The following is a 115,343-nucleotide window of genomic DNA, read 5'->3' as shown; positions in this document are numbered from 1 at the left end:
ACTACATACTCACCGGGATACAGGACATGCGGGTTAATTTGTACGTCTCAAGCGTATATTCAGCCGTGTCGATATTCGCGCCTTCAAGCCTTCTTTTCGGGATGGTTCAGCCCTTCTGCGCCCGACTCGCACTTCAGAGCGTGAGCGGTTCGGGGGCTGTTGTGGGTCGGCTGTCAGCCCTGAACAGTGCCGGGAGCATACTGGGTACATTCCTAGGCGGGTTCGTGCTTATATCGCTTTTCCCTTCCGGCGTGATACTAATGATAGTGGCAAGTATAGCGGCTCTTCTTTCTGTTCTTGTCTACACGGGGGCATGGCGCAAAATCATAGCGGGGATAGTGTTTTTCGCTGTTTCCGGCAGCACAGTGTGCGCGCTGAAGCTCGGCCTTCCATATTCGCCCGTAGGCGAGCATATAGACACGCAGTATAATCACATAACCATAGCCGAGAGCATAGACCGCAGAAACGGCAGGCGCGTCCGCATAATGATAACTGATCCTGACGCGGCGCAGTCTTTGATGTATGTCGACAGCCCGAATGAATTAGTGAGCGATTACACGAAATTTTATGACCTCGCGTTTCACTACAATCCGTCAGCAACAAGAGTATTAATGCTCGGCGGAGGGGGGTACTGCGTTCCCAAGCACATAATATCAGAACGCCCTGGAGCATCGATTGATGTTGTGGAGCTTGACCCCGGAGTAACCGAGACAGCCCGGAAATATTTTGCCCTCGAAGACCATCCGCGCATGAGAATTTACCATGAGGACGCACGCACATTCCTGAACCGCTCACAGTACAGCGGAATAGAATCATACGATGTTATATTCATGGACACGTTCAACTCGGCGACGGTGATACCGTTTCAGCTCGCCACAGTAGAAGCAGGAGAAAGACTGCATTCCCTCCTGAAGCCGGGGGGCGTTCTTGTCGTCAATATAATATCGTCAGTATACGGCCCTAAATCAGGGGTGTTTCACGGAATATACAAAGCGTTCTCGCAGTCGTTCGGAACAATGATGATATTCCCCGCCAATGCCCCGGAGCCGAAATACGCCGGAGCCTTGCAGAACATAATGCTTGTGGCCGGGGATTTCGTACCTTCAACGTCAGAGCCGAACGGCAAATATTCCTCTCTTCTGTCGCACCAGTGGCTTCAGCCTTTCACGCCGGACAGCGTTGTTCCCGCGTTCACAGACAGCTTTGCCCCCGTTGAGAGATATGCTTTAATCCAGTAAGGAGACCTCACAATAATGAAGAAAGACAATTTTCCCCCCGCGAAAAAAGTGCCGGAGAAATACAAGCCCCTGCCGCTTGTGCCTGAATATATTTTGCTTCCTCTGTGGCTAGTGTCTCTCGGTGCGCCTAACCTGATATATTCGGGTATTCTTTTCGCTGACACACTGCACATTCTGAAATGGACAGCCGCCGGAGTCCCCGCAGCCATTGCTCTGTTAATCGCAGGCTGGAGAGTAATGCGCTACGGCTCTGAAAGAGTGCGCGTAAGGCTTGACCTTTTCGCGTTGATATGGCTTGCGATTCTGGTTTACTGCTTGCTGATGCCCCTGTGGGTAAATATAATGTCGCCTACAGCATGGTGTCTTGAGATGGTGTGCTTTGCTACTGTGTGGGTGTTCTATGTCCTGAGCGCGTCATCATTCCCTGAATGGGGTCTTCGCCCTGTCCTTCTTATAGGGAGTATAAATGCCTCTGTGAATGTGCTTTTTGCCGAGCTTCAAATACGCGGCCTGAATAATTTTTCCTTTCTTGACGGGACAATGTTCGCGGATTTTCGGCGTTTCAGCAATATAATTCTTCCTACGCCGGGAAACTACATCGGCAATACAGCCCAGCAAAATATGTTCGGTCTTTGGGTTGCGGTGGCAGTCTTAGGGGGCGTTTACCTGTACGCCTATGACGCATGGAGGCATGATCCTTCAGAGCATGGCCGGAAAGCGATACTCCCTGCCGTTTTCGTCTCCCTTTCCGTAATCATCCTGAAGTATGCCGTAACCCTCTCAAGCGTCCTTCTCGGAATAGCAGCGGCACTTCTCCTAGCGGCGGCATTGGTAACAGGAAGGCGCAATATATTCTCGGTCTCAGTACTGATTATGACCGCCGTAAATTTCTGGGGGCTTATGAACTCCACGAGCCGTTCAGCCACAATAGCACTGACACTAGGTCTGCTGGTAATGCTTTCTGTTACTCTGTGGAAGTTCGCCCGCTCATACGCAATCCGTTTCACTGCTGTGCTGATGGTAATATTGTGCGTTTTCTGGGCCTCGCTTTATTCCCCCCGGTCAGAGCAGATAGTCGACAAGACCGCCGACATAATCCGCAACGCCGAGAACATCGGAAACAGGCGCGGAATTTGGGCGACAAGCTACGCAATGTTCCTCGAACACCCCGAAGGAGTCGGAATAGGCCAGTACAAATGGCATTATCTTGAAGGACAGCGCGAGGGCTTCAGGCGTTTTAATGCTCCGTTGTGGTACAGGTGGCAATATACTCACTGGGCGCATAATGAGTTCCTGCAATTTTTCTGCGAAGGCGGCGTAATCGGAGGAATGTTGCTTCTGCTGATGTGGGTTGTGTGGCTAATCCCGGCACTAAGAGGGCTGATACGCGGCAGACATTCCATAACTGCGGGCGGAAATTCTGAGCCTGATACAAATTGGGTATGGGCTGTATCGCTTGTAACTTTGATAACATTCTGCGCCGTTTTCACCCGTCCTTTTCACCGCATTGAAAATATGGTATGGCTTGCCCTAGCTTTTGCGCTGTCGAACCGTGAATTTTTCCCTGAGAGATTATCATTCAGCATTCTCAAATCTCCGTCAGCAAGAAAATTAACCGGAGCATTCTGCATAGTCTCGTCAATAGCAGGCTGTATATACATATCAAGCGGCATTTACGGAAACTACGTATTGAGGCAGGCACTTTCCACAAACAATGAGCATCTTCAGCTGCATTACCTTAACGAGGCGGAAAAGCACCCTATAGTGAGGGAAGACACAATGCGTAACATAGGCTGGCACTATATGCAGGCAGGCGAACAGAGAAATAACCCTGAAATGCTACTGCGCGGCTTCAATATATTGTGGTCTCAGTTCCAGAGAGAGCCTCACTCGGAAGACATATCGCGCCTGCTGAATTTTGCACAGCGTTACCAGATAGAGCCGGCCCTGCGTGAAATAGCGTCATATTTCCGTCCGGGTGAATATCATCTCAAGCGTATTCCTCAGCGAGATGCATCCGGAAGGACAGTGCGCGCCCTTCTTTTGCTGAACGGTCCCGGCAGTGATGACAAGTAAGCGCGGCTTTACACTGATTGAGATACTTGTCGCCGTTATGATTGCGGGCATTCTCTCAGCTCTGGCTCTTGCGCCTGTTGCTGTTACGGTGAGACGTGTTATTGACGCGAGGCGGGAATACACTGATACTGCTGCAATGTCTCTTGCGATTGACTTCATGGCGCGTGATATGTTTTCCGCAATGAGGCTGAGTCCTTCCGCGCTGACGGTGAAAGATCATGAGGCTCCCGGCGGCAACGCTGACGATATTTTGATGGTAATGACAACTGCCCCGGCCATGCAGAATATGACCTCCGGTGCGGCAGTCTACAAGGTTGCGGAGGGCGGCATTCTTCACGGCGATATTATCCCGGGACTTTACAGATGGATAATTCCCAATGCCGAGCCATCAGAGATTGACCCGGAAAAGCTGAACCCCGAAGAAGCTCAGTTAGTGCTTCCCGGTGTAAATGAGTTCCGCGTTGAGATACCGACAAATGAGCGCGAGGATGACAACAGGAAAGAATATTCCGGCTCTCTTCCCGCAGGCGTATTCATAGAGATTGGCAGAGGTGAAAGCAGTAATGCCCGGACATATATCACATTCCCGTAAAGGCTTCATTCTTGTGAGCGTTCTTATGCTTGGCGTTCTGCTCATATCATGCGCGACAGCCTTCACGCTTTTTGTACGCAGGCAGGCTCGTTCGTCAGGCGGCCAGCTAATGAAGCTCTCAGCCCGGAGCATGGCTCATGTAATAGTGTCGTCAATAATATCACTGACAGCCGAGTTAAGCTCACAGGCCAACAGCGACAGCCCCGCGCACAGATGGTATCAGCCCTTTGTGTTCGCTCTCCCCGGAATGGGTATATGGGTTGTACAGGTAACGCCGCTCGATGACAAAATCCCCCTGCGTAATATATTCCTGCCTGACGGAAACACAATGCGCCGCGAATTATCAGAGCCTTGGCGGCAGATGTGGGACAAGCTCCATCACCGCGATCTTGAGATGATTACGCTTGATTTCCTCGACAAGAACACACGCCCCCGCGTAGGAAGCCGCGAGGAGAAATATTACCTCAACCGCCCCCCCTATGACCTCTCCGAAATGTTAATATTAAGCCCTGACATAACGCCGGAGATACTTTACGGCTCAGGCGGTGAAATGGGTCTTGCTGACTATTGCACCGTGTACAGCGACGGCAAAATAAACCTCAATGTAGCCCCCGTTCATGTGATGGAGCTTATACCCGGACTTGACGCAGGCGGAGTCGCACAGAGCATAGCCGAACATCGCACGGAGAATGCAATAACCAGCCTCAGTGATATACGCAAAATCCCCGGAGCAAGTGCAAGGACATCAAACCAGATAATGAACATAGCAGGGTTCAAGAGCCGCTATTTTTCCATAAGGCTTGAGAGCGCAGGCGGCAGTGAAAACGGCGGGGCAATGTCCTTCAGCGTTATATATGACCGCACAGCAAAGCAGATAGTGAAATGGGAGGAGTCTTAGACATGAATATATTTTCATTAGGGAGCAGGGTGCGTGATTATTCCTCAGCGGAAATACGGCGCGTTATATATCCGTCATCGGCCCCGAATCCTGATGACACATCCCCCGGCCAAGCACCCGGGCCGACTGTCCGTATCATGGCCGGAAACGGTGCAAAAAATTCCGTAACCCTAGCTCCTATGAAATCATTGGCCGTAGAAGAGTTTTCTTTTCCGTTCCAGAACGCCGGAAAAATATCGGACGCTCTCAGGCTTCAGGCACAGCCCTACACAGCCGGCGGAGGAGTCGAAATATTCCCGGTAACATTGTCGCAAAAAGGGCGTTCCTCCGATGGCATTGCGTGGTACGTGTCCCCGTCGGAGCTTGACTTCCCCCCGTCAGGAAACACATGGCCTTCACCCTTGCCGCTTGTGTCGGGGCTTTCAGATTTCGGCGGCTTTGGCGTTACAATGTGGGCTGACGAGGAGAATATATGCTCGATTCTGTGGCAGAATTTTATCCCGGTGATGTACCGATGGAAAAAACGTTCAGATGACGATTCCGAGCTGCGGGAGATGTCATTTTACGACTCATACTGCGCCGCCCAAAATTTTAACCGAGGCGGGAATTTTGTCATCAATGCCGCGGCAGGCGGTTACGATATAGCAGACATTATCACCGAGAGCGTGAGAATATGCCCGTGGATAGCAGGTGTAAATCTTTCGCGTTCTGTTCTTGAGGGAGCGCGGGATCTTGAGCGTACATTGTCGCGCTTCAGCCGTATATTGTTGTGGCTGTCAGTTTCCGGCGTGATAATGCTTTGCGGGCAGCTCCTGAGATGGTATCATTCCGAATCCGTGATTGACCGTGAGCGGGTCAGAGCCGAGACGTTTTACCGCGAGACATTCGACCCTTCGCGGCAGGGGCGCATATCTAACCCCGTAACTTTGGCGCGGGACAGGATAGCCTCACTCCGAGGCACTGAGGACAGCGGGCACAGTCTTGAGGAAGTATTATCGGACATGGGCGCGGTGTACTCATCATCAGAGGGGATTACAGTCGATATTATGCGCTACAATGCTGACGGCATAGACTGCACCGGGACAGCCTCAGACATGACAGCGGCACTGAATTTCCGCCGGGCATGGGAGGAACGTGCTAACATGGTTCAGGTCGACAACACTCAATTTGTTTCCGGGATTGGTTATCGTTTTGATTTGCGTATAAGGTGGTGAATTATATTATGGACAGAATTTTTGCTGATGTACGCAGTGTAATGCGCGGGGAGGCTGCCGGGAGCGTGAAATTTGCGGTGCTGTTTTTTGCGGCGGCGGTGATATGGCTGTCAGTGTGGCAGGTATGGGTGCTTAACTCAGGCGCACAGTCCCGGCTTAAATCGGCTCAGGATAGATTCGGGACTCTGTTGACTCTCGCAGATGAGTACAAATCGCTGTCCCCGCGGGCTGATATGTCCGGCGGTAATATCGATGTGGCGGCAGTGTTTGCAGCAGTGTCAGAGGCTATGTCTCTCGGAAGCCGCGTAAACAGGATAACCCCTGACGGCCGCAATCAGTCAGTAGAGATAAATAGGCTCTACGCAGAAGAGTTAGCCGAGCTTCAGAAACAGTTGTCCTCAAGAGGCGTGAAATTCATAGCCGCCGAGATAAGAGCAATGCCGAGCGGAAAAGAAAGACTGCTCACAGTGTCAGCAATAATAGGACCGTCAAAATAATCATGAAACGCATAATAACAACATCAATAAAAGCAATAATATTCACAGCGGCATTCATAATATCATTGTACATATTTCTTCCGTGGCGGGAGGCCGGGACTTTCGCGCTGTCAATGGCGGCAGACCGTCTTCAGCGCATGGGAATGAGGCTGTCATATTCTGATGTCTCAGGTGAAAACGGCGGCTTCACAGTCTCAAACCTAGCTCTGTCCGGGATGGTGAATATCTCTGCCGGCTCAGTAACAATAAAGCCCGATATAGCGTCAAGCCTCCTGAGTATAGCCCCTGTATGTGATATAACCTTCAAGGGGGCGGGGGCGCGTTTAGGCTCTGCAATGAATTTCGGCTCAGGGGGTTTTCTTCTGACTGCTGGACGTGAAATAACGCTGGAGAACCTGCACACAGACGGCGAAATATCACTTGACGGCTATATAGCGGTCAGCCCTTCAAACATGAGAATAACCCGCGCTAATGCCCGCTTTGATGTCCCTGAAGAGATGTCGAGGAACATGAGTCTTCTCCGCAACTTTCTCCCGCTTGTGCAGGAGGGCGATAAATGGTATCTGAGGAGGAATTGAGAATGAACAAATCCCCTAAGCTCAATGCTCTATGGATGATATTACTTCCCGCAGTGCTTGGATTTTCATCGGGAAGCCTCGCCGACGCAGGACTGTCATATCTCTTTGAGTATCTTTCCGGCTCCGTTGGGCAGAGCAATTCAGCAGTAACAGCCCCCCGACAGGCGGACAGGACAGCCCCCGAAGCCCGAAGCCTCGAAAAATTCCTGTCGTCTAACCCGTTCAAGATTTCACCGCAGAAAACTGACACTCCTGCCCCGCCCGCACCAGATACCCCGCCCGCTGACCCCGCCCCCGCAGAGGAGACTGACACAAAGTTAGCCGGCTTAATCCTGCGCGGGACTCTTCCCGGCATAGGTGCATGGTGCGAACTCAACGGAAGCCTGAAACTTATCCTCATAGGCCGACAGACAGAGGGCTACAAGCTGGCCGCAGTCTCTTACACTGACGCGACCTTCAGGAGGGGAGACGAACCACCCGTGAAGAAATACATAATCTACGGCCCTATAGCTGACGCAGGACAGCCCAAAGTTACCGCCCCTAAGCAGCCGACACCGTTCCGAAAGCCTGAAGAGCCGAAACAGACCGGGAATATCGTAGCCGCCGCCCCGGATCAGGAAGGGCAGATACCCGGCGAAATGGTCAGCAACCTCGTCCAGAATCCATTTGACGAGCTGAAACGAATACGAATGCGCCCAAATGAGAAAGCCGGAGGATTAGAGGTTCAGTGGATACAGAACGACAGCCTGCTAAAACGCCTGGGAGTCCAGCGCGGAGACATAATCCGCTCAGTGAACGGCATACCGTTTACGAACATGGGAGACATAGCTAACTCCATAAACTCCCTGATGTCAAGCGAACGCTTTGACGTTGAAGTAACACGCGGGGGAAAGAACACAGCCCTGCGCTACGTGGTGAAATAATGCGCCGAAAAGCCTTCACGCTGATGGAAGTGCTTGTTGCGACTGCCGTAGCCGGCCTTGTGATTACTGCGGGTTTCCGGCTCATAGCGATGTCATACAGGCTGCTCGGTGAAATAGAGGGTGAGCGCGAACTCCTTTCCGCCGCTCAGGAAGTATGGCTGCGTTTCAGGATAGACGCGGAAATGCCTTCAAGCGGAACTGATGACAAGAAGGGCTACTCTTGGCGCGCTGAAGATGACTCAGTCCCGATAGGTGATTTCGAGCTTAAATACAGGAAAGTTACAGTAACAACAGACGGAGGACGGAGCGCGGAAATCTACGTAACAGAGTGAAGCATGTTACAATAACCGCAATAACATGACGGGAGATGCTGAGATATTGTACGTCAGGAAAAGTATATATATATGCGCGTTAATATTAATGCTGTCATCAAACGCGGACGGGGCGACAAGGCGAGTTCCCGCACAGGCTAACACCCCGGCGCAGTCAGGCTCAGGAAATACAATGACCGCTGAAGAGGAGCAGGACTTATTATTGGCGGCACAGGAAATGAGGCGTTCAGGGCTTGTGCAGTTCAACTTCAAAGACATGGATTTAGTGCGTTTCATGCGCTTCATGTCGGAAGTATTGCAGGAGAATTTTATAGTGCCTCCAAATATTTCAAGCAAGATAACAATAATTTCCCCTCACCCCGTAACAGTCCGCGAAAGCCGCGAAATAATGCTGTCAACCTTGCAGATGTATAATTTCTCGCTTCAGAACATGGGCAGCTACTCAATAGTGAGGCAGGGAGGGAACAGCCCTTCCCCGAATGTATACCGAAGCAAGTCCGGCCCAAGTTTCGGCGAGGAGACAGTAACATATATAGTGCCGATAGATTATGTAACTCTTGAAAGCATAGTGCCGGCTCTCCAGCAGTCATTTGGCCCTTCATTGATGGCAATCCCCGTGGGAAACGGGCGCGACATACTGCTTCAGGGACGTGCTACGGATGTCCGCAAGGGAATGGAGCTTATCCGCCGACTTGACACTCCCGGAAGCGCGAGAATATCGCGTACGTTTGAGCTGAAATACGGAGACCCCGCCACAGTCGCCGCCCAGCTAAACGCCATAGCAGGGGCAAACGGGCCTCTACAAGGGGTAAACGCCATAGCCGACGCGCCAAGCAAGAAGGTTGTTGTCGTGGGAAGCTCCGCGGCAGTGGACAGAGCAGCGAAAATCATAACCGATTTGGACGTGGACAGCAAAATAGGCGACTTCCATATATACAGGCTCAAGAACATTGACGCTACAGCCGCCTCCGAGCAGGTCGCCAAAGTATTAACCTCAACAGCCACAATGCTGGGAGCTGACGCGGCGAGATTCCCGGCTACGGTAGTACCTGACGTTGCCACAAACAGCCTCATATTTGCGGCGACACAGAGGCAATTTGACAGCCTTGTTCCCATTCTTGACGCAATCGACATTCAGCCCAAGCAGATATTACTGCGCGGCTTTATCGCTGAAATCAACGTTACCAACCTCGAAAATCAGGGCATAGATTGGAACATGGTCGGCGGCATGATGTTTGATGATTTATTGATAGGCGGAAATATGTCGCTCGGAGAAAGCTCAGTGCCTTCAACATTCATGCAGTGGTTCAATGACCTGTCAAAGCGCGAGGAGCTTTTAGAGCGAGGCGGCTCAACCTACAGCGTTACGAACTATAACCCTATGGCGTTAATGTACGCGACAATCAACATGCTGAAGAAGTATAACGCGGTTAATGTTCTCTCAGTCCCCCGTTTGATGTGTACGGACAACAAAGAAAGCTCGTTCCAAGTCGGGCAGGTTATCCCCGTAATGAAAGGCACGACATCTGACTTGTCGAACCCTTCAGCGGTGCAGACGAATGTAGACTACAAGGACACAGGATTAACCCTGACGGTAACGCCTCACATCAGAAGCGGAAACCTTGTAGCGATGGACATAAAGCAGACTACTGAGGACGTATTGACAGCTCCCGGAGACCCTACCCCGCGCACGTCAAAGCGTGAGGTGAATACGTCTGTAGTAGTCGGAGACGGCGAGACAATAATTCTCGGCGGAATGATAAAGGAGACAGAACGCTCACTCACAAAGAAAGTGCCGGGACTCGCATACATTCCGTTAATCGGGGGGCTGTTCAAAAGTATCTCAAAGGAAAAGGAGAAAATAGACTTTGTTATATTCCTTACACCGCAGATAATAGAAGACCCCTCAGAGATGAGGCACGCTACAATGTCGGCCTCCGGATTTGCGTCAGTGTATGTTTCCGGGGACTTGGGATTTGCCAGCGTCATGCCGGAAAAAGCCCGGCGCGAGTTATTGAGCGTTGATGTAAGCCCTGTTGAAGCGGACGTTGATATACGCTTCCGGCAGTTGTATCAGAAAAGTTTGCGGAGGAAGTAAAATGCCCGCTGAACTGGAGAAATCCCCCGTAACAGAAGAAGCCTCACACGCAGGTGAAAATCCCGGAGCTGAGACCCTGCCTCCTTTGCCTGAAGCTAAAGAGGTCTCAAGCCTCCTTCCTGAAGGAATGGGACTTGATATATTGCGGCAGGCGAAAATAGTCCCTCTCCGAATAGAAGACGGCGTTATGATAATCGGGGCTGTGAATTTTGACGCATACCCGAAAGCGCAGATGTTAGGCGTTGCGCTGGGATACCCTGTAGATGTTGAAATCCGAGACGAGAAGGAAATCAGCGAGCTTCTGCGGACATTGTACGACTTGCGGAGCGTTGCAGCTGATGAGGCCGCCAAGAATATCGAGGGGATAGACGACATTGACGACCTAACCCGCGAGGATGTTTTGAGCGACTCTGTTGACGTTCCTGTCATACGCCTTGTGAACGGTCTTTTTGTTGACGCATTGAGGCAGCGTGCTACAGATATTCACGTAGAACCGTATGAAGATGAGGTGTTAATCCGCTTCAGGATAGACGGAGTATTGCAGGACAGGCTGAGGCTTCCCCGCTCGAATCAGGCACCGCTGACGAGCCGAATAAAAGTCATGAGCCGAATGGACATAGCCGAACACATGTCCCCGCAGGACGGCAGAATAGGAATAACAGTAGGGGACAGGGCGGTTGATGTCCGCGTAGGGCTTGTGCCGACACAGTACGGGGAGCGCATAGCTATGAGGCTCTTAGACAAAGGACACGGATTATTGACGCTCTCAGATTTGGGCATGGAGAAGCGCGAGCGTGAAATCATGAACGAATTAATCCATCACCCTCACGGAATGATACTGTTCACCGGCCCTACAGGAAGCGGGAAGTCAACCAGCCTTTACGCTATACTTCAGGCACTCGCAAGCCCGCAGGTAAACATAATCACAGTAGAAGACCCCGTAGAATATGCCCTCCCCGGAGTAAGTCAGATACAGGTGAACGAGAAAGCCGGCGTAACATTCGCGTCAGCATTGCGCTCAATCCTGAGACAAGATCCCGACATCGTGATGATAGGAGAGATGAGAGACTTTGAGACGGCGCATATCGGCGTTCAGGCATCACTGACGGGGCATTTAGTGCTGTCAACCCTTCACACGAATGACTCAATCAGCGCGATAATCCGTCTTGTAGACATGGGAATAGAGCCGTACTTGGCCGCAAGCTGTATGATTGGCACAGTGGCGCAGAGACTTGCCCGGAGATTATGCCCTCACTGCAGGCGCGAGATTACTCCCCCGGCCATGATGCAGAAACAGGGATTGTCGCGGGCGTTTGAGCCTGTGGGGTGTTCTGAGTGTCATAATACCGGCTACCGCGGGCGCGTGGGACTTTACGAGCAGTTTGTGATAAATGAGGCTATACAGGAAGCATTTGTATCCGGCGCACCTGCTTCAAAGCTCCGTGAAATAGCGCGTGAGTCAGGGTTCAAAACGCTGTGGGAAATCGGGCTTTCCGCTGTTCAGTCCGGGCTGACTTCCCCCGATGAGCTTGCACGGGTTGCCGGAGAGGATTAGACATGCCATATTTCAGCTACACAGGATATGACGCAAAGGGCAAAACAGCAAAGGGAACAATAGAGGCCGCCTCATCAATTCAGGCTGTTGACCGCCTCACAGAACGCGGGATTGTTGTTGTTGACGTGAAAATAGCTGAGGACAAAAAGAGCGGGCGAACCGCAAAAATCAAGCTCCTTCCGTTAGACCAGCATATATTTTTCTGCCGGAGCCTTGCGTCTTACCTGAAATCGGGACTCCCGTTAGCAGACTGCCTCCGCATAATGTCTCGGCAGGCAAGAGACAGGAACATGAAGCCGGTGATGGAAAAATTGCTTGCCGAAGTTGAGGGAGGGCGCAAATTCCACACAGCATTGTCCGAGTCAGGCGCATTCCGTGAAAGTTTATGGCGCGTGGCAGAATCGGGCGAGCAGTCCGGGACGCTAATATCAGTCCTGAATGAGGCCGCTGACGAGTTCAAGCTAGAGGACGACCTGCGGCGCAAAATTCGCGGGGCTATGACGTATCCCATAGTGATGGCGGTTGTCGGAATCGGCGTTGTGTCATTCATGCTTACGTATGTTGTGCCGAAAATTTCGGAGCTTTTCGAGGACATGCACCAGACGCTGCCCCTGCCCACAAGAATATTAATCGGAATGTCGGACTTCCTCAGCGGTTACGGCCTTTGGATATTGCTTGCGCTGGCGGTGATGTTCATATGGATGAAGCGCACCGGGCGGAAAATAGTACTGCCGTTCATGCGCGGGATAACTGACCAGCTTAATTTAGCCCTCGTAATGTCCCACATAAGCACCCTGCTGAAGTCGGGAATACCGCTTGTATCAGCCCTGAAAATGGCCTCGTCAATGGACGTTCAGACTCAGAGATGGTTAGACGCTGCCGAAATGGTAAAGGCCGGACACCGTTTCGACAAAGCACTTGAGAAAATCGGAATGCCGGAGGAAACTGTAGCAGTTGTGAGAGTCGGCGAAATGGGCGGGGAGCTTGCCGAGGCACTTACGAACGTTTCCGAGCAGTCTCGCGAAATTGCACAGACAAGAATGGAAAGGCTTTCAACATTGATGGAGCCGATGATGGTTCTGATACTGGGCTTCAGCGTGGGCTTCATAGTGCTTGCGATATTAACGCCGGTATTTGACCTTGCTGGTATAGTGAGATAAATATTGACAGGAGGAATAATAATGAAAGAAAGAAAGTTAATGTTAGTGCGGCGTTCAGGATTTACGCTGATTGAAATTATGGTTGTCGTTGTAATTTTGGGACTGCTTGCGGCTCTTGTAGTTCCCAGAATCGGCCCACAGGTAGCGGAAGCACAGCGCACTACAGCGGCGACTCAGATACGCTCGCTTGAGGACGCTCTCGAAATGTACAGGATGCACAACGGCTTCTACCCCTCCACACAGCAGGGGCTTGACGCTCTCGTTACAGCACCGACAACAAGCCCAGTCCCGAAACGTTACGCGGAAGGCGGCTACCTCAAGAAAGTCCCCGATGACCCATGGGGCAATCCGTACATATACCGCAATCAGAACGGACGAATCACAATAACTAGCTACGGCCCTGACGGTGAAGAAGGCGGAGAAGGAGTCAATGCCGACATCACGAACGAGGACTAATCACAGCGGCTTCACTCTCGCGGAAATTCTCGTAGTTCTTGCGGTCATAGGAATATCAGCGTCAGTAATGCTCCCGCGGATTTCGTTTTACTTTGAGCCTTCGTCAGCAATATTACAGCGGCTGATAGAGGAAGCGTCTGACATGGCTTTGTCAGGAACGCCCGTAAGATTGTCGGTGAAGACTGAAAATATTTCCGCAAAGCGCGGAGTAATCACTGCAGAAGCCCTCATGCAGAAAGAAGTCGCAGAAGACAGCATAAGCGCGTTTCTCGGAACAGACAAAGAACGCCCCGTGATTCTCGAATGGCAGAATGTCAGCATGAAGAATATCCCCGATGATGACGGCTGGAAATTTGAGCCTGAGATAATATATTTCTACGCTGACGGCTCCTGCTCCCCCGCAAAAATCACGCAGGCAGGCAGAAATATTACGGAGAGTAACGCGGATGAATATGCGCTGACAGTTACGGGCTACTGCATGAAGATCGAAAAGAAGTAACAGAAGGCAAAAGAAAGCCGGGATTCCTTTTCGGGAGTCCCGGTTTTTTGTGGGTAATGTCTCTGCGCGGGCTAACGTTTCTTGAGGAAGATTGCGAGAAGCAGCAGGCCGCAAACCGAAAGCCCTGACTCACAGCCTCCGCTTGTGCCGCCTCCAATGCCGATTACCCCCTGAGCTATGTTGACGGTGAATGATTTTTCCGCGCTCTGTGATCCTGATACAGCCCTTACGGTGAATGATGATGTCCCCTCTGCTGTTGGTGTACCCGTAATCGCGCCCGTTGAGGAATTGAGAGTGAGTCCCGCAGGAAGTGTCCCGGAAATCACAGACCACGTTACGCCCGAAAGATTCGCCGCGAGAGTCGCCGAATATGCCGTGCCTGCTGTGCCGTCGGGAAGACTCGATGTCGTAATTGTGAGCGTTGTAACAGGTACAGGAGTTATATCTGAGATTGTGATTGTGAACTGTTTTTCCGCGCTCGCTGTGCTGTATGTCGCTCTTACGGTGAATGTTGAAGTGCCTGCGGTTATCGGAGTGCCTGAGATTACGCCCGTTGAGGAATTGAGCGATAATCCGGCAGGAAGAGTCCCGCTAATCACGCTCCAGTTTGCGCCCGTAATGCTTGCCGCGAGTGTTGCGGAGTATGCCGTGTTCAGCGTCCCTGAAGGAAGGCTCGTTGTCGTGATTGTGATTGTGGGAGTTGCGCTTACGGTGATTGAGAGCTGTTTTTCCGCTGACTGTGAGTCCTTCTCGGCCTTAACGGTGAATGTTGATGTCCCTGCCGTCGTGGGAGAGCCTGAGATTGTCCCCGATGTGCTGAGGGTGAGTCCATCGGGGAGCGAGCCTGAAATTACAGACCACGTTGCGCCAGTGAGATTAGCCGCGAGGGTCGCTGTATAGGGAGCGTTCTGTGTTGCGGCGGGGAGAGTCGCTGTTGTGATTTCGAGGGCTTCAGCAATAAAGAAGTGCCAGATGTAAACAGGTCGCCTTGAGTCCTCGTATGAACGCAGTCTCACTTGAACGTTGTAGATCTGCTCCATCGGTATAGGCTCGCTGAATGTGAATGTCCCGCTGTAGCTGTTGTTCAGCCAGTCGCCCCGGAAAATTCTGACTGCCTTTCCTGCTTCAAAGTCCCGCGACTCAATATAGAACCTGAAATCCGTCCTGTATGAGGGAGTTACAGCTGTTGAGGTGTCATTTGACGCAACAAGCCTGTAGTTTAACGCCGTCAAATTTCCGTCCGAGCTTACTGCTTCAACATACGGAACAATCCCCGCGAGCTGTTCTGCTGTAGACTTGAAATTAGGCAGTGTTGCGCTTCCGTCCATGCTCAAATCAGCCGGGAATGTCCATGATATATTTCTCCCGTTAAGCCCGGTCTCAGCTCCGCCCGTGAATGCTACAGCCTTTCCGCTGTCGTCTGTTACCTCATATTCCATAAATGTTGAGCCGATATAATTCTTGCTGCCCCCGCTTACTGACGGATGATTTACTGACGGATGTACTTTCAGGCCGAACGTCATATCCCTTCCTGACGCTACATTGTCAAGCACTGTTTTTGATGACACGCCGTCTAAAGCATCGTCTGAAACAATCGTATATCCTCCGCCGGGTATGCTGATTGTTCCCTCGTCCGTGAAATATTTTGCCTCAGCGATAATATTCTCGGCTTCAATGTACATGTCGACTTCAACAAACTTTGCGCCCCTGTAGTAAGATTTGCCGTTTATGAAACGCGCCTGTGTATCGTGAGGCCGCCAGAGGTAAATATTCGGTGTCAGCTTGTTGTCGAAGAAGTACCAGTTATAAGCCTTACTGTTGTAATCGCCGATTATCCCATCGGTGCCCCCAATCTCAGCCGCCCATATGTTTGACTCCTCTACAGGCTCATCAAATGATACAGTGCCTTCTACAGTGTCGCCGGGGTCAAAAGCCTACCATCCGCCGGACTTGGCTCCTCGCTGGTATATGTGAGAAAGTTCCAGTTTGTTCCCCATATGTTGAAAAATACGTTTGTGTAATTTTCAGCAGGGAGCGCAGTTTCAGTGTCAGAGCTTACGACTAACCTATATTTAAGCCCCGTTACCTTTGTGCCGTCGCGGACATACTCAATGTAGGGTACATACTCATTCAGCTGCTCCTGAGTCGTGCGGAAAGTTCCGAGATTCACAGCTCCGTCAAATGAAGTCATCGCAGGGAAATGGCACGAGACATCTACGCCGTTCAAGCCTGTCTCATTCTCAGGGATGAGATACACTAAATCGCCGTTATTGTCATGCATCTCGAAAATGACTGAACCGTCACGCACGTTGGTAACCTCCGTAAACGGGAATGTCATTGTATCGCCTGATACTTTCTGCATTTCGCGCCCATTCCAGAATGAATATCTCCCTCCCGAAATTGTGAGGCTTCCTGAGACTTTCGCAATCTCCTCCGTTACAGGAACTTCCGGATCCTCAAGCTCAATTGCGAACCTGAAAAACCTTGCGTTGGAATAATCCGATTTCCCGTCCGACATGTCAGCAATCGAAGCAGAACTGCCGGATAAATTCCATGTCGCCCACGCGCCCGAACATCAAAACAATAACATAATCATAGCCGCAAACTTTTTCATGTCATTCCCTCCCTCCGAAAAATTAACGGCCAAGCCCGCAATGAGCCTGACCGCTAAATTATAGCCGGAAATTTTTACTTGTTCTCAGCGTTCAAAGTCTGAGCCGCGATTCTTCCTGACACGAAAATTTCGGTGATTGCGTTCCCGCCGAGACGATTCCCGCCGTGAATGCCCCCGGTAACCTCGCCCGCCGCGTAAAGTCCCGGAATGATTCTGCCCGCTGACGTGAGTACGTGCCTTCCCTCGTCAACAACAATCCCGCCCATAGTGTGATGTGTGCTCGGTGCCATGAGGCGAATTGTCATCACCGTGTTGTCTAGGTCGTAGGTGCTGACGTTATATGAGCCGTCCGCATTCTTCTGAACGTTCCCGACAGGGCGCGAGGCTATAGCTTTTCCGACATCGGGAAACTCTGAGCCGGTCATTACAGCCTGATCATATTTGCGGATTGTCTCCTCCACAACTTTCGGATCTGCCTTCACTCCCAACTCCGCGAACAATGCGGGAAGCTCCGAGATTTTGCGCCTGTAGTAGCGTCCGGGGTAGTCGCCCGTTTCGGGGAGCTGAGTCGGCGCGGGCATCTTCTGCTCAACGTTGTAGAACTCAAGAAATACTCCCTTGCTGCCCTTGTAGTCCATTCCGTTTTTGAACTCAGCAAGCGACAGAACATCGCGCTCTGATCCCTCGTCAACAAACCTGTGTCCCGTTATCGGTGAGATCCAGCAGGCATAATTTCCCCCGCCGAACGCTAAATTTCCGTTGTCGATCCACGCAATCGGCATCATCTGAGTGAAGCCCATTCCCGTCGAGGCAGCTCCGGCTTTCTCGGCCATCGTGATTCCGTCGCCCTGAAGCGATGAGCGGTTCGTTGTCTTTGTCGACATTGTTACGTATTCCGGCGACCAGTAGACATTATCATTCACAACTTCTTTCAGGTTTGCCGCGAATCCTCCTGTCGCAACTATTACACCCTTTGCCGCGTACGCTGTAATCTCCGTGCCGTCATAGCGTTTTGCCTTCACGCCGATAACGCGCCCGCCGTCTTTGATGAGTTCGGTTGCGGTTGTTCGTAGCATGAGACGGTTTGCGGGATTGGCTTTGTACATGGCCGTGAGGGGTGCGACAAAGTATGTACCCCATCGCCCCGGGAAGCTCTCCTTTGTGCCGTCATTGTTCGTGTCAACTTCCGCGCCGATAAACTCATTCTCACGGTACCACAATGCGCCGATTAATGTCTGCTGTGTGTCCTCGTGGAAAGTTGCGCCCATTCCTTCAAGCCATTCTTTGAGACCCTGCGCCTGATTTATGAACTGGCTGACGAGATTCACATCGCCGTAAATCCATGACTTTTTGTCTGCACTCTGACGGAGTCCGCCGTAATATGTCTGGAAAATGTGAAGATTGAGAGTCGAGAACAACGCGAGCTGATTCTCAGGAGTCCCCGCGTCAAGTTTAGGCTGTGCCCATGCGAGATATTCGCGGATTTCGTCCTTCAGTGCCTTCAAGACGGGCAAATATTCAGCGTGAACACCGTGCTTTGAGAGTTCCGCCGCGTCGCCTGCTACATATTCATGTGTGTCGTAATATTTCTCGTCAAAGGGTGCTTCGTTCCAATTCAGAATCATCTTCAGCTCATTGATACAGCCGGGAACGCTTTTGACTTTGGGATACTCCTGCCCTGTGAAAGCGTAAATTCCCGTTGTAGCGTCCGGGTTTTTCGGATCCCACACAAGATAGGGCATGACAGACTGATATTGACCGCCGGAAACGAGGGTATTCCCGCCAGCCTCGGCGTTTTTCTCGATGATTAGGACTGTATTCCCGTCTTGAGCCGCCTGCGCTCCTGCCGCGACTCCTGCTCCGCCCGCGCCGATGATTACAACGTCATACGTATATTTTTCGGGCTTGCCTGCTTTGTGTTCGACTTTTGCGGACTTGAACGCGTCCATGTTCGTGCATGATGCTTTCTCTGCGGCACTGTTGACGGCGTTCCGTAATGCCCTTGTCGAGAACGTTGCGCCCGATACAGCGTCTACCCCTGAGCCGTTAGCCTCTATCATTTCGGGAATCATTATGCTGAACGCTATATCCCCTACGTGAGGAGTCTCAGTGTGTGCTGTAACCTCAAGCTCTGTCATCTTGTCGGCGGTGAATCTTGCGCGGACATGAACAGGCCCGTTATAGCCAATTGCCTCGGCGGTGTATTCTCCCGGCGTGAATGATACGGGGGCATTGTTGCTGGCTGACTCACCTTTTGCGGCTTTGAGTGCTTTGCTGACGGCCTCAACGATCCCATCGCGTGTCATTGTTGCGTTTGACACTGCGTCAATTTTTGCCTCACTTTTTCCGATGAGCTGCCCCGCGTAATTCTCGAAATTCTGTACGCCGAACGGGACTTCTTCCGGCGCGTCAATCTCTACGGCGGTGATTTTGTCCGCGTCAACAGTAACCTTCACTTTCACGGGCGATCCCTCGCTGTAGCCTTTGCCTTCTCCTTCATATGTGCCGGGCGTGAATGCACCGTAAGCACACGACGAGAGAAGCATTACACATAGAATAACGCTGAGAAATTTTTTCATGATGAATCCCTCTTTGCATTAAAATTTTTTGGATGGGAATATAATATCACGCCTGAAAATTATTGCTGACGGAAAATTTTTGTTCAGTATATCTTTCATTGACGAAACCGCGAATTTATATTAAATTATCCTCGTTTCCAGTAAAATAAAATTCACTAGAAAATTTCTCATCATCATCATCAATCTTAAAGGAGGCAAGTTTTACGCATGAGCAAAAAACTCGTAGCAGACCTCATTGTAGATTACCTCGAACGCCGGGAAGTAAGGTACATTTTCGGCCTCTGCGGTCATACAGTCATCGGAATGCTTGACGCTCTCAACCGCAACGAACAGAAGGGCGGAAAACTGCGCTACATCTCCAACAGGCATGAAGCAGTCGCCTCAACAGCCGCTGACGGTTACGCCAGAGTCACGCACAAAGCCTCGGTCGTAATGTGCCACTTAGGGCCGGGAATCACGAACGTGCTGACAGGAGTCGCAAATGCCGCATTCGATTCGATTCCGATGGTCGTATTCGCCGGAGACGTACCGAGCTACTATTACGGCAAGCACCCTCATCAGGAAGTCAACATGCACGGCGATGCTACACAGTACAGACTGCTTGAGCCAGTGTGCAAACGCTGCTGGAGAGTCGATGACGCAGAAGCCCTCCCGGACATTCTCGACAAGGCATTTAGGCTCGCGGAGTCAGGCAGACCCGGCCCGGTGTTAATCGATATGCCTATGGACATTTGGAGCCGCGAAATTGAAGAGGATCTTTTCGCCCGCACATATCAGGACAGCCACATAACAGTGAAGCCCGCGCTTGACCCGGCATGTGCTAAGGCAATCGCAAAGAGGCTCATTGAGGCAAAAGCACCCGTTATCCATGCCGGTGGCGGTGTTCTTCTCGCTCAGGCATCGGCGGAACTTGCAGCACTCGCAGAATTTCTTGACATTCCCATTTCTCGCACACTTATGGGACAGGGCTGCGTAAGCGACCTTCACCCGTTAATGATAGGTCAGACGGGATTCTGGGGACTGGCACACACTCATGAATTTACGCTTGGTGCTGATGTGATTCTTGCGCTTGGGACTCGTTTCGCTGAGGCTGACTCGTCGAGCTGGTATCAGGGCGTAACGTTCGATCCGTCAACAACAAAATTCATGCAGATCGACATTGACCCGACAGAGATCGGCAGGAATTATCCCGTTGAGATCGGAGCAATTGCAGACCTGAAATTAGCCCTCGCACAGCTTCTTGAAGCCGCAAAAGAAATCAAGCCGGAAGGAATCAAACGCGCCGGACTCCGTGAGAAAATCGCAAAGGCAAAAGAGGAGTTCAAAGCAAGCAACGTAGCAATCTCCAATGACGGAAGATTCCCGATGACCCCGCAGAGAATCCTCAAAGAGCTTAAAGGCGCAATCCCTGAAGACGCATTAATCTTCACCGATGTGGGATGGAACAAGAACGGAGTCGCACAGCAGTATGACATAACGATTCCCGGCACCGTACATCACTCATCAGGACTCGCGACAATGGGATTCGGAGCTTCAGCAGTTCTCGGAGGAAAGAAAGCCGCCCCGGATAAAATCTGCGTTGCGTTAATCGGTGATGGCGGATTCGGAGTCAATCCTACGTGCATGGCTACGGCTGTTGAAGAGGGAATCGCCTGCACATGGCTTGTCATGAACAATATGGCATTCGGGACAATTGCAGGACTTGAGAACGCCAATTATCACACGCAGTACGGGACGAAATTCCACACGCCGAACGGTGAAGCATATTCGCCGAACTGGGCAAAAGTCGCAGAGGGTTACGGAGTCGACTCAATCCGCGTAAATTCCGCCGATGAGTTAGGCCCCGCACTGAAGAAAGCTGTCGAGGCGAACAAAGCCGGAAAGCCTTTCCTTGTTGAGGCAATCATGGAGAATATCGCAGTACCTACGCCCGGCTGCTGGAACATCAACGACATCTATACCCCTGGCGACCTCGTGAAGGAAGGCAAGTTAGTCAAGAAGGACGCGAACGGAAAATACATTCCGCCGAGTCACGCGAAATCACACATCACGAAATAAGCGTGTGTTGACCCCTCCGCGACCCCTCCGTCAGCAAGCTGACACCTCCCCTTGCGCAGGGGAGGCAAGAACACGGGAGAGTCTCTCTTCCCCCCTGCCAAGGGGGGAGGGAGCGATAGCGGAAGGGGGGTGAACTTTACAGGAGGGAGCGTCAGCGGAAGAGGGGTAACAGGGCAGTAAAATTAATACCAACAATAAAAGGAGAATGCAAAAACACAATGGCACATCATGAAGTAACACCTGAAGAAATCGCAATGCTTGAAGAAATGGTGAAGAAGGCCAAAGCCGCCGCTGAAGTTATCGCGACATATGACCAGGAAAGAGTCGACCGCCTCGCCCGCGCAATCTGCGCCGCGCTCTACCCGCTCAAAGTCTGGGGGCCGATCTGCGATGAAGCTGTTGACGAAACACGACTCGGCGACAAGGTAACCAAACGCAACAAGCGCAACAAGCTGAAGCTGATTCTCCGCGACTGCCTCAGACAGAAGAGCGTCGGAATCATCGAGGAGATTCCCGAAAAAGGACTCGTGAAGTACGCAAAGCCCGTAGGAGTCATTGCCACCCTTGTTCCCACAACAAACCCCTGTGTAACGCCCGCAGGGCAGGCAATTTACGCCGTCAAAGCCCGCGACGTTCTCATCTGCTCGCCTCATCCCAGAGCGAAGAAGACAACCTGCAAGACCGTCAACATCATCCGCGACGTATTAGCCCGCGAAGGCGCGCCCGCTGACATCATTCAGGTCATTGAGGAGCCGAGCATCACATTGACGCAGGAACTGATGAAGATGGTAGACCTCGTAATCGCTACGGGAGGCCGTCCGATGGTCAGGGCTGCTTATTCGTCAGGCGTTCCGGCTTACGGCTCAGGTGCGGGGAACTCAACAGTAATCGTTGACAACACCGCCAACACGAAAGAGCGCGCATACGAGGCCGCAACGAACACGAGAATCTCAAAGTGCGCTGACTTCGGCTCAGGCTGTTCATGCGACGGAAATTTGATCGTTCATGAGGATGTCTATGACAATTTCGTAGAAGGACTCGTGAAGGAAGGCGCGTATATTCCGACATGGGAACAGGCAGAGGCAATCAAGAAAGTTATGTGGGACGAGACCGGCCACAGGCTTCCCGACACAGTAGCGATTTCAGCGCAGGCACTCGCAAAGGCAGCAGGATTTGAGATTCCCGCAGACCGCAAATTTATCGCAGTGCCCAACAACGGACAGAAGGAAGGCTTCACCATCCGCAACGCTGACGACATCAAGAAGTGCATCGGCAAGCAGCATTTCTTCAGCACCGAGAAACTTACCACACTGTTGACGCTCTTCAAGTACGGCGGAGAGTTCCAGACCGCACTCGACATAATGCAGGAAATTTTCGACAAGTCCGGCGGAAAAGGACACTCATGCGGACTCTACTCGTTCGATGACGATCATATTCACCGTCTCGGAATGTGCGCCCCCGTATCACGCTGCATGATTCGCCAGCCGAACAACCGCGGCAACGCAGGAAGCGCAACAAACGGAATGCCCCCGACAAACTCAATGGGCTGCGGCACATGGGGCGGCAACATCGTCAGCGAGAACATCACCCTCAAGCACTACATGAACACGACATGGGTAGCGCGTCCGATTCCTGAGGATATGCCCTCACTGAAGGAGCTTTTCGGCGAGTTCTACCAGGACGGAATGGACGAGGAATAATAGCCAGTCCGAAATTCACAGCAGGCCGGGAGAAATTGCCCGGTCTGTTTTTTTTTGCGCTTGTGAAAAATCTGCGTGTGTCTGCTAGAATTTCTGCATTCTCAGAAAAATTTGCGGAGGGTTGCGGAAATGCCGTTTTACTTGCCCTTGTAGTTTCCTGCTGCGTCTTTCACAATACACACGACCTTCATCGGAAGCGTTATTGTCATGTTCTCCGGGGGGTTGACCTGCGACACCCATTCGGACGACGGAATATGCCCCGCTCCCGCAGGAGGAGTAATCACGCCCACAGGGAGTCCGCCCTCGCTCCTGAGATAGTCGAACATGTCGCGGATTGTCCTGCCCCGGTAATCTTCAGGAACGTCAAACGCCGCAAAGCTATGCCCCTCGTCAGCAGAAGAAAGAATATCCCGGATGAAGGGCGATATTCCCTCGTTCTGTGTACACATGGCCGTGATATTCGCCACAAGGCTGTCGGAATATAGTATGTCATCAACATGGGCGTACCTTGCGTAGCGTTCATTGTCGGGATTATAGAGTTCCATTACCGTATAAACGTCCGGGGCTGTGTCCTCGATTGCAAGTGCCGTTAGTATTGAGTGTGAGTCGTCCTCGCCGAAATTCGGGTCCTTCAGGATAACCGCGCTCTGTGCTTTCTGTATTCCTCCGCGTATGAGAGTGTCGCGCTCTGAAGGGTTGCCCTGTATGAAGAACACGTTATTGTCTAGGTTGTCGGGTCTCTCTTTCGCGATTAATGCCGCCTGTGTGCCTGACGCTAGTAATTCCCGCAGTATGTACGCCGCTTTCGTGTTCCATCCGCAGACAAGCACATGGCCTTCAAACTTGCATGTATTTATGCCCATCATCTCCCCTATTAGCTGCTTTATTTTGCTGTTTATTATTCTTTGCAGAACCTCGGCGAAAACGACTCCAAGAATCGCCACGCCGAATATTGAAATCACGAACACTATAATTTTTCCGCTGAATGTGTGAGGATATGACGCAAATTCGCCCTGCCCTATGAGCGTGAACATTATCGTCCACAGCGAGTCCAAGTATGACCCGCGAAAATCTTTCTCAAGCCACCACACAAAAAACGCACTCCCGCAAAGAAGCCCGGCCATTACCATCAATACCGCGCCGAGCCTGTAATGCAGTTTCTGCGCGAGTGAGACTCCCCGCCTTGCACCTTTTACGGTCTTAATGAAACCTTTTGCAGACATTGCCGCCTCCCTCAGTCGAGAAAATCTTTCAGCTTCTTGCTCGGCTGTCGTAATTTGCGGAGTGCTTTGGCCTCAATCTGTCTGATTCTCTCTCTTGTTACGTTGAACTTTTTGCCGACTTCCTCAAGCGTGTACGAATGACCGTCTTCAAGCCCGAAACGGAAGTGAAGCACCTCCCTTTCACGGTCTGAGAGAGTCGACAGCATTTCTTCTATCTGTTCATGCAACAAATGACCCGCGGCGGCCTCGTCAGGACTCGGAAGCTCGTGATCCTCAATGAAATCACCGAGCTGTGAGTCTTCCTCCTCGCCTATGGGTGTCTCTAGTGATACGGGTAACTGTGATATGCGCCGAATTTCCTCGACACGGGAAGGCTCAATACCCATTTTCGCGGCTATTTCCTCGTCTGAAGGCTCACGTCCCAATTCCTGGACCAGCAATCTTGACACGCGCACCATCTTGTTTATCGTCTCTACCATGTGGACGGGGACTCGAATCGTCCGCGCCTGATCCGCAATCGCCCTCGTTATGGCCTGCCTAATCCACCATGTAGCATAGGTGCTGAACTTGAAGCCCCTGCGGTAGTCGAATTTCTCAACAGCGCGAATCAGTCCTAAATTACCCTCCTGAATCAAATCAAGAAACAGCATTCCGCGCCCGATATATTTTTTCGCTATGCTCACGACAAGCCGCAAATTTGCGTCAATGAGTCTCTTCTTGGCCTCAACGTCTCCGTTCTCCATCCTCTGCGCTAATTCTACTTCCTCTGAGGCCGTGAGCAGGGACACTTTTCCGATTTCGCGCAGGTACATCCTCACAGGGTCAGTCAGCGGAATGTCGTCAAGTTTTCCCATCTCGCTGTCTACTGTCGGGATAAATTCCTCGCGTGTATCAGTCTGGGCGGGCATCTTCCCGATTTCGGACTTGTCGACAACATCAATGCCCATCTCCTGAAGGTTCGTGAATATCCTGTCGAGCGTGTCTGCGTCCCAAGTCTCAACAGGAATATGCCGCTCTATGTCATCATGCGTAACATATCCGCGTCCGCTTCCCTCGTCTAAGAGATCCCCTACTGCGTCCCCGCTTTTCCCGCCGGAAATTTCCCCGGCTGATTCGGGATTGGCTTTGAGTTTTTCTTCCTCAGCGGGATTTTTGCCCGGCCTCTTAGGGGTTTTCCTGCTCTTTGTCTTTGTCTCTGTCTCTGCTGTATTCTCTTTCTTCTTGGCCAAATTACACACTCTCCCTCATTGTATGCTTACTGAAGCTCCCATGAACGGCGGAAAATCCTCACGCGATGAGCCGCCGACTATTTCCCTTGTCCCGTCAAGCTCAAACTCCGAAATCACCCGGCTTGCGGCTATGTCATACGGGCTGTCGTTCTCCCAGCTCATGAAAAAACGCTCATACCCGAATTTCTCAGCGTAATATGACTGCCCCGGCGAGCCTATAAAGCCCTTCACATCACTAAGAACACGCGACAGAACTTCAAGATACGCGCTCCCGTCAAAAAACGGATCATCACCCGCCACAGCTATAACTTTCGCAGTACCCTCGAATATTCCCCTGCGCCATATGGAACACGCCGTAATACCCGCGCTAAGTCCGCTCTTAGGGCCGAGGAGTCCCAGCGACAATATCACAGCACGCTCGACTTTCTCGGAATATCCCAGTATCATCAGGAAGCCGAGATTAAACGCCCCGTCAGGCTGATACCTGAAGAAATTTTCACGCGGAAGATTGCCGACACACCCCGTTTTCGGCGAGGCCATGAAGAAAAATTCGCTGTCCAAATCAATACATGACCCTGCTATGCTCTTCAGGGTTGAGTCGTAAAATCTATTGACTGATACGGGCTGATAGTCCTTCCCGAACGGAAACCACGGCGATATTTCTACGTATAGTTCAGAGTTCCAGAAAGGTAAAATCAGCTTGCTGCCTCCGATTCTTTGTCCTGCTTCTCGCGGATTACTTTCACGACGCACTCAACTAGCTGCGTTATTTCCGGCTTTGTTACCTGATAATTTGCCCCGACGCTGGCGGCCTTGTTCTTTATGTCGTTGGCCATTATTGACGAGAAGACTATTATCGGGATAGATTTCGTTTCGGGATTCTCCTTTATGCGCCTCGTGAGCGTGAGTCCGTCAAGCCGCGGCATTTCGACATCCGTAATCAGCAAATCACAGTGTTCATTCGCGCCGACAATAGCGTCATAGGCGACTTTCCCATCCGGGCAAATATGAAGGTCAGTGAAGCCGCTTGCCATTAATGCGTCCTCAACCTGCTTTCGGATAAGCGGCGAGTCCTCCGCGACAATAATATGATAGTCTCCTGGATGTCCGACTCCCTCCATCATCGCGACAGCCTTCCCTGGGTCGCCCGAATGCTGAATGACTAGCTGCGGGCTTATCGTCTGTACGATGGCTTCATAGTCGAGAAGCAATACATTCCGTGAGTCGCGCTTGATTACGTAGAGTATCCAGTCGCCTAAATATTTTCCCGTCATGCTCGCGTCAAGGTCTTCTGACTTTATGCGGTATATCCTTTCTACAGCGTCAACGACAAATCCTAACTTCACCTCGTTGAACTCCGCTATGATAACTTTGCTCTGCTCCATAGGCGTAACAGGGGGAATGCCCAGGAATATTCTCAGGTCTACCATCGGGAGAACCTCCCCGCGGACAGATGTTATTCCGATTAACGCCACAGGCGCGTCAGGAATCGAGCGCACTCCCGGCCAGCGCAGAATTTCCCGTGTCTTGTCAACGTTGATTGCGAAAGACTGATCTCCGAGAACGAACACAACTAGCTGCCATTCGTTAGTCCCGGCTTCAGTGGTTACTTTTTTGACTTCCTGCATTTGTGATTAAGCCTCTGCTTTCGGGTGAAAAATACAATGCTGACATGTCGCTATATATTATCACAATTCAGGCGGCCTTTGATGATTCGTCAACATTATATGAAGTCGGCGATCTTCTGGATTAATATTTCAGCCTCCCAAATACATAAATCACGCAAAGTATAACAAAATTCATCATGCTATAATTTCGTCAACCAATTTTCACACAATCAAAAATTACATCAACAGGAGGTCTCATAGTATCATGAGAAAAATTTTTGCGTTACTCCTCGTGCTTTGTTTCGCTTTACCTTCATTCGCCGCAGACTATCCCGCGCAGAATGTTACGGGCGTTGTTCAATGGGGCGCAGGCGGAGGAACTGACTCGCTTGTCCGTCCGCTGTCAGCAATCGCAGAACAGTATCTCGGAAAATCCATCATCATCCAGAACATGACCGGGGCAACTGGCTCAATCGCAACTCAGTATGTTTTTGACGCACCCGCTGACGGCTACACGCTCTTGATGGGAGCAGAGAACCCCGCGCTCTATGACGTTCTCGAAATCTCCGAGCTTACGTACAACAATTTCGACTGCGTTTACTTGATCGGCGATGAGGTTGTCGGAATCGTTGTCGGCAAAAATTCCCCGTACAAATCCTTCACCGAAATCATCGAGGCCGCGAAAAAAGCTCCGTGGACGCTCAAAATTTCCACGACAGGCACAGGCGGACTCCCCTGGGAGGTCGGAGCGTTCATCACTGACATAACCGGCGCAATGTTCAACCAGATTCCCTATGACAGCGACGCAAGCGCAAAAACGGCCGTCATGAACGGGGAATGTGATTTCACGGTCTGCAAAGTACAGTCAGGAGTCGAGGACTGGAAAGCCGGGGATCTCAAGTTCCTCTGCATGTTGTCGCCAAAGCCCGTACCCGTCATGCCCGACATACCGCTGGTAACGGCTGAATATCCCGATTTCGCCAAATATCTCCCCTGGGGGCCTTTCTACGGCGTTTTCGTGAAGAAGGGAACAGACCCGGCAATCACCGCGAAATTGTCGGAGGCGTTCACAAAGGCAGGGCCGCAGGAAAGCTATCAGAAAGTCTTGGCTAACTTCAACATTAATTTCTTGGGCTACAGCGGAGAAGAGGCCGCAAAATATATTTCCTCGTGGCGCGAAAACACAATCAATGCCCTGAAAAAATCCGGCGCGTTCGACTAAGCTGTGTCAAAATCTGCCCCCTGAGTCATTTCGGGGGGATTAATTTTTTGTGAAGAGGTGAAAATTTCAATGGCTGACACTGAGAAAGAATATCCCGATTTGAATCCTGCGCTTGAAGTCGACACTGATGACATGATTGTCGTTAAGGAGCATTCACTAGAGGCCGGGGAAAAAGTTTTCTCGTTCATCGTTCTTGTTTTCGGAGTGATTGCGCTGAAATTGTCGGTTGATTTGTGGTTCAGTATATCATTGAGGCGAGGCCCCCGGATAGCGTCCGCTGCGGCTGTTCCTGTGTTCGTGTCTACGCTGTGGGTGATTATGTCATTGTGGACGGTCATCGAGAACTTCAAGCTGTCGACCCCCCTGTCGAAAGTCAAAAGCACGTGGGAGAAAATCACAAAGGCAATCGCATACGCCCTCCCGCTGAATATCGTAATAATGCTTGCGCTTATTGTTGCGTACTGTGTAGCACTCGTTGAGGGAGTAAGTTTCTACATTGCGACTCCTGCGTTCCTCTACGTCTCAATGTGCTACCTTACGCGGAAAGATTACGTGAAAAATATTCTGTGGACGGGAATCGTAATGGCGTTTATTGTCGTAGTCTTCAGAATGTTATTCAGCGTCGTATTTCCGTAGAAGGAGGATTGAATCATGGAAGCATTATCACACATGGCCGTAATGATTCGCGAACCGTGGCTGATTGCCCTTGTCGCGGCGGGAACATGCGCGGGGGTATATGTCGGTGCGATTCCGGGGCTGTCGGGAACAATGGCGGTATCGCTCCTTGTGTCGTTCACGTTCGGCTGGGAACAGCATATGGCACTAGCGGTGATGGTAGGCGTTTATGTCGGGTCAGTTTTCGGCGGCTCACGTTCTGCGATACTGCTGAACATTCCCGGCGCACCTGCTGCGGTTGCAACTGCTCTTGACGGTTACGCGCTGGCCAAGAAAGGCCGGGCGGGTGAAGCTATGGGACTCGCTACGTCTCAATCAGTCATCGGGACTCTATTGGGTGTTCTTGCGCTTGCTACGTGCGCTCCTCTTGTTGCAGGCATAGCCCGTAACTTTCACTCAATCGACTACCTTATGTTATCGCTTATGGGCTTAATGATGGTCGGCTCATTGTCGGGGCGTTCTGTGAGGTTCGGACTCATTGCGGGGTGCATAGGGATATTCTTGGGCTGTGTCGGTGTTGACGGACAGACAGCGATCAAGCGATTCACATTCGGAATCGTGTACCTTAATTCGGGCGTTGATTACGTTGTGGCGATGATAGGACTTTTCGGAGCGTCTGAGGCACTGAGTCAAATCACCGACATGAAAGCAACTCCCGTAAAGCAGAGAGTCGACAAAATTTTGCCGTCATGGGCTGAGTCAGCAAAATATTTATGGCTCACAATAAAGTCATCAATAATCGGCGTGTTAGTGGGAGCATTGCCGGGTGCGGGCGGAGATATTGCCGCGTTACTGAGCTACGATCAGGCAAAAAGGAGCGTCAAGAAGCCCTCTGCCCCGTTCGGAAAAGGAGCTGTAGAAGGAATAATAGCACCCGAATCCGCGAACAATGCCGCCATAGGAGGAGCGTTTATCCCAATGCTGACTCTTGGCATTCCCGGCGACGCTGTTACGGCGGTGCTAATCAGCGCACTAACGATACACGGATTGCGCCCCGGTCCGAATCTCATCTCACAGACTCCCGATTTATTCTGGCTGATTGTGGCGAGTCTGCTTGTAGCGTCATTCTTCCTGTTAGTTTTCGGGCTGACGGGGATTAAGGCGTTCACGAAAATTGTTGAAGTCCCGAAAGGAATCCTAATGCCCACGATATTAATACTCTCGGTAATCGGAGCATACGCAATCCGCAACAGCGTGTATGATATTCTGTGGATGTTCGGATTCGGGATAATAGGATACTTCCTCAAGCGGTTCAATTATCCGATAGCACCGATAGTACTGGGAGTGATTCTGACTCGTCTGTGCGAGGAAAATTACCGGCGTGGAGTAATGCTTCAGGGCGGCTCAGTGATGGGCATGTTAGGCAGCATATTCACGAGCTATATATCGATCGCGCTGTTTGTGCTTCTCGTTGTGCTTTTTGTGACTCAGACAGAGGGCTACAAGCACTGGCAGGCCAAACGCCGCGGGGAAAATTAACCGTCTCAGAAAGAGAATCCCGGAAGATTCGCGGAGAGTCTCCGGGATTTTCTGCGGGACTACAATTCTTCTTCCTGAAGCATAAGGTTGAGGATTTCCTGCTTTTTCGCGTCAAGCATTCTCCCCCACGCCTCAGAATCAATGAAGCCATCCCCGCTTCCGTCATCAGAATCAGCGATCCGCCAAAAGTCATGGCCGATGAATATTCCCGGGTAGTTCGGCAGGACAATATCAGCCTTCATATTTCTGACCTTGTCGATGCTTTCGAGGTAAATATCGCGGACTGACAGAGGGATTCCGACTTTCGAGAGATTATCACGCGCAAGGAATGTAGAGCCTATTCCGCCGTGATGGGCGCATGTGAGACTCTTCCCTTTGTGATTAACGTCAAAGAATAGTGAGGTTGTTCCGGGAGTGTGGCCGGGACAGTGTACGGGCTTTATGTGAACGCCGCCGAGATCTATTGCGCCGCTGTAGTCGTAGTAGTTTGTGATTGGGAAATCGGGAACGTGATCCTCGAACATAATCATGTCCCTTCTGTCTGTGAAGAAAAATGCGTCATGCTGTCCGAGCCATATTTCACAGCCGCTTATGTCGTGAATTGCTTTCGCGCCTCCGCATTTGTCGTAATGCCCGTGAGTGATGAGAAGTTTGCGGATATTCGCCGGGTCAAAGCCGAGAGCCTTTATACTGTCAATCAACATGCTTACGGTCTCGTTCATTGTGGCGTTGATGAGGAGCAGCCCTTCTTTTGTGTCGATGAGGTATGACGAAACCCAGTCATTTCCGACATAGTACACATTCTCTATCACATGGAACGGCCTGTGATAAAGCAGCCGGGGATTCTTCATCCAATGGGCAATCTTTTCGCCGAAAGTAAGAAACATAGTGCCGCCTTCTTCCGTGTAAATATTCGCCTGTTTTCGCGGAATGCAGATAAATATAACAGAATATTTTTTGCGCCACAAGCGCGGGGAAATCTTCATGTCAGATACAATTCAGAGTCTTCCGCTGATGATTAACATGAAAACGTGAAATATTTACAGCTCCCGAAATTGAATTAAGCGCACTTATCACATAAAATTTACTCACGCAGAAAAATCACAATAACCCAAAACAAAATAAGGAGGTAATACCTTCATGGCAGAAAACATAAGGCACGGTGTATCACCCATCACCGACTATGACATATTCCTGTTCAAGCAGGGAACGCATTACCATCTGTACGAAAAGATGGGAGCGCAGAAATTCACAGACCCTTCCGACAACGCCGAGGGAGTCGCGTTCAGTGTGTGGGCGCCTAACGCGCAGGCAGTCAGCGTAGTGGGCAACTTCAACGGATGGAACACGGAGTCCCATCCTCTTGCAGCACGCTGGGACGGCTCCGGAATATGGGAAGGGTTCGTACCGGGCTTGCAGAAATGGGAGCTGTACAAATTCTGCATAAAGAACTCTCACGGAGAAATCAAAGAGAAAATGGATCCGTTCTGCCGTGCGTTTGAGCTTCCGCCGAGAACGTCATCAATAACTCACTGGCCCGAATACGAATGGGGCGACTCCGAATGGCTCGCACACCGCGGGGAAAAAATGAACTTGTCCGCGCCCCTCAGCGTTTACGAGGTTCACATGGGATCATGGCGCAGGCACTGGGATGACGGGCTTTCCCTCTCGTATCGTGAGATGGCCGATGAGCTTCCCGCATACTGTGAGGAGATGGGCTTCAACGCGGTAGAGTTCCTGCCGTTAATGGAGCATCCTTTCTACGGGTCATGGGGCTATCAGACACTGGGATATTTCGCGCCGACATCCCGCTACGGAACGCCGGAAGATCTGATGTACCTTATTGACTCGCTCCACAAGAAGAATATTGCGGTAATCCTCGACTTTGTTCCGAGCCATTTCCCGACTGACGATTTCGGCCTCGCACGCTATGACGGCACAGCACTGTACGAGCATGAAGACCCCCGCAAGGGCTATCATCCCGACTGGGGCAGCTACATCTTCAACTACGGGCGCAACGAGGTGCGGAGCTATCTCATCTCATCGGCGGCGTTTTGGATTGACCAGTACCACGCAGACGGACTCAGGATCGACGCGGTAGCCTCAATGCTGTATCTTGATTATTCCCGCAAAAATGGCGAATGGATACCGAACATCTACGGAGGCCGGGAGAATCTTGAGGCAATTTCACTCCTGCGCGACATGAACAGCGAGCTTTTCGGGCGTTTCGGGAACATTCAGACGATCGCGGAAGAGTCTACTGACTGGCCTATGGTAACCCGTCCTGTATTCCTCGGCGGACTCGGTTTCGGCATGAAGTGGAATATGGGATGGATGCATGACACGCTAGACTATATGAGCCTTGAGCCTGTCTATCGTTCGTGGCATCAGAATCAGCTCACGTTCTCGATATGGTACGCGTTCAGCGAAAACTTCATGCTCCCGCTTTCACATGATGAGGTCGTTCACGGCAAAGGCTCCCTCATCAACAAGATGTCCGGCGACTGGTGGCAGAAGAGAGCGAACCTGCGACTCCTTTACGGCTACATGTGGGGTCATCCGGGGAAAAAGCTGCTGTTTATGGGCAGTGAGTTCGCGCAGGGTCTCGAATGGAATCACGACTCGGCGTGTGAATGGCAGCTGTTGCAGAAGGAAGACTTCCGCGGGATTCAAGACTGGGTGAAGGATCTCAATGCGGCGTACAAGAAATATCCCCCGCTTTATGAGCTTGACTTTTCGCCGGAGGGCTTCAGGTGGGTTGACTGTTCTGACTGGCAGCAGAGTGTCATTGTGTGGCTGAGGAAGGGAAAAAGCGATGACGAGTACATACTCTGCGCGGCAAACTTTACGCCCGTTCCGAGATTCGGCTACAGGGTAGGAGTCCCCCGTGCGGGATTCTGGCGCGAGATACTCAACAGCGACGCAACGAAATACGGCGGTTCAGGACTCGGCAACTGCGGAGGAATGGAGGCCGAAATGAAAGAGTGGGAGAATATGCCCTACTCAATGCCGCTGACACTGCCCCCGCTGGGAATTGTGATGTTCCACTTCACGACAAAGCCGGAGCAGGAATAACGGAGAAATATTGCGTCCCCCCTTGCGTTTTGTGAGGGGGGAAATTTTTGGAGAGGTGAATAATTATGCCCGGACTTGAGACGGTTGAAGAACTGCGCGATGAGATAAAGCTGACTGTTGATTACATTCCTGAAGAGAAATTGACGGAAGCATTAATTTACCTTGAGAATCTTTTAGAGTTCAACGAGAAAACAAAGCGCGATTTAATTGAGGCTATGGACATGGATAACCTTTTAGGGCCATATGAAAGTTTTGCTGAAATGGTGCAGGACGCATTGAGCTGTGAAGATGATGAAGAAAAGAAAATACACTGTACGCACGTCCAAGCGGTATAGGCGCGAGCTGAAAACGGTACTGAGCCGGGGAAAAGATGACAGCAAGCTGGAAGAAGTTATTGACATTCTTGCTTCAGGCGATACACTTCCTCCGCGCTATGAAGATAACCCCCTGCACGGAAATTTTGAGGGGATGAGAGAATGCCACATAACTCCTAACTGGATTTTGTTTACCGAATTGACTGGAACAACCTAATCCTCGCCCTGACCCGTACCGGGACTCACTCTGACATTTTCGGAATATAATCACAATCCCCCCTGCTATTATGTGAGGGGGGGAATTTTTTTGACCTATAATATTAGCATTCACAAAACTTTCACAGGGAGTCGATTCAATGAAGATAATCATCAAAATCATATTCGGAGTCGCGATAACCGCCGGAATATGTTACGGCCTAAGCGAGTTCCGGCAATCCCAAACGCCCGAACCACAGCCCGAAATTGTCAGGCCGGTGCGGACAGTAACACTCACGGGCGGCCATGACTCATTCACACGCAGGTATTTCGGCACAGTACAGGGAAGCAGGCGGGCGGATCTCTCGTTCAGAGTCTCAGGCACATTAAGCCGTATCAACGTCGAGAACGGAGCCAGCGTAAAGCGCGGGACTCTCCTCGCAACGCTTGACCCCCGCGACTTCAACACGAGAATCTCTCAGGCTCAGAGCGCACTTTCACAGGCTCAGGCACAGCACAAGAACGCAGAGGCCGATTTCAGACGCTACGAGAATCTCTACCGGCAGAAAGTCATAGCACGGGCGCAGTATGAATCCTACAAGACTCATGTTGACGTGGCAAAATCCGCAGTCGACTCAGCCCAGGCTAACCTCAAAGCCGCCCGCGACTCCCTCCGCGACACAGAGCTTCGCGCACCCTTTGACGGCGTTATAGCCTCGCGGACTGTCGAGAATTTTCAGGACGTTACAGCAAAGCAGACTATTTTCACGCTGCAGGACTTGTCATCGCTTGAGATAGTCTTCAACATTCCCGACAATGACGTTCTAACCGCCCCGATTCCGAAAGTACACAGCATTCAGGACCTCAAATCACACGCGCAGGATTTCACGCTCAACGCAAGATTCGACGCGATACCCGGAAAAGTCTTCCCGCTGTCCATAAAGGAAATCGCAACGCAGGCCACAGCCGCAAATACTTACCCCGTTACAGCCGTTATGCCTCATCAGGACTCAATACGAATCCTTCCGGGAATGTCCGTAACTGTCGCTGTAGATTTCGCGCCGGACAAATCATCGGAGGAGGGGAAATTCTCTGTCCCTCTCACGGCAATACGCAATGAGGGCGGGAATAATTACGTATGGCGGTACGCTGTCGGGCAGGTCTCAAGAGTCCCCGTTAATGTCGGGCAGATCCATGACGGCGGATATGTCGAGATTGACGGCGATACACTCAGCGGCGGCGATGTGATTGTTACGGCAGGGGTATATTTCCTGCATGAAGGGCAAAAAGTCAGGCTCACGGAGGATTAGCGCATGGACATAGCAAGAGAAAGCATAAAGCGTTTCAGAGTTGTTATATTCCTCTGCCTTATGACACTAATCGGCGGGGTTATGGCATATTCCGAGATAGGGAAACTTGAAGACCCTTCATTCACGATAAAAACAGCCGTTGTAAGCGCAGTGTACCCGGGCGCAAGCGCGTATGAAGTCGAGCAGGAAGTTACATCGCGGCTTGAGGACGCAATTCAGGCAATGGGCGAAATAAAGCATATCCGCTCGCGTTCGACTCCGGGAATGGCAATAATTTATGTTGACATTAAGGACGAGTACACATCAAACGAGCTTCCGCAGGTTTGGGACAAGCTCCGGCAGAAAGTCAATGACGCTCAAATCTACATGCCTTCAGGGGCAACGGTAATCATCAATAACGATTTCGGCGAGGTCTACGGGCAGTATTACGCGCTTATAGGGGACGGCTACACAATGAAGGAGCTTTACGACTACGCGGACTTCCTCAAGAAAAATATCGTCCTCGTTCCTGAAGTCGCAAGCGTGAAAATTTTGGGAGAACAGACAGAGGCAATATACATAGAGTTCTCAGCAAGCAGAATGTCAGCCCTCGGAATTTCGCCGTTATTGGTATTCGCGGCACTGACTCAGCAGAATATGTTATCGTCAACAGGAAATATCACATTAGGCGACAGGTACATACGAATATCACCTACAAGCGGGATACTTGATGTTGATGATATTGATGACCTTGTTATAGGCGGCTCAGGCGGAAATCTCACAAGGCTGAGTGAAATTGCGACAGTGAGGCGTGATTATGCTGTCCCGCAAAGTTTCAGGCTGAAATTTAATGACCGCCCCGCGCTGGCTATCGGTATTTCAACAGTCGCAGGGGGGAATGTCGTCAACATGGGCCGGGCAGTGTCGGCGCGACTCCGGGAGCTTGAAGCATTCCGGCCTGTAGGGATTGAGCTTGAGCCGATATATTTGCAGTCAGAGCAGGTAACAAAATCAATTGGCGACTTCATCATTAACCTTCTCGAATCGCTTGCCATTGTCGTTGGAGTGCTGCTTGTGTTCATGGGTCTGCGCTCCGGGCTGATTATCGGTCTCGTGCTGTTGATTACGGTAGCCGGGACATTCGTCATCATGAACTACTGCGGAATAACATTGCAGATTGTCTCACTTGCCGCCCTGATTATCGCGCTGGGTTCGCTCGTGGACAACGGGATTGTTGTTGCTGAAGGAATGCTTGTAGGCTCACAGCGGGGAATGTCGATAGATGACGCGGCTTCAGACTCTGTTGAGGGGTCAAAATGGGCTATGCTCGGCGGGACATTTATCTCGGTTCTTGCGTTCGCGCCTGTCGGACTGTCGAAAATGCAGGCGGGTGAATTTCTGCGGAGCCTCTTTCAGGTCGTATTAATCTCCATGATGTTAAGCTGGGTAATGGCACTTGTTGCCGCTCCCGTTCTCGGTAAAGCCCTCCTCAAGCCCTCAAAGCAGGAAGGAGACCCCTACGGCGGATTTCTGTTCCGCGCTTACCGTGCGTTGCTTGAAGGGTGCCTGCGTCATAGGGTGCTGACTCTCGGAATTGTTGCGGGAATGTTCGCGGTGTCAATGTATATCTTCACGACAATGGATACATCATTCTTCCCGGACGCTGAGACGGTGTATTTCAACATTGATTTGTGGTCTCAGGAAGGAACATCAATTGAGGCGCAGGAGTCTCGGACTCAAAAGCTGGCCGACTATATAGCCTCACAGCCTGAAGTGAAAAACGTCTCGCAGTTCATCGGCGGAGGGGGATTGCGTTTCATGCTGACATATTCCCCGCCTGAAGGAAACACCGCATTTTCGCAGCTGATGGTAGAAATGAAAGACGCGAAAGACACACGGCAAATTCTGCTGAAGACTCAAGCCTACATCAATGACAGAATGCCGGAAATGTCCGGGCATTGCAGGCTCTTTGCGAGGGGAAGCGGAATGTCCGAGAAAATCGGAGTCAGGTTCTACGGCAATGACCCCGAAATTCTGCGCGGACTGGCTGAAAACGCCCGGCGGATAATGGAGAATGACCCGGCCTCGCAGTTTACCCGGCTTGACTGGCGCGAGAAAGTAGAAGTAATACGCCCGGTAATCATGAAGGATCAAATGCAGAGTCTTGGTCTGGGCCGTCCGCTAATCAACATGGCCGTTCAGACAGCGACAACGGGCTTCACTGTCGGGGCGTTCAGGGACGGGGACAAGTCATTGCCCATTTACGCCGCATTCATTCCTGAGGAGCGCAACAATATCGACCTCCTAAGCTCGCTCCTTGTGTGGTCGCCGACAGCAAACAGGGCGGTGCCTCTTGGAACTGTATTCGCCAAACTTGAGACTTCATTCGAGGACGGAATAATAATCCGCCGCGATAGAAGCAGAATGATTACGGCCATGAGCGAGGTTAAGCTCGGACAAAACGCCGACGCAATGATAGCCCGCATAACTCCCGCGATTGAGGCGATAAAGCTCCCGCTGGGCTACTCTCTCGAATGGGGCGGGGAGCACGAACTCTCAGACGAGTCCATAGCGGGTATGGCTGTGGCATTTCCGGCGGCGGTGCTGATTATGTTCGTGATAATGATTTTCCTGTTCAACGGATTCCGGCAGACGGTGATAATTTTCCTGTCGCTGCCATTGATATTAATCGGGATGGTAATGGGCTTGTGGCTCGCGGGAATGGATGTTAGCTTCATGGCCATTGTAGGATTATTGAGCCTTGTGGGAATGCTGGCGAAAAATTCAATCGTCCTTCTTGACCAGGTTAGCGCGGATTTCGCCGCGGGGCGCGACAAGTACGAGGCTATTGTCGAGGACGGAATATCACGCTTGAGGCCGGTGGCAATGTCTGCGCTTACTACAGTATTGGGAATGCTCCCGCTTGTGTGGGATGTAATGTTCGGGTCAATGGCTGTAACAATCATGGCCGGGCTTACGGTCAGCACAATACTGACGCTGTTATTTATCCCGGTGCTTACGGCTGTTGCGTACAATGTCCCCTGCCCGGATGAATAGCCGCCTGATATAATCCATGCAGGAAAGGAAAGTGTGTTCATATGAAGAATTTAGCGGAGAAAACGTACACAACTTCAAATTTCGCATGGCTTTATGACCCTGAAAATGAAGTGTCTGATGAGGAGAATGAAGAGATTCTGCGCGCTCTTGGGAGGCTCTCTGATGATGACTTGAAGACCGCAAGAAGCGAGATTATTTTTGTCTGATGAGACCTTTACGGATAATTTACAGAATAGTATTCAGAATAGAGGACGGCGAAATCGTAATAGTAAGCGTAATTCTTGCAGGCTCAAGAGGCGACATCTACAAGCATTTGCGGTAAACAGAAAAGGGAGACTCCCGAAAAAGGAATCTCCCTTCAATTTTTCCACGATACTAATATCCCGGAACGTAAACAAGCGCAGGAGTCCTCACCGTGTCAAGTGCTGAGTACTCCCTGTTGCGTACCTCGACTATGTATACATCTCTTGCTGACGGCCTGTGCAGTGTCGGCGAAATGTCAAGCACCTGATTCCCGAACGGTATACCCTGAGTCCGCGCAAGATTCTGCAGCAGCAATCCCCGCGGCATTCTGTCCACAGGCTGAGGCATTGCGTCAACAGCCCGCTTGAACCACTCGTAGAGAGCAATAGCCCTCCCCGCCGCAACTGTATCACTTACGGCCATAGCGCGAGTCCTCCACAACATTCGGCGCGTCTCAATGAAGCCTCCGAGAGTCGACAGAAGAACATTCTGATCCGCGAAAATCATCCCCCGGCATGACAGGTATAATTCGCTAGGCTCAGAGACATTCCAAAGCCGCCAGTTTGAACGGATACGCATGAAGTTCCGCCATATCTCACGCGCTCCCATGCTCCCAAGAAACGAAATCACTACCCCGGCTTCCTCGCCCTCGTAGCTTTCGATTTCCTCCGACATCATATAGTAGCTGTCCCGCGCTGACGCGTCCGTCCAGTAGGGCATGGGCATAAACCCGGCACTGTCGAGAAGGGCATAGCATATTTTCGCTTCCCTTTCCTGATTGACGGTGAAACGCCCCGCCGCAAGTGCTATGCGTTTGTTCCTGTCGTAAATTCTCCGCGCATACTCCGTGAACGCTCCGCACCTGTAATCCCTGTACATGTCAAGCGCAAATATATTCGTGATGGGACGGCCCCCCGAATCAATTAATACGTTCTCGCCCCCCGAAAGCATTAACGGCAAAGAAGCACCGCCGAAACGCGAGACTAGTATCTTGTCGGACTCTGCTGAGTTTGTGAAGCTCATCACTGCGGCTGTGTGAGGGTCATTTGCGGCAGACATTGACGGGAGGTCTTCACTTTCAGGCCAAAGGACAAATTTCACGTCATGGCCTCCGATTCCGTTACTGCTCTCGGAGATTTCGCGCTCGCACCAAGTTAAAGCCGTCTTTATGGACTTTCCCGGCTCTTTGTCCCAGCCTCCTGAAGGCGGCACAGCAAGGACATTCCACACCCAGTCATGCGCCCTTTCATCGGGGGGCTGAAGCGGGAACGCCCTTTCAGTTTTCGTTATGAGGCATAAAATTATTACGAGGAACGCGAGAATTTTACGCATGAATTTTCTGCGGGGGAATTATTTTTGGCGGGATAGCTGCTGTATTACGTCCTGTGTTATGTCGACTCCGCCGATTAACACAACGGCATTTGTCAGAACAAGCGTTAATTTCCTTTTGACGGCTATCTCCCTCACGGCCTGCTGGCAGTCCCTGTATATAGGTGCCATGAGTTTCTGCTCTTCCTGGGCAAGCTCCATCCTTTTGGCCTGAACTGCCTGCGCTTTTTTCTGCTGGTCTGTCTCTTTGTCGGCGGCGGCTTTGGCTTCGTTCTCTTTCTGCCGGTAAAGGTTCGCTATCTGCTGGCGCACTTCATTGAGTCTGGGATGGCTGTCGAGAATCATTCCCATGTCTACAACTCCGACAAAATCGGTCGTGGCAGGGACTGATGATGATGATGATGATTTCTTTGACGCGGCTGAAGCTGACATTGTGAAGCTGACTGTGAGAAGTGAGACTGAAAGCGCAAGCAAGATGATTTTCTTAAATGACATTACTGTAAAATTCCTCCTGTTTTATGTAAATCCGCGGTGCATTCTAACATTCAAACTTTGAGCGGAATAACGTAGAAATAACTAATTAATCCCTGCAAATGATATTGCGCTTCTCAAGAATTTTCATCAGAGGCACACCGACAATATAGCACGCTCCCGCCTCGCCCAGTCCCACGTAAAGACATGTCGCGATTAACGGCACATCAATTAGCACATGAAGCATTGCCCCGATGATTATCATGTTCGAGACTATCGGCCACAATGCCCCGATGTATATATTCGGAGATTTCCGCGTGAGAATGGCCGCGATTAGTGTCGCAAGACTCCCGAATATCATATCAGGAAGCCCGAAACCCCCGTAGAAATTCGCGAACACGCACCCGATTAACAGTCCCAGAATCGCTTCAGGCATGTAGAACGGCAGAAGAGTCAGAGCCTCAGACACCCTGCACTGAACAGGGCCATATGAGATCGGCGCAAGGAGTATCGTCAGAGCCGCATATACCGCCGCAATAATCGCGCCCCTTGCTATTTTCTTTGTGATTATGATTAGTCGCTCCTTACTGTGATTTTTATGTACTGTGATTTAGTGTTCCTGAGAAATTTTTCCGGCTCAAGAATTTTCCTGACGGCCTCAAGCGATTCACAGCTTACGTACAGAGGCTGTGAACTGTCCCCCGGATCCATCACGAATATTCCCGCGTCCGTCAATGAGCTGATTATATCATCACGCAGTTTTCCCCCGCTTGTTTCAATCTCGACAATATAGCCGTATGGAGGGAGCAGAAATTCCGCCCTCGCTCGCAGTTCGTCAGGGATAAAGCGAGTCCATCCCCCCGCGAGAAATTCCGCGAGCCTGAGTCCCTTTCTCCGCCCCTGAATGAGAATCTTCCGCCCGGAGTCATGAGTCCGCCCCCGCCAGTATGACTCGCACAATGCGCTGTAGACGTTATAGCGGTTATCGTGATTCATTCGCCACAATTCCGAGTCAATGTCAAGCCACGCAACTAATGACGGCTGAATCTCTCCGAGCAGGGCGAGTCCTTTCCCTGTCGACAGAAAAAGCCCGCGAACGTCTGAGACCTTCACACCGTCGACCAAAATATGAACGTCAGAAAAATATCTCCCGGCGATTTTCGCTAATGCCTCGATGCCCGGACGTTTCCCGACAAGAAGATGATACCCGCATTTCTCGCAGGCTTCCGGAAGAGTCCGAATCATTCCGCAACGCCTGCACTTTAGCATAGCGCCGTCATTCCGGGACTGCATTATTCCTCCGCATTTGGGACATTTGACGGTCTCCCCGCAGTTTTCGCAGAAGACTTCAGACGACTCGCCCGTTCGGTTCAGAATCCATACTACATTGTTCCCCTTGCCGATTTCGATGTGAGTCCGGCTCGTGAGAGTGAGAGTCAGCGGAATATTGCCCTCAATGCCGGGTAATTCCTCCATTCGCGAGCGGTTAATGTCAGCAAGGATAATATTACGGCGGTCAGGCTTGACGGTCTCGCGGGGATGAGCGCGGGCAAACGTCTTCAGCGAGGGAATACGCCCGGCTAATATCAGCTCGGATTGAAGGAACGCGGCGCGGTGTCCTGCGAGGCTTCTTGCGGACAAGTTCAGGGTGTAGGGGATAACGTGCGCGGGGCTGGATTCGTCCTCAACGATGATTTTTCCCGGCCTCAAAGGGGCGAACACTCCCCCCGGAGGAGCGATTACGATTCGCACATGGCCGGAATGAATCGCCTTCCACGTGTCGAAAAATTTCGGGCCTTTTTCTGCTGACTGCCACAAGACCGACTCGGCTTTGAGGGTCTCAGGAAGATTCATGAAGAACGATTTAGCGTCATCCTTCCGGGGAAATAGTATCAGCGTCCGAATGTCCGTATCAAGCTCGGCAAGAAAAAAATTAACCCGCTCTGCGTCAAACGGGTTAAAGTAATCTCTCTCGGTGAATCTTGCTGACTGGGACTCGTCTTCCGGCGGAGGGTCTAACTTTTCGCCCGTGAGGATTTGCGCCGGAAACGCGGCTTTGAGGGCGGACGACATTCCCGACATGCTGACATTCGCCGCCCATCTCGACAAGTCCCAAATATCACGGTCAACAGACATCACGGAGTCTATTATTCCTTCTACGGGCTTGGCCTTGACTCCGCGCGGAAGTTTCTTCAGGGACTCTCCGAGAATGAACCCGGCGTATTTCGTTTTCCTCACGTCAACAATTACCCTCGCGCCCGCGTCAATCTCTGAGTCAGTCTCATACGTCAGAGCGTCAATCCCTATTTCAGGCACAGCGACATCAACGAGCAATTATCCGCCTCCAAATGTCGAACGCTATATCTTCCTTCAGGCCGGAGAATGTAGCCTCTTCACCGTTTCGGGAAATTAGCGTTATTGTGTTCGTGTCAGTCCCGAAACCTTTAGCCGCGTCATTTGCGAGAATGTAATCAAGATTCTTGCGGGCTAACTTTTCGCGGGCGTTGGCTGTGATGTTGTCGGTTTCAGCCGCAAAGCCTATGAGAATCTGCCCGGCCCTCTTGAGCCTTCCTGCCTCTGCTGAAATGTCCGGGTTCTGCACTAATTCGAGGGTCAATGTATCCTTCCCTCCGCGTTTGAGCTTGTGCGGGGAAAATTCTTTCACACGATAATCACCGACAGCGGCGGCCTTCACGATATAGTCAGCCCACGAAATATTTTCCCTCACCGCCTCAAGCATATCACGCGCTGAAGTTACGCGGATAACGTCCATTCCGTAAGCGTCAACATCAACAGGCCCGGCAATCACTCTAACATTTGCGCCCATGTACCACGCTGAACGGGCAACGGCGAGTCCCATTTTCCCGCTTGAAGGGTTCGAGATGTAGCGCACAGGGTCAATATATTCATGAGTCGGCCCGGCTGTAACAAGAACATTTTTCCCGGCCATGTCGTGAACGCACAAAGCCCGGTGAATCTCGCGCATGATTTCGGCGGGTTCAGGCATTCTCCCGCGTCCTGAGTCCCCGCAGGCAAGCTCGCCGGATGACGGCTCAATGACTTTCACGCCCCGTGATTTGAGCGCGGAAATATTCGCCTGTGTCGCGGGATTGTCGTACATTGCTTCATTCATGGCCGGAAATATGAGCAGGGGACATCTTGCGGCTGTTACTGCTGAGGTTAGGAGATTGTCGGCGACTCCGTGCGCGATTTTTGCGAGGGTGTTTGCGGTGCAGGGTGCAATCACGAAAACTTCAGCCCATTGAGACAGCTTTATGTGAGGAATCGAGGAGCCGAAATCGGAGTCGGTGAAAACTTTTCGGCCTGAGAGAGTCTCAAGAGTCATAGGCGCAACGAAATTCCGGGCGGAGTCTGTCATGATGATTTCTGACTCGCTGCCTGATTTTGTGATGAGCCGGACTAATCCGGGAATCTTGTAGGCCGCTATGCCCCCGGTGATTCCGAGGAGAATTTTGCGGCCATGCTTCCAGTTTTGCATTATATTATCGGTTCGGGGGCGTTGAGGGGACTTTTGCCTTCTTCAATCTCAAGAAGTACATTAGAGATATACCGCTCGTTTGCGGGGTTAGTCTTGTCTGTAGCGTCCTCTTCACTTTCGCGCCGGGCTTCTGCGGCGACTTTGGCTGTAATCTCGTACTTGTTATCCGTTCCGCATTTCTCCGCGAGCCATTCAAGATCATAAAATTTCATGGGATATTCCTCCTTTGTTTTAACGGGCAATATTTTAGCAGAGGGACATTGATATAATTCTCATGAGACGCAGAAATTTCACCGCGAAAGCCAAGCAACGCAAGTATAATGGCAGAAATACATGGGCGTTATTGTTGCTCTCTGTTGAATGGAAATAATGAAGGGTATAAAGTGATGGGCAATACTGGATTTGAACCAGTGACCTCTTCCGTGTGAAGGAAGCGCGCTAACCCCTGTGCCAATTGCCCGAATGATTAACGCAGAAATTTTACAGCAATCAGATTTAATGTCAACAGGCTATGAAAAATTAGAATTTTCTGCTAACCTAACGCCAAATCCAAAAAGGGAGGAATTTTTTATCATGCCTCAGATAGTATTAATCCGTCATGGCGAGTCCGCTTGGAACAAAGAGAACAGATTCACCGGCTGGACTGATGTCCCATTGTCGGAAAAAGGAGTCGAGGAAGCCCGCTCCGCCGGAAAGCTCCTGAAAGCTGAGGGGTTCGCGTTCGATTATGCGTTCACGTCCGTGCTGAAGAGGGCAATCAAAACGCTGTGGCTTGTTCTTGAGGAAATGGACAGGATGTGGATACCGATTCAGCACTCGTGGAAGCTCAACGAGAGGCACTACGGAGCATTGCAGGGACTCAACAAGGCCGACACCGCCGCAAAATACGGAGATGCCCAGGTCAAAATCTGGCGCAGAAGCTACGACATTCAGCCGCCCGTACTCACGAAAGATGATGAGCGTTACCCCGGCCATGATCCGAGATACGCAGGACTCAGCGAGTCAGAATTGCCGCTCACGGAATGCCTTGCTGACACTGTAGCGCGTGTAGTCCCATACTGGCAGGAGTCAATAGTCCCCGCTGTAAAATCAGGGAAGAAGATTATCATCGCGGCTCACGGAAATTCACTGCGGGCATTAGTTAAGTACCTCGACAACATTTCAGAGAAAGACATTCTCGAACTCAACATCCCGACAGGAGTCCCGCTTGTTTATGAGCTTGACGACAATATGAAGCCCGTATCACACCGCTATTTAGGGGACGCGGAAGCAATCGCAAAAGCACAGGCCGCAGTAGCCTCGCAGGGAAGCGCGAAAAAGTAAGGAGGACTAATCAATGCACCTTTCAGACAGAATAAAGGCTCTCAAGATCTCGCCAATACGCCGGCTGATTCCCTACGCTGACGAGGCAAAAGCAAAGGGAAAGAAAGTATACCATCTCAATATCGGACAGCCCGACATAAGGACACCCGATGAATATTTCGAGGCTATCAGGAATTTTCACCCGCGAACAGTGGCATATCAGCCCTCACAGGGTATATTAGAACTCCGCGAGGCTATATCAGGCTACTACAAGGCGATGGGAGTCCCGTATGAGCCGGATGAAGTGTACGTTACGTGCGGAGGAAGCGAGGCACTTCAGTTTGTCGTGATGATACTTTGCGACCCGGGCGACGAGATTTTAGTCCCGGAACCGTTCTACGCGAATTACAACACGTTCGCGAAACTTGCGCTGGCAAAACTCAAGCCCATTCCCACAAAAGCCGAGACAGGATTCCACCTTCCGCCCGAAGACGTAATAGAGAGCCTCATCACCTCAAAGACCCGCGCATTCTGGGTATCACATCCCTGCAACCCGACCGGGGTCAGCTACACGCCGGACGAGATTCACACGCTGTGCCGTCTGGCAAAGAAGCACGACATCTTCATTATCGCCGATGAGGTCTACAGGGAATTTATCTACGAGGCGGGCGGCTTCATGAGTTTCGGGGCTGTCGAGGACGCAAGAGACCGCGTTATCATGGTTGACTCAGTGTCAAAAAGATTCAGTGCCTGCGGTGCGCGTATAGGCTGTATTGCCATAAAGAACAAGCCTTTTCTCGCTGAAGTCATGAAATTATGTCAGGGAAGATTGAGCGTCTCACATGTTGAGCAAGTCGGAGCCGCGGCACTTTACCGCACACCGAAAAGCTACCTTCAGGAAGTCAACAAAGAGTACAAAATGCGGCGTGATGTACTGTACAAAGGCTTGAAGGAAATTGACGGCGTTGTCTGCCACGAGCCTAAAGGGGCATTCTACACGATGGTGAAATTGCCTGTTGACGACTCCGAGAAGTTCATCATCTGGCTGCTGCAGAATTTCGACATCAACGGAGAAACGACAATGGCCGCCCCCGGAAGCGGATTTTACGCTGAACCCGGTTTAGGCTTGGACGAGGTGAGAATGGCATATGTCCTCAAGAAGGAAGACTTAGAGAAGGCATTGAACATCCTCAAAAACGCCCTTGCGGTTTACCCGGGCCGCGCTGAGGCGATAAAGGCATAATTACGAAATATTTTCCCCGCCTGAAATATGACGGGGATTTTTTTGCGCGTCAGTCAGAAATCTTCAGCAGTGAATCGCATCCCGTCTGCGAAAGAATTTCCCCTACTGTGTTATTGATGTCAGAAAGCCCGACTCCCTCCGCGCTGTTCTTGTGCATAATCATAAGCACCCGCAATCCCGCCGATGAAATATAGTCCAGCGAGGCGCAGTTGATTTTCACGGAGCTGATTTCGTGTTCCGCCCTGATTTTTTCCCAGAAGGCAAGCAATTCCGGCGCGGTGATTGTGTCAAGCCTCCCCGAAAGAGTGAGCGAGAGAATATCCCCGCTGATTTTTGCGTTAATGCCGAATTTTGTCCCCGCTGATGTGCCGCGTGAAGTCTCCGCGTTCCCCGAAAGTGTCAGCTTCCAGCATGCCGCGTGAGTCATGGCCTCTTTCACCGCTGTAACCTGTCCGGGCTTCAGGAGGGAATATGCGTTAAGCTCCGGCATATTGTCCGCGAATGTCAGCCGCTCAACATTGAAGCCGTGAGCCTCAAAAAACTTTATCCCCTTCCTTGCGGCCTCCTCAAAGTCAGAGCAGGCGACTCCCGGACAGACTGAGTTTCCGGTTTTTGACATTGAAGTGTCTGATTTCTGCTCAAGAATTGAGACTGTCCCGGACGGAGCACCGTATGATTTTCCGCCTGATAGAGCCTTTGACATGAGGCTGTGAGTCTTCAGCAGTTCGGGGTCAGACGTTAGCCAGCAGCCCCCGCGCCCTGAAAGTATTTTCCTGATGTTTTCCGTGAAGGCTTCAAGCTCGGACTCAGTGAAGTACATCATCAGCCCTTCAGTCATTATGCAGAGTGTTCCGTTAATGCCGTCAAGAGCCTTTGCGAGTGAGTCATAATTCGTAGCGTCAACAGCCGAAAATCTCACAAATTCCCGACTTCCCGCGCCGATTAACCGCATAATTCCCGGCTCTATTTCCTGTATCACTGCCGGAAGGTCTAAGCCTATGAAGCTTTTCCCTTTTCGTGCGTAAGTCAATGCCCTCGGAGTATATCCGCAGGGGAGATCAATATCAACATCACAGCCGCTTTTCTCGGCGAGCCTGCTCATAGTCCTGTATCGTGTCTCAAGCACGAGCATTGTTGTGATGACTGTGTCGGGCGTTGTCTTGTTCGTGTTCGCATTCTGCGTGCTGTCAAAGCTGAGTCCAAGCTCTGACGCGAGGAGCTTTGCGTCCCTGTCGCCTGACTCGCCGAGAAGGTACAGCGTAGATTTTGCGGTGTTGAATATCGGATTGGCGCGTTCCATAACGTCAATATTAACGCTGATTTTGTCCTGCCTGAAGAGATTATCCATGCAATTCACCTTTCTGTTACAGAAGTGATGATACTATCCTTACGCCCTCCATAGCGTCTTTGGCGTAGTAATCCGCCCCGGCGTAATTGGCCAGCTCAGGAGTCAGGACAGCACCCCCCGCAATGACTTTCACAGCGGGGCAGGACTCCTTCAGCTTTGTGATTGTCTCCTTCATGCTTGCGACGGTCGTTGTCATAAGCGCACTGAGGCCCACGACATTAGCACCCCGCGAGATTACAGCGTCAACGATTTTTTCCGGCGGGACATCCTTGCCCAAGTCAACGACATCAAAATTGTAGTTCTCGAAAATTGTCCGCACAATATTTTTGCCTATGTCGTGAATATCGCCGTAGACTGTCGCAAGAATCACAGGGCCTTTCGCTTTTCCTGCCGACTCTGCTTTGTCCATGTTCAGCGATAATACCTCAAACGCAGATTTTGCCGCCTCCGCTGACTTTATGAGCTGAGGGAGAAATAATTCCCCGGACTCGTAGCTTTTGCCGACAGAATCAAGCGCGGGAACGATATTATTCTCTATGATTTCGAGGGGTGTTGCTGACTTGAGCATTTCCCGCGTCATGTTTGCTGACTCGTCTTTGAGGCCGCGAATTATTGCGGATTGCAGAGCGTCCTGCGGCTTACCCTCCGAGTCGTTCCCCCCCTTAATCCCCCCTTTTGAGGCGTTACCCCCCTCCGTAAACGGTATCCCCCCTAAGTTAGGGGGGACACGGCTTGCCGAGAGAGGTGCTTCCTCCGGGTGCGACTCGCAGTAGGCTATGTAGTCTTGCATTTCCTGCTCACCGCCTGAAAGGAGATTCCACGCGCATAATGTCTCCTTCATGTCATTGTCGCCCGGATTGATGATTGCCCCGTCAAGACCGCTCATTATCGCAGCCATCATCATTGTGCGGTTCACAAGTGGCCGACGCGGAAGCCCGAATGAAACATTGCTCAGTCCCAGTACAGTCTTCACGCCTAACTCATCATGAACGAGACGCACAGCCCTTAACGTTTCGGGAACAAGTTTCTGCTGCGCCGAGGCCGTCAATGTCAGGCAGTCAATCAGAATATTACGGCGGGGAATGCCAATCGATTCGGCCATGTCGACAATAATACGCGCAATTCTGAGTCGGTCTTCTGCTGACTCTGGTATTCCGCTGTCGTCAAGCGTAAGCCCTAAAACACAGGCTCCGTATTTCTTTGCGACAGGGAGGACGGACTCAAGGCTTGACGGTTTCCCGTTGACCGAGTTCAATATAGGCTTGCCATTGCAGACTCTTGCGGCTGACTCTAACGCTATGGGATTCGAGCTGTCTATCTGTATCGGGAGATTCACCGCGCCTTGTATTTCGGTCAGTGCGTGAGTCAGTACGGCGGGTTCGTCAATGTCAGGAAGTCCGGCGTTAATGTCGAGGATGTCTGCTCCCTGCTCCTGCTGTTTTACGGCCTCAGAAAGCAAATACCCCGTATCGCCCCCGCGCAGTGCCGCCTGCAATTTCTTTTTGCCTGTGGGATTCAGACGCTCGCCGATTACGACAAACTTCCGCCCGAATGTTACAATTTTTGACGGCGAACACACTACAGTGTCATCCGGGACATTACGCTTTACCGCATGGCCGATTCTTTCTGTTACTGCATGTTTCATCACGGCGATATGCTCAGGAGTCGTACCGCAGCAGCCTCCGAGAATCACAGCTCCCATTTCAGCGAAACGAGTCGAAATCTCTGCGAACTCGCCCGGCTCAACGTCATAATGCGATTTCCCGTCATGCATAACAGGCAACCCCGCGTTAGGCTGAACCATCACAGGGACATGCGAGCAGGCGCAGAAACGTTCCACAATCGGCACAAGCTGCCCCGGCCCTAGTGAGCAGTTCACACCGAGAGCACTCACGCCGAGTCCCTCAAGAGCCGCCGTCATTGTCTCAGGACTCGCCCCGAAAAACGTCCGCCCGGATGACTCAAAGCTCATTGTCGCGAAAATGGGAAGATCAGAATTTTCACGCGCCGCAATCACAGCCGCTTTTAGCTCGTGCAAGTCGGTGAATGTCTCAAGCAATATCACATCACATAAATTTTTCCCGGCAATAACCATCTCTGCAACAGCATCGTATATCTCGCTGAATGAAGCATCGCCGGAAGGGTACATAACGCGCCCAGTTGAGCCAATATCAAGCGCGACAAGTGCCGGAGTCCCCGCTGTAATTTCGCGGGCTAATGTGAGTCCGGCCTGTATGATTTCTGTTACGGTGTGTGATGTGCCTTTGAGCTTGAAGCGGTTTGCGCCGAAAGTGTTTGCGGTGATGAAGTCTGCGCCTGCGTTCAAATATTCGCGGTGAATTGAGCGGATTAATTCGGGTCGAGTAAGGTTGAGGATTTCGGGAATCTCACGGAGCTTGAGTCCCCGCGCCTGCAACATAGATCCCATTGCGCCGTCAAAGAAGTATATTCTGCCATCGTCGAAAGTGAACATAATCGCACCCCCCTGTGAGTATGGGAGGCATTATATGACAAAATTCACAAGAAAAAGAAGTACCCCCGGTGTTCTGGGGGTGGGCTGGCTGCGGGATGCTCCGGATTATGTTTAGTCCAAGTCTGTTATAGTTGTTACAGTTGTTACCATTCTTGATTCTGTTACTTCTACCAGTGTCGTTACTTTTACTAAACGCCCCGATGTTTTCTGGCTTGAGGCCGACGGATCGTTCCAAACCGTATTAATCCGTTCTGTATGTTGAGGAAAATCGAATATGACGCTAAAACAGAATGCTACATACAAAAGCACCGCGGTGCAACACAAAACTTTTTTTGCGGACGGCGGCTCGCTAATATACCCTAATACAATATATACTAGAATATCTACTACTAGAATATCTACTAACTTGCCGAAAATGTAACCTTCCCAAAGGCTTGTAAGTTCTTCCATTACGATACCCCTTTTCATAGAATGTCTAAAAAGGAGCATCCCGCCTGCAGTGCTAATTATACTACATGGCCGAATCCCTAAATCAGCATACACACCGCCGGAATCGTAACCATGCACGCCACATTCTGAATGAACATCGCCCGCGCCGCAAAATCTACATCAGCCCCGTACATCTCACTCAGCACCGCCGTAACGCTCGCCCCCGGCATGGCGTTAATCAGGACAAGCACAGCCGCCACAAGATGATTATCACTCAGCGGGAAAACTCGCAGTATCACGCACATTATTACGGGGTAGATTATGAGACGGAACGCCGAGGCCGTCCAAGCGTGTATGTCCGTGAAAAGGTCAGAGGCTTTCGAGTGAGCCAGAGCCATCCCGATTATTACCATTGAAAGCGGAGTCGTTATGCCCGAAATATAGCTTAACGGGACAATCACCGCTGAAGGAACGCTGATACGCCCGAAATAAAATATCAGGCTCAAAAATGTAGCAATGTTGATGTTACTGAAGATGACTGATTTCACGTCAAAACCTTCTGAGTCGTGATTGGGATTGTCGCGGATAAGCTCCATAGCTCCGAGGGTGTACAGCGTAATGTTGAACGCTACATTGAGCATGACTGACAGCGCAAGTCCCTCAGTCCCGAAAAGAGCCAGCGCAATCGGGAATCCCATGAACCCGGAATTGCTGTATGCCGTAATGAACGCCCAGACTCCCCGCCTGCCTTCAGGCACGTGAAAGACTCCCGAAAGCCCCCGCGATATATACATCATGGCCGGGAACGCTATAATCCCCGCAATGATGATAGTTACTCCGTCCCGTGCAAACGCCGGATCATATTCACGTGTAACAAGAGACACAAATATAGTACATGGGAGCGTGATTTTCAGCAGGAGCGCGGAGAAATGCGGAGAGGCTTCCGGCTTTAAGACTCCTGTTTTGACGGCGATATATCCGGCGGCGATTAACGCGAAAAGGCTGACAAGGTTAGAAGCTACTGTGAAAAAATCAAGGCTCATTGTAGAATTTCCCCCGCAACAAAATTTTTCTGACAATCTTAGCACACAAAGGACGAATAATAATGCTCATACGTACCCCCGAAAACATTTCCGCAAATTTCTTCATGAAGGGAGAGACTTCCGGCCATGTCTCAGCACCTCACATAATGCCCTCGCAGGTTCACGGGAAAAATATTCTTGTCGTCAATGCCTCGAACGTCTCAGATTACGCGCTCCCTTTGCGCCCGGAGGCTGACGGAATTTTGCTGACCGTCCCAAATGTTACGGCCTCATTGCGTTTTGCTGACTGCGTCCCGGTAATGATATGCGGAGATTCGTGGGTGATGATTCTGCATTCGGGCTACAAGGGTACAGCCCTGAACATTTCCGGCGCGGGACTCAGGATTGCGCGTGAAATTTTTGCTGACATCGGCGGGGCTTGCGCGTGGGTTGGGCCTTGCATAGGGCGTGAATATTTCAGGAAGCGGGGCGAGGAATGGACAGAAAAAGGGATTGAGGCGTTTCACCGTGAGAATTACGACATTGACGGGGAGAGAGTGTATTTTGACCTTGCCGGGGAGATTGTGAGCCAGCTTCTTGACGGGGGTATGAGGCGGGAAAATATTATTGTCTCAGGGATAAATACGCTGACTGATTCGCGCTGTTGTTCGTACAGGAACGGGGATATTCATGAGCGCATGACATTGACGGCAAAAATAAAGGGGAGTACCGATTAAGATACCCCCCGTAAAAATTTCCGCTTTACTCTTGAGACACTGCTTCTTTTTCTGCTGACTTTGATTCTGACTCGGCCTGTGATTTTTCCCGGTCAACAATGGCTTTAATCTCGTCGCTGTTGATTACTTCCTTTTCCTGAAGGACTCCGGCGACCTCATGAAGTATTTTCTCATGCTCGCGGAGGATTGACTCTGCTTTCTCCTGCGCCTCAATGACAAGCCGCTTGATTTCGTTGTCGATAATGTCGGCTGTACCATCGCCGATGTCATTGCGGACTTCTGAGCTTCCGTTAAGGTACATCATTGACGGCGACGCATAGCGCACGGGGCCGAGCTTGCCGGACATGCCGAACTCCGTAACCATTCTCCGGGCAGTCTCGGTAGCGCGTTCGAGGTCATTTGACGCTCCCGTTGAAGCCTCCCCGAAAATCAGAAGCTCCGCCGCCCTTCCGCCTAACATGACAGCCATGCGGGTGCGTAACTCAGCCTCCGTAACAAGATACTTATCCTCCGCAGGCATGTTCAGCGTATATCCCAGTGCGCCTTTTGTCGTGGGAATTATGCTGACTTTGTGCACTGGGTCAGAGCCGGGAAGGTAGCATGACACTAGGGCATGGCCGGACTCATGATAGGCCACTTTCTTGCGGACTTCCGGCGTTAATGGCGTTTTGCGCTGGAGTCCTGCTACGACTCGTTCTATTGCGAGGTCAAAATCATTCATTGAAACCTTGTCGGCCTTCCGTCTTGCGGCTAAGAGCGAGGCTTCATTGGCGATATTTGCGAGGTCAGCACCTGAGAAACCGGGCGTAACTTTTGCGATTGACTTGAGATTTATTGCCGGGTCAAGCGGTAATTTCTTTGTGTGAATGCGTAATATCTCCTCGCGCCCTTCCTCTGTCGGCAAAACTACCTGAATTTGCCTGTCGAACCTTCCCGGCCTCAATAGTGCCTGGTCGAGTATCTCCGGCCTGTTTGTCGCTCCCATGATTACGACTCCGTTGTTCGGCTCGAATCCGTCCATTTCCGCGAGCAACTGATTCAGCGTTGCTTCCTGCTCTGAGTTGCTGTTGAAGTTACGCATTCTCGACTGTCCTATAGCGTCAATTTCGTCAACAAAGATAATGCAGGGAGCTTTCTTTTTGGCCTGGTCAAATAAATCTCTCACTCTTGCGGCTCCGACTCCAACGAACATTTCAACGAAACTTGACCCAGTAATGAAGAAGAACGGAACGCCCGCCTCACCCGCGCAGGCTTTCGCAAGAAGAGTCTTGCCTGTTCCGGGAGGGCCTACGAGGAGGACTCCCCGCGGCAATTTCGCCCCGAACTTGTCGAAACGTTTCGGGTCTTTCAGGAAGTCGATAATCTCGCGCAATTCTACTTCAGCCTCACCTGCCCCGCCTATGTCGCTGAAGTGTACCCCGCTCATTTCGCCCTGAAGTTCTTTCGCCCGGCTCCGCCCGAACGTGAATATACCGCCTCCGCCCCCGTGCATGTTCCTGAATATGAAGTACCATATTATTATCAGCGGCAGCATTGGCAGAAGTATACCCATCAGCAAATCTATAATGCTGTCCCTGCGGGCAATGCCTCCGAACTTTATATCAGAGCTGGCGAGCCTCTCAATCAAAAACGGGTCAGAGAGTTTCACCGCGCTTTTCACGCTGTCCGGGGATTTCGGGCGTTTGTCCGTGAGAATTTTCCCGCCGACTATCGGACGCTTGTCGGGGCTGATGTCTTCTTTGAGAGCGTAAATTATCCGCGAGTCTGATATGTCTACATTCTCTATTTTCCCTGCGTTAAGGTCTGCGAGAAATTCGCTGTACGGGACTTCGGATTTGCTCTCGGTGTAAGGTTTGTAGATATATTCTGAGAAAAGCCAGGCAATTATCAGAGCCGCGATAAAGTACCAGGCTGAAAATTTCTGTCCTTTGTTCATGTGAAAATCTCCTGTGAAATGTTAGAGTCGTGCGCTTCTCATTAATGCCCTGCCGCCTTCATTGCGCCTTGTTCTGTTTCTGAGGCGGTCAAATTCTTCTGTGATGTCATCCCTTTCTGACTGCTCTAACGGCATTGCGTCAAGAAAATCATTCACTTTCTCTTGAAGCTCGTCAATCTCCTTTGTTCCGGGCGGGACTGTCCTGCCAATGTTCTTGAGGCTTGCTACTGCTGTGTGAGCGATTAATATTGCCATGTCGTGAAGCTCTTTGCTTGTGTCATCTGATGATGAGTCCTGACTCTTTGCGGGCTTAATCCTCGTGGCGAAACATAAGAATCCCACCGTAACAGACAGCCACGCCGCGCCCCAGTCGATTTTCCCCCCGCTGAACATGTACCCGGCGAATATAGCCGTGATTATCCCCGCGCAGAAAAGCACCCAGCGCAAAAATCTGTCAGCCGTCATAGTATTATCTTCCTCAGCTCATCAGACGCAGAGTCTAAATCATCATTCACGATGACATAATCATACCTATCTTTCAGCGCAAGCTCCTTCACGGCGTTTTCGAGTCTGACATGAAGACTCTTGTCCGCTTCCGTGCCTCGTCCCCTGAGTCGGCGTTCTAACACTTCGGTGCTTGGAGGTGCTACGAATATCAGCACCGCGCCGGGCATTTTCTCTTTGACCTGCAACGCTCCCTGAACATCAATCTCAAGCAATACATCATGGCCGGACTCAAGCTCATTCACGACATCGGCCTTCAGTGTGCCGTAATAGTCCTCGTGAACATGCGCGTATTCGAGGAACATACCCCGCGAAATGTCTTCCCGGAATTTTTCCCGCGATATGAAGCGGTATTCTACTCCGTCCGTTTCGCCGTCTCTGGGCTGTCTTGTGGTGCATGATATTGAGTATTTCAGGTTGGGCGCGTCCTTCAAAGCGTGTTCCCTGAGAGTACCTTTTCCGACTCCGCTAGGCCCTGAAAGCACGAATAATTTTCCCGTCTTCATTCTATGTTTTGTATTTGCTCCCTTATGCGCTCGATATATGTCTTTGCCTCTACTACCTGCCAGCGAAATTCGGCATCGCTGACCTTGCTGCCCATCGTGTTAATTTCCCGGTTCATTTCCTGAATGAGAAAGTCGAGCTTCTTACCGCAAAAAGCCTCGTCCATAACCTGACGGAATTTCCCCGTATGAGCCTCAAGCCGGGCTACTTCCTCTGATACGTCCCACTTGTCGGACAGCAAAGAGACTTCCTGCGCGATTCTGGCCTCGTCAATCTCAAGATTGTAGTGTTCCATGACACTCTCAATTCTTGCCCGGAGTCCCTCTATTGCGTCCGAGCTTGCGACTTTCCACCGCTCCTGCAGTATTCCTGTTATGCGTACCAGCTCGGCGAGGTCTGACTCTACTTTTGACTGTAACTTTTCGCCCTCGGATCTCTTCATTTCCTGCATTGCGTCAACGGCTTCAATTGTGAGCTTGTCCCAAATCTCCGGGGACTCTCTTGCTGTCTGTTCTGCTACATTGCTTGCGCCGTCAAGCACTCCCGGAATCATAAGGAAGCTGGTTATGTCTTTGGCTGTATCGAGGCTGTTGCGCTTGGCGATTGTGCGTACCTGATTGATGAATATCCGCAGGCTGTCATTGTCGAGGGATGGAATTTTCGCGCCCGGATTCCAGGTTATTTCGGCTGACAGCTTCACTTTCCCGCGGGCTATTCTCTCGCGCAGTATAGCCAGTATTCTGTTCTCAAGCGACAACAATTCATGCGGAAGTTTCACGCTGAAATCCTGATATTTATGGTTGACCGAATTAATGTCAAGTTTCACTGTCCCCCATGGGAATGTGTATGACACGCTCCCGAATCCTGTCATGCTGACAAACATTTTCCGCTATTCTCCCGCTTCAAGCTCCCGGAATTTCTCCGTAAGAGCGTCCATTATGATTTGGCGGCCTGATTTGCTGTCGTAAACCTCATCCGAAAATCTCAGAGGCTCACCGAATGTTACGCGGAGTTTTGTGGGCTTGACGAAAAACGAATTAGGCGGCATTGCCCGGAATGATCCGTGAATGAACACCGGCAGAATTGGCGCGTGAGTGTGTGCGGCGATTAACGCGACTCCGGCTTCAAGCGGCTGAAGTTTGCCGTCAAGAGTCCGTCCTCCTTCCGGGAATATGAGAACGTCGCTTCCTTCCTGGTAGAGCTTCATGAATCCCTTCAACGCTCCGGCGGCTGAGGCGTTCGTTGTGCGTGATACCGGGACTGCACCCAATGCGCGGATACATGTCCCAAGAAACCAGCCCTCGAATAACTCCTCTTTCGCGAGATAGCGTAACAAACGCGGGAAAAAGCAGCCTACTATGAGGGGGTCTAAATTGCTGGCGTGATTGCAGGCCACTATGAATTTCTCATTGTCGGGAAGTTTCGCGAGCCATTTCGCCGAACAGCGGTTATATATTATCAGCAGGAGCTTGAAGAAATTTTTGACGATGAAATAGAATACTTTACTTTGCTTCATTTGGGATGACTTCTTTCACTTTGTCGAGTATGAATTGTACTGCTTCTTGTTCTGTCATGTCTGATGTGTCTATGTAGATTGCGCCTTCAGGGACAGTGAGGGGGGCTGTTTCGCGGGATGAGTCGTTCTTGTCGCGCTCAATGATGGCCTGTAATATTTCGTCATAATCGGCGGGCTTCCCTTTTGCGACTCTCTCGGCATAGCGGCGTTTTGCGCGTGCTTCTGGGTTTGCTGTCAGGAAAAATTTTGCCACAGCTCCGGGAAAAACTACGCTCCCTACATCGCGGCCTTCCGCCACAATTGAGCCGTGAGTCTCCTGTTCCTTTTGCAGACTGAGGAGAGCTTTTCGGACTGAAGGAATCGCCGAGTACATCGAGGCTAATTCGTCAACAAGCGGAGTCCTAATTTCCCCTGTAACATCAAAGCCGTTCACAAGCACCGATTTCCCGTCAAGCTGTATATTTATCTTGGTCAGGGCTTCCCGCATGATATAGTCATCAATCGGCCTGACTTCTGACTCATAGAGTATCAGCGCAATAGCCCGGTAAATCGCGCCCGTGTCGAGGTAATTTATTCCGAGCCTCCGCGCAACGTCTTTCGCCACAGTGCTTTTGCCCGCACCCGCAGGCCCGTCAATCGTGATAACGTATGACATTATGCGCTAAAGCCCGGCCATGTCGCCCATGTCGCCCGAAACGCTCCCGGCAAAGTCTATCATCTCGGACAAAAGGCTGTCGAAATTCGTTATTCCGAGTCTCTCTATCGGCTCAGGGAACATATACGCCTGCAAGCCGTCAGCACCCAGCCCGATCCCTAACATCAGGCATATTGAGTTAGCCACTGTTACAACGTCAAGAAGCGGCTGATACTGAATTTTGTCGGCGGGAAGGTCATTCGGCTTGTGATGGTACGCAATAGGCACACGGTAAGAGTCCGGCATTGCCCATTTCTCTACAAGCAATTCACCTATTGCGGCGTGGTCAAATCCCAAAACTTTTGTCTCAGCCTCCGTGAAGGGTATGTGCTTCTCCTCCACCATTTTGACAATTATCCCGTAGCCGAAATGGACATAATCATTCAGGATAACTTTTCCGATGTCGTGAAGAAGTCCGCCCACGTAAGCGTCCTCAGTGCTGACTTTTCCCGTAATCCCGGCCAAGTGCCTAGCTGAATACGCGACCATGAGAGAATGCCGCCACAGCTCCCCGCGGTCAAGAGCGTAACCCGTCAATCCCTTGTCCATCGCTGAATAGACCGTAGCCGCAAGGATTATGTTGCTGACCGACTTATAGCCGAGAAGCGCAATTGCCTCGGAGATGTTCGAGATACTCCGGCTCCTTACGCCGTAAGCCGCAGAGTTAGCGAGCTTGAGTATACGCAGGACTAGCCCTTCATCGCGTGAGAGACTCTGAGCAACGTCCGCCGCATTGCTTTCGGGGTCATTAAGTTTTCTCATTGTCTCAAGCACAAACTGAGGGAAGGATTTTATGTTCTCCATGTTGCTTAATATTCGCGTCTTGATTAACTCTCTGGATTTCTCATCGATTTCACTCACGGACTTAACCCCCTTTTCCCGTAAAAATCATACTGTACCGCCATTAAATATTTTAGTGTACAGTTCAGAAAATGACAAACTCACATATTTCCCGCTCTTCAGCGTCTCAAGCCGCATTTTTCCTATGCTCCGCCGTATGAGCCTCTCAACCCTGAAGCCCGCGCTTTTTGCCATCAATCTTATCTCACGCTTCAACCCCTCGCCTATCACGATATTCACCCATTGATTCGCAGGCTCTTTATCCATTACACTAATGCTTATCGGCTTAACTACGCGCCCAGGTTCAATCTCGAATCCTCTGCGCCATCGGTCTAACTGTCTCGCGTTAATGGGAATGTTCAGCAAGGCTTCATACTCTTTTGGGACTTCCTTTGACGGGTGAATGATATTCTGCGTAAATTGGCCGTCATTCGTGAGGATTAAGAGTCCTTCTGACTCACGATCAAGCCTTCCGACAGGGTAGAGCCTCCCTTCATGGCCGGGAATAAGGTCAACAACAACGGGGTAATACTTATCACTTGCGGCGCAGACATACCCGGCGGGCTTGCTGATGACGTAATACTCATGCCGCGAAAGTTTCAGGGGCTTTCCGTCAAGAGTAACAGTATCATTCTCAGTGTCGACATCAAAGAAAGGAGCGAGGACAATTTTCCCGCTGACCTGGACTCGCCCGCTAAGAATTATTGTCTCAGATTTCCGCCTGGAAGCGACTCCGCATGATGAGAGATAAGCATTAAGCCTCATCGTTTCGGGTTCGGCAAAAGTCCCATAGCCGGATAAATTTCGCTCATAGTCTCACGTGCGACTTTCCCGGCACGTTCTGCCCCGTCAGCAAGAATTTCATCAAGCAGGGACTTCTTCCCCTCGTATTTCGCTCTGCGCTCTCTCACGGGAGTCATGATTTCCTGAATATGCGCGTTAAGTTTCTTCTTGCAGTCGATACAGCCAATACCGGCGGACTTGCAGCCCTCGCAAATTTCTGCCTTCTCGTTTTCGTCAGGGTTGAAGACTTTGTGCAAGTCCCAAACGGGACACTTTTCGGGGTCTCCGGGGTCTTTGCGTCTCATTCGGGCGGGGTCAGTCATCATTGTGCGGAGCTTCTGCCACATTGAGTCGGCACTCTCTGAGATTTCGAGGGCGTTACCGTAAGACTTGCTCATCTTGCGGCCGTCTGTGCCTGGTACTTTGGGAGTCTGCGTGAAAAGGGGCTGAGGCTCAACAAGCAATCCTTCACCGAAAATATTGTTGAAGTGCCTGACTAACTCGCGGGAAATTTCGAGGTGTGCGCTCTGATCTTCTCCTACCGGGACTAATTCAGCCTTGTACAGCAATATATCTGCGGCCATGAGTACGGGATAGCCTAGGAAGCCGTATGTACCCAAATCCCTGTTGCGTATATTGAAGAGCTGCTCTTTGTACGTGGGATTACGATACAGCCAGCCCAGCGGGGTAATCATTCCGAGGGCAAGAGCTAATTCCGCGTGCTGTGGAACATGGGACTGAATGAACAGCGGGGATTTCTCCGGGTCAAGCCCGACCGCCAGCCAGTCAAGAAGAGCCGTGTAGCAAAATTCCCCGGTGTTCTCGCTGTCAGCATAGTTTGACGTGAGCGCGTGCCAGTCCGCAATTGCGTAGAAGCACTCGTAGCCGTCATCATTCTGTAACTTGATGAAATTGCTTAAAGCCCCGGCCATGTGTCCCAAGTGAAGCGGGCCGGTTGGTCTCATTGCGCTTAATACTCTTTTCTTCAATTTGTGGTATATCTCCTGTGATTTATATTCTGATTACCGGGGGAAGGGCTTTCGCGTCAAGTATTACTGTCTCAATCCCGCAGCCCTCTATCTTGTGTGCGAGCTGTCTCACTGATACCCGCTCCATTTCCCCGTGATCACAAAGTGCGATTGTCATTCCGTCATTCACAGCGTCAGAAATTTCATGATACTTCATATCCGCCGTGATATAGACATCAGCCCCGATATTTTTCGCAGACCGCCAGAACTCCGCGCCCGATCCACCGCAGAGCGCAACACGTGATACTGTCTTTGAGCCTCCCGGGTAAACGTCAAGCCGCGACAGACTCCACGAGGATTTTACGTGTTCGGCAAACGCATTCAGCTTCATCCGGGGGGAAATCACTCCGCATACGCCGAACGCGCCGAGGGACTCAGGGTGCTTCAGGCCGATTAACGCTCCGAGAATGTCATTCACTCCCCCTGCGGCCTTGTCCCAGTTCGTATGGGCGGCGATTATGCTGATGTTATGTCTAACGGCCTCCATTATGGCGCGCCCCTGCTCTGTGTTTGCGGTGATGGCTTTGACGGGGCGGAATATTACCGGGTGATGAGCGACAATGACATTACAGCCGAGTCCGTCAGCCTCCGTTACTGCCTCCGTTACAGCGTCGAGACATACGCCTATGCGCTTGATTTCGTCATCAGCATTCCCGACAAGAAGCCCGGAATTGTCCCACTCTTCACACAGCGAGAACGGCGCGAACGTGTCAATATGCCGCAATAGTCCGCTAACTTTCATGGCCGGGAAGTATCCTTCTTTCGGGGAAATATCTTGCGACTTGTCCGAGGAAGTCATCAACCATTGAAGGAGTCGTGATAAATTTCGGGTCAGAGAGATTCAGCTCTATGAAGTCAATATCTCCGGGCAATTCAGATTTCAGGAAGTCAAGAAACGGCATGTAAGCGTCATAGAGATTGCGCCAGTAAGACTCGCCCGCGTCAATTTCGTCCTGCCTTCCGCGAGAATGTATGCGCCTCATGATTTCGCCGAACTCACAGCGCACAATCACAAACAGCTTAGGCTTCATGACATAGCGGAGAAGTGAGTCGTACAGCGTCAAATAGCACCCTAGCTGACTGTCCCGGAAATATCCGTCCCGGTAATACAGCATGGCGTAAACTTTATCCCCGAACACAGAGCGGTCAAGAATGTAATTATCCTCCTCGCTGGCGCATAAGTACTGCGCGAAACGGGTAACAAGAAAGTTTAACTGCATAGGGAACGCCCATTTGCGATTGTGGTGGAAACGTCCGAGGAGGTCGAGAGGGTCGCGGAACTCTTCCGGCATAACCTGAAATCCGAGACGCTCAGAGAGGAGATTAACGACTGTAGATTTCCCGCTTGCTGTCATTCCTTCAACGATGATTTGAATTTGTCCCAAGAAAACACAGCTCCTTGATGAAAATATAATGAGTGAGAATGAGTAATTTAGCATTAGTTATATCAGCTTCTTGTGGGATTTGCTCTAGCCCATGTACTGCGAAACTTTTTCGTATATTTTGAATGTGAACAAGCCTGCGAACAAAATCTATTCTATATGTTGTATTGTATTGTCTAAGAGATATGCAATTGCAGACACTTTTGAATTTTAGTCTGCCAATTTTTTCGCCTTTTCCTTTATTTTGTGTGGAGTATTTTTAAGTCTGTCTTTATGCTGTCGTAAATATCTTGAATAACTTGCGAGCCAAGTATAGTAAACTGCCGTTGTTCAAAACTGTCTCCAACTTTTACTGTTGCACTTTTCGCGTTTCTGCTGGCTTTTGAGAAATCCGCAACTATATCATTACGCCGCCATTTCGCTTCACGAAAATATTGTTGTCAACTGCTCTCTTTGAGGCTTAGACATCTTTCGCGTATTCAGTTTGAGTTCAAACACCATACATGTCATATTCTTGTGTATTTCACGGGTTGCTTGCATAGTTAGCTTTATTTTTTCATTTTTTGCGGCACTGCTCATTCGTTTTCTGTTCCTCTATGTATTTCTTCACAACTTCAAGCGATGCACTTCCTACTGTGGCTATAAATTTACTTCTTGTCCAAAGCGTTGGTAACTTTCTTGTTAGCTCTGGAAATTCTCGGTTCAGAATATGTGCTGTTTTCATTTTATTCGGGTTACTACTACATTAACTCCTATAGTTGGGTCAATATCGAGCAATAAATGAACATGGTCAGGCATAACTTCCATACCAAGAACATAGAAATTTTGTTCATGCTGCATAGACATAACGATTTGCTTGAAACGTTCAGCGATAGGTTCACGTAAAACTTTCCGCCTATACTTCGGACAGAATATAATGTAATATCTACAGCAATATACAGTTTTTTCAGTTGTTCTGTACTTGTTCATAAATAAGTATTATACCAAAAATCTATGTATTTGAATAATAATAAAATAGGCGCGCTTTCATCCCCAAGCTAAAGCATTTGGGGGGTCTCGCACGCTTATTCTAAATTCCCAATCATCAGTCAGAAATTTGATGAAGAACTCAGGAAGCCCCGCTAGGAATCTCGTAGAGTGTTCTCATGCTTGACGAATCCGCCTGAGCCGACAATGCTGATTTTCCTGCGTATATTTTATCCCGCGCCCGGCTGCCTGTGAAAAACTGTTTTCGTTGACCGCATTTATTATCATGTTGTAGAATACCAAAAATAAATCCCTGAAAGCTAGGCCGTTAAATTTTGGACAATAATATAATTTCTATAGTTATCCCCGTTTACAATGAAGCAGATAATCTCCCGGAATTGTTCAGGCGACTTTTTCCCGTCATGGAAAATTTATCCTGCCCCTATGAATTAATCCTCATCAATGACGGCAGCAAAGACTCTTCACTTCCCATAATGTTAGAGGAACGCAAAAATCATCCCGCACTCCGCGTAATAGACTTCAACGGGAATTTCGGACAGCACACCGCCATTCTTGCCGGGTTCAAAGCCGCAAGGGGGAGTTACGTCATCACGCTTGACGCAGATTTGCAGAATCCCCCGGAGGAGATCCCGCGCTTAGTCGCAGAATTAGACTCCGGCCATGATGTAGTCGGCACAGTCAGACAGAAACGGAAGGACTCATTTTTCCGGCGTTATGCGTCGCGCATTGTCAACAGAATCATGAACGGCGTTACAGGATTCAGCATTCACGATTACGGCTGCATGTTACGCGGCTACAGCAGGGACATCATCAACATCATCAACGACTGCGGGGAAGTCTCTACATTTATTCCCGCGCTGGCTCAGAAATTCGCGGTCAATCCCGCTGAGATTGAAGTCTCCCACGAGGCAAGAACAAAGGGAGAGTCAAAATACAGCCTCTTCCGGCTCATTCGTCTTCAGTTTGACCTTATGACGGCGTTCTCACTTTTCCCCCTGCAGATGATTACGATTCTGGGAATGATAATCTTCATGGCCGGGGTAATTCTCGGCGCGTTCGGGATATTCGGCCATGCGGTGAATTTTCTGCTGGCTGGAATCACAGTAACATGCACAGGGATAACAGGCGAGTACACCGGCAGAATTTATCAGGAAGTCAGGAAGAGACCGCGCTACGTAATCAGGAAAATTTACGAAGGAGATAATTAGATGGCAAATGCTGTAGTTTTCGCGTACAGCTCGGTGGGATATGAATGTCTTTCTGTCCTGCTGAAACGCGGCGTGAATGTGAAGCTCGTATACACGCATGACGATGACCCCGGCGAAAATCAATGGTTCAGTTCAGTGAAGAGCCTCGCGGAGTCCAACAATATCCCCGTGAAGACAGACTCACCGTCAGCAGAAATTGTACGCAATGCGAATCCCGATGTCATATTCTCGTTCTACTACAGGGCGATGATTGACATGAACATTCTTGACCTTGCCCCCCTCGGAGCGTTCAACATGCACGGGTCATTACTGCCTAAGTACAGGGGCAGGGCGTGCGTCAACTGGGCTGTGCTGAACGGCGAGACTAAAGCGGGCGTTACGCTCCATCATATGACAGCCAGGGCTGACGCGGGAAATATCGTAGGGCAGGAAGCTGTTGACATCGGCCCGGACGAAACAGCCCATGACGTTTTCATGAAGATTATTCCGGCCGCGGGGCGACTCCTCGATAGGTGCTTAGGCGATATTCTTTCGGGAAACGCCGAGGGGACTCCGCAGAATGAGTCAGAGGCCACGAAATTCGGACGGAGGACTCCCGCTGACGGCCTCATAGACTGGTCGAAATCTGCACGCGAGATTCACAACCTTGTGCGGGCTGTCGCAAAACCTTTCCCCGGTGCTTTCACGTACCATGACGGCAAAAAAATTATGGTGTGGAAGACGCGCATATATGACGGAAATACGGAGAGGACTCCTGCCCTGCTCGTGAAGACTTCAGACGGCATTATAGAGATTCTCGAATGGGAGATAATATGAAGCGCGAGCATAAGCCAAAAATCGCGGAAAAAATAGCGTTCTCAGGAACTACAACGCTTGCCATAAAGATCGACATTGACACGCTCAAAGGCTATCTTGAGGGACTGCCGAGACTCCTCGATATTCTGAAGGCTCACGGCGTTAGAGCGTCCGTATTTTTCTCGATGGGACCGGACAATTCCGGGAAAGCTATCCGCAGAATCTTCCGCAAAGGTTTCATCAGCAAGATGTTCCGAACGAAAGCCCCTACAGCTTACGGCCTCAAGACATTATTTTACGGCACACTGCTTCCCGCCCCGATGATTACGGCGGCCAATCCCGATTTGATTCGGAGGACTGCTGACGAGGGACACGACTGCGGGATTCACTCATGGGATCATGTCTACTGGCAGGACAATCTTCCGACTCTCAGCCGTGAACAGATTCGCGCCGAGCTTGAGCGGGCATTCTCACAGTTTGAGGATTACGCACACTTCAGGCCGGAGTCATGCGCCGCGCCGGGGTGGCAGGTTACCCCCGACAGCCTGATGGTACAAGACAAACTCGGACTCAAATACTGCTCCGACTCACGGGGATATTCACCCTTCATTCCTGAAATGGGCGATATTACGTTCAGCACTCCGCAGATACCTTCAACGCTCCCGACTCTTGATGAGGTACTCGGAACGGTCAAGCCGGAAAATGTCAGCTCATATTACGCCGGACTCCTTCATGACGGTCTCAACGTACACACTATTCACACTGAAATGGAAGGCGGAATGATGTCCGGGGCATTTAGCGAATTTCTTGACAGGTGCAGGGACATGGGAGTCAAATTTCTGACACTGAAAGAGGCCGTGAAGAAAATTTCAGCTTTCCCAAAGTGTAAAATTATCATGAGCGAAATTCAGGGCAGAGCGGGAAAAGTAGCATTACAGGAGGAAAAATAATGAAGACATTATCATATGGTCGGCAATGGATTAATGATGACGATATTGCGGAAGTCGTGAAAGTCCTGCGGGGCGACTGGCTCACAATGGGGCCGACTGTTGACGCTTTCGAGAAATCATTAGCCGATTATGCCGGAGTCAAACACGCCGTAACATTCTCAAGCGGGACAGCGGCATTACACGGTGCTATGTTCGCTTCAGGAATGGGCGCAGGAGATTTCGCAGTAACAACAGCATTAACATTTGTCGCAACGTCAAACAGCGTAATATATACGGGAGCAACGCCGATTTTCGCGGATATTGACTCTACCCTCTGCATGAATCCTGACGAGGCAGAGCGCGCAATCGCCTCACACGGCGGGAAGGTCAAAGCAGTAATCCCCGTGAGCTTTGCGGGTTATCCTTTCGACATTGAGCCGTTCAGGAAAATTGCTGACGAACATAACGCCGTACTGATTGAGGACGCGAGTCATTCATTGGGCGGGGACAGGGGAAATCACAAAATCGGCCATGATGCAGACATGACGACTCTTAGCTTTCACCCCGTCAAGCACATAACAACGGCTGAAGGCGGAGCGGTTCTCACGGACAATGACGAGTACGCCAGGAAATTACGCATGTTCAGGAATCACGGAATGACACGGAATCCCGCTGAATTTGTTGACGAAGCACCCGGCCCGTGGCATAGTGAAATGCAGTTTTTAGGGTACAATTACAGACTGTCGGAAGTACACTGCGCTTTGGGACTCAGCCAGATGAAGCGGCTTGATGATTTTGTCGCGAGACGGCGCGAAATTGCACGGATATATTTCTCTCAGCTCTCAGGGCTTGACGGACTCACTTTGCCCCCGGACAAACCCGGCCATGCGTGGCACTTGTTCATAGCGAGGGTGAAAGAGAATCAGCAGGGCGAATTTTTCGCGTATCTCCGTGATAATGATATAAGGCTTCAGGTTCATTACAGGCCGGTTCCCTTGCAGCCATATTACCGGGAGAAATATGGCTACAAGCCCGGAGATTTCCCGATGGCCGAACGTTATTACAGTCAGGCGGTCTCACTGCCAATTTTCCCGCTCATGACTGATGATGACGCTATGAGGGTATGCAGTGTAATCAAAAATTTTGCATGGAGATAGATTAAGTGAAAATATTTCTGCTGGGCGCAGGGGGCTTTATTGGGAGTCATCTTGTGCGGAAAGTTTTGGAGACATCAGACTACGAAATAAGCGCGTTCGACATAAATACATCGCGCCTCGAAAAATTCATCGGAAACAAACGCTTCACATGCTTTCAGGGTGATATATTCAAAGAGACTGACTATATCCGCGAACAGGTTGCGGCGTGTGATGTAGTGCTGCCCTTTGCCGGAGTCGCAATGCCCGCGATTTATCTGGCAAAACCTTTGTGGACGTTCGAGCTTGATTTCGAGCAGAACTTGAAGATTGTCCGAATGTGCCTGAAGTACAAGAAGCGCGTGATTTTCCCGTCAACCTCAGAAGTTTACGGACTGGCCAACGAGAATATTTTGAAGGAGGACGAAAGCCCCCTCGTAACAGGCCCTGTAGGCAAAATGAGATGGATATACAGCTGCTCAAAGCAAATGCTTGACCGTGTAATTACCGCCTACAACGCCGAGAAGGGATTACAGTACACGCTTTTCAGGCCGTTCAACTGGATCGGGCCGGGACTCGACACAATGGAGGACGCGAAACTTCACCGGGCAAGGTCAATAACTCAGTTCATATACGACATACTTCACCGCGGGGAAATAAAACTTGTCGGCGGAGGCTCACAGCGCAGGAGTTTTACGTGGATAGGCGATGGCGTTGACGCATTAATGCTCATCCTCAAGAATCACAAAGGGCAGGCAGACTCGCAGATCTTCAACGTAGGCAACCCCGACAACAATTATTCAATCCGCGAGCTTGCCGAGATTGTCATTGACGAAATGAAGAGATTTCCGAAATTCAGAGAGCAGGCTGAAAGCGCAAAGCTAATCACAGTATCGCCGGAAAATTATTACTCAGACAGCTACGACGACACAATGAACCGTATTCCATCAATCGACAAAATAAAGTCTCTCGGCTGGCAACCGTCCGTATCACTCCGCGATGCTGTGAGAATGACTCTTGAAGCCTATCATGAGTAGACGCGCAATAATCCTCATGGCCGGGGCAGTCCTGGCGGTGTGCGTATATTTCTGCGGATTAGGGGATTACGGATTCATTGACCCTGACGAGGGGAGATACTCAGAAATTCCCCGCGAGATGATAGAGGCGGGCGACTATATTACGCCGAGACTGAATTACGTTCTGTATTTCGAGAAGCCTCCCCTGCATTACTGGCTTACGGCGGGGGCGTTTCTTGCGTTCGGGGAAAATGAGTTTGCCGGAAGATTCTTCCCTGTCATGGCCGGATTAGGGTGCTGCGTTCTCGCGTATGCCATTGCGCTGAAGATTACGCGGTCAAAATATGCCTCTGCCCTTGCGGGGTTAATGCTTGCGTCTTCTGTATTGTGGTACGGTACAAGCCGTATCAATATCACGGATATGACATTGACATTTTTCTTCACGGCAGCTATGGCAAGCTATTACTTTTGGAGCGTGAACGGGAAAAAGTCAGCCATATTATTATTCTATTCGTTCATGGCTCTGTCAGTCCTCACAAAGGGCTTAATCGGCGTTGTTCTTCCGGGGGGGATTGCGTTAATCCATCTCATTATCACAAGGCAGTACAGGAAAATTCCCGGGCTGTTTTCACCGTCAGCAATAATATTATTTTTCGTGATTGTCTCGCCTTACTTTGTGGAAGTCTGCCGGAGGAATCCTGATTACTTTCACTTTTTCTTTATACGCGAGCATTTTTTGAGGTACACGACAACAATTCACGCCCGCTACGAGCCGTTCTGGTTCTTCATTCCGATAATCATAGCAGGATTCATTCCTTGGACGGGAATATTATGGGACGCATTCCGCGCAGTGTTCGGAAAATGCAGGCTCATCGACAGAAATTCGGGTGCATTCCTGGGACTGTGGGCGGGGCTTCCGTTTCTGTTCTTCTCGGCTTCAGGCTCAAAGCTCATAACGTACATACTTCCCTGTATGCCTCCTTTAGCGGTTCTTTCGGGCGCGTCAATGTCCGCTCTTGAGGGGAAAAATCTTCGGCGTTTCGTCATAATCACGTCAGCAATATTAATCCCTGTCGCTGTTACGGGCTTAATACTCCCGTCCGTCAAGAATGACCCCGATTTTCACGCGATGATTTTCCCGGCCATGTGCCTGGCGGTCATGCTGCTTGCGTTCTGGGTGCTGTCGCTGTTTGCCGGAAGGAAAAATATTCCCGCCCTCATGGTGATAGCAGGTATTGCGGCAATGTGGGCGGCATCGGGGGCGTTTCAGGTAGAGGGAAAATTACTGTCCCGGAAAGACTCGGCCATGATGATTCCCGCTGAGGCTGACTCGGTTGTAGTTTACGGAAATTTGATGCAGGGTATGAGCTTCTACACGGGGCGCAGGACTGTAACGGCTGAGGCTGTGAATGAGCTTGAGTTCGGGATGGAACATGACCCGGAGCGCGGGCGGTGGTTTATCGGCAATGACGGCCTGCGGGATCTGTGGCATTCCGGGAAGAAAGTCGCAGTGATTTCCCGGCGAAAAGATTCGGGAATGCGCGAGATTTTGGACTCTCCTGTCCGTGAATGGACGACTAGCGCGGATATTGTCATGCTGAATTTCTAGGGTGAAGGCGTGATTTCATGCGGCGGATTATCCTTCTTCTTTGCGTTCTCTTTTCACTCAACGCCGCGACAAGGCTCGAAATTTCCGGCGACATTCTCATACTCAGCTACACGGACTCCCGCGATGCCGTGATTTTTCGGCGGGAAGGCGCGAACGCGGGCGACATTCCGCCCATGAAGATAGACATTCCCGGAACGTGGACGCTTGACGAGGCTCCGCAGGTTATCCCCGACATTTCACACAATAAATTATGGCCGGGCATTTCGGGCGAAAGTTATTCGTACACCCTCACGGCCTCAGCCCCGGCGCGGTGGTCAGCAGAAGGACTCCCCGATGGACTCACGTGTTCAGCCCCCGGGAAAATTTCAGGCGTTCCGAAAATTTTCGGGGTATTCAGCGTTGACATTACAGCCTCGAACAGTGCCGGGAAAGTCTCGGATGTCTTCCCGCTGAAAGTTTTTGCCGACTCTCTTCCGCGTGTCATGACTCCCGTATTGCCTTCCGCTGTCGTGAATGCCTCCTATGATTTCGCGCTTGCCATGAACGACTCGCCCTCCTCCGTAATCATGGCCGGGACTCTTCCTGAAGGACTCACGATGGACAGCAACGGGCGAATCTCCGGGACTCCCTCAGAGCCGGGAGAATATATCATTGACGTAACAGCCGCGAACGAGGCCGGGGAATCGTCAGCAAGAGTCGCGCTGACAGTCTCAAGCACTGACATAATGATTACCCCTGAGACGTTAAGCGATGGCAATTACGGCAGGGCGTATAAATGCGCGCTGAAGGTGTCCGGGATTGAGGGTGATATTTGGCGGGTCTCCGGGGATATTCCGCGCGGGCTGTCGTTTGACTCTGGGACTCTTTCGGGGACTCCGCGTGAGACCGGGAAATTTCTGCTGACTGTTGACGCTGGCAACGGGGCTGTATTCGCACGGAGGGACTACACGCTTTCGGTGAGGGGAGATATTCCGGCAATATCGACATCATCACTACGGCAAGGCTACACGGGAATGCGCTACAGTTTCAGGCTGAGGGCTTCAAGCCGCGGCCCGGTGAAATGGAGCAGTGATATTCTCCCTGAAGGTCTGACTCTTGACGCTGATACGGGGATAATCTCAGGAGTTCCCGCAAAAGATTTTGACGGGCGCATAACAGTATATGCTTCAACAGAAGAAGGCAAATCCTCCCGGCATATTCCGTTCAGCATAAGGACACTAAAGCCGCAGATAAAGACGGAGACAATCCCGGACGGCTTCAAGGGGGAATATTATCACGCTGATTTCATGTATTCGGGCGGAGCTGGCACAGTGTGGAGTCTTCGCGGGAAACTGCCGAAGGGACTCACGTTCAGCAAAGCGGGAGTGCTTGAGGGAGTCCCGGAGGAGGCCGGGCGTTTCTCACTCATAATTTCAGCGGAAAACCCCGGCGGGAAAGCCTCGCGGAGATATTCGCTGTCAATATCCGAGGACGCTCCGCATAAATACATCACAGCCGCAATAATCCCCCCTGTAACAGTTAGCGAGGACGGAAGATATGATTTCTACGTGAGCTTTGACAGTTGGATTCCTGAAGGGACATACATAGAGTATCACTCATTCCCATATGGCATTGAGGCGGAGGGCGAGAATTATACGTTTGTCGATACTTCCGGGCGCGAGGTCAGCGCAGTCCCTGCCAACAGGAAAATCACGGTAAGGACATATCTTGAGGGCGGAGTCAGGTATGAGCCTGTAATTACAGCGAGGGTTAATATAACGGAGGACACAGCACCGGGAGAAAGCCGCGGGAGTCAGGGATGTAATCTGCCGGGTATGTCATGCGTGATACTATTGCTGCTTGTCAGAAGGCGCACCCGTCCATGAGGCTATGAATTTCCGAGAAGGCTAAAAACTGCTTCGGGCTGCTGGTTTGCCTGGGACAGCATAGCTTCACCTGCCCGGCTCAGAATCTGGAACTCTATGAATCTCATTGTCGACTGCGCGTAATCGGCATCAGTTATCCTGCTCACTGAGTCATTGAGATTCTCCCCGGCGGTGTTCACGCTCTGTAGTGTATGCTCTAGTGCGTCCCCGTATGCGACAATCTGAGTCCGCTGCCTGACTACGCTGTCAATTGCCGAGTCAATATAGCCGACAGACCTGCGGGCAAGATCCCCGGTCATGACATTCACGCGGTCAACTCCGAGAGTCTCCGCTGAGACATTCCCAAGCTGAACGGCGAATGACTCATCTTGATTCGCGCCTGTCTGAAAGAGTATGCCGTTGTTCGCAAGGTGAATATTTGCGGTATATACCCCGTCAGAAATCATCATGTACTCTTTCCCGCTCTCGTTCCATTCTGCGACAGTCCCGGCCATAGGGTCAAAATCGACATCAACATTCGGGTGAATTATCCCGGCAAGCTCATGGCCTGTAATCTTTATGTCAGTCGCTAAAGTCTCGCCGGTGTGGGCGTTGTACACTGAGACATTGAATGTCCCCTCCCGCGAGTCCTGTATCGTGTTCAGCCCGAACGCCTTAATCAGCTCTTCATTTCCCGCAAAATATATTTCTCCTTCACGGCCCTGTACAGCACTGCGGATTACGAGCGTTGATTTTATGTCGTAGCCTGTCATATTTCCGTCAGTGTCATACATTGCCGAGCGTGAATAGACTGACTCCGAGGTCATCCCGGTGCCGTCAGAAATCACTGCAAACTTCTGCGCGTCATCGGTGTATTCTGACTGTCCGAGTCCGAATGCTATAGCATTATTGATTTTCGCGGCAGTGTCCCTCAAAGTATCCTCGCCGTAAATCACAACGCCCGCCGTTTTCCCGTTCCCCTGAACGAGCGTTAATTTCTGAGGCTCTGCGACAATAAATTTCCCCTCACTGTCATAAAACTGTGAAATCTCGCTTAATGCTTTATCGTAATACACTTCTATAGGGTCATCATCATCATCGCCGGTTTGTATAAGCATTGTTTCGGTTACGCTCATGATGTTGCTTTTCTGCACCTGTGCTTTTCCCGGGTCAGAGCGGACTTCTATTCTGTAATTTGCCCCGGCGTTTACTGTATTATGATTATTGCCCTCGCTGTTGAAGGTAAGAAGACTTCCGTGAACGCGCACTTTTACTTTTATGTCATCCGATGACCATAACGCGCCCGCCGAGCCGTTAAGGAGTTTCTTTTTGTTGAAGTCTGTGTACCGTGATATTTCGTCCAACTGATTCCGAAGGCCGTCTATTTCTTCCTGTATGTGAGTCCTGTCCTGCAATGTGAGAGTGTCATTGCCTGCCTGAACTGAAAGCTCCCTCATCCTGTGGAGTATGCCGTCCGTATTGCTTAATGCCCCGTCTGCAACCCTGAGCAATGATATACCGTCTTGGGCATTTTTCACGGCCATGTCAGCACCCTTTATCTGTGAGCGCATTTTCTCACTTATCGACAGCCCGGAAGCGTCATCGGAGGCAGAATTAATCTTCAGCCCGCTCGCTAACGGCTTTATGGATTTGCTGACCATATCACTGGCGGCCTTTGTTGCGCTGAGTGCCGACAATGCTGTGAGATTGTTATTGATTATCATGGCTGACATTCCTCCAGCATAAATTTTCAGGGTAATTATATTAATTATCGGGCATGAGGCAGAAAAAATAAATCCGGCAAATTAACGCAAGTCTCACAATATCAGCGCAATTAGTTATGACGGCTATGAGCTGGCTTAAACTTGCGGAGGACAACGGACATCCGGATGCACGTAAGATGAGGGAGGAAATCGGAATGAGTACGGCTTTCGGCATGTTCGGCAACATGATTTCACCTCAGGCTCCCGTTCAGAACAGAGGAGTTGCCCCCGGACGTAATCAGAATATCTGCCCACGCTGTAACGGCTCCGGGGTATGCCCTGCCTGCTACGGCACAGGAGGACGGCCTAATATTTTCACAGACGGCTACACTCACTGCAACGCCTGCCAGGACACCGGGCTTTGCTACACATGCAGGGGCGCGGGAGTTCTGCACTGATTTTCACGCGGGAAAAATGACAGGCCATCCTCAAAGCGGGGAAAGCCTGTTTTTGTTTTTTTGCGCCTACAGCATCATGAAGCCGATCACAAATAGCAATCCCGCCGCAAATGTCATTAGCCCGTAAGCAAGACTCGACGGCAACAACATCCCAATAGTTTCCTGTTTCGGCTCTTCCTGATAATATCCGAAGTCTGTATCTTCCGGCGGACGAATGAATTTGATTCGCGAGGCTTGAGACAGCAACAGCGTTACAGGGCCGGCGGTGATTAGGTCAACAATTTTCGCAAACAATGAACCCATGAACGGCAGAATCAATCCGATAACGGGACGGAAAATAGCGTTCTCAATGTTCAGCCATGAAGGCCACAAATCACGGTACACGATTTCCCCTTTCACCGTCTCAGACTGTAGCACCCTCCGCACAAACAGGAAGTATACCGCGACTCCAATCGTCAGAGAAATTAACGCCCCTTCAAGATTCGCGAACACAAAATAATGCACAGCGTGATGATGTTCCGGGCCGTGCATGAATGTCGAGCCTAGGAACGCTATACTGTCGCCGATTTCTGACGTGAATATTCCTATAGCGGGGAGAATTAATGCCGACAGGGTTAATATTATCGCGTTCGGCCATGAGATATATATTTCTTTCTCGTGCATTCCTTCAGCGGGTTTTGCGACAAACAGAGCCACGAACAATTTCATCACGTAAGCAGTAGTGAGACCGCCGGAAATCAGGAACAGCCATTCACACACAGAGAACATGAATTTTTCCGCGCCCGCCGTCATGAACGGGAGAGTCCCCGCTCCGTGTGATAACGTGTGCAAATGCTCAACGATCGCCTCATGGATTAGAGTCTTCCCTAAGTACCCGTTAATCAGCGGGAAGCCCATCAAGCCGAGTCCGCCCATCACAAACGCGAACATCAAAACTTTCTTTCCACGCCCGAATCCGCGAATGTCGTTGAGGTTTAATTTGTGCGTGTTCATGTGTACGACTCCCGCGCAGAGGAATAATACCAGTTTAATCAGCGAATGCCCGACCATGTACAGAATTGTTCCGCGTACGGCCAAATCATTTTCACGTCCAAGAAAGCACTGCATAGCGATTCCCGTGAGAATGAATCCAAGCTGAGACATTGACGAACACGCGAGAGTCCTCTTTATGTTGACGGAGAAGACAGCAAGCACTGCCCCTAGTACCATAGTGATGACGGCGAGAATCAAGAGCATGAAGCCCCAGCGTGAGTCGTGCATGAAGAGTCCTGACGACAGCACGATTATCCCGAAAAGCCCGGACTTTGTGAGGAGTCCCGACAACAATGCGCTTGACGGAGCCGGGGCGGCGGTGTGGGCGGTCGGCAGCCATATGTGAGACGGGAATATAGCGGCCTTTGCGGCGAACCCGACAAACACAAGGAAGCCGGGAACATACAGCGGTGATTTGTCCTGAAGCGTGAACTTTGCGAGCGCGTCAATGTCAAGAGTCCCGGTATAGTTATACAGCAGGATTAATCCCGTAAGAGTAACAAGCCCCCCGATTATCGCAATGGCTAAGTATGTCTGCGCGGCTCTCTGTGCGTCAGGCGTTTCGTCCTGAACGACCATAATGTACGAGAAAAGCGACATCATCTCGAAAAACATGAATGTAGTGAACAAGTCCCCGGAAATAAACACTCCCATGATTGAGCCGAGAGTCAGCAATACATACAGGTAATAGCGGTTACGGTTATGATGATGGCGCAAATATTCGCGGGAAAATATTGTTGTCGCCGCCCACATGAACGCGATAATCACGGCATAAATGAGCCTGAATCCGTCAAGTTTCAGCTTCATTCCCAGCCCGCAGACACCCGGAATAATCAGCTCACTTCCCAGACTCCCGGACAACATCAGGACAGCGGCAAGCTCTATCACGCAGACAATATCAGCCGCAATATCACGTACAAGCCTGCTCTTTTTCCCGGCGTAATACGACAAAATCCCCCCTGCCATAGGCCACAATACGAGGAAAAGAAGCGCATAATTTCCCCTCATGGATTTTTTCCCTCCTGAAATGGATTGTTTGTTGTTTGTGTGATTGAGTATATTATATTCTGTTTTGGCCGCTCTGCCTGAGAGACTGCGAAACACTGTAATGTGTTCAGGATATTTCAATGTATAATTACAATCACGATATACACATAAACTTTCACACGCTTTATTTCACAGAAGGAGGAAAAAGATTCATGCGCGTAAAATTTTTCCCTGCATGTACAGTTTTGTTTATGCTGGTATTTGCAGGCTCATCATTTGCGGCTTCCCCGTCCTTAAACATGAACGGAGAGGCTCATGTGGGAGAGCAGGCAGTTCTTTCTGTCGAGGCCTCCCAGATTCCCCCGGGCGGCTCTGTAATATGGTCAGTAGTCCCTACATCAGGAAAGACTCCTGCGCGTTTCTCTGTCAGGGCGGGGGGGCGTGAGTGTGCCTTCACACCTCTTGACACTGAGCCGGTGAGAGTCATAGCTGAGTTTGCCGACAGGAACGGCGATATTATTTCGTCATCTGAAAAACTGGTAGCCCCTAAAGAGTTTGTGATTGACATTGCGGTTGTTGTCGAAAACCCCGTTACGCTGTGGGACTCGTCAAGCAGGTCTGATTACGCCCTGAGTCCTGATGTGCTTATGGCAAATACTCCCGTGAGGCTCCGCGCTTCCCTCAATCCCAGTTTCAGCGGCAAGCATTCTTTCACGTGGAACTCTGACGCGGCTACGGCGATAATCAGCCAGGACAATGAAGACATACTCATACGGCGCGGCAGTATCGGCGCAAGCGAAATCACAGTAACAGCCTTCAACGCTCAGGGAGTCAGGCTCGGCGCAGGGGACAGCATAGTGAGCATTAATCTTCCTGTTTCGACATACGAGGAGTCATCGATGGAGCGGGAAGCGTGGCAGAACTGGAAGACAGCACAAGGCTTATGGGAGTCCGGGAATTACGCAGAGGCAGTAGACACAGCACGCAGAGCGGTGGAGCTTTCCCCGCGGGATACTGAGATTGCTGACGGACTCCGGGCGATATCCGCAAATTTTGCCCGCTACAACAAGGCGCAGAAACTCCGTGAGGACGCTGTAAATTTCGACAAAGCCGGGAGATTTGACGATGCATTGAAGAATCTGCGAATCGCGCAGGTGATATGGCCTGTTGATGACGGCGCGAGAATAATAAAGTCAGCAGAAGAAAAAGTAGACCGACAGCGGAAATTACAGCAGGAAGCAAACTGGCTCAGGGACACCGCAAGCGCATATGACAATGAAAACATGTACGAGGACGCATTAGAGTATTACGCAAAAAGTATCGCAGTCATGTCAAGCGATGCAGTTCTTGACCGAATGGAGAGAATCCGAAACAGGCTGACACTTATAGCCGATGCAGACCGCTACGCCGGTGAAGGAAGCGCACGCGAACGCGAGGGAAAACTTCAGGAGGCCATGAATAACTATGTCGCCAGCGTAAGAAGCAACCCCGACGCTACACTCCGTCAGCACATAGAGGAATTGCAGAGCGTAATTTCCCGCCGCGAAAGACAAGCCAACGCATTAAACCGCGAGGGGGACGACCTCATGAGGCGCAATCAGAATCAGGAAGCCCTCAAGCGTTTCACCGAAAGCATTAACGTTTGGCCGACAGACCGCGCACGGCAGAGACTCCAGCAGTTAAGCAGGGTAAAACTTCCGCCCGACACCGTAATACGAGGGCCGGAGGATTTCGGGATAGGCACAAGGTATGACGCGCAGAAAATCATTCAGGAAGCGGATAATCTTTATGCTGACGGAAATATTGACCAGGCCGCCGCGCTCTACAAGAAAGCCCAGCAGATAGCACCCTCTGACGAAATGCGCCGATGGGTTGCCCGGCTTGACGCTGTACTCAAAGAACGCGATGCAGTGAACGCCGCAAACCGTCAAATCTCGGAGGCAAACGCGCTTTTCAGGGCAGGAAAAACAAAGGAAGCCCTAGAGCTTTACCGGGACAGCCTGAAGACTCACAAGAACGCGGAAATAGAATCATTCCTCAGAAGGCAGGCGACATCTAAATGATGATAATAGGCTTCTGCAACCTCAAAGGCGGAGTCGGCAAGACAACTTCATGCCAGAACATAGCCGCGGCTCTGTCAAAATCCGGGAAGAGAGTCGCCGCTGTTGACATGGATCCTCAAAGCAACCTCAGCGCGGGATTCGGACTCAATCCTTCTCCGACTGACCCGCAGGTGTTTGACCTTCTTTCGGGTGCGGCGGAATGGGATGACGTTATCACAAAGCGCGAGGGTATAGACATCGTGCCAAGCTCATTGAGTCTGGTAATGGCTGAACTGAGCGACAGCGGCCCTACAAGCAGGCGCACGGCACTCCGCGACGCTCTCGCAAAAATTGCTGCTGACCGCTACGACTATATATTACTCGACAGCCCTCCTCAGCTGGGAATCTTCACGCAGAATGTTTTAGGGGCAAGCGATAAAATCATTGTCCCTATGGACGGCGGATTCTATAGCCTGTTCGGGTTAAGGCTTCTCGACAGGTCAATGGGAACGTTCCGGGAAAGGCTGAATCCGACTCTTGAAATCGGCGGCATACTCATGACGAACTACAATCCGCGGCTGTATATCTCGCGTCAAATCTATGAGGAAGTCCGCAAACAGTTCGGGGATTTGCTTTTCGAGAGCTACATACGGCAGAATATAAGCATTGTTGAAGCGTCAAGCACAGGGCTGTCAATATTTGCCTACGAGCCTAGGTCAAAGGGTGCTGAGTGCTACAGGGCGGTTACAGATGAGTTTTTGCGGAGATTCGGCAGTGATAATCTTGCTGTCATTAAGTCTGTTGAGGCTGAAATTCTCATTGAGCCTGCGCCGGATACTTATACGCCCCCTAAGATTCACATGCCCCCTGACGTAACCCCCGTAGATGAAGCCCAAATACGCGCTGACATAGAAGAGGCAATGCAATCCGTGACTCAAGAGACAGTGCCGACTCCCGAACCCGAAACAGCCCCGGAAATTATTGTACCCCCTGAGCCTGAGCCGGAACAAAAAACCGCGTTCCCTTCCCCGGTTGTGCCTGTGCCGGGCGAAAAGCGCGTAACGCTCGGAGCGTATGAGGAGAGCATAAAGCAGGATGTTCTCGACATGCTCCCGGAGGCGGAGAAAGCAATGTGGACGCAGCTTCTTGGGTCTGTTACGGACATTTCGCGGGGAGAAATTGATGTGAGGTCTCTGCGTGCTGACTTTGAGGACTGCGACAAGGACAGGTATACATTCTACGTTCTGAACGACGAGTCGGACTCATTCTGGCCGGTGATGTACTCTGACCAGATAATAGAGCCGCTAAGGTGCGTCATAAAGTGGGACGAGTACGGCTCCGCTGAAGTGTTCATGTAAAGAATAACGCCCCCGGGAATTTCTCCGGGGGTAAATTTTTCGTCCCGGCCGCAAAATAGTCCGCGAGCTTCAGGCATTATGCGCCGAATTTCTTTCACATTAAGGCATATAGCACCCCTGAAATTAACACTGTGCTATAATTTTGACTGATTCCACACAGGAAAATTTTTATGCAAGGAGACTCACATCATCATGAGAAAGGTTTACTGCGCTCTTTTGCTGGCTGTCCTCGTGATTTCATGCTCCGCCGCCGGAATGACATGGAAACGCATACGCCTCACAGATGCCGGGACAATCTCAATTCCGCAGCATTGGAACGTTCTCGCGCAAGACTCCTCCGTAATAGAGAATGCATACGGCAAGGGCGTTTCATGCCGGACTCTTCTCAGCACGCAGGCTTCTGACGCATTGATGGCGGTCTTACTCTACTGGCCTTATAGCGGGGACAGCGCACAGAAATTCGCCTCGGACATTGCAGAATCACTCATGCTCCGCTACGGCTCAAAGTCCCGCCCGACAAACAGCGAAATGAAGATAGGAGTCATACGCGCCTCGACAGTAACATACAGAATTGACAGCGAGAATGATCAGAAAGTTACGGCCTTCACTCACAGGGGAAAAACTTTCTGCCTCGTCATAACTTACAGGCACAGCGATGAATACAGGGTATCACGCCTCACACGCGGAATATTGTCCCGCTGGCAGCTCTGATATTATCTCTTCCACGTAAAACTCTCAGGGAAAAACGCCGCAAGCCTCTTCACCGAAAGCCCCGCAAGAATACTTTTCGCGATGTCCCCGGGAATGGGCATTAGGACGAAATATATCATCAGCGTTTTTGCGCCCAGCTCATTCCCGAGATAATATTTCGACATAAAATAGTAATACGGAATCCCGAACGCATAAATCACAGCAATCCCCGCCACAGCTCCAAGCGTCCACGTAATGAAACACGGCCTGAATTTTTCTGCGGCATATCCCGCAAGCCACGCCCCCGGAATGAACCCGATAATGTAGCCGAATGTCGGGTTAAGCGCAGACCCCGTGAAGACCGGAAGCCCTATAAGCCCGGCCATGACGTAAACGCAGACGCTCAACGCTCCAAGTTTCCGCCCAAGAACAAGCCCGGCCATGACGACAAAAAGAGTCTGGAACGTCAGCGGCAGTAACGGTGTCGGGATTCTTATGTGAGTCCCTATTGCGATTAATGCCGCGAAAAGGGCGCATAACGTGATTTTCTTTGTGGCTGTCATAATTATTCCTCCTCGCTGCGAATCATAGAGACTTCCCCGGATCTGAGAGTCTCAATTTCACCCTCATCATTACGAACAACAAGCCCCCCGGAGTCGTCAATGTCCTGAACACAGCCGTAACATTTCCTGCGCCCGGCCATGTAGGATATTTCCCGCCCCGTTAATATTGACCGCTCGCGGTAAGCACGGATTATTTCAGGGTCATCGAGATTCCCCGCGAACGTCATAATATAGTCGGCAATCTTGGCGCAAAGCTCATCACGCCCGAATCGAATATCTCCGCCCGCGAATATTGCCCCGGCTGTCTGTGATATTTCCTCGCTGAATTTCTTTGTCGAAACGTTGACCCCGATTCCTGTTATTACGCTCTCAATTTCTCCGCTCTCGACTCCTGTTACGGCTTCCGTGAGAATCCCGCAGATTTTCCTGCCGTGAAAATAGACATCGTTGACCCACTTTATTCCGAGCTTGCCGCGTGAGTCTGGGTACAAATCCTCGATGGCTAGGCATACTGATACAGCGTCAGCAATTGTTATCATCTGAAATTTTCCCGCGTCGCAGTTTGGCCGGAGTATCAGAGACATATACAGCCCTGTTCCTGCGGGCGACTCGAATTTATGACCCCGGCGGCCTCTTCCGGCTGTCTGTCGGTTTGCCGCGATTAATGTCCCGTGAGGCTCCCCTGACATGGCCAGCTTCTTGGCGTAATTGTTGGTCGAATCAATTTCGCCGAGACATATAACGCGCTGTATCTCTGTCCCGGCTTTGAGGTGAGATTTTATCCCCTCTGCTGTGAGAATGTCGCTGTGTGTTTCGAGCATGTAGCCTTTTTTTGTTGACGCTGAAATTATGTGTCCTTCCTTCCTCAGCGACTCTGCTGCCTTCCACACCGCCGCCCGCGTTACTCCGAGCATCCCGGCTAATTCCTCGCCTGAAATATATTCGCCCCGTTTTGATTCAAGGGCATGTAGAATTTCTGCCTTCATGGCGGGTATATATAGCACATAAATTTTTGTCTGTAAACTTTCTGAAGGTTTCAGCGGTTTACATTGGGCGGTATTCTTGCATGAAAGATATTTTTATGGGTATAATTCGGTCATTCAATCTTTTCTGAAGAGGTGTCATATAATTATGCCAATATCGTCAAACATAAGGCAGCTGAGAAAGAAGGCGCACTACACGCAGATAGAGCTTGCCGAAAAATTAGACGTGTCAATAGCTACTCTAAGACGCTGGGAAGCGGGAGAGACCGCCCCGAATGGAACAAGAATCATCGAGCTTGCCAATGTCCTCAAAGTTTCGCCCGATGAGATTGTAGCAGGTGCTGACGGAACAGGCCCGGCGCGGGTGATACTTCCTGCCGGCGAGAGGTCAAACGGTATGTTAGTGTTTGAGGGGGACGGAACAAGAATCGAACTGCCCCCTACAGATAAAGGCTACGAGCTTTTCGGCAAACTTCTTGAGAACCTATTAGCCCGGAGGAACGTAACGCCCGGTGCTTAACCCTGCGCCCCGGTGAGCTGCTCTATATTCCGCACGACCGCCGGGGACAATCCCATAGCCCGCGCTAATTTGTCGAGGTACATTCTTTCCGCGTCAGTGTCAACATCAATCGCCATCAATGAAGCCGAATACACCTGCGCCGCAAGATCCGGCCTTCCCTGAACAGCCGCGACAATTTTGCCCGTCTCCATTGGCCCTTGTAGCTTGGCGATTACGTAGTTCATTCCTTCCTGCCCTGTGCCTGATGATTTCATCGTGTCCATAATTTTCCTCATCTCATCGGAATCAATCTGCCCGTCAGATTTTGCCGCGTCAATCATGGCCGTGAGGATAATTTCTGCGTCGCTGTTCTGCTGCTGCGGTGAAGGCGGTGTGTACTGAGCCTGCGAGACTGCGCCGGAGCTGCCCGACATTGACCCGCTGAGAGCCTTATACGCCATCATTCCGAGAAGCCCCATCATGCTCCCGCCCAGGGTGTTCATTGTGGGACTGTTTGAGCCTCCCATGAGCGCACCGAGCAGCGCGCCTATTCCGCCCGCCGCGAGATTGTCGCCGCCAACTCTCTGCTTCATGCTCTGCCCTGCTCCCATGAGTGAGCCTAGGAGTCCCTGAAGGCTGTTTCCCGCGTTCGATACCCGTGAGCTTGCCGCAGGTGATGAGCCTGTTGTACCCTGAATGACTGAGCCGAGAAGATCCATAAAGTTTAGTGCCAAGATAAATTTCTCCCTTCATGAAAAGTTTTATGAACGTGGAAATTTTAGCATGAGCTTGTGAAAAGTTTTGCGTTTCCCGCGCCTTTGTGGTGTATTATTGACAATTATTTTCAGGAGGCAGGTTAATATTTTGAGTGTCAGAAAATTTTTCCTAGCAGTCTCATTAACCGCATTAATATTAATCACGTCAGCGGCTTCACGTACAAGCTCGCAGAAAAGCTCATACGACATAATCATAGCCGGAGGCGGCACCGGGGGAATCTCCGCAGCGATTCAGGCCGCCAGAATGGGAGCAAGCGTTCTCGTCGTAGAGTCTTCAACATGGATCGGAGGACAGGCAACCGCCGCAGGAGTTTCGACAATGGACGACATGAGTCGGCAGAAGAGCGGAATATACGAGGAATACATACGCCGCATAAAGAGCTATTACGATGCACGGGGCAAATCAATGGGAACATGCTACTGGCATCCGGCAACACTGGCATTTGAGCCGCGAATAGGGCAGGAAGCATTCATATCCATGATAAACGAGGCTCGCAGGCGCGGAACTCTCGAATTTCTCATGAACTCGGAAATCATCGGCGTGAAAATGTCCCGGCGGTCTGTTGCAGGCGTTACCGTTAAGACACCTTCAGGGAAACGCGATTACGACTGCAAGATACTCATTGACGCAACGGAATACGGCGACATTCTGCCCATCACGAAAACTCCCTACAGGGCGGGGAACTCCGTCTCAGAATACATCAACAATGACGCTATGATTCAGGACATAACATGGACGGCGGTCATCAAGAAATATCCCGGCGGAATCCCAGATCATCTCAAGCCGGAAACACCCCTGCCCGGATATGACCTCGCAAGGCGCAACTATGAGAGCTTCCTCACTGCTGACGGCAAAAATTTCAGGAACGTTTACCCCGTTGAAACTCCCGTGAATTTCATTACCTACGCCGCCTACAGGGGAATCCCGGACAGCTCCAACCCCTACAGCTACGATGCGTCAAAGGAATACCGCCAATACATCACAAAAACCGGGCTTAACTGGGGCAATGATTATCCCGGTGCTTACGGGTGGATTAACGGCAGAAGGGGACTCCCAGTATCATATCTTGAGGACAGAAATTTGCGCCTTCAGGTTGAGCGGGAAGCCCTCATCAAGACTCTTCACCTGATTTACTACATACAGAACGAACTCGGCGAGTCTTGGTCAGTCCCGGATGACGAGTACACAAACAGGATACTTCCCGAAGCAGCCCGGACTCTTCCGCGTGAGTGGCAGGAAATTGCCAGGCGAATGCCCGTAATACCATACGTGAGAGAGTCCCGCAGGATTATCGGAGCGCATACGCTGACTTCAAACGAACTCGCATATAATTCCCTGAGCTACAGAGACGGACATACGAGCCGGGAATTTTCTGACGCGATTGCAATCGGGGGATATATTCTCGACCTTCACGGGGCAAATACGGACGCTGATACGGAATATGATCTTGACGAAACAATGAGGCATCAGGAGCTTAACAGGCCGCGGGGGCCGTTCCAAGTGCCAATGAACATATTGATTCCGAATGAGACTGACGGACTCATAGCCGCCGAGAAAAATTTATCGATGTCGAGGCTTGCCGCCGGGAGTCTCAGGCTTCAGCCAATCACAATGATGACAGGGCAGGCCGCCGGAGCTTTGGCCGCTGTCTGTGTCAGGGACAAAAAGCAGCCTAGGCAGGTTCACCCTATGCGCGTTCAGTGGGAGCTGCTAAATTCGGGCGTGTCGCTGTCGCTGTGCAAATACTCCGACATTCCCCCGGAACACAGCGTAAACAGAACTGTGCAGATCTCGAACATGTACGGGCTTATTACTCCGAATGAGTATCCTCACGCGCCGTCATTCAACATTGAGCTTATGGACAACCCTGTGTTAGAGATGGCCATCATTAAGGGCGCGGACAAGGGGCTTTTCGGCGTGGATGACATCATGACGGGAAATGACGTTATAGAAATCCTCAAGCGGGCGCAGAAGGCCGCAAACATGAAGAAGCCCCCGGAAATCACCGTAGAGAAACCCGGAAACACTATATCAAGAAGCGATTTCGTGAAGGCAGTGTGCGATGCTTTCCCGGCACTGAATAAGATAAAGCTCCCGAAAAATTCCCGGCTTCCGTTCAAGCTCGGCAAGAACAGAAACGCAAAGTATGCCGAAATTTTAGGGAAGCTCGGAATACTGAGCATATACAGCATAGACAATAATTTTCATTACGGATACCCGGTAACAAAAGGAGAAGCCTGCGACATTATAGTGAGGGCGTGTGTCGCGGCTTTGGGCGAGTGAAAGAAAGGTAAACAGGGGACAGGGTACTACAAGCGCATATCCCTGCCCCCGCTCCCTAATCCCTGCTCCAAAATAACGACACGGCCATGACCGCAAACGATAATATTATCCCGCAGGTTGAAGCGTTCAGCCTCACCCCGAAAACCTCAATGAAGCCCCCGAAACCGCCGAATGTCATATACACCGTGAGACCCGCTCCAAGAACAGCCGACATAACTGCCCCCGCATTATTCGCCCGACTCGTGAAAAGACCGAACAAAAGCGGCGCGGAAAGTGATACGCTCATTAGCGAGTAAAATATAGTCAGCGCGGATATTATGCTCTCAAGCCTCAGCGCAAGAATCACACCGACTACTCCGCATATTATTGTTACGATTCGTGAGAGCCGCAATAAATTTCTGTCGCTTATGCCGGGATTCATGAAGCGTTTGTATATGTCATTCGTTACTGACCCCGCGAGCATGTACAGTACAGTATCAGCCGTGCTTACCTCAGCCGCGAATATCCCCGCAAGCGCAAGACTGGCCACGAAAAACGGCATCATCTCCTTCATGGCCGACGGAAGCGCAAGATCCGCCCGGCTCAGTCCCGGAAGACACGCCCCCGCGCACATCCCTATGATTACCGGGATAACCGCGAACGCTAACTGAACGAGTCCGTTTAACGCTGTCCCAGTTTTGACAGACTTCTCATCTTTTGCCGCGAATACTTTTCCGATTAAGCCCGGCGAAATGAAGAATGACGGCACAAGCATGACTATATAGCCGATAATCGCGCCCGCTCCCATCCCGAAAGCGTCAAAATATCCCGGATTGCTTACGGCTGACTTTATGCCATCAATCCCGCCAGCGTAACTCAGCGCATAAGGCACAGCAACGAGAAAGCCCGCCAGAATCACAGCGACCTCGACAATATTCACGACAGCACTAGAGAGAAGACCGCCCGCCGCAAAATATAATGTCGTTACAACAGCACCGATGATTACGCCGTGTTCTTTCGGGATTCCCGCGGCAACTTCAAGAATCCACGCTATGCCCAATAATTGACCCGCGAAAAGCGCAAGAGTACCCGCCGCCATCATCACGGAAATCAGCCCGGAAAATGCCCGGCTGTAACGGTCATCAAGATAATCACTCAGCGTGTAATAATTCTTCTCGCGGGAAATTCGCCATATCTTTGGCCCGACAATGTACGCAAGAATCAGCGAGCCTATTCCCGCACTGCCTATCCACCACCACGCCGAGACTCCGTGCGTATATGCCAGTGCCGAGACTCCGACGGTTGACCCTGCTCCGAGATTGGCGGCAATTAATGACGTGAAAAGCAATCCCGCTCCGAATTTCCGTCCGCCCACAAAGAAATCTGAGGCTGATTTTGCCTTCCGCCCGATTACCGCGCCGACTGCCACGAGAATTATTGCGTACACGAATATGAATGCTAACATGAGATTTTCTCCCGTACATAAAAATATCCCTGCTCAGATTTTAGCGTCTGAACAGGGTTTAATTTCATCCGTCATCTTTTAGAGTGTTTTGGCTGGGAATCAGGGATTCGAACCCCAATTACTTGATCCAGAGTCAAGCGTGCTGCCGTTGCACCAATTCCCAGCGTTGTGAATGCGCCGATTAATTTCAAGCACTGGGAAATTTTATCATCAACCCCGAAAATGTCAACAACACTGCTATAATCATCCGTAAAAATTTCACACACAGGAAAGGATTCCGCAAGCCGATTATGTATAAGCTGTTCGGAAAAAGATTGCTTGATATAATTCTGAGCCTCTTTGCGCTGTTGATACTCAGTCCCGCAATGATTGCATGTATTCTCATCATAAAGCGCGAGGACAGCGGCCCGGCGTTTTTCACGCAGAAAAGAATCGGCCTCCACAAAAAGCCGTTCAGCATGTATAAATTTCGTTCCATGAAGATGGATACCCCGCATGACATTCCGACTCACCTTCTCGCGAACCCGGAGCAGTATATTCTGCGGTGCGGTAAATGGATGAGGAAATATTCGCTTGATGAGCTTCCGCAGTTCGTGAATATTCTTATGGGCGACATGTCATTTGTCGGGCCGAGGCCGGCACTGTGGAATCAGTATGACCTTATAGCCGAGCGGGACAGGTACGGAGCCAATGACATAAGGCCGGGGCTAACGGGCTGGGCGCAGATAAACGGCCGTGATGAGCTTGAGATTTCGGAGAAGGCAAGATTTGACGGCGAATATGTCATGCGTGAGGGCTTCGCGTTTGATGTGATGTGCGTGTGGCGGACGGTGTTCAAGGCGGCGCGTCATGAGGGAGTCGTTGAAGGCGGTACGGGGGCGGGGCGCAATGCGTAAATTTGTCGTAATCGGAAAAACCTGGGGAGGCTTGCTTGATTCGGCTGAGGCTTACGGCGCGATACTGAACCGCGATATATTAGGCCGCCCGGTTATGATGACTGCGATGTACTATTCAATGTCGAGACGATTCAACTGTCTTCCGCTTCCGGGCTTTATGGCTGCTTTCTGGCATAGGGTAATGTTCAGGCCGGGGACTCTTCATGATGATGACGATATATATTTTCTCTTCTGCCAGAATTACACGCTCTCGCAGTCAAGGGTGTACTTGTCGTATCTCAGGAAAAAATACAGGCGGGCAAAACTTGTGTTCATGTTCCGGGATTCAGTTGCAGGCAGGCAGGCTTCAATGTCAAAATGGTGGTGTCAGCTGAGGAAATATTTTGACGCGGGCATAACCTTTAACAGGCCGGACGCGGAGAAATTCGGACTCCTTTACACAGACCGATGGCCGGGACTCCTTCCCGCGAAAGAATACCAGCCGGAGAACGCAAGCGATATATTTTTCGTGGGAACAGCGAAAGACCGTCTTCCCTTCCTGCTGAAAGTCTATGAGCGTCTGACAGATTCTGGGCTAAAGTGTGATTTCTGGATTGCGGGAGTTCCTGAGAGTGAGCAGAAATATTCCGACAAGATTCACTACAACAGCCCGATTCCCTATGATGAGACGTGCCAGAAGTCAGCCAACGCAAAATGTGTGCTTGAAGTGTTGCCGTATGGACAGAATTACAGCTCAGTGCGCCCGCTTGAGGCTCTCACATATCACAGGAAGCTCCTGACGACAAATCTCAATGCCCCGTCAGAATGGTTCTATGATCCTGAGTTCGTGCAGGTCTTCCGCGATCCTTCTGAGATTGATACGGACTTCATCACGCGCCCCCTAAGCCCGGAGGATGAGCGCAGGATTTTCGGCAGACTCAATCCGGGAGACTTTGCGCCGTTCGCGGACTTCATCATACGAAACGTTCACAGGAAGGACTCATAGCTCCGTGTCGGTGATACTTTCGCGCAGAGTATACAGCCTGTAATTTTCCCGGTAACCGCTCAGGCTCATATCATAGGCCAATGACCCGAACGCCTTATTGATGAGTCCCGAAAATTTTGCGGCAATCTTCAGCGGAATCTCAAAGCCACGAATCAGCGCGATATTTTTCCCGTGAGACTCCGCAATCATTCTCACCATTTCAGCCGTGCAGGTATATTCCCCGTTCTGAGGCCAGAAGACTCCGTGCGTACAGTCATCAGTCATCAGCCGGACGAACTCCGCAAAATTCTTCACGTAAAGCATTGAGCGCGTATTCTTGACGTTCGGGAAAAGCGGAATACGCCGGGCAATTTTCGACAATACCGGGTAATTCCCCCTGCACCCCTTCCCGTAAATCATAGGGCATCTCAATATACATACCCGGAAATTTTCCCCGTCAAGCGATGTAATCATATCTTCAGCGCGTACTTTGCTTTCACCGTAATAACTCTCAGGGCTGACGGGAGTCGAGCGCGTTATGATTTTCTCATGGCCGACAGGGGCGGAAGCTCCGTAGACAATTGACGAACTCATGAAGATAAACTGCCTTGCGCCGTCATTCATGGCCTTGCGCGCTGTGTCAAATGTGAGTTGCGTGTTGACCCGGAAATAGTCCTCCTTGTCGCTTGATTTCGTGCTGTCGTGGGCGATTCCTGCTGTGTGAATCACGGTGTCGAACGCCCCGAAATTTTCCGACTTCCACGAATCTCCCCGGAGGCTGATTGCTGAGACGTGATATTTCTGCGGCCATGCTGAAAGGTGCTGAATGATTGCCCGGCCTGTGTAGCTGTTTTCGCCTGTGATTAATATTCTCTTCACGCTGAAATTTTCCCCTCCGTCAAAAAACAACAAAAGCCCTCCCGTTTTCAGAGAGGGCATAATTTCTGTAACTTAATGCGCCGCGGCTATGTCCTTGTTCACTTTCGCCGTAAATAATTCCTTCCAGCAGTGAGACACTACAAGCACCGCAAGAGTCATCAGCGCAACCGCTATTATCAGCTGGAGTCCGTCAACCATGAAAACGAAACTCCCCGCGCCGAGCTTCAGCACAATGTTGTACACGCTTATGATTAACGCCGACATTGTTACGACAAACATAAACGTCATGGGAACGTACAGCATCCATCCTTTTCGCCCCGTTACCCGCAGGAACACCGCAAGAGACGTAAGCACAAGAGCCGACAGCAATTGATTCGCCGCGCCGAATAACGGCCATATGCTGGCGTACCCCGCAAGGCACAGAGCATACGCAAGCAACAGTGAAATAATGGTTGCTACATAGTCATTTGTTACGAACTTCACGAGTGCGCCGGGTTTCTCGCCTTCTGCTGACAATAATAATTCCTGCAATGACATTCTGCTTATTCTCGTAACAGCGTCTATTGTCGTCATGGCAAGCGCACTAACGCACATCATAATCACGCAGGCTGATATATGAGCCGGAAGCCCGAACATCGTAAAGAATCCCCCGACAGCGTTCCCGAAAATCTGAAACGGAGTCCCCGCAGGTAGTCCGCCGTCTTTCGAGGCCGAACACGCAATCACAAGCGCGACAACTCCGAGAAGAGTCTCAACTAGCATAGCCCCGTAGCCTACAGGAAGCATATCCGTCTCGTTCGAGATTGATTTTGATGATGTACCTGATGACACAAGGCTGTGGAATCCTGAGACCGCCCCGCAGGCTATCGTAATGAACAGTATCGGGAAAAGCGGCTGATTCTTCACCGTCCACCCCGCGAACATGGGCATCTGTATTTCAGGGTTGGCGATGATTATTCCGACTGCCCCGCCGAATATCATTCCCAGCAAAAGAAATATGCTGAGATAATCGCGAGGGTGTTTCAGGAGCCACATGGGCAATACTGACGCTACAAAGCAGTACGCGAACACGACAAGCCGCCACGTATGGCCGTTATAATACATAGGGTTAGCGATTCCCGCCCACAGCATCCCGACAACAAGGACGACTCCCACGAGGAATTTTGTCATCTCGCCTGACTTCACGAACCGCATGAACACTCCGAACGCTAACGCCGCGAAAATGTATATCACCGAGATTGAAGCCGCCGACGCTCCCGGAACATTCTGCCCGCCGTCCTTAGTGAACCCGTTGAACGTACCCGCGAGAATGTCAGCGAACGCCGCAATTACCAGCAGGGTAAACAGCCAGCAGAACATGAGAAATAATTTGCGTCCCGTCTTGCCGATATAACGCTCGATTATGAGTCCCATTGACTTGCCCTCATTCTTGACGGAAGCATAAAGAGCAGTGAAATCCTGAACCGCCCCGAAAAATATTCCGCCGACAAGTAGCCACAGGAACGCCGGAAGCCATCCGAACATCGCAGCGATAATCGGGCCTGTTACCGGGCCTGCCCCGGCTATGCTGTTGAACTGGTGCGAAAATACCGTGAAGCGTGAAGCGGGTACGTAGTCTTGCCCGTCCTCAAAGCGGTATGCGGGAGTCTTGGCTGAAGGGTCAATGCCCCATGTTTTGACGAGCCAGCGGCCGTAGAGAAGATACGCAAGCCCAAGCACAACTATCGCTATACCTACGAGAGTCAATCCGTTCATAAGGTATATATTCCTTCTTTCGTTTAGGAAAAAATTTTACGGAATATAGCACTGTCAAAATTTTCTGTCAAACGTAAAGCCCCGCTGTAATGTCCCGGAGGTGTTCAAGAGTCCAGTCATCAAGAGTCCCGCGTGTGTCAATCGTTACCGCGATAAGGTCAATACGCCAGAAGCCATTGTAGCCGATTGCGCCGACATACTCATTTGACGCTCTGAGAAGGGCGCGGAGTTTTCTGCGGTCAACGGAGTCTATTGCGTCCTGAATGTTATTCTTTGTCCGGCAGCGTACTTCTACAATTACTAGCTCTTTGTCTTTCGGGTCTGCTGAAATTATGTCTAACTCGCCGTATTTGTTCCTGACATTTCGCGCAAGAATCTTCCACCCTAACGACACCAAATATTTCGCGGCTAAGTCCTCAGCGTAACGCCCTAACTTTTGCGACTCGCTCATCTCATACGGGGCGGGGCGGATGAGGCTTCCTTGTCTAGCTTGTAGACCCACGCCAATACACGCGCTACAACCTCGTACAGCTCCGAGGGGATTTCCTCTCCCAGTTCCAGCGATATTAACGCCGAGACTAACGCGGCATCCTCCACTATAGGCACGTCAGCTTCAACAGCCTTTTCCACGATTTTGCGGGCGATAAATCCTTCTCCCTTTGCTACGACTTCAGGAGCCGCCATTGATTTGTTGTCGTACTTTATTGCTACTGCCTTGTCGGGTTTTCCGTCTGCCATTTCTCACACCGTTATGTCAAGACCGCGCCCGGCTGAAAGTACATCCCGCGCCGTTTCCTGTGTCTTCTGTGCGACTCCGATAAATGTTACTGGGATCCCTACGCCCTGAAGCTCGCGCCGTAATTCTCTTCTGCGTTTCTCGATTAGCCTGCACGTTGAAGCCTTTTCCGCGCTGAGTGTTAGGTTACAGCTTTTTCCGTCGCTTTCGACTAATCCGCCGACCTCGCCCAACGCTGACCCTGTAATCCCGAATCCTACCTGCCAATATTTTTGCGCCTCGTCAGAAACAGCCCGCCCGACATAAATTTTCGCCGTCATATTCTGCTGTGTGCTGTCCATCAACGGCCAGAAAGGTGCCGCCAAAAGCGCCGGGTTCACGTCATTGCGGGGGGATTTCATTAGGAGGGATTGTGCCTGAAGGAATTTCGCAACGTCATCATTTCCTTCTTTCATTGACTTCAGAGCCTTCACGGGGTCTCCGCCTTCCTTTGTGCGTTCTTTAAGCTCGCGGCGTATCCTGTTCCACATTTCTGTGGCCTCTGCTCCATTCATGGCCGCATATTGTGATAACAGTGAGGCATTCTCAAGCGTCATAGGGACATCACGCGCCCAAAGCTCAATGAATGACGAAAGATTTTCCGTACCGCCCGCCTTCCGCCATGCGTCCTTTATCGCCGTCAATACCTCGCTGCTTAGGGGCAACCCCCGCGACAATAACGCCGTAGCAAGCTCCCTGTCTTTCGCGGGAATCTGAGTCAGGAACGACAGTTCACCCTGCGACAACCTCAGAACCGGCACACCGTCAGCCCCGGAAGCGTCCCACAATGCCCGGAAATGTTCACCAGGTATCAATGACACTGTAGCCCTTGCGCGTAACTCCTGCGGGACTCCGTTCACGTCAACGCGCACTAAATATGTGCCGTCCTGATTCTGTCCCAGCACACTTCCTTCAACAATCTGCCCCGGCCTGACTCCCGCAAGACGCGCCGCAATCTGTGAAGGTGTCTGAATCTGCGGCTGTGTCGAGATTCGCCCCTGGCCTGTGTTCGTGCTGATGTTCGTCTGGCTCTGGCTGTATCCGCTGTCTACATTTACGTTTATTGACGGCATTAATATTTCCCCCTTTCACGACGCATAAAAATTTTACGGCAGAATGTTACCCGGTGTATCTCGCTCAGTCCCAAGCGCATAACCGACTCCATATGATAGCGCGTAGGATAGCCCTTGTTCTGTTTGAGGCCGTAGCCGGGGTACCTCGCTGACATTATCACCATGTACCTGTCCCGGATTACTTTTGCGACAACGGAAGCCGCCGACACGCACGGAATCAGGTCATCCCCGCGAATCAATACCCACTGAGGAATATTGATGTCCGGGATTCGCTCGTTTCCGTCAACAATGACATAATCCGCCCGGCCTGTTCTTTTTGCGACTGCTGAGACTGACTCACCCATTGCCCACAGTGCCGCGTTAAGCACGTTGTCCCGGTCAACCCTCAAATTGTCGCCCATCCTCACGCGCCATATCACGCCCAAATCATTCATGGCCGCGAAAAGTCTCTCCCTGACATTGTGAGATATTCGCTTGGAGTCCCGGAGTCCCATTGCCATTAGTGAGTCTTCCTGCTCCTGAGTGAGATATACCGCCGCCGCCGCGACTGGCCCGGCCAATGCTCCCCGCCCGGCCTCGTCTGTTCCGATTATGACTCCGCGCTCCTTCAGCCGCCCAAGATGATACATAGCCTCGTCATGATCACAGCGCATAGGGGGAATTATGTCGTCAGGAAACAATGTTAGCTGCCTCATCCCTGCTGAAGTCAACCGCCCTTTCACCGCCCGGAATTTCGAGGCATACGCGGCCTAATCTCCCGGAGCTGAACGCCTCTATGAGTTTCTGCCCGGCAAGCTCCATGTTCACGCGCCCGCCTGTAATGAGACAGCCGAATTTCCGCCCGATGTTTTCGAGGGTAAGCGCGGGAATTTCGTCAGCGTCAGCAGGAATCATCCCGGCCATTCCGTTATGTGTCAGAAATTTTATCAGCGATATTGCGGCGTTCTCCCAGCCTCCGACAATTTCGGCCTTCGCGCACCCAAGCCACGACAGCATCATGTGCGCTCCCGGCTCGGCGTGAGGGTCTAATATCCCGGGGCTGTCGACAATCAGAATATCCCCGCTCTTGTACCAGCTCACGGACTTTGTTACGCCCGGAACGTTCGCGACTTTTGCCGATGATTTCCCCGCAAGAATGTTCAGGAGCAGAGACTTTCCCACGTTCGGAATGCCCGCAACGGCTATACGCGCTTCCCTGTGAGAGGGCTTGAATCTCATTATCGCCCGGCGAATCTGAGTCAGCCCCTCGCGTTTTCGCAGGTCAGCAGGGTATGAGAACTTCACCGCGTCAAGCCACAGTGCTAATTTCTCCGGGTCAGCCAAATCTTTGCGGGAAAAAACGCGGATAATCGGCTTCATTTTCGCGAGTCTCTTCATGAGAGGGGAAGACGTTGACGCGGGAGCGCGGGAGTCTCTCACTTCAACGATGACATCAAGCCGCCCGGCAAGCTCGAATAGTCTGCGCGTTCCTTTGGCCATGTGGCCGGGGTACCAAACTGTGCGGGGCATGTCGCTATTTCGGGATACCGATTCGGTTAAGCGGCCAGTAACGGAAAAACACAGGTCCCCGCATGTCGCTGATGTCAGCGAATCCCCAGAAGCGGCTGTCCTGAGAGTTTCCGCGGTTGTCGCCGAGCATGAAATATTTTCCTTCCGGGACTGTGAACGGCACCTGCGGAAATATGCTGCTCTGCCTAAGCGTGTAGCGGTCATGATTCTTTACGTAGGCTTCTTCTGTAGGATTGCCGTTGATGTATACGACTCCGTTTTTGATGTCAACGGTGTCGCCGGGGATGGCTATGACTCTTTTCACAAAGTCCCGGCTTGGGTCAACAGGATAGCGGAATACGTAGAGAGAGCCTCTTGACGGAGGGAAAAAGAGATTCCAAAATTTGGCGACTAAAACGCGGTCGTTGATTTCGAGAGTGGGAATCATTGAGCCGCTTGGAATCCAGAACGCCTGAATAATGAACGTACGTATAATCATCGCAAGGACAAACGCCCAGACTATAGTCTCGACTGCCTCGCGCCACCAGGGCTTTACTGCCTCTGCTGCCATTGTGCAAAACTCCTCTATTGATTGTAGTGTAAAATTTTCAATGGTAAATGATAACGCCTGAAAGTTTATCGCGCAAGAATTTTCGGGGAAGGTAACAAGCGAAAAGGGACAAGGAACAAATCCGCCCCCTGTCCCGCGAATTTTGCTAGTTTCTGCTGCGTCTCTGTACTGTGCTGTAAGTTCCGTCAGGGTTGTACAGGTATGTTTCTGAGCGTCTCGCCGTTGGGTTAGCGATGCCAAGATCTTTGCCGTTGAGGATTACCTGCGCGGCTGTGGGACGGCCTACTACGACTCGCGCCTGCTCGTTCAAGTCCCAGCGCATGACCTCCCCGCGTCTTAGTGTCCGCCTGAAAACGGGCTGGCCTCCCCCGAATGACACACTGAGCCACACATCATTGACCGCGTGAATCTCAAGATAGGGTGAAATTTCCGGCTCCGGCTCCGGCTCTTCTGACACAGGCTCATCGATTGAGACCGCAACAGGAACAGGGACATTTGTGTCGGGCAAGCCTAAGTCAGCCGAGAGAGTCCCCGCAGGTGTAACCGCCGTGTTCCCGCCCGAAAAACTGAAGAGCTTTAGATTCCGCAGGTCTAACCCGCCGTAGCTCACCGCGTACCAGACGTATGCGCCAGTCCCGGCAAGAGCCAGCAACAGAACGAGGAACAGCCAGAAATGACTCGTGGGCTTGAATCCCTGCGGCATGTTTGAGCCGTTGCCGAGTATGCTGTTCATGTTCTTGGGCTTCTGCTTAGGGTCGGGCTGCTTCTTCCGGCTGTGCATCTGCATACTCTGCTGAGGGTTCAATGACCTGTCAAGCTGAGACATGAAATCTTCCTGCAAATCTTCCGCGCCGATTAATTTCAGGTACGTCCGCACAAAGCCTTTTATGTATACTACCTCCGGGAAATTTCGGTAGTCTCCCGCCTCAATCCCGCGCAAATATTCGGGGCGTATCTTTGTCCTGTCGAAAACTGTCTCAAGAGTCATCCCTAAACTTTCGCGCCGTTCCGTTATCATCCGCCCAAGCTCTACGAGGGCTTCATTCTGCTCAGTCAAAATCCTTCAGTGCCTCCTTAATTTTTCCGCGCATTTCCGAAAGCCATTTGCCCGGATTATCATTCCTGAAAACCGCGCTGCCCATGACAAGAACATCACAGCCTGCTTTTACCGCACGTGTTATAGTATTCTCGTTTATTCCGCCGTCAATTTCAATCAGGTAATTATATTTCCCTGCTTCTCTGACGCTGGCAAGCTCCCTGACTTTCTCAAGCGACGACTCTATGAATTTCTGTCCTCCGAAACCGGGCGTAACCGACATCACAAGCACAAGATCAGCAAGCTCCAATACATTCTCAATCATTGAGACAGGAGTCGGGGGGCATAATGATACGCCCGCCTTTATTCCCGCGCTCTTTATGGCTGAAAGTGTAGCGTGAAGCAAATGCGGCTCTGTCTCGGCGTGAACGGTGATTAATGAGGCCGAGTCCGTGAACAGCGGCAGGACTGTCTGAAGATTGTCCGTCATCAAATGAGCGTCAATGAAAGCGTCCGGGAATTTTTTTCGCAAAGCCCGCGAAAACTCCGGGCCGAACGAGAGATTACGCACAAAATGACCGTCCATTATGTCGAGGTGAAGCCAGTCGAAATTACCGCCGAGACGGTTAATATCATGGGCGATATTCAGGGGGTCAGCTCCGAGCAGGGAAGGTGCAAAAATAATTTTCCTCACGGCTAATTTTTCCTTTCCTGGCCGACAGATTCCCCGCCGAGATAGTATGTTATGAGGCATTCTTTCGTGTAGCTTGCGCTGAGGCTTATACTTTCCCCGCCCCTTACCTGCCTGTTTAGGATTGTGCGTCTTCCGGCAGGGTCAGTGATTTCTATGCGGAAGTCCATCGGTCTGACTATAGGCGGAATCATGTAGCGTATTCGGGCGGTCTTTGTGCCTCCTGATGATGAAGCCTGCTGTGTGTTTGCGGGCTGTGAAGTTTTCGCGGGAGTCTGTGATGTCTTTGCGGGCTGAGAATTTCCCGTGCGTGCTGTGAGATAGTCATCCCCGGTAAATTCCTCTTCCTGTTTCGGGGCGGGGGGAGTCTCTGCGGTTTTAGCGGGCTGGGACTCTGACTCTTTGGGCGGGGACTCTTTTGCGGGAGTCTTTGCGGACTGTGATGGCTTTTTGTCGTCGTCATCGTCTTTGCGGCTGGTAACGCGGCGTGCTGTTCCGTTTGCGGTTGATGTTGACTTTGAGTCGGAGTCCATGAATCCTGCGGGTCTTCTCTGAGTGGCAAGTTTAAGAATTACCCCCTGCCCTGCGCGTAAAGTGCTGCCTGCTCCGGGGCGTGTCTCAATTGCGAGTCCTTCCGGCAGAAGCGGACTATATGCCCGGTCAACGCCCTGAATCTTGAGTCCGGCGGCTGTGAGTGTCTCGCGGGCTTCTTTCTCTGTCATCCTGTTCACGTCCGGGACTGTTATTACTCCGTCTGCGTTCGCTCCGTCCTGAACTAGCAGATCTATTTTCCGGCCTGATGATACTTTCGCGGGTGATGAGGGACTCTGCGCTATTACCTGCCCTGCTTTTACGCCGCGTTCCCGGATTTTGACGACATCACCGAGGGTGAAGCCCTGAGTCTTGATTTCGTTCTGCGCCTCCGTCAGAGTCATTCCCTTAACGTCCGGGACTGCGTGAAGCTCTCCGCCTTTGCTGACCTGCAGCACAATTACTTGCCCTTTGCGTAATTCCGTGCCGGGTTCGGGCGACTGCGCCAACACGAGTCCTTCCTGCAATGTAGAAGCGGCCTGCTCCAACTGAACAACGAGTCCGAGCCTTTCTGCCTCCGCTACAGCGTCAACCGATGATTTTCCCGTGAGTTCGGGAATCTCTGTACGCCCTTCAGGTTTCATGAAGACTGTATAAACTGCTACAGCTCCTGACGCAAATATTACCGCCGAAACGACAAACAGCGTGGTCAATACGATTCCTCCGCTATGTCTTCTCACATTACCGCCTCCCCGTATAATTTCTCAAGCCTCAATAATGACTCCGAGCCTTTGAGCTTGTCATTGTCTCTTGCGTAAAATAATGCTGTCTTCCCGTCCGAGTCTTTTGCGTGAACGTCTGCCCCCGCGTCAAGAAGTGCGCCGACAACCGCCGGATTGTTCATCATGGCCGCGAGAATTAACGCTGTCCGCCCAAGCCTGTTTGATGAGTCGTCCGCTCCTGCGTCAATGAGGGTATTAATGACATCGGGATTATGATTGTCCATAGCCGCATAAAGAAGCGGAGTCATTCCGTTTGTGTCGGAAGCATTCACTGTAGCACCTGCGCTGATGAGAGTCGTTACAGTTTCAGGGGTATTCCTCCTTGCCGCGGCCATAAGCACCGTAACGCCGTCATAACGCGCTGAGTTGGCATCAGCCCCTGCCCCTATGAGAACGTCAACGACCTGCGCCGAATTGCTCAGGGCAGCCCAGAAGAGAGACGTTGCGCCGTCAAAAGCCCTGCTGTTTACGTCAGCCCCGGAGTCAATCAGGAGCTTCACGGCTTCGGGGGTATTCTCTCTTGCGGCCATGAAAAGAGCTGTAGAGCCGAACTCGTTAGCGGCGTTGATGTCTTTCACGGACTTCAGAGCCATGCGGATATTTTCGGGTGAAGCGTCCGCGCAGTAGTCGATAAAATTCTGTTCCTGTACTTTCTTGAATGTCGCCAAGTAAAATTATTCCCCTCTCTTTATCATTTCCTCAAGTGTAATCATAACTGGAGTCCCGGAAATTTTGGGATTATCTTTCGCGTAGTCAAGTGCTGTGTGTCCGTCTGAATCTTTTGCGTGAACGTCAGCCCCTGCATTAATCAGAGCCGTAACAACCTGTGAATTATTGAGCATTACCGCCAAAATTAAAGCTGTCTTTCCCGTTGAAGTCGGTGAATCTTCCGCTCCCGCTTCAATGAGGACGTTTACGGCTTCGGGGTCAGGGTTATTCATTGCGGCGTGGTGAAGGGCGGTCATTCCGTTGGAGTCTTTTGCGTGAACATCGGCTCCGGCTTTGAGCAATAATGATATTATTCCGGGACTGCTTTTCTTTGCCGCTCCCATTAAAACCGTGAGTCCGTCAGTGCGGGGAATATTCACATCAGCTCCGGCATTTATCAGAGTCGTAATTAACTTTTCGTCATTCCTTGTTGACGACCACATAAGAGCCGTATTGCCGTCATTAGTCTGTGCGTTGACGTTCGCGCCCGCGTCAATGAGAATTTTTACGGCCTCTGCTGTGTTTTCGCGTGAAGCCATCGAAAGGGCAGTGAGTCCGAAATCTTCATTTTCATTGCGGTAATTTACATCTGCACCCCAGTTTACAGCGTCAAGAATTTCCTGCGGAGTTCCTTTTCTGCAAATGTCGAGGAAATTATGTCTTTTTATTTTGCTGAATGTCGCCAAATGTATTTAGCCTCTCTTTTCTGTCATTTTCTCAAGTGTAAACATCACAGGAGTCCCGAAAATTTTGGGATTGTCTTTCGCGTAGTCAAGTGCCGTTTTCCCGTCTGAATCTTTCGCGCCAATGTCTGACCCTGAATCAGCCAGTGCCGAAACAACATCGGGAGAGTTGAGCATTGCCGCCAAAATTAATGCTGTCTTTCCTGTTGAAGTAGGTGAATCTTCCGCGCCTGCGTCAATTAGAGTCTTCACGGCTTCGGGGTCAGGGTTATTCATTGCGGCGTGGTGTAATGCGGTCATTCCGTTGGAGTCTTTTGCGTGAATATTCGCTCCGGCTTTCAGGAGGAGTGATATTACGGCGGTAGTATTCTTTTTCGAGGCGGCTATAAGTGCGTTCAGTCCGTCCGGCCTAGAGGCGTTCACGTTAGCCCCTGCCTTTAGGAGAACGCTCACAGCCTCCGCAGAATTTCCCATTGCCGCCCACATAAGGGGTGTACTTCCGTCATAAGAGCGTGCGTTAGGATTCATTCCGGCGGAAATCAGCGCGGAAATCACTTCCGGCGTGTTCTTTGCGGACGCGGCTATAAGGGCGTGGCTTGCGTCAAACTCCTTCCGTATATCGTCAGCGGCGTGAACAGCGTCAAGAATATCTTTCGCCGTGGCTGTAGAGCAGAAATCTATGAACATATCTATGATTGTCTTGTAGAAATTAGGCATGGAAAAATGTTACCCCCTTTTCAGAATCAGCGAACAATAAAAGCCGTCAAGCCACGAATTTCCCGGCAAGATATATATTCCGTAGGGCTTTCCCCGCCGGAAAAATTCCCCGCGCCAGTCAACAAGCCCGGAAATCTCCGCGCAGTCAGAATTAGCCGAAAGCACTTCAGCCACGACGGACTCATTCTCCTGCTTCAGCAGTGAGCATGTTATGTACAGAATATGCCCGCCGGATTCGCAGAGACTCACAGCCCGGCGCAACAATCTTTTCTGAGTCATGACGAGGGAGTCGAGCTTGTCCCACGTCAAACGCCATTTTGACTCCGGCTTCCTGTTCCACGTCCCTGACCCTGAGCAAGGAGCGTCAAGCACAACGAACCCCGGCGAATTTTCCGGCACTAGGGACAGCGCATTACCCGCCCTGAGAACCGCACGAGAGATTACGCCGAGCCGTTCAAGCTCACGGACTGCCGATTTTGACCGGGACTCGGAGACTTCCCAGCACTCAATTTTTGCTGACGGACATTCTTGGAGCATTTGCCCGGCCTTTACCCCGCGCCCTGAACACATGTCGAGAATGTTCCCGCCTCCGTAAAATTTTCCGGCCAGTGAAGCCGCCAGGATTGAGCCTTCAGCCTGAGCCGTGAAGAGTCCCTCAGCGAACCCCGGAATCCTTGCGGGCATTACGGATTCATTCAGGCGGATTGCGGGCGACATGTCCGAGTCTGAGTGGCGGATTTCCTGAGCGTCAAGAATGCGCGAGACTTCCTCACGTTTTCCCGGCGACACTCTCAGCGCAGAATATGACGGAAGCCCGGCCATGTCGAAAATGGCGTTAAGCTCCGGGCGAGTCCATGTCCGAGTCCAAGCGGGGAGAGTCCACAGCGGAATCCCGGCATACATTGCGCGTCCGTCAAGAGAGGAAGAGTCGCGGAATTTGCCGAGAATCCCGGCTCCGTTCTCGATTACTTTGTGGAGTACAGCGTTGACGAGTCCGGCATATTTTGCGGTTGATTTGTCGCGCCGTAGGTACTCTATTATTCCGTTGACGAGGACTCCCCCGGAAAACCTCCTAAGCTCAAGCAATCCCCCTGTACCCATTAACACGGCCATGTTCACGGCGGGCGGTAATTTCTCCTTTGAGCGGAGATAGTCGGACGAAATTTTTTCCCACAGCTCTTTACGCCTCATGACGATATATATTAATGACGAGGCAAGCGAAATGTCAGGGGCTTTCATTCTCTCCCTGTCAGCAAGAATCCTCAGAGACTCGGAAGAAAACTTGCCCGGCTTTTTGTCGAGTTCTGACGTTAATACGGTCAATGCCGCTTCGATTCCGCGCAATTAGTCCCTCCGTGAAGACCTGCTGATTAATATCAGTCTCACAAGCTGAAGCAGTGCCATCAATGCCGCCGCGATATATGTCCATGCCGCCGCCGTCAGAACCTTCTTAGCCCCGGAAAGCTCATCAGGGGACAATGTATGAGTCTCTTCAAGAAGTGCCAAAGCCCGCGAGCTTGCGTTTATCTCAACGGGGAGCGTTACGAGGTGGAAGACAAGCGCGCCCGTGAAAAGCATTATGCCGATGTTCACGAGCATGAAATTTCCCATAATCAGCCCAAGAATAAACAGAGGCATTGACGCTGTAGAGCATATATTGACGGCTGGGACTATGGCATTCCGAAATATGAGCGGGGAATATGATTCATGATGCTGAATCGCATGGCCTACTTCATGGGCGGCGACTCCGATTGAAGCAATGCTCCTGCTTCCGTAAACGTTATCCGAAAGATTAAGCGTCTTATTCCGGGGGTCATAATGATCTGTGAGGTTTCCTGCTACGTGATTGATGGGCATGTTCGCCATCCCGTAAAGAGTGAGGAGCATACGCGCAACGCTGTCGGCTGTAACATTTCCCCTTGCCGGGATTCTGCTGTACTCGCTGAAGGTTGACTGTACTTTGTGCTGCGCCCACATTGAGAGCAATAACGCCGGGACAATCACAATCATAGTAGGGTCTAGTCCGTAACCTAACATGAAAAATTCCTCCTGTGATTTTTTTCGTGAAAATTGAGTATAGCATAGCACAATCACGGGGAGGAATTATCACACTCAATATTTCCGCTGCTGACTCCAGACTCCTAATTTTTTGTTTCTCGCCTCTTCCTGAAATTTTCTGAACTCGGATTCATACCGCTTATTCGGCTTTATTATCATTACTTTCGCATACCCGCCAAGCAATAATTTTGCGTTGAACATATTTCCCCGGATTGATGACTCGTTTATCGTCTTGGGATTGTTCAGCCATATATACGCCAAGTGCCGCCCGTACCTGTCCTGCGGATTTGCGTCATACTCAAGCCACACCCGCCGACCGTTTAGCGACTCTTTCGTGAAATTGCTGGCCTCCTTCCCGAAAAACTGAACTGGCTTGTTCGGGTGTACCGTCTCAGGAGTATCAACGCCCAAGAATCTCACGCGCCTTTCCTGCCCGTCAACTTTCACGACAGCCGTATCACCGTCAACAGCCCGGACTATCACAGCCTGAACGAAATCCTGATTTCCCGACTCATTCCCGGAAAAGTTCAGCACAGAGTCCCCGCCGAAAAAGTACGCAATCCCGGCGATGATGATGATTATTATTGCCTGCTTTGGATTCATTCTGATTAACTCATAGAGAGCATCAGCGGTATTTTTCTTCCTTGCCATGTCCCTAACTCCTCACGTTGATTTTTACGGTTACGGCGTGTTTCCTGCCGGAGTTTTCTGTTACGGCCATGTACAAATCATTCAGGCAGGGTACTGCGTCATTCCGCCATTCTCCGCCGCTGAACGTGAAATCTATATACCCGTCATGCTCCGCGACTCCCGCGCACGCTGACCGCTTCCCGAAACCGACATATGACGGCCCGCAGGAACATTCCGCGACATTCAGACCGTCAGCAGACATACTCCCCGCCGGAATCCTCACGCCGAAATTTTTCCCCGCCTCAATGTCATTCAGAGCCTCCCCCGCGATAATCCCAAGCTCCCGCCTCAAGTCATCCGTGAAATTCCGCAGGTCTTCAGCCTGACCAATCACAGCTCCTTCCATCATTGCCCGCGCTATATCGGGGTTGTTCCGTATCCGCAATTCTATCTGTGCGTCAAGCGGTGAAAGTTTCCGCTCCTGCTCGTCCTCAAAGGCTCTGACTCTCTCGTGTACCGTCTCTGATTTTTCCGCGTAAAGAATATCGCAGGCCGCTTTGATTTCCATTGCCCTGTACCACGCATTATCACGCCATGACATATCGCCCGGCGTTGTCGCGAAATGTTCGGCTAATGACGTGTCCGCGTCTCTGTCCTCGTAGCCTTCAGGGATTGAGGGAATGCCCATGTACCACGCTATATAGGGCGAACAGCAGGGGCTTCCGAGAGATTTGCGGATGATTATCCTGTCGGGGTTGTGGCGAATCTGGAAGATTGACGACTCTAATGTCTCGGCGTTGCAGACGGTAAGAGGCTTGCTGAAGTGAGGCGTATTTTTCCCGGCAGTGTATGATGATGACCCCTCGAAATGTGTCCGCAGAATTTTCTTGAGCATGTCAATTGTTACGGGGCGGGCGGGTTTTATCGAGAAGGGCAGCGGCTCCCATTCCTGCATGAGAAGCGGCGACAGGTCAATATCAAGAAGCATCTGAAACGCTCTGACATGCCTATGCGTATTCCTGTCCTCAGCGTATGACTCCTCAGCCTGATACGCCCTCTTGAAGTCAAATACTCCGTCAGGATTGTGCCATCCGCGTTTTACGGCATACTCTACAAGCTCCCTATATCCGTGCGCTTTCCTGTCAGGCTCGTGAATTGTGTAGTGATTCGGGATTACGGCGGCTTCGTCATCCGGGACTCTATGGACGGCATAATGTTTCCCGTGAACTATCTGCATGACGTAAATTTCTTCCTTGTCGGCAAATGAATAGCTCCGTCCGCTTGACGCATAGCCGTATTTATCGATGAGACGGGACGCGATTTCTACGGCCTCTTTTGCGGTGTGTGCGGACTCTGCCACTATGCGCCGGAGTGCCCAGCCTATTCCGCCGTCAGTAAGCTCCGGGGAGTCTTCGCGGGATTTCTCGCAGTTGTTCGAGACTATTACGACTCCGTTCCCGTTGACGAATGAGTCGCAGAATGACAGCCCCGAATCTTTTTCCCCCCGGTCATAGCGTTTTGCCTCAGCCCATAAAAGACTCGTACGTGTTTCAGGCAGGCCGACTTCAGCGAGTGAAGGCTCAAAGCGTGATTTCGCGCCGGATTTCCGTCTGAGCTTGCCGACTAAGTGAGTCTGCATTGTACATCTTCCGGGAGCGTCCTCATTGTGTCCCACGAGGACCTCGCCCGTTGCTGAAGCGTTTTTGCCGACAAGAATTGTCATACATGCGTGAGATTGCGAGGCTCTGAGGAAAATTACGAGTGTAAACAGGAATATTGCCGCGTGAAAAATTAGTGTCATGTGAAAATCTCCTGAGTGAAATTTTTGCTGATGTTCTTATTGTCGGTAACTATATCATGTTTTCTGCCTTATAATTACGGCACTAATCCCAAATCATAAGGAGCGTGAAATTATTGCTTGCGGATAATATATTATTGCCTGAACTTTACAGGAAGAAAAAGCCGTGGCGAAGACCCATGAAAAAAGGAAGCGGCTTAATGAAGTTCATTGTTATGATTGTGATAATGCTTGCGGTTTCTGTAGGGCTGTTTACGTTTGCTGACATCGGCGGGAATATTGCCCTGTCAATCGCAAAAAGCCATCTCAGCAAAAATTACGGCATCGCCCTTAACGCTGAGAAAATCACAGGCAATCCCGTAAAAGGCTACACCCTTCACAATTTCAGCCTGTCGGACAATATATCAAGCACCGACATATTTTCGGCGGGCTTCCTCTCGGTCAATGTGAATCTCTCGGCATTGCTTGCGGGAAATCTCCGGCTCGCTGAAATTTCGCTTGGCGGCATTAGCATGGACGTTGACGAATTTATGTCAGCCGTACGGAAATTAGACCTTCAATCGCCGTCAGCCCCCGCAGAAATCTCATCATCATTCACGGCCTCACCTGCTTATGCTGAAGACGGAATGCCGAATCTCCCTGTCGACCGTGTGAGCGTTATGGACAGCCGTTTTTCCTCGCGGCTAGGGGTTCTCGGTGTCCGCAGAATCATTGCTGATGTCGTGAATCTGAATGTTGATGTTGACGCTGAAATCAACGGTCTTCCCCTTAACGGCAATATTGACATGGAGAGCCTGACAGCGGTCAACCGTTCCGAGATGTATTTAGGCTCCGGGAAGATTATCGCCACCGGGGGCATTAACGGCGCGAGTCTTGACGTTCATATGTCGGCGGAAGAGTTAGACATGGCCGAAATCACCGCATTGTACCCTGCATTGCTGAGGGCTGAAGATTTTTCCGGGAAGGCAGATTTTACTGCGGACATTTCCGGGACTGCGGACGATCCGAGAGTCTCCGGGGCGTTCGACTACATGGGCGCGAAATTTTACGGCTATCCCGTCGAACGTGCCAGCGCGAATATCATATACTCGCAGAACCGTATATCAGTCAGCAACATTCAGGCCAGCGCGTTCAACATTCCGCTTCAGGGCGAAATAGCCGCGGCGTTCCGTACGGGTCAGCCAGTCTCAATGATTGTAAAACTTGACGGCAGCGAGGCAGCATTGAATGACATGGACAAGATATTAGGCGTTCCCGGACTTAAAGCGTTAGGCGGAAAAGTCTCGGTCTTCAGCGTGAACATAAGCGGGACTCCTGAGTCGTTAAGCGGACTGGTGAACCTCACCGCCCCGAAAGTGTCATATGACGGCCATACGCTGACGGACATACGCGCACAAATGAAGCTGTCGAAAAGCGACACGGCCAACGTTGACGGAAAATTCACGTTCGAGGGGGCGCAGGGATATATCAACGGGAAAGTCTCATCAATTCTCACAGTGCCGAATATGAATCTCACCGCAAAAATCGCCGGGCTTGACGTAAAACGGATCGAAAGCATGATACCTGACGCGCCTCAGCACAAGTTAGCCGGGAAAATTACGGCCTCTGTTACGGTGAAAGGTACTGCCTCAAAACCGAATGTTACGGGAGCGATTAACAGTCCTGAGTTCAGCGGATGGGATCAGAAAATCATGAACCCGGCAATAAATTTCGCGTACTCAGGAAACACATTAACCATCAGAAAGACGGAAGGCACACTAAACGGAATGCCCGTAAAAGTCTCCGGGAAAATCTCCGGCATACCCTCAAATCCCGTGCTTGACCTCAGCGCGACAATCACAATGACACCTTCAGCCCTCAGAGAATACGTGCCCGATATTGACGGCTACAAGCTCAAAGGCTCAATCAACGCCGGACTCAGAATCACCGGGGACATCAATAACCCCTCTGTGAGACTCTTGGCACAGTCAGAAAACTTGCAGGCAATGCACATAATCACGGCCAAAGGTTTAGAGGTTACCACCGCGCTTGACGGAGATTTGTCGAAAATGGAGAAGATAAGCGCGAATCTCTCGGCCAAATCCATAACAGCAAACGGGATAACCTTCACGGGGGCAAATGCGAACGTCAGCAAGAACGGCGACAATATAATTCTCGGAGGACTCACAGCACACAGCGGTGAAGGCACAATCACGGGAGCGGGAACGGCATCAATGTCGGGGAAATCTCCGCTTGATTTCAGCTTCAAATTTTCGGGGCTGTCTCTTGAGACGCTCGCGGGTTCGTCCGGGCTTGATGTGAGGGGGAAACTTTCCGGGACTCTCCGTCTTGCTGGGAAAAACGCTGACCTGGCCATGACGTTATCGGCGAATATTCCTGCTCTCACTGCGTCAGGTATCACGGCGGAAAATCTCACGGCTGAAATTTCCGGTAACATCAGCAAACTTTCGGGGACGCTCAAATCTCCGTCAGTCTCAGCAAACGGCCTCAAGCTGTCGGACGTGAACATACCGCTGACATTTTCGGGGAATAGTCTTGCGTCAAAGGGAGGAACGGCGAAATTTTACGGCGGGACTCTGAATAACAGTCTCACGTTTGGCACAGGCACAATGAAATTCACGGATGAAATTTCTGCTGACGGACTCGACATCAACAGCCTGATTCAGGACATGGCCGGGCCTCTTGAGGGTAAAATTTCGGGCGCGGGAAAATTAACGTTCAAGATTGCAGGGTCGGCAAAAGACAAGCTGACATATTCCGGCACTGGTAATTTCTCGATGGGCGAGGGGAAAATTACGGGGTTCAAATGGCTTGACCTCTTCACGAGAATACATAAATCTGATGGCCTGAGATTCGCGAACGTGAACGCCCCTATGATGCTTCAGACGGGAAAATTAACCGTAAGGGCCGGGGCAATAGTGAACGCCGTGAAGAATGACGCGCTGTATAAGTACGCAAAACTTTCCCGCGATGGGACAATAAATTTTGCGGGTGAGAAAATGACGATGGACTTCATGACAGAGTCGAGCGTGAATTACCAGCTAATCAACGCGATACAGGGAGGGGCGAAAGGCGGAATAGAGTCATTGCTGAAGGGGGGCGTTTCAGGATTCGGGGACAGCGTAAAAGCCTTCCTGAAGGGCGGACTCAAAGGAGCGCAGGAGAATGCCTCTGCGGGAGATTTCCGGGTCATAACTCTGAGGATTCACGGACGTGCGGACAGTCTCGCGTTCTCCGGGCTGAAGATTGGCGAATCAACAGTGAAGACTGACGCAAAGCCTGCCGCAAAACAGGACGCTAAACAGACGACTCCGGCACCGTCCACCAGTCAGCAGAAACAGGAGAAGAAGCCCGAAAGCCTCCGGGACAAAGTAATCGACAAGGCAACAGAGATTCTCAACGTCAAGCCGAAAACGCCTTCACAGCCTCAGACGAATACGCCTGCTCCGACTCAGACTCAGCCGGATCAAACGACACGTGAGAAAATAGAAGACCGCCTGAAGGAAGAACTGCGGAAGGGAATACAGAAAGGACTGGGGGATTTATTCAGAAGATGAGATTATTGCGTGATCCTGTTACGTTATTGCTGACTGTTCCGGCGTTATTGTGGGCACTGTCGTTCCATGAATTTTGCCACGGGCTTGCGGCATACCTTGTGGGCGACAGGACAGCGGAGAGATACGGACGCTTGACGCTTAACCCGCTGGCGCATTTTGATGTTGTCGGGACATTGATGTTATTGTTCGTGGGATTCGGATGGGCAAAGCCTGTGCCGATTAACACGCGGTATTTCAGGCACCCTAAGCGGGATTTGATTATTGTCTCGCTTGCGGGCGTTGCGGGGAATATTCTGACGGCAATAATATCGGTGCTGTTCCTGCGATATTTCGGGGAATGGTGGTACGGTCTGACGGGCCGGGCGGGGCTTACTGTCATTATTCAGATGATAAGCATAAACATGGGACTTGCGGCGTTCAACCTGATACCGATTCCGCCTCTTGACGGCTCGCGGGTTCTTGAGGCGTTCCTGCCGTACAGGTACATGGAATATTATTACTGGCTTGAGCGTTACGGGATGATTATACTGTTAGTGTTACTGATGACGGGAATAATCAACGTGATATTTGAGCCGATAATGAATATTTTGTGGTACTTCCTGCCGTTTTAGGACTGCGCCCCGTATGATATTATCATTACACAGCACAAAAATATTTCATTGGAGGAAGGAATCATCACATGCCGGAAAAGAAAGGAAAAGCGGTATTAGCCTACAGCGGGGGGCTTGACACCTCAGTAGCAGTAATGTGGCTGACAGAGCAGGGATATGACGTTATCACAATGACTGCTGACGTAGGGCAGAAGGATGTAGACCTTCGGGCCGCAAAATCGAAAGCATTGCACAGCGGAGCGGTGAAGGCATATATATTTGACCTGAAGAAGACATTTACCGAGAATTACGTTTATCCCGCGCTGAAGGCAAACGCTATGTATCAGGGAACGTACCCGCTTGTGTCGGCACTGTCGCGCCCGTTAATCGCAAAAACCCTCGTAGACATCGCCAACAAGGAAGGAGCAGTAGCAGTAGCCCACGGCTGTACGGGAAAGGGTCAGGATCAGGTAAGAATAGAAGTCTGCGCCACGGCACTAAATCCCAAAATCAAAGTGTTAGCCCCCGTAAGAGACTGGCATTTCACGCGGGAGGCCGAAATAGAATACGCGCAGAAGCACGGAATCCCCGTAAAGGCTACAGCGTCATCCCCCTACAGCATAGACGACAATCTCTGGGGACGCTCGATAGAATGCGGGCTGCTTGAAGATCCGTGGAACGAACCCCCGGAGGACGCTTACGAGATGACCGCCAACCCACTAGAAGCCCCCGACACTCCCGAATATATAGAGATAGAATTTGAGGGAGGGATTCCCGCGGCCATGAACGGCGAAAGGATGAGCGGTGCGGATTTGATTCTGAGGCTCAACAAGATAGCCGGCCGGCATGGAATCGGGCGTATTGACATGATTGAGGACAGACTAGTGGGCTTCAAGTCCCGCGAGTGCTACGAGTGTCCCGGCTCAACGGTGCTTCTTGCGGCTCACAGGGCAATGGAGACTCTTACGCTCGACAAGCAGGTGCTGAAGACAAAGCGCGAGCTTGAGGTGAGATTCGCGGAATTAACCTACGAGGGCTACTGGTTCTCGCCTCTGCGCGACGCGATTAACGCATTCGTGAATGACACACAGCGATATGTGAACGGAGTCGTGAAAATGCGGCTCTTCAAGGGTCAGTGCGTTGTGAGGGGACTCAAGACGGCCAAGAGCATTTACCGCCACGACCTTGCGACATATTCGGATGGCGACACGTTCGATCATTCTGCGGCTGTCGGGTTCATCAACATCTGGGGATTGCCCGTAAGGACATGGACATCGACATGGCCGCGTCAGGATGAGGCCGAAATACCGATAGAGGCGTAGAGATTTTGCGGCGGCTCCGGGATTTTCCGGGGCTGTTTTTTTCTGTTATATAGTGTAATTAGTAGTAGCGTATCTGTCTGAATGCTGGATGGGATTGGCCATGAGTAGCCCTCTCAGAGCGTTTATAAACTTCAACAAGAAGTGCCATTCACTAATCGCAAAAATTAATCGCAAAAATTTTCCCGAACACAAAATACAGCTCATTCAGCCATTACTGCGGACAGATAAAGAAAAATCTTGCTGACGGAATAACAGTTCTTGACATCGGCGGAGGGAAACACTGCGCTTTTGCCGGGGAATGCAGGAATTTTACGGGCATAAAGATTGTTGCGCTTGATATTTCGGCGGAAGAGCTTGCGTATAATCATGACTCTGACGAAAAGATAGTGTTTGACCTTGCGTCAGGGAAAAGCGTCCCGCGTACTATGACCGCTGTTATTATCCTGCGCTGAAAAATTTATTGTCCCGCTGCGGCTTCAGCAATATTGATTTCATGTTTGACTATAACCAGTCGTATTATTTCTCGTTTTTCGTTCCTTTCGGGTTAATCTCTCTGTGCTGGGACTGCCTAATGTACATTCTTCACGTGAAGCCCCTGTGTGCTTATATCTGTTTCACGGCGGAGAAATCACAATATTCTAGTCCTCACGGCGGGAATATAGTCAGCGGAAACTTTCACCGAATGGAATCTCAACAGCATGATTCAGCCGGAAAAGTCCCATATTTTGACCTCACCCCGGAGTCTTGTGTACCCTCAGACAGATTTCGTGAACGATTATCCGTCCCATCATCAGATTAATGACTCGCGTGTGAATTTATTTTCCCGGACGCGCCTATTTGCGTTAAAATTATGGGCAAATATATCAGCGTACTAAAGGAGGCACTGAATTAACATGAAAAAAGTTTGCACTGTATTATTATTACTTGCGCTGTTTTGCGGCATAACGTCAGCAGAAAATTTCCCTGCCTGGGATATTGTTGACATGGCCGCCCCTGAGATTAAGCAGTCCATCAAAGCAAGCTCCCCCCTCATGCTGAACAATGAGACTCTCCCCTCCCTGCGCCGGGGAATGTCGCCGTCTCCCGAATCGCTGCCCAAAAATGAACGAGTCAATGTCCGCAATGAGACTCTCCCTTCAGGACTCCGCGTCAGAGTCTACACGCCGAAAACGGTCATGAAGGAATATCCTGCGCTGCTGTGGCTTCACGGAGGCGGGCATATTCTTGGGACTCCTGAGATAGACGAGGCTTTATCGCTGAGGATTGCTGACGGACTCGGCTTTATTGTCGCAGCTCCTGATTACCGTCTGGCACCTGAGCACCCTTACCCCGCTGACGTTGATGACTGTTACGGGGCTTTAGTGTGGATGACGGAAAAACTGCCGGTGAGAAAAGACCGTGTTGCCGTTGCAGGACAGAGCGCAGGAGGAGGATTAGCCGCTTCCGTTGCGCTTATGGCGCGTGATAATAAAGGCCCGGCGATTCACTTTCAGATGCCGCTGTACCCGATGTTAGACTACAGGAGCATAACGCCGTCATCGTATCAGCTTCAGGATCACCGCGTTTCATGGTGCAGGGACTTCAACATTTTTGCGTGGAAAATGTATCTTGCCGGAGTGAGCAATGATGTTCCGGCGTATGCGTCGCCTGCGCTGGCTGAAGATTTGTCCGGGCTTCCTCCTGCGTATATCATGGTAGGGATGCTTGACCCGTTAAGGGATGAGGCAATAACTTACGCGCAAAGGCTCATGACAGCGGGAGTGCCTGTTGAGCTGCATGTGATTCCGGGAGGGACTCACGCTTTTGAGGCCATATTCACTGACGCGGCAATAAGCGTTAGGGCTGTGAATGAATATGTGAACGCGCTGAAAGAGGGCATGAAGTAGAGCATAGCGGGAAGAGAGAATTTTACGAGTCGGCCTTGATTAATGTCGGAGCCGATTTTATTTTGTTAGGGAAAGAAAAAAGCACCCGGATTCATTCGTGAGTTTCAGCCTTTGAAGTGCTTTACAGTGTTGTGTTGATGATAAAGTCTCCTCAAACTTTCAGGATAAATCAACCGCATAAGGGAGCGCATAATTCAGTGAATGCTAACTCACGGCAGAAAGAAGCCGTTACCGCTTTAGGCGCGGAGCATTCTCATTCAGGCACTCGACATTCAGGAATTTCCGCAGGGCAGTAGCATATGGGACGGAGAGCTTGACGGCAGAATGGTAAAAATCATGCCCGTCAACAGAATCGCGACTAAGGCAGATTTAAGCGAGCTGATAGCGAATCTCCCCTACAAGGACTACGAGAAGAGGAAAGACGAGAATCCGAATGAGCCAGTAGAAAGAGTGCTGATTGTCTGCATGGGTCATGAGCCTGACTTGAAAGCGACATTTCAGCGCGAACTGTCAAAATACAAGATTGATGTTGAGATAAAAGACATTCTGTCATGATAGATTAAAATTATGATGGGGCAGTGATGCAGCCTTCTGTGATTGACATACCAGCAAAGAATGAATTAGTCGCAGGAGTCTACGAGATACCCGACGGAGCCGGGACGATTCGCGTGAAGATAACGGATCTCATCTCGGAGTCTCTTGAAATGGAGGTACGATGACATGGCCGGGGTATTTGACAGCGAGTTTTCATTTTACATGCAACTTTATGGATTTTACCGACACGACAGAAAGAGAATCAGACGCAGCTACAGGACACTGACGAAAAAATTTCTCGCGTACAATGACCCGGAGGAAAACGAGTCGGCGTTTCTGAGGCGGCCGCAGTTCGAGGCGTTGAGCATGTATATATTCATAAAGGAGTTCATGCAGAACGCGCAAGTCTACGAAATGTTTGACGATTGGAGAAACCGCCGGGGGAAATTTTCGGAGGCTTCATATTACGGGGACGGGGGGCAGCTCGGACTGTTTGACGCTTCCGTGAGCTTTCAGACGGACACACTTTTCAACAGAATGAAGCAGTACCGGGAGGATTACCCGAATTACATTTACGCGCTGACGATGGGACTCGGAAAAACGATTCTCATGGCGGCGTGCATATTTTATGAATTTCTGCTTGCTAATCAATATCCTGATGACAAACTTTTCTGCCACAACGCATTAATTTTTGCGCCTGACAAAACCGTGCTTCAATCACTGCGGGAGATTCAGAATTTCGACAAAGTGAAAGTAGTCCCGCCTGAGTATCTCAGAATATTGGAGGATATTGCCTTTCATTTTCTTGACGACTCAGCAACGACTCTAAACATTCTTGACGGTTCACGCTTCAACATAATCTATCGAACACGCAGAAGATTATTCTGAGGAAGAGACACAAACAGCCGGCATCAGCGCAAATACTTTTTGAGACTCCGATATTGTCCGAGGTTTACGGGATAAGCGGGGGCGATGATTCTGCGCTCATGGGAAATCAGAGGTTCGAGAAATTATGCAGGCTTCCGCAGCTGGGAGTTTATGTTGATGAGGCACATCACTTGTTCGGCGCGGATCTTGAGAAGCAGATACGCTCAGGGGGCGGGAAAAAAACGAGCCTGCGCGACACAATAAATGCGCTTGCTGCACAGACATCAATTGTCGGGTGCTATAACTACACTGGAACGCCGTACATTGAGAGTCAAATACTGCCTGAAGTCGTATATGCTTACGGATTGAGGGAGTCAATACAGAGCGGTTATCTCAAAGACGCAAAGCCTATCGGGTTCGAGAACGTGAAAGACTCTGAATTTCTCCGTGCTGCTGTAAAAAGATTCTGGGACTCTTACGGCGGTGAAACATACGAGGGGCTTAACCCTAAACTTGCTATTTATGCGTCAGGAATTGATGAGGCTGTAAAAATCGTGCGTCCTGTGCTTGAGGAAATTTTGTCGGAGCTTGATATACCGCTGTCAAAAATCCTCGTGAATGTGGGAGACTCGAAATACACAAGCAATACAGACATCAGGGACTTCAACAATTTAGACGTGAAGGACTCGGACGGGAACGAAAAGCAGTTTATTATTCTTGTTGAGAGGGGCAAAGAGGGATGGAACTGCCGTTCATTGTTCGGAGTCGCGATGTTTCGTAGTCCGCGCTCAAAAATTTTTGTCCTTCAGGCAACAATGAGGTGCTTACGTTCAATAACGGGAGAAAGACAAACGGCTTCAGTATTTCTGTCAAAGGAAAATTTCGACACCCTGAATGATGAGCTTCACAAAAATTTCAACATGGACATAAAAGAACTGGGCAGCACTTCAGGAGTGAGTCGTAGCAAGTATCAAGTGCGTGTTGTACCTCCGCTGAGAAAGATAACTATGAAAAGGGTATGGCATGAGTACACGCTCAGGGAGAAAAAATATTCCGGGCCTGTAGATTTCGGCTTGAGGGACGCTGATTTGTCCCGTTACGAGTCGACAATATACACAGCCGGGACTCTCGGCCATGAAAAGACACAGCAGAAGGAAAACGCAGACGGTCTCCGGGACAACATGAAGTACAGCGAATTGACACTAGCGGGAGAGATTGCGAGGTATCTCAATATATCCTGCATTCTTACGGCGAAAATTCTGCGGGAGTCAGCAGACGGGATTAATGCGGTTCTTGAGGCCGTCAACCAATACAATCAGGTGATATATGACTTTATCATTCCTGCAATATTCAGCGCATTGTTTGAGGTAACATCAGAACAGAAGAGCGAGGACAAAGAAATTATCCTGCTGCGTGAACCGCGTAATGCTGGCTGTTATGAGTTTTCCGCGAGAGATGATCTTGTTGTGAAGAGGGACGAATTTTCACAGGAACAGGCCGCGAAAAGTTTTCATGCCGATACATATTGTTTTGACTCAAAGCCGGAGAAAAAATTTTTTGAGGATTGCAATAGCAAGCGATAAAGTGAAAGAGATATATTTCACGGGAATGTTCACGTCTGATCAGGGGGATTTGTCGGTGTACTACTATGACCCCGAATCGGGAAGGCTGCGGAAATACTATCCTGACTTCTGCGCGAGAATGGACGATGGCTCTTACAGGCTCATAGAAGTAAAGCGGGAAGACATGATAGACAGCTCTGTGATTAAGGCGAAAACTGATGCGACTCGCGAAATTGCCGGGGCAAGCGGAATAAAATACCGCCTATATACAGAGCAGGACATTACAAGCGGGAATATCTTTGCATAAATCTATATGTCCCTCGTTGCCGATTATCCTTAGCCGAGTGATGAAGACTCCGTGCAATTCAATGAGAGTTACGCAGAAGGCTTATGCAATGACATTGCGTGACACAAAAAAAGAGGAAGCCCAATAAGTGAACTTCCTCTCTTGTATGTAATCTAAACTGGCAACGGTTTGCTCTCCCGTGCGTACCCCGCACAGTACCATCAACGCTCGCAGGCTTGACTTCCGGGTTCGGCATGTTTCCGGGTATGACCCTGCCGCATTTGTCACCAATAATTTTTCCCTGAACACACTTTCAATTAACACATAACACAGCCATGAAAGAAAGAACAAGTGTAAAGATTTTTAGTACCAGTCAGCTCAATGCCTCACAGCACTTACACTTCTGGCCTATCAAACTGCTCGTCTCACAGTTTTCTTCCTGCTTTCGCAGAAGGTATCTTGTCTTGGAGGGGGCTTCCCACTTAGATGCTTTCAGCGGTTATCCCTGCCGAACATAGCTACTCAGCTTATGCATCTGGCGACACAACTGATACACTAGAGGTTCGTCCATTCTGGTCCTCTCGTACTAGGAACAGCTCTCCTCAAATACCTAACGCCCATGGTGGATAGGGACCGAACTGTCTCACGA

At 50.9% G+C, this 115,343-nt stretch carries 106 protein-coding genes, 2 tRNA genes, 2 rRNA genes and 1 pseudogene (1 of these 111 running past the window's edge); 54 read left to right on the top strand and 57 right to left on the bottom strand.

The window, feature by feature from the left end; genetic code table 11:
* The 14 genes in view from IKQ95_07115 to IKQ95_07050 are tightly spaced (at most 46 nt apart) and all read left to right on the top strand, a layout consistent with a single transcriptional unit that may run on beyond the window.
* Positions 1-1,238 carry the 3' portion of a fused MFS/spermidine synthase gene (locus IKQ95_07115; GenBank protein ID MBR4196461.1) on the top strand. It extends 232 nt beyond the left edge of the window, so only the last 1,238 of its 1,470 coding nucleotides appear in the window; its start codon lies beyond the left edge, outside the window; it ends in the stop codon at positions 1,236-1,238.
* A 15-nt stretch (positions 1,239-1,253) separates the two neighbouring features.
* Positions 1,254-3,314, top strand: coding sequence for an O-antigen ligase family protein (locus tag IKQ95_07110; GenBank protein ID MBR4196460.1), 2,061 nt, complete (start codon positions 1,254-1,256; stop codon positions 3,312-3,314).
* On the top strand, positions 3,304-3,906 hold the full coding sequence (locus tag IKQ95_07105; protein MBR4196459.1) for a type II secretion system protein: 603 nt from the start codon (positions 3,304-3,306) through the stop codon (positions 3,904-3,906). Before IKQ95_07110 ends, IKQ95_07105 begins: the two co-directional genes overlap by 11 nt.
* Positions 3,857-4,804: a general secretion pathway protein GspK gene (locus IKQ95_07100; protein ID MBR4196458.1), complete on the top strand. Its 948-nt coding sequence runs from the start codon at positions 3,857-3,859 to the stop codon at positions 4,802-4,804. The genes IKQ95_07105 and IKQ95_07100 overlap by 50 nt, the downstream gene beginning before the upstream one ends.
* Before the next feature lie 2 nt (positions 4,805-4,806).
* Complete coding sequence (locus IKQ95_07095) at positions 4,807-6,018, top strand: hypothetical protein (GenBank protein ID MBR4196457.1); 1,212 nt, start codon at positions 4,807-4,809, stop codon at positions 6,016-6,018.
* Between the two features lie 8 nt (positions 6,019-6,026).
* The gene (locus tag IKQ95_07090) at positions 6,027-6,515 is read left to right on the top strand and encodes a hypothetical protein (GenBank protein ID MBR4196456.1); all 489 of its coding nucleotides are present in this window, start codon (positions 6,027-6,029) and stop codon (positions 6,513-6,515) included.
* A 2-nt stretch (positions 6,516-6,517) separates the two neighbouring features.
* Positions 6,518-7,093, top strand: coding sequence for a hypothetical protein (locus IKQ95_07085; protein MBR4196455.1), 576 nt, complete (start codon positions 6,518-6,520; stop codon positions 7,091-7,093).
* Positions 7,094-7,095: 2 nt separating this feature from the next.
* Positions 7,096-8,016 carry a hypothetical protein gene (locus IKQ95_07080; protein MBR4196454.1) on the top strand — a complete coding sequence of 307 codons (921 nt, stop codon included), beginning with the start codon at positions 7,096-7,098 and terminating at the stop codon, positions 8,014-8,016.
* Positions 8,016-8,348 (top strand): prepilin-type N-terminal cleavage/methylation domain-containing protein, encoded by a 333-nt coding sequence (locus IKQ95_07075; protein MBR4196453.1) that lies wholly within the window; start codon positions 8,016-8,018, stop codon positions 8,346-8,348. The genes IKQ95_07080 and IKQ95_07075 overlap by 1 nt, the downstream gene beginning before the upstream one ends.
* A 46-nt stretch (positions 8,349-8,394) precedes the next feature.
* Positions 8,395-10,446 (top strand): type II secretion system secretin GspD, encoded by a 2,052-nt coding sequence (gspD, locus tag IKQ95_07070; protein ID MBR4196452.1) that lies wholly within the window; start codon positions 8,395-8,397, stop codon positions 10,444-10,446.
* 1 nt (position 10,447) lies between these two features.
* Entirely contained in the window at positions 10,448-12,001 is a 1,554-nt protein-coding gene (locus IKQ95_07065; GenBank protein ID MBR4196451.1) for a type II/IV secretion system protein, read from the top strand.
* 2 nt (positions 12,002-12,003) lie between these two features.
* A complete protein-coding gene (locus tag IKQ95_07060; GenBank protein ID MBR4196450.1) occupies positions 12,004-13,161 on the top strand; it encodes a type II secretion system F family protein in 1,158 nt (385 codons plus the stop codon).
* A gap of 21 nt (positions 13,162-13,182) precedes the next feature.
* A complete protein-coding gene (gspG, locus tag IKQ95_07055) occupies positions 13,183-13,617 on the top strand; it encodes a type II secretion system major pseudopilin GspG (GenBank protein ID MBR4196449.1) in 435 nt (144 codons plus the stop codon).
* The gene (locus tag IKQ95_07050; protein MBR4196448.1) at positions 13,592-14,116 is read left to right on the top strand and encodes a type II secretion system protein; all 525 of its coding nucleotides are present in this window, start codon (positions 13,592-13,594) and stop codon (positions 14,114-14,116) included. Before gspG ends, IKQ95_07050 begins: the two co-directional genes overlap by 26 nt.
* 71 nt (positions 14,117-14,187) lie before the next feature.
* Here IKQ95_07050 and IKQ95_07045 read toward each other — a convergent pair whose 3' ends face one another.
* Positions 14,188-15,798 (bottom strand): putative Ig domain-containing protein, encoded by a 1,611-nt coding sequence (locus IKQ95_07045; protein MBR4196447.1) that lies wholly within the window; start codon positions 15,796-15,798, stop codon positions 14,188-14,190.
* Between the two features lie 227 nt (positions 15,799-16,025).
* The gene (locus tag IKQ95_07040; protein MBR4196446.1) at positions 16,026-16,634 is read right to left on the bottom strand and encodes a hypothetical protein; all 609 of its coding nucleotides are present in this window, start codon (positions 16,632-16,634) and stop codon (positions 16,026-16,028) included.
* Between IKQ95_07040 and IKQ95_07035 the strand changes: the two genes are divergently transcribed.
* A complete protein-coding gene (locus IKQ95_07035) occupies positions 16,633-16,794 on the top strand; it encodes a hypothetical protein (protein MBR4196445.1) in 162 nt (53 codons plus the stop codon). The genes IKQ95_07040 and IKQ95_07035 overlap by 2 nt on opposite strands.
* 10 nt (positions 16,795-16,804) lie before the next feature.
* Here IKQ95_07035 and IKQ95_07030 read toward each other — a convergent pair whose 3' ends face one another.
* Positions 16,805-19,309, bottom strand: coding sequence for an FAD-dependent oxidoreductase (locus tag IKQ95_07030; protein ID MBR4196444.1), 2,505 nt, complete (start codon positions 19,307-19,309; stop codon positions 16,805-16,807).
* A gap of 207 nt (positions 19,310-19,516) precedes the next feature.
* Between IKQ95_07030 and IKQ95_07025 the strand changes: the two genes are divergently transcribed.
* Together IKQ95_07025 and IKQ95_07020 are read left to right on the top strand one after the other, a co-directional pair.
* Positions 19,517-21,367, top strand: coding sequence for a thiamine pyrophosphate-binding protein (locus tag IKQ95_07025; protein ID MBR4196443.1), 1,851 nt, complete (start codon positions 19,517-19,519; stop codon positions 21,365-21,367).
* A gap of 218 nt (positions 21,368-21,585) precedes the next feature.
* Positions 21,586-23,067: an aldehyde dehydrogenase family protein gene (locus IKQ95_07020; GenBank protein MBR4196442.1), complete on the top strand. Its 1,482-nt coding sequence runs from the start codon at positions 21,586-21,588 to the stop codon at positions 23,065-23,067.
* Between the two features lie 137 nt (positions 23,068-23,204).
* On the opposite strand, the gene IKQ95_07015 is transcribed toward IKQ95_07020, so the two are convergent.
* The 4 genes from IKQ95_07015 to IKQ95_07000 form a co-directional block, all read right to left on the bottom strand.
* Entirely contained in the window at positions 23,205-24,290 is a 1,086-nt protein-coding gene (locus tag IKQ95_07015) for an NAD-binding protein (GenBank protein MBR4196441.1), read from the bottom strand.
* A gap of 11 nt (positions 24,291-24,301) precedes the next feature.
* Positions 24,302-25,390, bottom strand: coding sequence for an RNA polymerase sigma factor RpoD (gene rpoD, locus IKQ95_07010; GenBank protein ID MBR4196440.1), 1,089 nt, complete (start codon positions 25,388-25,390; stop codon positions 24,302-24,304).
* Positions 25,391-25,534: 144 nt separating this feature from the next.
* Positions 25,535-26,272 carry a hypothetical protein gene (locus IKQ95_07005; protein ID MBR4196439.1) on the bottom strand — a complete coding sequence of 246 codons (738 nt, stop codon included), beginning with the start codon at positions 26,270-26,272 and terminating at the stop codon, positions 25,535-25,537.
* Positions 26,215-27,147, bottom strand: coding sequence for a chemotaxis protein CheV (locus IKQ95_07000; protein MBR4196438.1), 933 nt, complete (start codon positions 27,145-27,147; stop codon positions 26,215-26,217). The genes IKQ95_07005 and IKQ95_07000 overlap by 58 nt, the downstream gene beginning before the upstream one ends.
* 244 nt (positions 27,148-27,391) lie before the next feature.
* Between IKQ95_07000 and IKQ95_06995 the strand changes: the two genes are divergently transcribed.
* The 3 genes from IKQ95_06995 to IKQ95_06985 all read left to right on the top strand — a co-directional run bounded on the left by IKQ95_06995 (position 27,392) and on the right by IKQ95_06985 (position 30,502).
* Positions 27,392-28,348, top strand: a complete 957-nt coding sequence (locus tag IKQ95_06995) for a tripartite tricarboxylate transporter substrate binding protein (GenBank protein ID MBR4196437.1) — start codon at positions 27,392-27,394, stop codon at positions 28,346-28,348.
* Positions 28,349-28,417: 69 nt separating this feature from the next.
* A complete protein-coding gene (locus tag IKQ95_06990; GenBank protein MBR4196436.1) occupies positions 28,418-28,984 on the top strand; it encodes a tripartite tricarboxylate transporter TctB family protein in 567 nt (188 codons plus the stop codon).
* Positions 28,985-28,999: 15 nt separating this feature from the next.
* Positions 29,000-30,502: a tripartite tricarboxylate transporter permease gene (locus IKQ95_06985; GenBank protein MBR4196435.1), complete on the top strand. Its 1,503-nt coding sequence runs from the start codon at positions 29,000-29,002 to the stop codon at positions 30,500-30,502.
* 59 nt (positions 30,503-30,561) lie between these two features.
* Here IKQ95_06985 and IKQ95_06980 read toward each other — a convergent pair whose 3' ends face one another.
* A complete protein-coding gene (locus IKQ95_06980) occupies positions 30,562-31,389 on the bottom strand; it encodes an MBL fold metallo-hydrolase (GenBank protein ID MBR4196434.1) in 828 nt (275 codons plus the stop codon).
* Positions 31,390-31,642: 253 nt separating this feature from the next.
* Between IKQ95_06980 and glgB the strand changes: the two genes are divergently transcribed.
* From glgB to IKQ95_06950, 6 genes are all read left to right on the top strand, one after another.
* A complete protein-coding gene (glgB, locus tag IKQ95_06975) occupies positions 31,643-33,577 on the top strand; it encodes a 1,4-alpha-glucan branching protein GlgB (GenBank protein MBR4196433.1) in 1,935 nt (644 codons plus the stop codon).
* Between the two features lie 65 nt (positions 33,578-33,642).
* The gene (locus tag IKQ95_06970) at positions 33,643-33,912 is read left to right on the top strand and encodes a hypothetical protein (GenBank protein ID MBR4196432.1); all 270 of its coding nucleotides are present in this window, start codon (positions 33,643-33,645) and stop codon (positions 33,910-33,912) included.
* Entirely contained in the window at positions 33,869-34,108 is a 240-nt protein-coding gene (locus IKQ95_06965; GenBank protein ID MBR4196431.1) for a type II toxin-antitoxin system YafQ family toxin, read from the top strand. The genes IKQ95_06970 and IKQ95_06965 overlap by 44 nt, the downstream gene beginning before the upstream one ends.
* Before the next feature lie 139 nt (positions 34,109-34,247).
* The gene (locus IKQ95_06960) at positions 34,248-35,396 is read left to right on the top strand and encodes an efflux RND transporter periplasmic adaptor subunit (GenBank protein MBR4196430.1); all 1,149 of its coding nucleotides are present in this window, start codon (positions 34,248-34,250) and stop codon (positions 35,394-35,396) included.
* A gap of 3 nt (positions 35,397-35,399) precedes the next feature.
* On the top strand, positions 35,400-38,432 hold the full coding sequence (locus IKQ95_06955) for an efflux RND transporter permease subunit (GenBank protein ID MBR4196429.1): 3,033 nt from the start codon (positions 35,400-35,402) through the stop codon (positions 38,430-38,432).
* A 41-nt stretch (positions 38,433-38,473) separates the two neighbouring features.
* A complete protein-coding gene (locus IKQ95_06950) occupies positions 38,474-38,638 on the top strand; it encodes a hypothetical protein (GenBank protein MBR4196428.1) in 165 nt (54 codons plus the stop codon).
* Between the two features lie 169 nt (positions 38,639-38,807).
* Here IKQ95_06950 and IKQ95_06945 read toward each other — a convergent pair whose 3' ends face one another.
* From IKQ95_06945 to IKQ95_06915, 7 genes are all read right to left on the bottom strand, one after another.
* Positions 38,808-40,007 (bottom strand): hypothetical protein, encoded by a 1,200-nt coding sequence (locus IKQ95_06945; GenBank protein MBR4196427.1) that lies wholly within the window; start codon positions 40,005-40,007, stop codon positions 38,808-38,810.
* Between the two features lie 18 nt (positions 40,008-40,025).
* Positions 40,026-40,499 carry an OmpH family outer membrane protein gene (locus IKQ95_06940; protein MBR4196426.1) on the bottom strand — a complete coding sequence of 158 codons (474 nt, stop codon included), beginning with the start codon at positions 40,497-40,499 and terminating at the stop codon, positions 40,026-40,028.
* A gap of 85 nt (positions 40,500-40,584) precedes the next feature.
* A complete protein-coding gene (locus IKQ95_06935; protein ID MBR4196425.1) occupies positions 40,585-41,046 on the bottom strand; it encodes a QueT transporter family protein in 462 nt (153 codons plus the stop codon).
* 2 nt (positions 41,047-41,048) lie between these two features.
* A complete protein-coding gene (locus IKQ95_06930; GenBank protein MBR4196424.1) occupies positions 41,049-42,809 on the bottom strand; it encodes a hypothetical protein in 1,761 nt (586 codons plus the stop codon).
* The gene (gene coaBC / locus IKQ95_06925; GenBank protein ID MBR4196423.1) at positions 42,799-43,974 is read right to left on the bottom strand and encodes a bifunctional phosphopantothenoylcysteine decarboxylase/phosphopantothenate--cysteine ligase CoaBC; all 1,176 of its coding nucleotides are present in this window, start codon (positions 43,972-43,974) and stop codon (positions 42,799-42,801) included. The genes IKQ95_06930 and coaBC overlap by 11 nt, the downstream gene beginning before the upstream one ends.
* Positions 43,974-44,186, bottom strand: coding sequence for a hypothetical protein (locus tag IKQ95_06920; GenBank protein MBR4196422.1), 213 nt, complete (start codon positions 44,184-44,186; stop codon positions 43,974-43,976). Before IKQ95_06920 ends, coaBC begins: the two co-directional genes overlap by 1 nt.
* A gap of 175 nt (positions 44,187-44,361) precedes the next feature.
* Positions 44,362-44,434, bottom strand: a tRNA-Val gene (locus IKQ95_06915).
* Positions 44,435-44,547: 113 nt separating this feature from the next.
* Between IKQ95_06915 and gpmA the strand changes: the two genes are divergently transcribed.
* The gene (gpmA, locus tag IKQ95_06910; protein MBR4196421.1) at positions 44,548-45,297 is read left to right on the top strand and encodes a 2,3-diphosphoglycerate-dependent phosphoglycerate mutase; all 750 of its coding nucleotides are present in this window, start codon (positions 44,548-44,550) and stop codon (positions 45,295-45,297) included.
* Between the two features lie 13 nt (positions 45,298-45,310).
* Positions 45,311-46,519 (top strand): pyridoxal phosphate-dependent aminotransferase, encoded by a 1,209-nt coding sequence (locus IKQ95_06905; GenBank protein MBR4196420.1) that lies wholly within the window; start codon positions 45,311-45,313, stop codon positions 46,517-46,519.
* Positions 46,520-46,568: 49 nt separating this feature from the next.
* On the opposite strand, the gene IKQ95_06900 is transcribed toward IKQ95_06905, so the two are convergent.
* The 3 genes from IKQ95_06900 to IKQ95_06890 all read right to left on the bottom strand — a co-directional run bounded on the left by IKQ95_06900 (position 46,569) and on the right by IKQ95_06890 (position 51,812).
* Positions 46,569-47,867 (bottom strand): STAS domain-containing protein, encoded by a 1,299-nt coding sequence (locus tag IKQ95_06900; protein MBR4196419.1) that lies wholly within the window; start codon positions 47,865-47,867, stop codon positions 46,569-46,571.
* Positions 47,868-47,883: 16 nt separating this feature from the next.
* The gene (locus tag IKQ95_06895) at positions 47,884-50,340 is read right to left on the bottom strand and encodes a homocysteine S-methyltransferase family protein (protein MBR4196418.1); all 2,457 of its coding nucleotides are present in this window, start codon (positions 50,338-50,340) and stop codon (positions 47,884-47,886) included.
* Between the two features lie 527 nt (positions 50,341-50,867).
* Positions 50,868-51,812 carry an AEC family transporter gene (locus IKQ95_06890; GenBank protein ID MBR4196417.1) on the bottom strand — a complete coding sequence of 315 codons (945 nt, stop codon included), beginning with the start codon at positions 51,810-51,812 and terminating at the stop codon, positions 50,868-50,870.
* A 62-nt stretch (positions 51,813-51,874) separates the two neighbouring features.
* Here IKQ95_06890 and IKQ95_06885 point away from each other — a divergent pair, with 62 nt between their 5' ends.
* A complete protein-coding gene (locus IKQ95_06885) occupies positions 51,875-52,528 on the top strand; it encodes a polyphenol oxidase family protein (GenBank protein MBR4196416.1) in 654 nt (217 codons plus the stop codon).
* A 25-nt stretch (positions 52,529-52,553) separates the two neighbouring features.
* On the opposite strand, the gene ftsH is transcribed toward IKQ95_06885, so the two are convergent.
* From ftsH to tnpA, 12 genes and pseudogenes are all read right to left on the bottom strand, one after another.
* Positions 52,554-54,464, bottom strand: coding sequence for an ATP-dependent zinc metalloprotease FtsH (gene ftsH / locus IKQ95_06880; GenBank protein ID MBR4196415.1), 1,911 nt, complete (start codon positions 54,462-54,464; stop codon positions 52,554-52,556).
* Positions 54,465-54,485: 21 nt separating this feature from the next.
* Positions 54,486-54,929, bottom strand: coding sequence for a hypothetical protein (locus IKQ95_06875; protein ID MBR4196414.1), 444 nt, complete (start codon positions 54,927-54,929; stop codon positions 54,486-54,488).
* Positions 54,926-55,474, bottom strand: a complete 549-nt coding sequence (gene gmk, locus IKQ95_06870; protein ID MBR4196413.1) for a guanylate kinase — start codon at positions 55,472-55,474, stop codon at positions 54,926-54,928. The genes IKQ95_06875 and gmk overlap by 4 nt, the downstream gene beginning before the upstream one ends.
* Positions 55,471-56,355 (bottom strand): YicC family protein, encoded by an 885-nt coding sequence (locus tag IKQ95_06865; protein MBR4196412.1) that lies wholly within the window; start codon positions 56,353-56,355, stop codon positions 55,471-55,473. The genes gmk and IKQ95_06865 overlap by 4 nt, the downstream gene beginning before the upstream one ends.
* Positions 56,356-56,361: 6 nt before the next feature.
* On the bottom strand, positions 56,362-56,988 hold the full coding sequence (locus IKQ95_06860) for a 1-acyl-sn-glycerol-3-phosphate acyltransferase (GenBank protein ID MBR4196411.1): 627 nt from the start codon (positions 56,986-56,988) through the stop codon (positions 56,362-56,364).
* Positions 56,975-57,643: a (d)CMP kinase gene (locus tag IKQ95_06855; protein MBR4196410.1), complete on the bottom strand. Its 669-nt coding sequence runs from the start codon at positions 57,641-57,643 to the stop codon at positions 56,975-56,977. Before IKQ95_06855 ends, IKQ95_06860 begins: the two co-directional genes overlap by 14 nt.
* 6 nt (positions 57,644-57,649) lie before the next feature.
* Positions 57,650-58,543, bottom strand: a complete 894-nt coding sequence (locus tag IKQ95_06850; protein ID MBR4196409.1) for an HDOD domain-containing protein — start codon at positions 58,541-58,543, stop codon at positions 57,650-57,652.
* A gap of 27 nt (positions 58,544-58,570) precedes the next feature.
* Entirely contained in the window at positions 58,571-59,287 is a 717-nt protein-coding gene (locus IKQ95_06845; protein ID MBR4196408.1) for an rRNA pseudouridine synthase, read from the bottom strand.
* Positions 59,284-60,294, bottom strand: a complete 1,011-nt coding sequence (gene trpS, locus IKQ95_06840; GenBank protein MBR4196407.1) for a tryptophan--tRNA ligase — start codon at positions 60,292-60,294, stop codon at positions 59,284-59,286. The genes IKQ95_06845 and trpS overlap by 4 nt, the downstream gene beginning before the upstream one ends.
* Positions 60,295-60,316: 22 nt before the next feature.
* Complete coding sequence (locus IKQ95_06835; protein ID MBR4196406.1) at positions 60,317-61,075, bottom strand: Nif3-like dinuclear metal center hexameric protein; 759 nt, start codon at positions 61,073-61,075, stop codon at positions 60,317-60,319.
* A complete protein-coding gene (locus IKQ95_06830; GenBank protein ID MBR4196405.1) occupies positions 61,065-61,718 on the bottom strand; it encodes a deoxynucleoside kinase in 654 nt (217 codons plus the stop codon). The genes IKQ95_06835 and IKQ95_06830 overlap by 11 nt, the downstream gene beginning before the upstream one ends.
* 553 nt (positions 61,719-62,271) lie before the next feature.
* Positions 62,272-62,684 (bottom strand): annotated as a pseudogene (gene tnpA / locus IKQ95_06825) (IS200/IS605 family transposase).
* 329 nt (positions 62,685-63,013) lie between these two features.
* Between tnpA and IKQ95_06820 the strand changes: the two are divergent.
* From IKQ95_06820 to IKQ95_06790, 7 genes are read left to right on the top strand one after another with little or no spacing between them, the layout of a single operon-like run.
* A complete protein-coding gene (locus tag IKQ95_06820) occupies positions 63,014-63,910 on the top strand; it encodes a glycosyltransferase (GenBank protein MBR4196404.1) in 897 nt (298 codons plus the stop codon).
* Positions 63,911-64,726, top strand: coding sequence for a formyltransferase (locus IKQ95_06815; protein ID MBR4196403.1), 816 nt, complete (start codon positions 63,911-63,913; stop codon positions 64,724-64,726).
* On the top strand, positions 64,723-65,655 hold the full coding sequence (locus IKQ95_06810) for a 4-deoxy-4-formamido-L-arabinose-phosphoundecaprenol deformylase (protein ID MBR4196402.1): 933 nt from the start codon (positions 64,723-64,725) through the stop codon (positions 65,653-65,655). The genes IKQ95_06815 and IKQ95_06810 overlap by 4 nt, the downstream gene beginning before the upstream one ends.
* Positions 65,655-66,791, top strand: a complete 1,137-nt coding sequence (gene pseC / locus IKQ95_06805) for a UDP-4-amino-4,6-dideoxy-N-acetyl-beta-L-altrosamine transaminase (GenBank protein MBR4196401.1) — start codon at positions 65,655-65,657, stop codon at positions 66,789-66,791. Before IKQ95_06810 ends, pseC begins: the two co-directional genes overlap by 1 nt.
* Positions 66,792-66,796: 5 nt before the next feature.
* A complete protein-coding gene (locus IKQ95_06800; GenBank protein ID MBR4196400.1) occupies positions 66,797-67,804 on the top strand; it encodes a bifunctional UDP-4-keto-pentose/UDP-xylose synthase in 1,008 nt (335 codons plus the stop codon).
* On the top strand, positions 67,797-69,392 hold the full coding sequence (locus IKQ95_06795) for a phospholipid carrier-dependent glycosyltransferase (GenBank protein ID MBR4196399.1): 1,596 nt from the start codon (positions 67,797-67,799) through the stop codon (positions 69,390-69,392). The genes IKQ95_06800 and IKQ95_06795 overlap by 8 nt, the downstream gene beginning before the upstream one ends.
* Positions 69,393-69,409: 17 nt before the next feature.
* The gene (locus tag IKQ95_06790) at positions 69,410-71,257 is read left to right on the top strand and encodes a putative Ig domain-containing protein (GenBank protein ID MBR4196398.1); all 1,848 of its coding nucleotides are present in this window, start codon (positions 69,410-69,412) and stop codon (positions 71,255-71,257) included.
* A 2-nt stretch (positions 71,258-71,259) separates the two neighbouring features.
* Here IKQ95_06790 and IKQ95_06785 read toward each other — a convergent pair whose 3' ends face one another.
* Positions 71,260-72,960, bottom strand: a complete 1,701-nt coding sequence (locus tag IKQ95_06785; protein ID MBR4196397.1) for a hypothetical protein — start codon at positions 72,958-72,960, stop codon at positions 71,260-71,262.
* A gap of 194 nt (positions 72,961-73,154) precedes the next feature.
* On the opposite strand from IKQ95_06785, the gene IKQ95_06780 reads away from it, so the two are divergent.
* Positions 73,155-73,397 (top strand): hypothetical protein, encoded by a 243-nt coding sequence (locus IKQ95_06780; protein MBR4196396.1) that lies wholly within the window; start codon positions 73,155-73,157, stop codon positions 73,395-73,397.
* Positions 73,398-73,463: 66 nt separating this feature from the next.
* On the opposite strand, the gene IKQ95_06775 is transcribed toward IKQ95_06780, so the two are convergent.
* Positions 73,464-75,437, bottom strand: coding sequence for a hypothetical protein (locus IKQ95_06775; protein ID MBR4196395.1), 1,974 nt, complete (start codon positions 75,435-75,437; stop codon positions 73,464-73,466).
* Positions 75,438-75,628: 191 nt separating this feature from the next.
* Between IKQ95_06775 and IKQ95_06770 the strand changes: the two genes are divergently transcribed.
* The 3 genes from IKQ95_06770 to IKQ95_06760 all read left to right on the top strand — a co-directional run bounded on the left by IKQ95_06770 (position 75,629) and on the right by IKQ95_06760 (position 79,527).
* Positions 75,629-77,479: a tetratricopeptide repeat protein gene (locus IKQ95_06770; GenBank protein MBR4196394.1), complete on the top strand. Its 1,851-nt coding sequence runs from the start codon at positions 75,629-75,631 to the stop codon at positions 77,477-77,479.
* Positions 77,476-78,816: an AAA family ATPase gene (locus tag IKQ95_06765; protein ID MBR4196393.1), complete on the top strand. Its 1,341-nt coding sequence runs from the start codon at positions 77,476-77,478 to the stop codon at positions 78,814-78,816. The genes IKQ95_06770 and IKQ95_06765 overlap by 4 nt, the downstream gene beginning before the upstream one ends.
* A 192-nt stretch (positions 78,817-79,008) precedes the next feature.
* The gene (locus IKQ95_06760) at positions 79,009-79,527 is read left to right on the top strand and encodes a hypothetical protein (protein MBR4196392.1); all 519 of its coding nucleotides are present in this window, start codon (positions 79,009-79,011) and stop codon (positions 79,525-79,527) included.
* A gap of 2 nt (positions 79,528-79,529) precedes the next feature.
* On the opposite strand, the gene IKQ95_06755 is transcribed toward IKQ95_06760, so the two are convergent.
* Positions 79,530-80,069: a biotin transporter BioY gene (locus IKQ95_06755; protein MBR4196391.1), complete on the bottom strand. Its 540-nt coding sequence runs from the start codon at positions 80,067-80,069 to the stop codon at positions 79,530-79,532.
* A 2-nt stretch (positions 80,070-80,071) separates the two neighbouring features.
* Entirely contained in the window at positions 80,072-81,055 is a 984-nt protein-coding gene (locus tag IKQ95_06750) for a biotin--[acetyl-CoA-carboxylase] ligase (GenBank protein MBR4196390.1), read from the bottom strand.
* Between the two features lie 145 nt (positions 81,056-81,200).
* On the opposite strand from IKQ95_06750, the gene IKQ95_06745 reads away from it, so the two are divergent.
* Positions 81,201-81,572 carry a helix-turn-helix transcriptional regulator gene (locus tag IKQ95_06745; GenBank protein MBR4196389.1) on the top strand — a complete coding sequence of 124 codons (372 nt, stop codon included), beginning with the start codon at positions 81,201-81,203 and terminating at the stop codon, positions 81,570-81,572.
* On the opposite strand, the gene IKQ95_06740 is transcribed toward IKQ95_06745, so the two are convergent.
* On the bottom strand, positions 81,569-82,285 hold the full coding sequence (locus IKQ95_06740) for a tellurite resistance TerB family protein (protein MBR4196388.1): 717 nt from the start codon (positions 82,283-82,285) through the stop codon (positions 81,569-81,571). The two genes, IKQ95_06745 and IKQ95_06740, sit on opposite strands and share 4 nt — an antisense overlap.
* A gap of 130 nt (positions 82,286-82,415) precedes the next feature.
* Between IKQ95_06740 and IKQ95_06735 the strand changes: the two genes are divergently transcribed.
* On the top strand, positions 82,416-84,611 hold the full coding sequence (locus IKQ95_06735) for an FAD-dependent oxidoreductase (GenBank protein ID MBR4196387.1): 2,196 nt from the start codon (positions 82,416-82,418) through the stop codon (positions 84,609-84,611).
* Between the two features lie 55 nt (positions 84,612-84,666).
* On the opposite strand, the gene IKQ95_06730 is transcribed toward IKQ95_06735, so the two are convergent.
* Together IKQ95_06730 and IKQ95_06725 are read right to left on the bottom strand one after the other, a co-directional pair.
* Positions 84,667-86,055, bottom strand: coding sequence for a sodium:solute symporter family protein (locus IKQ95_06730; GenBank protein MBR4196386.1), 1,389 nt, complete (start codon positions 86,053-86,055; stop codon positions 84,667-84,669).
* Between the two features lie 89 nt (positions 86,056-86,144).
* Positions 86,145-86,218 (bottom strand) — tRNA-Gln (locus IKQ95_06725).
* Between the two features lie 127 nt (positions 86,219-86,345).
* Here IKQ95_06725 and IKQ95_06720 point away from each other — a divergent pair.
* Both IKQ95_06720 and IKQ95_06715 read left to right on the top strand, forming a co-directional pair.
* Positions 86,346-86,951 carry a sugar transferase gene (locus IKQ95_06720; GenBank protein MBR4196385.1) on the top strand — a complete coding sequence of 202 codons (606 nt, stop codon included), beginning with the start codon at positions 86,346-86,348 and terminating at the stop codon, positions 86,949-86,951.
* Positions 86,944-87,936, top strand: coding sequence for a hypothetical protein (locus tag IKQ95_06715; protein ID MBR4196384.1), 993 nt, complete (start codon positions 86,944-86,946; stop codon positions 87,934-87,936). Before IKQ95_06720 ends, IKQ95_06715 begins: the two co-directional genes overlap by 8 nt.
* Here IKQ95_06715 and IKQ95_06710 read toward each other — a convergent pair.
* From IKQ95_06710 to IKQ95_06625, 18 genes are all read right to left on the bottom strand, one after another.
* Positions 87,931-88,794 (bottom strand): NAD-dependent epimerase/dehydratase family protein, encoded by an 864-nt coding sequence (locus IKQ95_06710; protein MBR4196383.1) that lies wholly within the window; start codon positions 88,792-88,794, stop codon positions 87,931-87,933. The genes IKQ95_06715 and IKQ95_06710 overlap by 6 nt on opposite strands.
* Before the next feature lie 72 nt (positions 88,795-88,866).
* Positions 88,867-90,549 (bottom strand): carbon starvation protein A, encoded by a 1,683-nt coding sequence (locus IKQ95_06705; protein ID MBR4196382.1) that lies wholly within the window; start codon positions 90,547-90,549, stop codon positions 88,867-88,869.
* A 67-nt stretch (positions 90,550-90,616) separates the two neighbouring features.
* Positions 90,617-91,000 (bottom strand): YraN family protein, encoded by a 384-nt coding sequence (locus tag IKQ95_06700; GenBank protein MBR4196381.1) that lies wholly within the window; start codon positions 90,998-91,000, stop codon positions 90,617-90,619.
* Positions 90,997-91,287: an EscU/YscU/HrcU family type III secretion system export apparatus switch protein gene (locus IKQ95_06695; protein ID MBR4196380.1), complete on the bottom strand. Its 291-nt coding sequence runs from the start codon at positions 91,285-91,287 to the stop codon at positions 90,997-90,999. The genes IKQ95_06700 and IKQ95_06695 overlap by 4 nt, the downstream gene beginning before the upstream one ends.
* A gap of 3 nt (positions 91,288-91,290) precedes the next feature.
* Positions 91,291-92,397, bottom strand: coding sequence for a hypothetical protein (locus tag IKQ95_06690; protein ID MBR4196379.1), 1,107 nt, complete (start codon positions 92,395-92,397; stop codon positions 91,291-91,293).
* Positions 92,397-93,026, bottom strand: coding sequence for a ribonuclease HII (locus IKQ95_06685; GenBank protein ID MBR4196378.1), 630 nt, complete (start codon positions 93,024-93,026; stop codon positions 92,397-92,399). Before IKQ95_06685 ends, IKQ95_06690 begins: the two co-directional genes overlap by 1 nt.
* A gap of 40 nt (positions 93,027-93,066) precedes the next feature.
* On the bottom strand, positions 93,067-93,906 hold the full coding sequence (locus tag IKQ95_06680; GenBank protein MBR4196377.1) for a 50S ribosome-binding GTPase: 840 nt from the start codon (positions 93,904-93,906) through the stop codon (positions 93,067-93,069).
* 4 nt (positions 93,907-93,910) lie between these two features.
* Entirely contained in the window at positions 93,911-94,456 is a 546-nt protein-coding gene (gene lepB, locus IKQ95_06675; GenBank protein ID MBR4196376.1) for a signal peptidase I, read from the bottom strand.
* A 145-nt stretch (positions 94,457-94,601) separates the two neighbouring features.
* On the bottom strand, positions 94,602-95,513 hold the full coding sequence (locus tag IKQ95_06670; GenBank protein MBR4196375.1) for a DUF4115 domain-containing protein: 912 nt from the start codon (positions 95,511-95,513) through the stop codon (positions 94,602-94,604).
* Positions 95,506-96,246 (bottom strand): ribulose-phosphate 3-epimerase, encoded by a 741-nt coding sequence (rpe, locus tag IKQ95_06665; protein MBR4196374.1) that lies wholly within the window; start codon positions 96,244-96,246, stop codon positions 95,506-95,508. Before rpe ends, IKQ95_06670 begins: the two co-directional genes overlap by 8 nt.
* On the bottom strand, positions 96,189-97,454 hold the full coding sequence (locus IKQ95_06660) for a PASTA domain-containing protein (protein MBR4196373.1): 1,266 nt from the start codon (positions 97,452-97,454) through the stop codon (positions 96,189-96,191). Before IKQ95_06660 ends, rpe begins: the two co-directional genes overlap by 58 nt.
* On the bottom strand, positions 97,451-98,164 hold the full coding sequence (locus IKQ95_06655) for an ankyrin repeat domain-containing protein (GenBank protein MBR4196372.1): 714 nt from the start codon (positions 98,162-98,164) through the stop codon (positions 97,451-97,453). The genes IKQ95_06660 and IKQ95_06655 overlap by 4 nt, the downstream gene beginning before the upstream one ends.
* Before the next feature lie 6 nt (positions 98,165-98,170).
* Positions 98,171-98,890: an ankyrin repeat domain-containing protein gene (locus IKQ95_06650; protein MBR4196371.1), complete on the bottom strand. Its 720-nt coding sequence runs from the start codon at positions 98,888-98,890 to the stop codon at positions 98,171-98,173.
* Positions 98,891-98,896: 6 nt separating this feature from the next.
* Entirely contained in the window at positions 98,897-99,604 is a 708-nt protein-coding gene (locus tag IKQ95_06645; GenBank protein ID MBR4196370.1) for an ankyrin repeat domain-containing protein, read from the bottom strand.
* Between the two features lie 9 nt (positions 99,605-99,613).
* Complete coding sequence (locus IKQ95_06640; protein MBR4196369.1) at positions 99,614-100,948, bottom strand: RsmB/NOP family class I SAM-dependent RNA methyltransferase; 1,335 nt, start codon at positions 100,946-100,948, stop codon at positions 99,614-99,616.
* Positions 100,949-101,641, bottom strand: a complete 693-nt coding sequence (locus IKQ95_06635; GenBank protein MBR4196368.1) for a zinc metallopeptidase — start codon at positions 101,639-101,641, stop codon at positions 100,949-100,951.
* A gap of 75 nt (positions 101,642-101,716) precedes the next feature.
* Positions 101,717-102,313: a thermonuclease family protein gene (locus IKQ95_06630; protein ID MBR4196367.1), complete on the bottom strand. Its 597-nt coding sequence runs from the start codon at positions 102,311-102,313 to the stop codon at positions 101,717-101,719.
* 4 nt (positions 102,314-102,317) lie between these two features.
* Entirely contained in the window at positions 102,318-104,093 is a 1,776-nt protein-coding gene (locus IKQ95_06625) for a C69 family dipeptidase (protein MBR4196366.1), read from the bottom strand.
* 197 nt (positions 104,094-104,290) lie between these two features.
* On the opposite strand from IKQ95_06625, the gene IKQ95_06620 reads away from it, so the two are divergent.
* From IKQ95_06620 to IKQ95_06575, 10 genes are all read left to right on the top strand, one after another.
* Positions 104,291-107,647, top strand: coding sequence for a hypothetical protein (locus tag IKQ95_06620; protein ID MBR4196365.1), 3,357 nt, complete (start codon positions 104,291-104,293; stop codon positions 107,645-107,647).
* Positions 107,644-108,258 carry a site-2 protease family protein gene (locus tag IKQ95_06615; protein ID MBR4196364.1) on the top strand — a complete coding sequence of 205 codons (615 nt, stop codon included), beginning with the start codon at positions 107,644-107,646 and terminating at the stop codon, positions 108,256-108,258. Before IKQ95_06620 ends, IKQ95_06615 begins: the two co-directional genes overlap by 4 nt.
* A 68-nt stretch (positions 108,259-108,326) precedes the next feature.
* Positions 108,327-109,559 (top strand): argininosuccinate synthase, encoded by a 1,233-nt coding sequence (locus IKQ95_06610; GenBank protein ID MBR4196363.1) that lies wholly within the window; start codon positions 108,327-108,329, stop codon positions 109,557-109,559.
* Between the two features lie 493 nt (positions 109,560-110,052).
* Positions 110,053-110,358: a hypothetical protein gene (locus tag IKQ95_06605; protein ID MBR4196362.1), complete on the top strand. Its 306-nt coding sequence runs from the start codon at positions 110,053-110,055 to the stop codon at positions 110,356-110,358.
* A 94-nt stretch (positions 110,359-110,452) separates the two neighbouring features.
* Positions 110,453-111,445, top strand: coding sequence for an alpha/beta hydrolase (locus IKQ95_06600; GenBank protein ID MBR4196361.1), 993 nt, complete (start codon positions 110,453-110,455; stop codon positions 111,443-111,445).
* A 324-nt stretch (positions 111,446-111,769) separates the two neighbouring features.
* The gene (locus IKQ95_06595) at positions 111,770-112,000 is read left to right on the top strand and encodes a hypothetical protein (GenBank protein MBR4196360.1); all 231 of its coding nucleotides are present in this window, start codon (positions 111,770-111,772) and stop codon (positions 111,998-112,000) included.
* 26 nt (positions 112,001-112,026) lie between these two features.
* Positions 112,027-112,164 carry a hypothetical protein gene (locus IKQ95_06590; GenBank protein ID MBR4196359.1) on the top strand — a complete coding sequence of 46 codons (138 nt, stop codon included), beginning with the start codon at positions 112,027-112,029 and terminating at the stop codon, positions 112,162-112,164.
* 1 nt (position 112,165) lies between these two features.
* On the top strand, positions 112,166-112,867 hold the full coding sequence (locus IKQ95_06585; protein MBR4196358.1) for a hypothetical protein: 702 nt from the start codon (positions 112,166-112,168) through the stop codon (positions 112,865-112,867).
* A 53-nt stretch (positions 112,868-112,920) separates the two neighbouring features.
* On the top strand, positions 112,921-114,429 hold the full coding sequence (locus IKQ95_06580; GenBank protein MBR4196357.1) for a hypothetical protein: 1,509 nt from the start codon (positions 112,921-112,923) through the stop codon (positions 114,427-114,429).
* Positions 114,404-114,715, top strand: a complete 312-nt coding sequence (locus IKQ95_06575) for a TnsA endonuclease N-terminal domain-containing protein (protein ID MBR4196356.1) — start codon at positions 114,404-114,406, stop codon at positions 114,713-114,715. Before IKQ95_06580 ends, IKQ95_06575 begins: the two co-directional genes overlap by 26 nt.
* 155 nt (positions 114,716-114,870) lie before the next feature.
* On the opposite strand, the gene rrf is transcribed toward IKQ95_06575, so the two are convergent.
* Positions 114,871-114,986, bottom strand: a 5S ribosomal RNA gene (gene rrf / locus IKQ95_06570).
* A gap of 51 nt (positions 114,987-115,037) precedes the next feature.
* A 23S ribosomal RNA gene (locus IKQ95_06565) occupies positions 115,038-115,343 on the bottom strand; the annotation flags it as partial.

The organism is Synergistaceae bacterium (genome assembly GCA_017540085.1).
Lineage (GTDB): Bacteria > Synergistota > Synergistia > Synergistales > Aminobacteriaceae > JAFUXM01.
Note: the sequence above shows the minus strand (reverse complement) of the source record. Positions and strands in the feature narration are given on the sequence as shown.

Excerpts from the sequence above, each read along its gene's own strand:
- IKQ95_07110 (MBR4196460.1), top strand. The coding sequence starts at position 1,254 with ATGAAGAAAGACAATTTTCCCCCCGCGAAAAAAGTGCCGGAGAAATAC.
- IKQ95_07105 (MBR4196459.1), top strand. The coding sequence starts at position 3,304 with ATGACAAGTAAGCGCGGCTTTACACTGATTGAGATACTTGTCGCCGTT.
- IKQ95_07095 (MBR4196457.1), top strand. The coding sequence starts at position 4,807 with ATGAATATATTTTCATTAGGGAGCAGGGTGCGTGATTATTCCTCAGCG.
- IKQ95_07090 (MBR4196456.1), top strand. The coding sequence starts at position 6,027 with ATGGACAGAATTTTTGCTGATGTACGCAGTGTAATGCGCGGGGAGGCT.
- IKQ95_07085 (MBR4196455.1), top strand. The coding sequence starts at position 6,518 with ATGAAACGCATAATAACAACATCAATAAAAGCAATAATATTCACAGCG.
- IKQ95_07080 (MBR4196454.1), top strand. The coding sequence starts at position 7,096 with ATGAACAAATCCCCTAAGCTCAATGCTCTATGGATGATATTACTTCCC.
- IKQ95_07075 (MBR4196453.1), top strand. The coding sequence starts at position 8,016 with ATGCGCCGAAAAGCCTTCACGCTGATGGAAGTGCTTGTTGCGACTGCC.
- IKQ95_07065 (MBR4196451.1), top strand. The coding sequence starts at position 10,448 with ATGCCCGCTGAACTGGAGAAATCCCCCGTAACAGAAGAAGCCTCACAC.
- IKQ95_07060 (MBR4196450.1), top strand. The coding sequence starts at position 12,004 with ATGCCATATTTCAGCTACACAGGATATGACGCAAAGGGCAAAACAGCA.
- gspG (MBR4196449.1), top strand. The coding sequence starts at position 13,183 with ATGAAAGAAAGAAAGTTAATGTTAGTGCGGCGTTCAGGATTTACGCTG.
- IKQ95_07050 (MBR4196448.1), top strand. The coding sequence starts at position 13,592 with ATGCCGACATCACGAACGAGGACTAATCACAGCGGCTTCACTCTCGCG.
- IKQ95_07045 (MBR4196447.1), bottom strand. The coding sequence starts at position 15,798 with ATGTACATTGAAGCCGAGAATATTATCGCTGAGGCAAAATATTTCACG.
- IKQ95_07035 (MBR4196445.1), top strand. The coding sequence starts at position 16,633 with ATGTCAGCAATCGAAGCAGAACTGCCGGATAAATTCCATGTCGCCCAC.
- IKQ95_07040 (MBR4196446.1), bottom strand. The coding sequence starts at position 16,634 with ATGTCGGACGGGAAATCGGATTATTCCAACGCAAGGTTTTTCAGGTTC.
- IKQ95_07030 (MBR4196444.1), bottom strand. The coding sequence starts at position 19,309 with ATGAAAAAATTTCTCAGCGTTATTCTATGTGTAATGCTTCTCTCGTCG.
- IKQ95_07025 (MBR4196443.1), top strand. The coding sequence starts at position 19,517 with ATGAGCAAAAAACTCGTAGCAGACCTCATTGTAGATTACCTCGAACGC.
- IKQ95_07020 (MBR4196442.1), top strand. The coding sequence starts at position 21,586 with ATGGCACATCATGAAGTAACACCTGAAGAAATCGCAATGCTTGAAGAA.
- IKQ95_07015 (MBR4196441.1), bottom strand. The coding sequence starts at position 24,290 with ATGTCTGCAAAAGGTTTCATTAAGACCGTAAAAGGTGCAAGGCGGGGA.
- IKQ95_07000 (MBR4196438.1), bottom strand. The coding sequence starts at position 27,147 with ATGCAGGAAGTCAAAAAAGTAACCACTGAAGCCGGGACTAACGAATGG.
- IKQ95_06995 (MBR4196437.1), top strand. The coding sequence starts at position 27,392 with ATGAGAAAAATTTTTGCGTTACTCCTCGTGCTTTGTTTCGCTTTACCT.
- IKQ95_06990 (MBR4196436.1), top strand. The coding sequence starts at position 28,418 with ATGGCTGACACTGAGAAAGAATATCCCGATTTGAATCCTGCGCTTGAA.
- IKQ95_06985 (MBR4196435.1), top strand. The coding sequence starts at position 29,000 with ATGGAAGCATTATCACACATGGCCGTAATGATTCGCGAACCGTGGCTG.
- IKQ95_06980 (MBR4196434.1), bottom strand. The coding sequence starts at position 31,389 with ATGTTTCTTACTTTCGGCGAAAAGATTGCCCATTGGATGAAGAATCCC.
- glgB (MBR4196433.1), top strand. The coding sequence starts at position 31,643 with ATGGCAGAAAACATAAGGCACGGTGTATCACCCATCACCGACTATGAC.
- IKQ95_06970 (MBR4196432.1), top strand. The coding sequence starts at position 33,643 with ATGCCCGGACTTGAGACGGTTGAAGAACTGCGCGATGAGATAAAGCTG.
- IKQ95_06965 (MBR4196431.1), top strand. The coding sequence starts at position 33,869 with ATGAAGAAAAGAAAATACACTGTACGCACGTCCAAGCGGTATAGGCGC.
- IKQ95_06960 (MBR4196430.1), top strand. The coding sequence starts at position 34,248 with ATGAAGATAATCATCAAAATCATATTCGGAGTCGCGATAACCGCCGGA.
- IKQ95_06955 (MBR4196429.1), top strand. The coding sequence starts at position 35,400 with ATGGACATAGCAAGAGAAAGCATAAAGCGTTTCAGAGTTGTTATATTC.
- IKQ95_06950 (MBR4196428.1), top strand. The coding sequence starts at position 38,474 with ATGAAGAATTTAGCGGAGAAAACGTACACAACTTCAAATTTCGCATGG.
- IKQ95_06945 (MBR4196427.1), bottom strand. The coding sequence starts at position 40,007 with ATGCGTAAAATTCTCGCGTTCCTCGTAATAATTTTATGCCTCATAACG.
- IKQ95_06940 (MBR4196426.1), bottom strand. The coding sequence starts at position 40,499 with ATGTCATTTAAGAAAATCATCTTGCTTGCGCTTTCAGTCTCACTTCTC.
- coaBC (MBR4196423.1), bottom strand. The coding sequence starts at position 43,974 with ATGCAAAACTGGAAGCATGGCCGCAAAATTCTCCTCGGAATCACCGGG.
- IKQ95_06920 (MBR4196422.1), bottom strand. The coding sequence starts at position 44,186 with ATGAAATTTTATGATCTTGAATGGCTCGCGGAGAAATGCGGAACGGAT.
- gpmA (MBR4196421.1), top strand. The coding sequence starts at position 44,548 with ATGCCTCAGATAGTATTAATCCGTCATGGCGAGTCCGCTTGGAACAAA.
- IKQ95_06905 (MBR4196420.1), top strand. The coding sequence starts at position 45,311 with ATGCACCTTTCAGACAGAATAAAGGCTCTCAAGATCTCGCCAATACGC.
- IKQ95_06900 (MBR4196419.1), bottom strand. The coding sequence starts at position 47,867 with ATGGATAATCTCTTCAGGCAGGACAAAATCAGCGTTAATATTGACGTT.
- IKQ95_06895 (MBR4196418.1), bottom strand. The coding sequence starts at position 50,340 with ATGTTCACTTTCGACGATGGCAGAATATACTTCTTTGACGGCGCAATG.
- IKQ95_06890 (MBR4196417.1), bottom strand. The coding sequence starts at position 51,812 with ATGAGCCTTGATTTTTTCACAGTAGCTTCTAACCTTGTCAGCCTTTTC.
- IKQ95_06885 (MBR4196416.1), top strand. The coding sequence starts at position 51,875 with ATGCTCATACGTACCCCCGAAAACATTTCCGCAAATTTCTTCATGAAG.
- ftsH (MBR4196415.1), bottom strand. The coding sequence starts at position 54,464 with ATGAACAAAGGACAGAAATTTTCAGCCTGGTACTTTATCGCGGCTCTG.
- IKQ95_06875 (MBR4196414.1), bottom strand. The coding sequence starts at position 54,929 with ATGACGGCTGACAGATTTTTGCGCTGGGTGCTTTTCTGCGCGGGGATA.
- gmk (MBR4196413.1), bottom strand. The coding sequence starts at position 55,474 with ATGAAGACGGGAAAATTATTCGTGCTTTCAGGGCCTAGCGGAGTCGGA.
- IKQ95_06865 (MBR4196412.1), bottom strand. The coding sequence starts at position 56,355 with ATGTTTGTCAGCATGACAGGATTCGGGAGCGTGTCATACACATTCCCA.
- IKQ95_06860 (MBR4196411.1), bottom strand. The coding sequence starts at position 56,988 with ATGAAGCAAAGTAAAGTATTCTATTTCATCGTCAAAAATTTCTTCAAG.
- IKQ95_06855 (MBR4196410.1), bottom strand. The coding sequence starts at position 57,643 with ATGTCATACGTTATCACGATTGACGGGCCTGCGGGTGCGGGCAAAAGC.
- IKQ95_06845 (MBR4196408.1), bottom strand. The coding sequence starts at position 59,287 with ATGAGGCTTAATGCTTATCTCTCATCATGCGGAGTCGCTTCCAGGCGG.
- IKQ95_06835 (MBR4196406.1), bottom strand. The coding sequence starts at position 61,075 with ATGAAAGTTAGCGGACTATTGCGGCATATTGACACGTTCGCGCCGTTC.
- IKQ95_06815 (MBR4196403.1), top strand. The coding sequence starts at position 63,911 with ATGGCAAATGCTGTAGTTTTCGCGTACAGCTCGGTGGGATATGAATGT.
- IKQ95_06810 (MBR4196402.1), top strand. The coding sequence starts at position 64,723 with ATGAAGCGCGAGCATAAGCCAAAAATCGCGGAAAAAATAGCGTTCTCA.
- pseC (MBR4196401.1), top strand. The coding sequence starts at position 65,655 with ATGAAGACATTATCATATGGTCGGCAATGGATTAATGATGACGATATT.
- IKQ95_06795 (MBR4196399.1), top strand. The coding sequence starts at position 67,797 with ATGAGTAGACGCGCAATAATCCTCATGGCCGGGGCAGTCCTGGCGGTG.
- IKQ95_06790 (MBR4196398.1), top strand. The coding sequence starts at position 69,410 with ATGCGGCGGATTATCCTTCTTCTTTGCGTTCTCTTTTCACTCAACGCC.
- IKQ95_06785 (MBR4196397.1), bottom strand. The coding sequence starts at position 72,960 with ATGATAATCAATAACAATCTCACAGCATTGTCGGCACTCAGCGCAACA.
- IKQ95_06780 (MBR4196396.1), top strand. The coding sequence starts at position 73,155 with ATGAGTACGGCTTTCGGCATGTTCGGCAACATGATTTCACCTCAGGCT.
- IKQ95_06775 (MBR4196395.1), bottom strand. The coding sequence starts at position 75,437 with ATGAGGGGAAATTATGCGCTTCTTTTCCTCGTATTGTGGCCTATGGCA.
- IKQ95_06770 (MBR4196394.1), top strand. The coding sequence starts at position 75,629 with ATGCGCGTAAAATTTTTCCCTGCATGTACAGTTTTGTTTATGCTGGTA.
- IKQ95_06765 (MBR4196393.1), top strand. The coding sequence starts at position 77,476 with ATGATGATAATAGGCTTCTGCAACCTCAAAGGCGGAGTCGGCAAGACA.
- IKQ95_06760 (MBR4196392.1), top strand. The coding sequence starts at position 79,009 with ATGAGAAAGGTTTACTGCGCTCTTTTGCTGGCTGTCCTCGTGATTTCA.
- IKQ95_06755 (MBR4196391.1), bottom strand. The coding sequence starts at position 80,069 with ATGACAGCCACAAAGAAAATCACGTTATGCGCCCTTTTCGCGGCATTA.
- IKQ95_06750 (MBR4196390.1), bottom strand. The coding sequence starts at position 81,055 with ATGAAGGCAGAAATTCTACATGCCCTTGAATCAAAACGGGGCGAATAT.
- IKQ95_06745 (MBR4196389.1), top strand. The coding sequence starts at position 81,201 with ATGCCAATATCGTCAAACATAAGGCAGCTGAGAAAGAAGGCGCACTAC.
- IKQ95_06730 (MBR4196386.1), bottom strand. The coding sequence starts at position 86,055 with ATGTTAGCATTCATATTCGTGTACGCAATAATTCTCGTGGCAGTCGGC.
- IKQ95_06720 (MBR4196385.1), top strand. The coding sequence starts at position 86,346 with ATGTATAAGCTGTTCGGAAAAAGATTGCTTGATATAATTCTGAGCCTC.
- IKQ95_06715 (MBR4196384.1), top strand. The coding sequence starts at position 86,944 with ATGCGTAAATTTGTCGTAATCGGAAAAACCTGGGGAGGCTTGCTTGAT.
- IKQ95_06705 (MBR4196382.1), bottom strand. The coding sequence starts at position 90,549 with ATGAACGGATTGACTCTCGTAGGTATAGCGATAGTTGTGCTTGGGCTT.
- IKQ95_06700 (MBR4196381.1), bottom strand. The coding sequence starts at position 91,000 with ATGAGCGAGTCGCAAAAGTTAGGGCGTTACGCTGAGGACTTAGCCGCG.
- IKQ95_06695 (MBR4196380.1), bottom strand. The coding sequence starts at position 91,287 with ATGGCAGACGGAAAACCCGACAAGGCAGTAGCAATAAAGTACGACAAC.
- IKQ95_06690 (MBR4196379.1), bottom strand. The coding sequence starts at position 92,397 with ATGCCGTCAATAAACGTAAATGTAGACAGCGGATACAGCCAGAGCCAG.
- IKQ95_06685 (MBR4196378.1), bottom strand. The coding sequence starts at position 93,026 with ATGTATCATCTTGGGCGGCTGAAGGAGCGCGGAGTCATAATCGGAACA.
- IKQ95_06680 (MBR4196377.1), bottom strand. The coding sequence starts at position 93,906 with ATGCCCCGCACAGTTTGGTACCCCGGCCACATGGCCAAAGGAACGCGC.
- lepB (MBR4196376.1), bottom strand. The coding sequence starts at position 94,456 with ATGGCAGCAGAGGCAGTAAAGCCCTGGTGGCGCGAGGCAGTCGAGACT.
- rpe (MBR4196374.1), bottom strand. The coding sequence starts at position 96,246 with ATGCCTCATAACATACTATCTCGGCGGGGAATCTGTCGGCCAGGAAAG.
- IKQ95_06645 (MBR4196370.1), bottom strand. The coding sequence starts at position 99,604 with ATGCCTAATTTCTACAAGACAATCATAGATATGTTCATAGATTTCTGC.
- IKQ95_06635 (MBR4196368.1), bottom strand. The coding sequence starts at position 101,641 with ATGTTAGGTTACGGACTAGACCCTACTATGATTGTGATTGTCCCGGCG.
- IKQ95_06630 (MBR4196367.1), bottom strand. The coding sequence starts at position 102,313 with ATGGCAAGGAAGAAAAATACCGCTGATGCTCTCTATGAGTTAATCAGA.
- IKQ95_06625 (MBR4196366.1), bottom strand. The coding sequence starts at position 104,093 with ATGACACTAATTTTTCACGCGGCAATATTCCTGTTTACACTCGTAATT.
- IKQ95_06620 (MBR4196365.1), top strand. The coding sequence starts at position 104,291 with ATGAAGTTCATTGTTATGATTGTGATAATGCTTGCGGTTTCTGTAGGG.
- IKQ95_06615 (MBR4196364.1), top strand. The coding sequence starts at position 107,644 with ATGAGATTATTGCGTGATCCTGTTACGTTATTGCTGACTGTTCCGGCG.
- IKQ95_06610 (MBR4196363.1), top strand. The coding sequence starts at position 108,327 with ATGCCGGAAAAGAAAGGAAAAGCGGTATTAGCCTACAGCGGGGGGCTT.
- IKQ95_06605 (MBR4196362.1), top strand. The coding sequence starts at position 110,053 with ATGTTTGACTATAACCAGTCGTATTATTTCTCGTTTTTCGTTCCTTTC.
- IKQ95_06600 (MBR4196361.1), top strand. The coding sequence starts at position 110,453 with ATGAAAAAAGTTTGCACTGTATTATTATTACTTGCGCTGTTTTGCGGC.
- IKQ95_06595 (MBR4196360.1), top strand. The coding sequence starts at position 111,770 with ATGGTAAAAATCATGCCCGTCAACAGAATCGCGACTAAGGCAGATTTA.
- IKQ95_06590 (MBR4196359.1), top strand. The coding sequence starts at position 112,027 with ATGCAGCCTTCTGTGATTGACATACCAGCAAAGAATGAATTAGTCGCA.
- IKQ95_06585 (MBR4196358.1), top strand. The coding sequence starts at position 112,166 with ATGGCCGGGGTATTTGACAGCGAGTTTTCATTTTACATGCAACTTTAT.